Source organism: Serratia ureilytica, from assembly GCF_013375155.1.
GTDB lineage: Bacteria > Pseudomonadota > Gammaproteobacteria > Enterobacterales > Enterobacteriaceae > Serratia > Serratia ureilytica.
In genome coordinates, this window is sequence record NZ_JABXOF010000004.1 from 228,408 (window position 1) to 341,139 (window position 112,732).

The 112,732-nt window shown below is 58.6% G+C and carries 111 protein-coding genes, 1 tRNA gene, 1 pseudogene and 1 riboswitch (2 of these 114 only partly in view); of the genes and pseudogenes, 72 read left to right on the plus strand and 41 right to left on the minus strand.

What is annotated here, in order from left to right; genetic code table 11:
- A protein-coding gene (locus HWW83_RS09890; RefSeq protein ID WP_103101387.1) for an aromatic amino acid transport family protein crosses the window boundary here: on the plus strand, positions 1-942 show its 3' portion. 300 nt of this gene lie to the left of the window's left edge; only the last 942 of its 1,242 coding nucleotides appear in the window; the start codon falls outside the window, past its left edge; it ends in the stop codon at positions 940-942.
- 73 nt (positions 943-1,015) lie between these two features.
- Here HWW83_RS09890 and yfcF read toward each other — a convergent pair whose 3' ends face one another.
- The gene (gene yfcF, locus HWW83_RS09895; RefSeq protein ID WP_096242609.1) at positions 1,016-1,651 is read right to left on the minus strand and encodes a glutathione transferase; all 636 of its coding nucleotides are present in this window, start codon (positions 1,649-1,651) and stop codon (positions 1,016-1,018) included.
- Between the two features lie 162 nt (positions 1,652-1,813).
- Here yfcF and HWW83_RS09900 point away from each other — a divergent pair, with 162 nt between their 5' ends.
- Entirely contained in the window at positions 1,814-2,530 is a 717-nt protein-coding gene (locus HWW83_RS09900; protein WP_176589248.1) for an HPP family protein, read from the plus strand.
- Here the strand turns inward: HWW83_RS09900 and aac(6') are convergent, their stop codons facing one another.
- A complete protein-coding gene (gene aac(6'), locus HWW83_RS09905; protein ID WP_176589249.1) occupies positions 2,531-2,971 on the minus strand; it encodes an aminoglycoside 6'-N-acetyltransferase in 441 nt (146 codons plus the stop codon).
- A 175-nt stretch (positions 2,972-3,146) separates the two neighbouring features.
- Here aac(6') and HWW83_RS09910 point away from each other — a divergent pair, with 175 nt between their 5' ends.
- Positions 3,147-3,782 (plus strand): Ssp6 family T6SS pore-forming effector, encoded by a 636-nt coding sequence (locus tag HWW83_RS09910; RefSeq protein ID WP_060660224.1) that lies wholly within the window; start codon positions 3,147-3,149, stop codon positions 3,780-3,782.
- Positions 3,783-4,161: 379 nt separating this feature from the next.
- Here HWW83_RS09910 and HWW83_RS09915 read toward each other — a convergent pair.
- A pseudogene (locus HWW83_RS09915) lies at positions 4,162-5,207 on the minus strand (IS3 family transposase).
- 280 nt (positions 5,208-5,487) lie between these two features.
- Between HWW83_RS09915 and HWW83_RS09920 the strand changes: the two are divergent.
- On the plus strand, positions 5,488-6,939 hold the full coding sequence (locus HWW83_RS09920; protein ID WP_171454793.1) for an ATP-dependent nuclease: 1,452 nt from the start codon (positions 5,488-5,490) through the stop codon (positions 6,937-6,939).
- A gap of 277 nt (positions 6,940-7,216) precedes the next feature.
- On the opposite strand, the gene HWW83_RS09925 is transcribed toward HWW83_RS09920, so the two are convergent.
- The 3 genes from HWW83_RS09925 to HWW83_RS09935 are packed head-to-tail and all read right to left on the minus strand — an operon-like array spanning position 7,217 to position 9,711.
- Positions 7,217-8,122 carry a hypothetical protein gene (locus tag HWW83_RS09925; protein ID WP_176589250.1) on the minus strand — a complete coding sequence of 302 codons (906 nt, stop codon included), beginning with the start codon at positions 8,120-8,122 and terminating at the stop codon, positions 7,217-7,219.
- Positions 8,123-9,133 carry a phage integrase gene (locus HWW83_RS09930; protein ID WP_176589251.1) on the minus strand — a complete coding sequence of 337 codons (1,011 nt, stop codon included), beginning with the start codon at positions 9,131-9,133 and terminating at the stop codon, positions 8,123-8,125.
- Entirely contained in the window at positions 9,133-9,711 is a 579-nt protein-coding gene (locus tag HWW83_RS09935; RefSeq protein WP_134051692.1) for a phage repressor protein CI, read from the minus strand. The genes HWW83_RS09930 and HWW83_RS09935 overlap by 1 nt, the downstream gene beginning before the upstream one ends.
- Positions 9,712-9,840: 129 nt before the next feature.
- Between HWW83_RS09935 and HWW83_RS09940 the strand changes: the two genes are divergently transcribed.
- The 9 genes from HWW83_RS09940 to HWW83_RS09980 all read left to right on the plus strand — a co-directional run bounded on the left by HWW83_RS09940 (position 9,841) and on the right by HWW83_RS09980 (position 15,765).
- On the plus strand, positions 9,841-10,104 hold the full coding sequence (locus HWW83_RS09940; RefSeq protein WP_001630878.1) for a hypothetical protein: 264 nt from the start codon (positions 9,841-9,843) through the stop codon (positions 10,102-10,104).
- A gap of 30 nt (positions 10,105-10,134) precedes the next feature.
- Positions 10,135-10,644 (plus strand): phage regulatory CII family protein, encoded by a 510-nt coding sequence (locus tag HWW83_RS09945; protein ID WP_072569687.1) that lies wholly within the window; start codon positions 10,135-10,137, stop codon positions 10,642-10,644.
- 7 nt (positions 10,645-10,651) lie between these two features.
- On the plus strand, positions 10,652-10,852 hold the full coding sequence (locus HWW83_RS09950; protein WP_176589252.1) for a phage filamentation protein Fil family protein: 201 nt from the start codon (positions 10,652-10,654) through the stop codon (positions 10,850-10,852).
- Entirely contained in the window at positions 10,816-11,154 is a 339-nt protein-coding gene (locus HWW83_RS09955; protein ID WP_176589253.1) for a DUF5347 domain-containing protein, read from the plus strand. Before HWW83_RS09950 ends, HWW83_RS09955 begins: the two co-directional genes overlap by 37 nt.
- Positions 11,155-11,221: 67 nt before the next feature.
- A complete protein-coding gene (locus HWW83_RS09960; protein WP_001246237.1) occupies positions 11,222-11,449 on the plus strand; it encodes a DUF2732 domain-containing protein in 228 nt (75 codons plus the stop codon).
- Positions 11,449-11,670, plus strand: coding sequence for a TraR/DksA family transcriptional regulator (locus tag HWW83_RS09965; RefSeq protein ID WP_134051698.1), 222 nt, complete (start codon positions 11,449-11,451; stop codon positions 11,668-11,670). Before HWW83_RS09960 ends, HWW83_RS09965 begins: the two co-directional genes overlap by 1 nt.
- A complete protein-coding gene (locus HWW83_RS09970) occupies positions 11,671-12,990 on the plus strand; it encodes a phosphoadenosine phosphosulfate reductase family protein (RefSeq protein WP_176589254.1) in 1,320 nt (439 codons plus the stop codon). It abuts the gene before it with no gap.
- Positions 12,987-15,206 (plus strand): replication endonuclease, encoded by a 2,220-nt coding sequence (locus tag HWW83_RS09975; protein ID WP_176589255.1) that lies wholly within the window; start codon positions 12,987-12,989, stop codon positions 15,204-15,206. Before HWW83_RS09970 ends, HWW83_RS09975 begins: the two co-directional genes overlap by 4 nt.
- Positions 15,207-15,324: 118 nt before the next feature.
- Positions 15,325-15,765: a DinI-like family protein gene (locus HWW83_RS09980; protein WP_176589256.1), complete on the plus strand. Its 441-nt coding sequence runs from the start codon at positions 15,325-15,327 to the stop codon at positions 15,763-15,765.
- Between the two features lie 284 nt (positions 15,766-16,049).
- Here HWW83_RS09980 and HWW83_RS09985 read toward each other — a convergent pair whose 3' ends face one another.
- Together HWW83_RS09985 and HWW83_RS09990 are read right to left on the minus strand one after the other, a co-directional pair.
- Positions 16,050-17,189, minus strand: coding sequence for a DNA sulfur modification protein DndB (locus HWW83_RS09985; protein WP_176589257.1), 1,140 nt, complete (start codon positions 17,187-17,189; stop codon positions 16,050-16,052).
- On the minus strand, positions 17,186-17,731 hold the full coding sequence (locus tag HWW83_RS09990) for a hypothetical protein (protein ID WP_176589258.1): 546 nt from the start codon (positions 17,729-17,731) through the stop codon (positions 17,186-17,188). The genes HWW83_RS09985 and HWW83_RS09990 overlap by 4 nt, the downstream gene beginning before the upstream one ends.
- Before the next feature lie 806 nt (positions 17,732-18,537).
- Here HWW83_RS09990 and HWW83_RS09995 point away from each other — a divergent pair.
- Positions 18,538-18,792, plus strand: a complete 255-nt coding sequence (locus tag HWW83_RS09995; protein WP_071605322.1) for a type II toxin-antitoxin system HicA family toxin — start codon at positions 18,538-18,540, stop codon at positions 18,790-18,792.
- A complete protein-coding gene (locus HWW83_RS10000; RefSeq protein ID WP_223294898.1) occupies positions 18,789-19,133 on the plus strand; it encodes a type II toxin-antitoxin system HicB family antitoxin in 345 nt (114 codons plus the stop codon). The genes HWW83_RS09995 and HWW83_RS10000 overlap by 4 nt, the downstream gene beginning before the upstream one ends.
- 44 nt (positions 19,134-19,177) lie before the next feature.
- Here the strand turns inward: HWW83_RS10000 and HWW83_RS10005 are convergent, their stop codons facing one another.
- Together HWW83_RS10005 and HWW83_RS10010 are read right to left on the minus strand one after the other, a co-directional pair.
- Complete coding sequence (locus HWW83_RS10005; RefSeq protein ID WP_176589259.1) at positions 19,178-20,212, minus strand: phage portal protein; 1,035 nt, start codon at positions 20,210-20,212, stop codon at positions 19,178-19,180.
- Entirely contained in the window at positions 20,212-21,984 is a 1,773-nt protein-coding gene (locus tag HWW83_RS10010; protein ID WP_033632041.1) for a terminase ATPase subunit family protein, read from the minus strand. The genes HWW83_RS10005 and HWW83_RS10010 overlap by 1 nt, the downstream gene beginning before the upstream one ends.
- Before the next feature lie 142 nt (positions 21,985-22,126).
- Between HWW83_RS10010 and HWW83_RS10015 the strand changes: the two genes are divergently transcribed.
- The 26 genes from HWW83_RS10015 (at position 22,127) to HWW83_RS10135 (ending at position 40,696) form a co-directional block, all read left to right on the plus strand.
- Entirely contained in the window at positions 22,127-22,942 is an 816-nt protein-coding gene (locus HWW83_RS10015; RefSeq protein WP_176589260.1) for a GPO family capsid scaffolding protein, read from the plus strand.
- A 41-nt stretch (positions 22,943-22,983) separates the two neighbouring features.
- Positions 22,984-24,168, plus strand: a complete 1,185-nt coding sequence (locus HWW83_RS10020; protein WP_176589261.1) for a phage major capsid protein, P2 family — start codon at positions 22,984-22,986, stop codon at positions 24,166-24,168.
- 2 nt (positions 24,169-24,170) lie between these two features.
- The gene (locus HWW83_RS10025; protein WP_015379120.1) at positions 24,171-24,830 is read left to right on the plus strand and encodes a phage terminase small subunit; all 660 of its coding nucleotides are present in this window, start codon (positions 24,171-24,173) and stop codon (positions 24,828-24,830) included.
- Between the two features lie 93 nt (positions 24,831-24,923).
- On the plus strand, positions 24,924-25,412 hold the full coding sequence (locus tag HWW83_RS10030; protein ID WP_015379119.1) for a head completion/stabilization protein: 489 nt from the start codon (positions 24,924-24,926) through the stop codon (positions 25,410-25,412).
- Positions 25,412-25,615: a tail protein X gene (locus HWW83_RS10035; RefSeq protein ID WP_015379118.1), complete on the plus strand. Its 204-nt coding sequence runs from the start codon at positions 25,412-25,414 to the stop codon at positions 25,613-25,615. The genes HWW83_RS10030 and HWW83_RS10035 overlap by 1 nt, the downstream gene beginning before the upstream one ends.
- Positions 25,616-25,617: 2 nt before the next feature.
- Positions 25,618-25,827, plus strand: coding sequence for an HP1 family phage holin (locus HWW83_RS10040; RefSeq protein WP_015379117.1), 210 nt, complete (start codon positions 25,618-25,620; stop codon positions 25,825-25,827).
- Positions 25,811-26,323 (plus strand): lysozyme, encoded by a 513-nt coding sequence (locus tag HWW83_RS10045; protein ID WP_015379116.1) that lies wholly within the window; start codon positions 25,811-25,813, stop codon positions 26,321-26,323. Before HWW83_RS10040 ends, HWW83_RS10045 begins: the two co-directional genes overlap by 17 nt.
- The gene (lysB, locus tag HWW83_RS25715) at positions 26,320-26,748 is read left to right on the plus strand and encodes an Rz-like lysis system protein LysB (protein WP_176589262.1); all 429 of its coding nucleotides are present in this window, start codon (positions 26,320-26,322) and stop codon (positions 26,746-26,748) included. Before HWW83_RS10045 ends, lysB begins: the two co-directional genes overlap by 4 nt.
- Positions 26,642-26,872, plus strand: coding sequence for an Rz1-like lysis system protein LysC (lysC, locus tag HWW83_RS25605; protein ID WP_255326656.1), 231 nt, complete (start codon positions 26,642-26,644; stop codon positions 26,870-26,872). The genes lysB and lysC overlap by 107 nt, the downstream gene beginning before the upstream one ends.
- Positions 26,844-27,320 carry a phage tail protein gene (locus HWW83_RS10055; RefSeq protein ID WP_060457485.1) on the plus strand — a complete coding sequence of 159 codons (477 nt, stop codon included), beginning with the start codon at positions 26,844-26,846 and terminating at the stop codon, positions 27,318-27,320. The genes lysC and HWW83_RS10055 overlap by 29 nt, the downstream gene beginning before the upstream one ends.
- Positions 27,307-27,753, plus strand: coding sequence for a phage virion morphogenesis protein (locus tag HWW83_RS10060; RefSeq protein WP_015379113.1), 447 nt, complete (start codon positions 27,307-27,309; stop codon positions 27,751-27,753). The genes HWW83_RS10055 and HWW83_RS10060 overlap by 14 nt, the downstream gene beginning before the upstream one ends.
- Before the next feature lie 72 nt (positions 27,754-27,825).
- Positions 27,826-28,455 (plus strand): phage baseplate assembly protein V, encoded by a 630-nt coding sequence (locus HWW83_RS10065; protein ID WP_160125291.1) that lies wholly within the window; start codon positions 27,826-27,828, stop codon positions 28,453-28,455.
- Between the two features lie 10 nt (positions 28,456-28,465).
- Positions 28,466-28,606, plus strand: coding sequence for a hypothetical protein (locus HWW83_RS10070; RefSeq protein WP_176589263.1), 141 nt, complete (start codon positions 28,466-28,468; stop codon positions 28,604-28,606).
- A complete protein-coding gene (locus HWW83_RS10075; RefSeq protein ID WP_033639346.1) occupies positions 28,603-28,953 on the plus strand; it encodes a GPW/gp25 family protein in 351 nt (116 codons plus the stop codon). The genes HWW83_RS10070 and HWW83_RS10075 overlap by 4 nt, the downstream gene beginning before the upstream one ends.
- 4 nt (positions 28,954-28,957) lie before the next feature.
- Positions 28,958-29,866, plus strand: coding sequence for a baseplate assembly protein (locus HWW83_RS10080; protein WP_015379110.1), 909 nt, complete (start codon positions 28,958-28,960; stop codon positions 29,864-29,866).
- Positions 29,859-30,392 (plus strand): phage tail protein I, encoded by a 534-nt coding sequence (locus HWW83_RS10085; RefSeq protein ID WP_176589264.1) that lies wholly within the window; start codon positions 29,859-29,861, stop codon positions 30,390-30,392. The genes HWW83_RS10080 and HWW83_RS10085 overlap by 8 nt, the downstream gene beginning before the upstream one ends.
- Before the next feature lie 9 nt (positions 30,393-30,401).
- A complete protein-coding gene (locus HWW83_RS10090; protein ID WP_176589265.1) occupies positions 30,402-32,918 on the plus strand; it encodes a phage tail protein in 2,517 nt (838 codons plus the stop codon).
- A 1-nt stretch (position 32,919) separates the two neighbouring features.
- Entirely contained in the window at positions 32,920-33,441 is a 522-nt protein-coding gene (locus HWW83_RS10095) for a tail fiber assembly protein (protein ID WP_176589266.1), read from the plus strand.
- Positions 33,442-33,717: 276 nt separating this feature from the next.
- The gene (locus HWW83_RS10100) at positions 33,718-34,887 is read left to right on the plus strand and encodes a phage tail sheath protein (RefSeq protein WP_176589267.1); all 1,170 of its coding nucleotides are present in this window, start codon (positions 33,718-33,720) and stop codon (positions 34,885-34,887) included.
- A gap of 15 nt (positions 34,888-34,902) precedes the next feature.
- Positions 34,903-35,412 carry a phage major tail tube protein gene (locus HWW83_RS10105; RefSeq protein WP_023447563.1) on the plus strand — a complete coding sequence of 170 codons (510 nt, stop codon included), beginning with the start codon at positions 34,903-34,905 and terminating at the stop codon, positions 35,410-35,412.
- 54 nt (positions 35,413-35,466) lie between these two features.
- Positions 35,467-35,748: a phage tail assembly protein gene (locus tag HWW83_RS10110; protein WP_060418393.1), complete on the plus strand. Its 282-nt coding sequence runs from the start codon at positions 35,467-35,469 to the stop codon at positions 35,746-35,748.
- 32 nt (positions 35,749-35,780) lie between these two features.
- Positions 35,781-35,903, plus strand: a complete 123-nt coding sequence (locus tag HWW83_RS10115; protein WP_026142543.1) for a GpE family phage tail protein — start codon at positions 35,781-35,783, stop codon at positions 35,901-35,903.
- A complete protein-coding gene (locus HWW83_RS10120; protein WP_176589268.1) occupies positions 35,896-38,745 on the plus strand; it encodes a phage tail tape measure protein in 2,850 nt (949 codons plus the stop codon). The genes HWW83_RS10115 and HWW83_RS10120 overlap by 8 nt, the downstream gene beginning before the upstream one ends.
- Positions 38,745-39,230, plus strand: coding sequence for a phage tail protein (locus HWW83_RS10125; RefSeq protein ID WP_015379102.1), 486 nt, complete (start codon positions 38,745-38,747; stop codon positions 39,228-39,230). The genes HWW83_RS10120 and HWW83_RS10125 overlap by 1 nt, the downstream gene beginning before the upstream one ends.
- Complete coding sequence (locus HWW83_RS10130) at positions 39,227-40,375, plus strand: phage late control D family protein (protein WP_176589269.1); 1,149 nt, start codon at positions 39,227-39,229, stop codon at positions 40,373-40,375. Before HWW83_RS10125 ends, HWW83_RS10130 begins: the two co-directional genes overlap by 4 nt.
- A gap of 90 nt (positions 40,376-40,465) precedes the next feature.
- Positions 40,466-40,696 (plus strand): DNA-binding transcriptional regulator, encoded by a 231-nt coding sequence (locus tag HWW83_RS10135; protein WP_071998163.1) that lies wholly within the window; start codon positions 40,466-40,468, stop codon positions 40,694-40,696.
- A 158-nt stretch (positions 40,697-40,854) separates the two neighbouring features.
- Here HWW83_RS10135 and HWW83_RS10140 read toward each other — a convergent pair.
- Positions 40,855-40,930: transfer RNA gene (locus HWW83_RS10140), tRNA-Ile, on the minus strand.
- A 146-nt stretch (positions 40,931-41,076) separates the two neighbouring features.
- Between HWW83_RS10140 and mug the strand changes: the two genes are divergently transcribed.
- Together mug and HWW83_RS10150 are read left to right on the plus strand one after the other, a co-directional pair.
- Positions 41,077-41,565, plus strand: a complete 489-nt coding sequence (mug, locus tag HWW83_RS10145; RefSeq protein WP_129993429.1) for a G/U mismatch-specific DNA glycosylase — start codon at positions 41,077-41,079, stop codon at positions 41,563-41,565.
- 16 nt (positions 41,566-41,581) lie between these two features.
- A complete protein-coding gene (locus HWW83_RS10150; RefSeq protein ID WP_103101385.1) occupies positions 41,582-42,034 on the plus strand; it encodes a nuclear transport factor 2 family protein in 453 nt (150 codons plus the stop codon).
- A 55-nt stretch (positions 42,035-42,089) separates the two neighbouring features.
- On the opposite strand, the gene rpoD is transcribed toward HWW83_RS10150, so the two are convergent.
- The 3 genes from rpoD to rpsU form a co-directional block, all read right to left on the minus strand.
- On the minus strand, positions 42,090-43,931 hold the full coding sequence (gene rpoD, locus HWW83_RS10155; RefSeq protein WP_025304326.1) for an RNA polymerase sigma factor RpoD: 1,842 nt from the start codon (positions 43,929-43,931) through the stop codon (positions 42,090-42,092).
- Between the two features lie 157 nt (positions 43,932-44,088).
- A complete protein-coding gene (gene dnaG, locus HWW83_RS10160) occupies positions 44,089-45,837 on the minus strand; it encodes a DNA primase (protein ID WP_025304325.1) in 1,749 nt (582 codons plus the stop codon).
- 136 nt (positions 45,838-45,973) lie between these two features.
- A complete protein-coding gene (gene rpsU / locus HWW83_RS10165) occupies positions 45,974-46,189 on the minus strand; it encodes a 30S ribosomal protein S21 (protein WP_001144069.1) in 216 nt (71 codons plus the stop codon).
- A 325-nt stretch (positions 46,190-46,514) separates the two neighbouring features.
- Here rpsU and tsaD point away from each other — a divergent pair, with 325 nt between their 5' ends.
- Positions 46,515-47,528, plus strand: a complete 1,014-nt coding sequence (gene tsaD / locus HWW83_RS10170) for a tRNA (adenosine(37)-N6)-threonylcarbamoyltransferase complex transferase subunit TsaD (protein ID WP_004937199.1) — start codon at positions 46,515-46,517, stop codon at positions 47,526-47,528.
- 30 nt (positions 47,529-47,558) lie between these two features.
- On the opposite strand, the gene plsY is transcribed toward tsaD, so the two are convergent.
- Positions 47,559-48,203 (minus strand): glycerol-3-phosphate 1-O-acyltransferase PlsY, encoded by a 645-nt coding sequence (gene plsY / locus HWW83_RS10175; RefSeq protein WP_033644590.1) that lies wholly within the window; start codon positions 48,201-48,203, stop codon positions 47,559-47,561.
- Between the two features lie 107 nt (positions 48,204-48,310).
- Here plsY and folB point away from each other — a divergent pair, with 107 nt between their 5' ends.
- Together folB and bacA are read left to right on the plus strand one after the other, a co-directional pair.
- Positions 48,311-48,670, plus strand: coding sequence for a bifunctional dihydroneopterin aldolase/7,8-dihydroneopterin epimerase (folB, locus tag HWW83_RS10180; RefSeq protein ID WP_015379095.1), 360 nt, complete (start codon positions 48,311-48,313; stop codon positions 48,668-48,670).
- 132 nt (positions 48,671-48,802) lie between these two features.
- Entirely contained in the window at positions 48,803-49,627 is an 825-nt protein-coding gene (gene bacA / locus HWW83_RS10185) for an undecaprenyl-diphosphate phosphatase (RefSeq protein WP_033644592.1), read from the plus strand.
- A gap of 40 nt (positions 49,628-49,667) precedes the next feature.
- On the opposite strand, the gene HWW83_RS10190 is transcribed toward bacA, so the two are convergent.
- Together HWW83_RS10190 and HWW83_RS10195 are read right to left on the minus strand one after the other, a co-directional pair.
- Entirely contained in the window at positions 49,668-50,912 is a 1,245-nt protein-coding gene (locus HWW83_RS10190; RefSeq protein ID WP_033644593.1) for a multifunctional CCA addition/repair protein, read from the minus strand.
- A 122-nt stretch (positions 50,913-51,034) separates the two neighbouring features.
- Entirely contained in the window at positions 51,035-51,655 is a 621-nt protein-coding gene (locus HWW83_RS10195) for a TIGR04211 family SH3 domain-containing protein (RefSeq protein ID WP_033644594.1), read from the minus strand.
- 277 nt (positions 51,656-51,932) lie between these two features.
- Here HWW83_RS10195 and HWW83_RS10200 point away from each other — a divergent pair, with 277 nt between their 5' ends.
- From HWW83_RS10200 to hldE, 3 genes are all read left to right on the plus strand, one after another.
- A complete protein-coding gene (locus HWW83_RS10200; protein ID WP_047573618.1) occupies positions 51,933-53,240 on the plus strand; it encodes a CYTH domain-containing protein in 1,308 nt (435 codons plus the stop codon).
- Between the two features lie 45 nt (positions 53,241-53,285).
- Positions 53,286-56,123, plus strand: coding sequence for a bifunctional [glutamate--ammonia ligase]-adenylyl-L-tyrosine phosphorylase/[glutamate--ammonia-ligase] adenylyltransferase (gene glnE, locus HWW83_RS10205; RefSeq protein ID WP_033644596.1), 2,838 nt, complete (start codon positions 53,286-53,288; stop codon positions 56,121-56,123).
- A 77-nt stretch (positions 56,124-56,200) separates the two neighbouring features.
- The gene (hldE, locus tag HWW83_RS10210) at positions 56,201-57,631 is read left to right on the plus strand and encodes a bifunctional D-glycero-beta-D-manno-heptose-7-phosphate kinase/D-glycero-beta-D-manno-heptose 1-phosphate adenylyltransferase HldE (RefSeq protein WP_033644597.1); all 1,431 of its coding nucleotides are present in this window, start codon (positions 56,201-56,203) and stop codon (positions 57,629-57,631) included.
- Positions 57,632-57,682: 51 nt separating this feature from the next.
- On the opposite strand, the gene ubiK is transcribed toward hldE, so the two are convergent.
- A complete protein-coding gene (gene ubiK, locus HWW83_RS10215; RefSeq protein ID WP_004937216.1) occupies positions 57,683-57,958 on the minus strand; it encodes a ubiquinone biosynthesis accessory factor UbiK in 276 nt (91 codons plus the stop codon).
- 147 nt (positions 57,959-58,105) lie between these two features.
- Positions 58,106-58,266, plus strand: a riboswitch (FMN riboswitch).
- Between the two features lie 109 nt (positions 58,267-58,375).
- Here ubiK and ribB point away from each other — a divergent pair.
- Positions 58,376-59,029: a 3,4-dihydroxy-2-butanone-4-phosphate synthase gene (gene ribB / locus HWW83_RS10220; protein WP_033636071.1), complete on the plus strand. Its 654-nt coding sequence runs from the start codon at positions 58,376-58,378 to the stop codon at positions 59,027-59,029.
- 52 nt (positions 59,030-59,081) lie between these two features.
- On the opposite strand, the gene HWW83_RS10225 is transcribed toward ribB, so the two are convergent.
- Complete coding sequence (locus HWW83_RS10225; RefSeq protein WP_089197452.1) at positions 59,082-60,614, minus strand: alkaline phosphatase; 1,533 nt, start codon at positions 60,612-60,614, stop codon at positions 59,082-59,084.
- Positions 60,615-60,939: 325 nt separating this feature from the next.
- Here HWW83_RS10225 and ygiD point away from each other — a divergent pair, with 325 nt between their 5' ends.
- Entirely contained in the window at positions 60,940-61,722 is a 783-nt protein-coding gene (gene ygiD / locus HWW83_RS10230) for a 4,5-DOPA-extradiol-dioxygenase (protein ID WP_033644599.1), read from the plus strand.
- A 47-nt stretch (positions 61,723-61,769) separates the two neighbouring features.
- On the opposite strand, the gene HWW83_RS10235 is transcribed toward ygiD, so the two are convergent.
- The gene (locus tag HWW83_RS10235; protein WP_033644600.1) at positions 61,770-62,930 is read right to left on the minus strand and encodes a glutathionylspermidine synthase family protein; all 1,161 of its coding nucleotides are present in this window, start codon (positions 62,928-62,930) and stop codon (positions 61,770-61,772) included.
- 3 nt (positions 62,931-62,933) lie between these two features.
- Positions 62,934-63,602, minus strand: a complete 669-nt coding sequence (locus HWW83_RS10240; protein WP_033644601.1) for a DUF1190 family protein — start codon at positions 63,600-63,602, stop codon at positions 62,934-62,936.
- A gap of 353 nt (positions 63,603-63,955) precedes the next feature.
- On the opposite strand from HWW83_RS10240, the gene HWW83_RS10245 reads away from it, so the two are divergent.
- From HWW83_RS10245 to dhaM, 4 genes are read left to right on the plus strand one after another with little or no spacing between them, the layout of a single operon-like run.
- A complete protein-coding gene (locus HWW83_RS10245; RefSeq protein ID WP_176589270.1) occupies positions 63,956-65,056 on the plus strand; it encodes a glycerol dehydrogenase in 1,101 nt (366 codons plus the stop codon).
- Between the two features lie 50 nt (positions 65,057-65,106).
- A complete protein-coding gene (dhaK, locus tag HWW83_RS10250; RefSeq protein ID WP_033644603.1) occupies positions 65,107-66,177 on the plus strand; it encodes a dihydroxyacetone kinase subunit DhaK in 1,071 nt (356 codons plus the stop codon).
- Positions 66,178-66,186: 9 nt separating this feature from the next.
- A complete protein-coding gene (gene dhaL / locus HWW83_RS10255; protein WP_033644604.1) occupies positions 66,187-66,819 on the plus strand; it encodes a dihydroxyacetone kinase subunit DhaL in 633 nt (210 codons plus the stop codon).
- A gap of 11 nt (positions 66,820-66,830) precedes the next feature.
- On the plus strand, positions 66,831-68,261 hold the full coding sequence (dhaM, locus tag HWW83_RS10260) for a dihydroxyacetone kinase phosphoryl donor subunit DhaM (protein WP_069100209.1): 1,431 nt from the start codon (positions 66,831-66,833) through the stop codon (positions 68,259-68,261).
- On the opposite strand, the gene dhaR is transcribed toward dhaM, so the two are convergent.
- A complete protein-coding gene (dhaR, locus tag HWW83_RS10265) occupies positions 68,258-70,207 on the minus strand; it encodes a dihydroxyacetone kinase operon transcriptional regulator DhaR (RefSeq protein WP_164119643.1) in 1,950 nt (649 codons plus the stop codon). The two genes, dhaM and dhaR, sit on opposite strands and share 4 nt — an antisense overlap.
- Before the next feature lie 150 nt (positions 70,208-70,357).
- On the minus strand, positions 70,358-71,875 hold the full coding sequence (gene hasF, locus HWW83_RS10270; RefSeq protein WP_033644608.1) for a multidrug efflux transporter outer membrane subunit HasF: 1,518 nt from the start codon (positions 71,873-71,875) through the stop codon (positions 70,358-70,360).
- Between the two features lie 347 nt (positions 71,876-72,222).
- Here hasF and nudF point away from each other — a divergent pair, with 347 nt between their 5' ends.
- The 6 genes from nudF to HWW83_RS10300 all read left to right on the plus strand — a co-directional run bounded on the left by nudF (position 72,223) and on the right by HWW83_RS10300 (position 77,640).
- Positions 72,223-72,855, plus strand: a complete 633-nt coding sequence (nudF, locus tag HWW83_RS10275) for an ADP-ribose diphosphatase (protein WP_004937242.1) — start codon at positions 72,223-72,225, stop codon at positions 72,853-72,855.
- Positions 72,855-73,280 (plus strand): DUF1249 family protein, encoded by a 426-nt coding sequence (locus HWW83_RS10280; RefSeq protein ID WP_033651295.1) that lies wholly within the window; start codon positions 72,855-72,857, stop codon positions 73,278-73,280. Before nudF ends, HWW83_RS10280 begins: the two co-directional genes overlap by 1 nt.
- A 27-nt stretch (positions 73,281-73,307) precedes the next feature.
- A complete protein-coding gene (gene cpdA / locus HWW83_RS10285; RefSeq protein WP_142076077.1) occupies positions 73,308-74,135 on the plus strand; it encodes a 3',5'-cyclic-AMP phosphodiesterase in 828 nt (275 codons plus the stop codon).
- On the plus strand, positions 74,135-74,719 hold the full coding sequence (gene yqiA, locus HWW83_RS10290; RefSeq protein WP_004937252.1) for an esterase YqiA: 585 nt from the start codon (positions 74,135-74,137) through the stop codon (positions 74,717-74,719). The genes cpdA and yqiA overlap by 1 nt, the downstream gene beginning before the upstream one ends.
- Positions 74,720-74,765: 46 nt before the next feature.
- The gene (parE, locus tag HWW83_RS10295) at positions 74,766-76,661 is read left to right on the plus strand and encodes a DNA topoisomerase IV subunit B (protein ID WP_025304305.1); all 1,896 of its coding nucleotides are present in this window, start codon (positions 74,766-74,768) and stop codon (positions 76,659-76,661) included.
- Positions 76,662-76,743: 82 nt separating this feature from the next.
- Positions 76,744-77,640 carry a LysR substrate-binding domain-containing protein gene (locus HWW83_RS10300; protein ID WP_046687822.1) on the plus strand — a complete coding sequence of 299 codons (897 nt, stop codon included), beginning with the start codon at positions 76,744-76,746 and terminating at the stop codon, positions 77,638-77,640.
- A gap of 8 nt (positions 77,641-77,648) precedes the next feature.
- Here the strand turns inward: HWW83_RS10300 and HWW83_RS10305 are convergent, their stop codons facing one another.
- Both HWW83_RS10305 and HWW83_RS10310 read right to left on the minus strand, forming a co-directional pair.
- Positions 77,649-77,957, minus strand: coding sequence for a putative quinol monooxygenase (locus HWW83_RS10305; protein WP_033644613.1), 309 nt, complete (start codon positions 77,955-77,957; stop codon positions 77,649-77,651).
- Between the two features lie 33 nt (positions 77,958-77,990).
- Entirely contained in the window at positions 77,991-78,572 is a 582-nt protein-coding gene (locus HWW83_RS10310; RefSeq protein WP_042785391.1) for an NAD(P)H-dependent oxidoreductase, read from the minus strand.
- A 325-nt stretch (positions 78,573-78,897) separates the two neighbouring features.
- Here HWW83_RS10310 and parC point away from each other — a divergent pair, with 325 nt between their 5' ends.
- The 3 genes from parC (at position 78,898) to ftsP (ending at position 83,700) form a co-directional block, all read left to right on the plus strand.
- On the plus strand, positions 78,898-81,171 hold the full coding sequence (gene parC / locus HWW83_RS10315; RefSeq protein ID WP_004937261.1) for a DNA topoisomerase IV subunit A: 2,274 nt from the start codon (positions 78,898-78,900) through the stop codon (positions 81,169-81,171).
- 246 nt (positions 81,172-81,417) lie between these two features.
- The gene (locus tag HWW83_RS10320) at positions 81,418-82,152 is read left to right on the plus strand and encodes a 1-acylglycerol-3-phosphate O-acyltransferase (RefSeq protein WP_004937266.1); all 735 of its coding nucleotides are present in this window, start codon (positions 81,418-81,420) and stop codon (positions 82,150-82,152) included.
- A 132-nt stretch (positions 82,153-82,284) separates the two neighbouring features.
- Positions 82,285-83,700: a cell division protein FtsP gene (gene ftsP, locus HWW83_RS10325; protein ID WP_033644615.1), complete on the plus strand. Its 1,416-nt coding sequence runs from the start codon at positions 82,285-82,287 to the stop codon at positions 83,698-83,700.
- 17 nt (positions 83,701-83,717) lie between these two features.
- On the opposite strand, the gene HWW83_RS10330 is transcribed toward ftsP, so the two are convergent.
- On the minus strand, positions 83,718-84,629 hold the full coding sequence (locus HWW83_RS10330) for a LysR family transcriptional regulator (protein ID WP_122016829.1): 912 nt from the start codon (positions 84,627-84,629) through the stop codon (positions 83,718-83,720).
- Positions 84,630-84,765: 136 nt separating this feature from the next.
- Here HWW83_RS10330 and xapA point away from each other — a divergent pair, with 136 nt between their 5' ends.
- Together xapA and HWW83_RS10340 are read left to right on the plus strand one after the other, a co-directional pair.
- Entirely contained in the window at positions 84,766-85,587 is an 822-nt protein-coding gene (gene xapA, locus HWW83_RS10335; RefSeq protein ID WP_042785389.1) for a xanthosine phosphorylase, read from the plus strand.
- Positions 85,588-85,668: 81 nt separating this feature from the next.
- Positions 85,669-86,919, plus strand: a complete 1,251-nt coding sequence (locus HWW83_RS10340) for a nucleoside permease (protein ID WP_089192639.1) — start codon at positions 85,669-85,671, stop codon at positions 86,917-86,919.
- Between the two features lie 34 nt (positions 86,920-86,953).
- On the opposite strand, the gene HWW83_RS10345 is transcribed toward HWW83_RS10340, so the two are convergent.
- Both HWW83_RS10345 and HWW83_RS10350 read right to left on the minus strand, forming a co-directional pair.
- Positions 86,954-87,886: a PfkB family carbohydrate kinase gene (locus tag HWW83_RS10345; RefSeq protein ID WP_033644619.1), complete on the minus strand. Its 933-nt coding sequence runs from the start codon at positions 87,884-87,886 to the stop codon at positions 86,954-86,956.
- Positions 87,883-89,280: a purine-cytosine permease family protein gene (locus tag HWW83_RS10350; protein WP_060660237.1), complete on the minus strand. Its 1,398-nt coding sequence runs from the start codon at positions 89,278-89,280 to the stop codon at positions 87,883-87,885. The genes HWW83_RS10345 and HWW83_RS10350 overlap by 4 nt, the downstream gene beginning before the upstream one ends.
- Before the next feature lie 659 nt (positions 89,281-89,939).
- On the opposite strand from HWW83_RS10350, the gene HWW83_RS10355 reads away from it, so the two are divergent.
- On the plus strand, positions 89,940-90,674 hold the full coding sequence (locus HWW83_RS10355; RefSeq protein WP_033644622.1) for a GntR family transcriptional regulator: 735 nt from the start codon (positions 89,940-89,942) through the stop codon (positions 90,672-90,674).
- A gap of 80 nt (positions 90,675-90,754) precedes the next feature.
- Entirely contained in the window at positions 90,755-92,923 is a 2,169-nt protein-coding gene (locus HWW83_RS10360) for a YgiQ family radical SAM protein (protein WP_033651302.1), read from the plus strand.
- Positions 92,924-92,985: 62 nt separating this feature from the next.
- Here HWW83_RS10360 and HWW83_RS10365 read toward each other — a convergent pair whose 3' ends face one another.
- From HWW83_RS10365 to yqhD, 3 genes are all read right to left on the minus strand, one after another.
- Entirely contained in the window at positions 92,986-93,591 is a 606-nt protein-coding gene (locus HWW83_RS10365) for a transglycosylase SLT domain-containing protein (RefSeq protein WP_033644624.1), read from the minus strand.
- Positions 93,592-93,732: 141 nt separating this feature from the next.
- Entirely contained in the window at positions 93,733-94,557 is an 825-nt protein-coding gene (dkgA, locus tag HWW83_RS10370; protein WP_176589271.1) for a 2,5-didehydrogluconate reductase DkgA, read from the minus strand.
- Between the two features lie 287 nt (positions 94,558-94,844).
- On the minus strand, positions 94,845-96,008 hold the full coding sequence (yqhD, locus tag HWW83_RS10375; RefSeq protein ID WP_099784121.1) for an alcohol dehydrogenase: 1,164 nt from the start codon (positions 96,006-96,008) through the stop codon (positions 94,845-94,847).
- 226 nt (positions 96,009-96,234) lie between these two features.
- Here yqhD and HWW83_RS10380 point away from each other — a divergent pair, with 226 nt between their 5' ends.
- Complete coding sequence (locus tag HWW83_RS10380; protein WP_202396379.1) at positions 96,235-97,122, plus strand: AraC family transcriptional regulator; 888 nt, start codon at positions 96,235-96,237, stop codon at positions 97,120-97,122.
- Positions 97,123-97,141: 19 nt separating this feature from the next.
- On the opposite strand, the gene HWW83_RS10385 is transcribed toward HWW83_RS10380, so the two are convergent.
- Complete coding sequence (locus HWW83_RS10385) at positions 97,142-98,170, minus strand: zinc-dependent alcohol dehydrogenase family protein (protein ID WP_176589272.1); 1,029 nt, start codon at positions 98,168-98,170, stop codon at positions 97,142-97,144.
- 107 nt (positions 98,171-98,277) lie between these two features.
- On the opposite strand from HWW83_RS10385, the gene HWW83_RS10390 reads away from it, so the two are divergent.
- The gene (locus tag HWW83_RS10390; protein ID WP_129993419.1) at positions 98,278-99,198 is read left to right on the plus strand and encodes a LysR family transcriptional regulator; all 921 of its coding nucleotides are present in this window, start codon (positions 98,278-98,280) and stop codon (positions 99,196-99,198) included.
- A 10-nt stretch (positions 99,199-99,208) separates the two neighbouring features.
- On the opposite strand, the gene HWW83_RS10395 is transcribed toward HWW83_RS10390, so the two are convergent.
- Positions 99,209-99,871, minus strand: coding sequence for a DedA family protein (locus HWW83_RS10395; protein ID WP_033644630.1), 663 nt, complete (start codon positions 99,869-99,871; stop codon positions 99,209-99,211).
- 145 nt (positions 99,872-100,016) lie between these two features.
- Positions 100,017-101,213 (minus strand): cystathionine beta-lyase, encoded by a 1,197-nt coding sequence (gene metC / locus HWW83_RS10400; RefSeq protein ID WP_176589273.1) that lies wholly within the window; start codon positions 101,211-101,213, stop codon positions 100,017-100,019.
- Between the two features lie 430 nt (positions 101,214-101,643).
- Between metC and exbB the strand changes: the two genes are divergently transcribed.
- Together exbB and exbD are read left to right on the plus strand one after the other, a co-directional pair.
- Positions 101,644-102,621: a tol-pal system-associated acyl-CoA thioesterase gene (exbB, locus tag HWW83_RS10405; protein ID WP_176589274.1), complete on the plus strand. Its 978-nt coding sequence runs from the start codon at positions 101,644-101,646 to the stop codon at positions 102,619-102,621.
- A 3-nt stretch (positions 102,622-102,624) separates the two neighbouring features.
- Positions 102,625-103,047, plus strand: coding sequence for a TonB system transport protein ExbD (gene exbD, locus HWW83_RS10410; RefSeq protein WP_004937307.1), 423 nt, complete (start codon positions 102,625-102,627; stop codon positions 103,045-103,047).
- Between the two features lie 56 nt (positions 103,048-103,103).
- Here exbD and HWW83_RS10415 read toward each other — a convergent pair whose 3' ends face one another.
- From HWW83_RS10415 to HWW83_RS10445, 7 genes are all read right to left on the minus strand, one after another.
- Positions 103,104-104,147: a LacI family DNA-binding transcriptional regulator gene (locus HWW83_RS10415; protein WP_122016824.1), complete on the minus strand. Its 1,044-nt coding sequence runs from the start codon at positions 104,145-104,147 to the stop codon at positions 103,104-103,106.
- Between the two features lie 21 nt (positions 104,148-104,168).
- Positions 104,169-105,578, minus strand: coding sequence for a sucrose-6-phosphate hydrolase (locus HWW83_RS10420; protein ID WP_129993467.1), 1,410 nt, complete (start codon positions 105,576-105,578; stop codon positions 104,169-104,171).
- Positions 105,578-106,948 carry a sucrose-specific PTS transporter subunit IIBC gene (locus HWW83_RS10425; protein WP_033644635.1) on the minus strand — a complete coding sequence of 457 codons (1,371 nt, stop codon included), beginning with the start codon at positions 106,946-106,948 and terminating at the stop codon, positions 105,578-105,580. Before HWW83_RS10425 ends, HWW83_RS10420 begins: the two co-directional genes overlap by 1 nt.
- A 63-nt stretch (positions 106,949-107,011) precedes the next feature.
- The gene (locus HWW83_RS10430; protein ID WP_101453879.1) at positions 107,012-108,421 is read right to left on the minus strand and encodes a carbohydrate porin; all 1,410 of its coding nucleotides are present in this window, start codon (positions 108,419-108,421) and stop codon (positions 107,012-107,014) included.
- A gap of 195 nt (positions 108,422-108,616) precedes the next feature.
- A complete protein-coding gene (cscK, locus tag HWW83_RS10435) occupies positions 108,617-109,543 on the minus strand; it encodes a fructokinase (RefSeq protein ID WP_047573657.1) in 927 nt (308 codons plus the stop codon).
- A gap of 197 nt (positions 109,544-109,740) precedes the next feature.
- Positions 109,741-111,864 carry a TonB-dependent receptor family protein gene (locus tag HWW83_RS10440; RefSeq protein ID WP_069100395.1) on the minus strand — a complete coding sequence of 708 codons (2,124 nt, stop codon included), beginning with the start codon at positions 111,862-111,864 and terminating at the stop codon, positions 109,741-109,743.
- A 160-nt stretch (positions 111,865-112,024) separates the two neighbouring features.
- A protein-coding gene (locus HWW83_RS10445) for an ABC transporter substrate-binding protein (RefSeq protein ID WP_033644639.1) crosses the window boundary here: on the minus strand, positions 112,025-112,732 show its 3' portion. It continues 429 nt past the right edge of the window; only the last 708 of its 1,137 coding nucleotides appear in the window; its start codon lies beyond the right edge, outside the window; the stop codon is at positions 112,025-112,027.

Below are 112,732 nucleotides of genomic sequence, written 5' to 3' on the forward strand. Positions count from 1 at the left end.
GCCTGGCTGATGTTCGCTTCGGTATGCGTCAACAGCGTTGGGGCGCTCACCGCCTACATGACCGGCAGCGGCAAGCTGCTGCAATCGCTGTTCGGCATCTCGCCGGCACTGGGCAGCCTGCTGTTCTTCGTGCCCGCCGCCGGCGTGCTGTACCTCGGTTTGAAAGCGATTGGCCGCGGCGAGAAGTTCATCAGCATCGGCATGGTGGTGATGTTGACCGCCCTGGTGGCGGCGACGCTGCTGAAAGACACCACCCAGATGCGCAACCTGTTGGACGGCGACTGGCGCTATATGGTGCCGGTGTTCAACGTGGTGGTGTTCTGCTTCTCGGCGCAGTACATCGTGCCGGAAATGGCGCGCGGCTTTGCCGACAAACCGGAGCAACTGCCGAAGGCGATCATTGTCGGCATGGTGGTGACGTTCATTTTGCTGGCGGCGGTGCCGATGTCGGTGATTGCGCTCAGCGGGCTGAATGACATCTCCGACGTGGCCACTATTTCCTGGGGCCAGGCGCTGGGGCAGTGGGCGTTCTTCTCCGCCAACATCTTTGCGCTGTGCGCGATGCTGACCTCGTACTGGGGATTGGGCGGCAGCTTCCTGACCAATATTTTCGACAAGTTCCGGCTGGGCAACGACGAGCTGCCGCTGCGCCGCTTCGGCGTGCTGCTGCTGGTGGTGGTGCCGCCGTTCGCGCTGGCCTACAGCGGGCTGGTGTCGTTCGTCAACGCGCTCTATTTCGCCGGGGTGTTCAGCGGGGTGATCCTGTCGATCATGCCGATGCTGATCCTGCGCGGCGCGCGCAAACACGGCGACCAAACCCCACGCTGGCAGTGCAACTGGATCACGCATCCGCTGCTGCAGATCAGCATTGTGTTGCTGTACCTGGCCAGCGCGGTGTACGCCATCGCTTCATTGTTAGGCTATCTGCCCTCTGGATGGTGATTTGCCTTCCCTCAAGCAGTGATGTTGTTTCTCGGCATTGAGAACGGCGGCGTCGTGGCCGCCGATTTTTTTCTCACGCGCGCCGCTTTTCCGACAACGCCAGCCAGGCCTGCACCGACGGGCGCTGCCACTGCTTGTGCGCATAGTGGCGCACGCGCTCCGGCACCGGATCGCCGTGTATCACCAGCCGGTTGAGCATCAGCGCCAGATCGGTGTCGGCGATGCACCACTCCCTGAACAGATTGTCCTGCCCGTGGCTCAGCAGTTTTTCTACGGCGGCGATCAGCTTGCGCGCGGCCTCCTGCGCGGCTTCGGACAGCGGCGGGAACTTGCCGTTGTTGAACACCACCTCGGTCGAGCGCTCGGCGCGGATCGGCAGCAGATCGCTGCGCAGCCAGGCCTGGATCTCGCGCGCCTTGGCGCGCAGCTTCACGTCGCGCGGGTATACGGCGTGGGCCGGGTGGATGTCTTCCAGGTATTCGGCGATCGCCGAAGACTCCGAGAGCTGGAACTCGCCGATCGCCAGCGTCGGCACCCGGCGGGTGAGCGACAGCGCCGCGTAGGCCGCCTCTTTGTTCTCTTCTTTCGCCAGGTCCACCGGCTTCACGGTGAACGGAATGCCTTTTTCCGTCAGCACGACAAAGGCGGACATGGCGTACGGGCTGAAAAATTCACTGTCGGTGTAAAGCTCGGTGATCGGTTGAGACATCGGCGGTTCCTCGGGGTTAAGGGGGGAACATTCATCATTGTTGAGGGGAGGCTAAAAATCAATCTGTTAGCCTAAAAGTTCTTTTATGACGCGGCGGACGGCGGCGCTGGCGCGACGTGATATATTTGTTGCCAACACGTGAATTGAGCCGTATTGGGTAACATGAAGACGCAGTGGATAGAACGAGTGAAAGTGGGATGCGCGCGCCTGTGGCCGCACCCGCTGGCGGTGGGCAAACGAGAGATGCTGATTTCCAGCGTTGGCGCCGGTTTGGGGCTGATGCTCGCCGGCTGGATCAGCCACTTTATTTTGGGCGAGGTGAACCTGTGGTTTATCGCGCCGATGGGCGCTTCGGCGGTGCTGCTGTTCGGCGTGCCGAACAGCCCGCTGGCGCAGCCCTGGTCGATCGTCGGCGGCAATGCGCTGGCGGCGACGGTGGGCGTCAGCGCCGGTCTGCTGATCCCCGATCCGGGCCTGGCCTGCGGCGTTGCGGCGGCGGTGGCCATCGGCCTGATGTTCAAGCTGCGCTGCCTGCACCCACCCGGCGGCGCGGTGGCGCTGACCGCCATCCTCGGCGGCCCCGGCATTCATCAGATGGGCTACCACTTCGTGTTGTACCCGGTGCTGCTGAACTCGGTGCTGCTGGCGGCGCTGGCCATTCTGTTCAATAACCTGGCCGGGCGGCGCTACCCGCACGCGCTGGCGCCGGCGGAGCCCAAGCCGGCCAATCTGCCGATCGATGCCGTTTCCATCACCCGCGCCGATCTGCACGAGGCGCTGATGGAGGGGGATCTGTTCGATATCGATGAGGACGATCTGCAGGAGATCCTGCTGCGCGCCGAGCAGCTGGCGCATCAGCGGCAAAGCAAGATTGCCTGATCAGCCCAGCGTTTTGCGGTAAAACACCACCCGCTCCGTTTCGGCAAAGCCCAGCGCCGCATGCAGGCGCTGGGAGTCCAGATTGTCGATGTCGGTATCCGACGCCAGCTCGCTGCACCCCTGCTGCTTCGCCCACTCCTGCACCTGCGCGATCAAGCGCGCGGCCCAGCCCTGGCGGCGGGCGCGCTCGACGGTATAAATCCCTTCCAGAAACGCCACCGGCGACGATTCGCAGCCGTTGACGTAATCGTAGCGCAGCGCGACCTCGGCAAAGCCAACGAAAGCGCCGTCCAGCCCCCGCGCCATAAACGCGGTGTGGTGCGGCGAAGCCAATATCTCGCGCATTTCCGCGCGGTGATCTTCAGGCGAGCTGGAGGGCCACAGCGCGGTGCGCAGCGCCAGCCAGGCGTCGAGGTTGTCGTGGTCGCAGATGACGATCATGCAGGGGCCTTATGAGTCGGAATAAATCAGGAATGCCGAGAGGGAAGTGTGGCACGGCGGCGGGAAACAAAAAAGCCATTATGCCGAGGGGCGCCCTTCATTAGGATGAAAGGGGTGTTGATATTTTAAGCGAAGTTAGTATAGGGTACGGCCAGGGCGCTGATAAGGGATTGTTATGGATGCGAAAGCCGTAGCTCAAGGAATACTTGAGGGAATAGAGTCTTTACCAAGGGGCATTGCCTATAGTGCTCGTAGGACATGGCAGGGAGCAGGGCTCGGCGGTCGAGAGCTTAAGCGCCGCAATGAAATCGAAACGGAACGGTTCATCAAGGTCGTTCGTGCCGGCTATGGTATCGAAGCCCCGCTACGTGAGCTGATAGCGGTGATTATCCGTGACTGCTATCAGCGGATGGATCTGCAAACACAAACCGTGCTAAGCCAAAAATTAAACCATGTAGAGGGTTATCTTACAGGACGTATGGGGACGCAGTTCATTCTGGTTCAGCAAATCACACACCATATTTTGAAAAAGGTTATCGGCAGCACACTTTTCAAATGGGTATTCAAAGGTGTCACCATTGCTGGGCTAAACATCATTCTTTTACAAGGAATTATTGAACAGGCCGCCGTTTCTTCGCGTCGTTTGCGGGAACAATATCCCTCAACGTACCATAAGCTCACGCCACGAAATTTGGACATGATCTACTTTCTGGCGGAGGAGTATCTTGAACCCTTTGTTGCCTATACCAGCAAATCGAAAATGTTCTGTGAAGGTGTGAATCATGAGCTATCTAAAGTCTTGGGGCAGTAAGCTCGGTAAAGGATTGTCGCACCTTGTGGAAGCGATTTTGGGCGGGATATTTTCTGTCGCTGCGTTTGGCTCACTGTTCTGGTTCGACGAATGGTGGCAACGAATTCTGAGCGCGGCAATATTCCTGTTGCTGGTGTTTGTCACTATTGCTTTGTGTAGCCTTGTGAGAGGCGAGCGATAGCGGATAGATCAATCAAAAGCCAGCGGTTGGATTTTAACTAATGATCAAGTGATGATGACTTCCTATCGTTAAGTAATAAAATCAATGAACTGGCTAAAATCCTTGCTTGTGAAGTTCGTTAAATTTGTTGGCCGACAAACTGCTGACCTGGCTGAATCCATAGTCATTGTGACCTGCCCCCAGTATTAGATACAACCATCAGTTAGTAATGTCGGTTTGTTTACCTTCACATTTTCCATTTCGCCACCGAGCTGCAAACTCTGATGGCGTGAACGATATCGCTGAACCAGTGCTCATTCAGGCATTCATCGCGGAATCGTCCGTTAAAGCTCTCTATGAATCCGTTCTGCGTTGGCTTGCCCGGCTGGGTTAAGCGTAACTCAACACCATGCTCAAAAGCCCATTGATCCAGTGCGCGGCAGGTGAACTCCGGCCCCTGGTCAGTTCTTATCGTCGCCGGATAACCTCGAAACAGTGCAATGCTGCCCAGGATACGCGTGACCTGAACGCCTGAAATCCCGAATGCGATGGTAATTGTCAGACTCTCCTTCGTGAAGTCGTCCACACAGGTCAGGCACTTGATCCTGCGACCAGTGGCGAGCGCGTCCATGACAAAATCCATCGACCAGGTCAGGTTGGGCGCCGACGGGCGGAGCAGCGGCAGGCGTTCTGTTGCCAGCCCTTTACGACGCCGCCTGCGTTTACGCCCAGCCCACTCAGATGATAAAGGCGGTACACGCGCTTGTGATTAACATGCAGGCCTTCACGGCGCAGTAATTGCCAGATGCGGCGGTAACCAAAACGCCTGCGCTCCAGTGCCAGCTCAGTGATACGCCCTGATAAATGTGCATCGGCCGCCGGACGCTGAGCCTCATAGCGGAAGGTCGACAGGGACAAACCTGTAAGCCTGCAGGCACGACGTTGAGACAGACCGGTCGCATCACTCATAAACTCAACAGCTTCCCGCTTCTGGTCTGTCGTCAGTACTTTCGCCCCAGAGCCACTTGAAGTGCCTCCTTATCCAGCATGGCTTCGGCAAGTAGCTTCTTGAGTCTGGCATTCTCTTCTTCAAGCGACTTCAGGCGCTTAACCTCGGGCACCTCCATACCGCCATACTTCTTACGCCAAGTATAAAAGGTGGCATCGGAAATGGCGTGCTTGCGGCAGAGCTCACGGGCAGAAATCCCGGCTTCAGCTTCGCGGAGGATACTGATGACCTGTCCATCGGAAAAACGCTTCTTCATGGGGATGTCCTCATGTGGCTTATGAAGACATTACTAACATCGCGGTGTATTAATCAACGGGGAGCAGGTCATCACTATGTGATATACCCATGATGCTTCAAGTTGCAGGAGCCTGAACTTAGGGCCGCAGTCGGGGTAACTTGTTTGAGTACTACCATCCTGCATCTTGAGGTTACTTGGGTATACATACTACAAAATCAAGCATAGAAAGCTTAAAAAGGATCTGATAGTCTAAAAATGTTTTAAATTTAGGCTATTACACAGCAGAATAGGGATTTGTATGGCTGATATAAGAAGTAAGTTGAAAAGTAAGTACTCTCAAAGAAATAAATATGCTAATTTTGGCTCGGCTCTGAGAAGTATAGATATTAAAGGTTTTCGAGGTATAGAGGATATTACTCTGAGCTTGGATTTTCCTGTAACGGCAATTTCTGGTTTAAATGGCGCAGGTAAAAGTACTCTTGGGCAATTAGCTATTTGTGCATATAAAAAACCGGTAACAGCACAAGGTTATAAACGGCTTTATATAAAAGACTTTTTCCCCGTATCAAAAGCTGATCCGAGTCCATTTAAAATGGATTCAAGTGTTATTTATAAATATGAAACCAATGACCATAATAGAACTCAAGATGTAACCGTTTCACGTATAAAATCTTCTTGGTCTGGATATAAACGTCAGCCGGAGAGACATTGTTATTATATAGGTTTTACTGTATACATTCCAAAAGTTGAGCGTCGTGATCTCAGTGTCTATGGGGGAAGGGATTTCGATTTGACAGTGAGAAGGAATGTTGACCAAGAGATAATATCAAGGATGGCTAAAATTATCGGCCATCCATATGACGATGTTGCATTTCAGGGAATATCGCATAGGAAACGAGAGACAGAAATAGGGATGGTTGAAAGACTTGGATATTCATATTCAGAAAATAACATGGGCTTTGGCGAAGGCCGGGTGCTTTATACCGTTGATATGTTAGAAACATCCCCGGAACAGAGCTTATTTGTTTTAGAAGAGCCAGAAACGTCTCTTCATGAAAGTGCGCAATATGAATTTACGAAATATCTTATGGATGTTTGTGAGCGGAGAAAACATCAAATTATTCTTTCTACTCATTCTAGTGTTATTTTAAATGCATTGCCTCCAGAGGCTCGTAAATTATTGATTCGTGATAAAACTGGCGTGGATATAAAAGACGGCATTTCAACAACGCACATAAGATCAATACTCTCAGACGGTCATTTTAAAGGACTGCATGTTTGTGTTGAGGATCATTTTGCTAAGGTACTACTTAGCCAAGTAATAAGGCTTAAAAGGCGAGACATCCTCAAATCCATTCAGATTACTGATGTTGGTGATAAAACTGCTGTAAGAAAAGCAGTAGAGATTTTGAGTAAATCTGAACTAAATGCTATTGCAGTTAGGGATGCTGATGTAGGTGAGGATCATAGAGGGAACTTATTTTCTTTTCCTGGCAATCGTCCTCCGGAAGTTGAGGTTTACCAACATGCTGCTGTTAAAGAATTTTTAAAGCAAGAATATGGAATTGATTTTGATTGGCTAATACAAAGAAAAGGCGTTGAAGATCATCACCTCTATACAAAAACAATTTCAGAAGAAGTGGAATGCGAGGAGGAAGTGGTGAGAATACTAGCGATTAAGAAATACATAGATGTTCTTGGGGATCAGTTTGATAGCTTGGTTGATAAAATTGTCGAGAAAATAGTTTAGCAACTAAATTATTTGAAGATATGCAGGATTACCTCTAAATACTAAGTGGCGGTATCCTATAGGTATCCTGGAAAGTAGTAAGGGCTTGCGAATCATCGCAAGCCCTTGATTTTTGGTGGCCCCTGTTGGGTTTGAACCAACGACCAAGCGATTATGAGTTCCTACCGGAACAACCGAAAATCAATAGTTTGCGTTATTTATCATTGACATAGATTGCCGTTGTTTGCCAGTAACTGCCTTCTTCCGCCATCTTTATCGCCATTTTATCGCCATTTGATTAGTAACTTGAGTCGATGAATCGGTAGTAGCCGAAACCAGATTTAAGATGCAGCTCAGAGAGCAAAGCTGACAAATCAGCAGGTTCTGATACTTCTACTGACTCTGTACACTCATTTCTGATATCCTTGGATTCAAGCCAATATATATAGCCAACTCTTTCATAATATTCTTCCATATCAAAATCATTTCCGTACTTTGATAAAAAAGCCTGAATATACAGAAGGATGGTTCTTGTTGCTCGTTGAATCAAAAAATATAATGTTTTCCAGTTATCACCTGTAAAACCATACTCTGGGTTAAGATTTATAGGGATTACCCCATGTGCAATGTCATTTCTTATATTTCGAATAATATTGAGGGCATAGCAACGGTGTTCTTTAGGGTAACTTAATTTATTATTCACTTTTTTGTTATAAAGCGAGGTGTATCGTTCGAATAAAGTGCATAAATTTTGATTGTAATGTTCGAAATGTTTTGGTAAATGCCTTTCCTCAATTTTATCAAATAAAATCAGACATTTCATACTGTTATCTCTGACAGGGTTCTTGAAGGATGTATTTAGCTCATTAGTAAAGAAGGTTGATACAAACCTATAGACTTCTTCTAGAGCATTGCAAACGAAGAAAAGTCTAGTTAACTCTGTGGTATAGGCACTAAAGTATTTTCTATCAGACTCTAATGCTTCGTAATGCGGACGGCACATTATTGATAATGAACTTCTATCATGCAAATAAGGATTTATTTCTACATTATCAAGAGTTGAAGATAGAGTTAACCACTGATTCATTGCAAGGAAGTTTGATCTATGATTTCCGTAGAAGCATTCCGTCAAAATAGCTAATTCATGCAGGTGGCTTTTTATTTCCGTTAAGGAATGACATAAAGAGCAATTTTTACCTTTCATCTAAAGTCCCTGATTCAAAGAGCTTAAAGGATTTAGTTTTACTGCATCTTCGAGATGGTCGGGGGCAAAGTGCGCATATCGCATTGTCATTTTTATGTCGGTATGACCGAGTACGCGCTGCAAGACCAAAATATTACCACCATTCATCATAAAGTGGCTGGCGAAGGTATGGCGCAAAACATGGGTAAGTTGTCCTGCCGGTAGTTCGATGCCTGTTCTTTCCAGAGCAGACCGGAACGCGCCATAACAATCACTAAACAACCGGCCTTTTTTATCATCAGGTAGAGACTCATAGAGCTCTTTGCTGATTGGGACGGTGCGGTTTTTTCTGCCTTTAGTGTTGGTGTATGTGATTTTGTATTTCGCGAGTTGGCTTTTTCTCAGACTCTCAGCCTCAGACCACCGTGCGCCAGTGGCGAGACAGATTCTTACCACGGTTTCTAAATCAGGGTGATCATGCCGTTTACACTCACCGAGCAGTTGCGCAATCTGGTCGTGAGTTAGCCAGGCCATTTCCATTTCTTCTGTGCGGAATGGGCGCATATTTTTCAGTGGGTTTTCACCCTTCCATTCTCCGAGACGGTTTAGCTCATTGAACACCGCCCGGAAGTAGGCCAGCTCAAGATTAAGTGTGCGAGGCGATACCTCTTTCACTCTGTTTGAACGAGCATACTCACCTTTTAACCGTTTTTCTCGGTAGCGGGAAAACATCTGCGCATCGAAATCGCGTGCGAGTGGTTCGCCCATACACTCAAAAGCATGGTGCATGGCTAACTGGCGTTTCAAGCCGTCTTTCAGGGTAATGCCATGAGCGCTATACCATGAATCAACCAGCTCTTTTAACGTGCGCCTGTCTTCCTTTTCTTCCTGCCACGGGTTTTGAACGGTGTACTGCTCAAACGCCAGAGCCTCGCCCTTAGTAGCGAATTTCTTTCTGATACGTTTGCCTTTTGCGCCCTTTGGGTAGAGTTCACAAATCCAACCGCCAGCCGGATTTTTACGGACGGTCATCAGTTAACCTCGCTGTATACACCCACCACACGCCCCAACGCTTTAATATCATCAATGCCGCATTCGAAAGGAACCTTCCCGCCTGCAACATGTAGTTTTCTGCCCGGTAGTTTTGTTAACTCTCGAATGCTTATTGCTCCCTCAATGTCGACTAGCCATAGGCCGTCAGACAATGACGCTTGCTTGTCCACAAAATAAATTTTCCCCTCGGAACGGATAGCCATCCCATCTGTGAGTGGTTTTGTGAAAAATTGGGCATCAATGCTCAGTTGCTTATCGGATTTGAGGATTTCTTCACTTAATGTGAATCCATCAATCCTTTTAGCGTCGCTAGATTCTCTGTTATTTACAAACGCTTCCCCTTCTCCGGTAAGTAACCACCGAAGATTAGCACCTGTTTCAAGGGCGCAGTGAGCCGCAAAGTCATAGGAGATAGCGCCTCGGGTGTACCTATTTGACAATGAACTGGATGCGATATCGAAGTGGTTAGCTAATTGAATTTTCTGTGAAAATCCATACGCCTCGCAGATGCGGTCAAGTACATCTACGTTGCTCCATCCTAAAGAATCTATTCTCATTTCGATAAAACCTATTTACTATCTCTCAATTGGGAGATATATTTTGGCTAAACCCACGCAATTGATGGCACGTGTTGGCAAGCAGAGTCAAATCAATTGCAAACTTTGGCTAATAGGGAATCATGCAATATGGCTTCTGAAATCGCAATCATCAAAGTGCCTGCACCTATCGTTACTCTGCAGCAATTCGCAGAGCTTGAGGGTGTATCTGAACGTACCGCTTACCGCTGGACAACCGGCGACAACCCTTGTGTACCAATCGAACCCCGCACCATCCGTAAAGGCTGCAAGAAAGCAGGTGGCCCGATTCGCATTTATTACGCACGCTGGAAAGAAGAGCAGTTGCGTAAAGCGTTGGGTCATTCCCGTTTTCAACTCGTCATCGGCGCTTAATTCACTTTATGTGAATTGTAAGGATGCAACATGTTTGATTTTCAGGTTTCCAAACATCCCCACTATGACGAAGCGTGCCGGGCTTTTGCGCAGCGTCACAACATGGCGAAGCTGGCCGAGCGTGCGGGTATGAACGTTCAAACGTTACGTAACAAGCTCAACCCGGAACAGCCGCACCAGTTCACGCCGCCTGAATTGTGGCTACTGACTGACCTGACCGAAGACTCAACTCTCGTTGATGGCTTTCTGGCTCAGATTCATTGCCTGCCATGTGTGCCGGTTAATGAACTGGCTAAAGACAAATTGCAGGCCTACGTCATGCGCGCAATGCGTGAGCTCGGCGAACTGGCGAGCGGCGCGGTATCTGATGAACGTCTGACCTCTGCCCGTAAGCACAACATGATTGAAAGCGTTAATGCTGGCATTCGCATGTTGTCATTGTCGGCACTGGCGCTGCATGCGCGTCTGCAGACTAATCCCGCTATGACAAGCGTGGTCGATACCATGAGCGGTATTGGCGCGTCATTCGGTCTGATTTGAGGTGCTTATGCTGAAAAGTGAACCGTCATTCGCGTCGCTGCTAGTAAAGCAAAGTCACGGCATGAACTACGGTCACGGCTGGATCGCAGGTAAGGACGGCAAGCGCTGGCACCCGAGCCGCTCACAGGCTGATTTACTGGCTGGCATCTCCACTCAAAAGCAGGGGGAATCATGGCTATCGAAGCTGTTTCCGCGACTGTTCCGCTGAAAGCGGGTGAACGTCTGGCCGGTCTCAATCATGTAGCTGAATTGCGCGCGAGGTATTGGGGCGATAGCTGGAAAGAGGTCGAGCGTTTTGTCGATGATATGCGCGATAAACGCGATCCACAATTTGAAGAAAATAGTCGGGCGCTGGCCGCTATTTTCTTTCTGGCAAAAATACCGGCGGCTCGTCATGAGCTCGAATTAAGTGAGCTGACTACTGACGAGAAAAAGGCGCTTATTACAGCGATGAATCATTTTCGTGCAGTGGTGAGTTTATTTCCCAAACGGCTAACCATGCCGAATTAATCCAAACAGAAATTTAATGGCGTAAACCCGCCGGGCTTCTTATTGCCCGAAATCAGGAGAGTTAATTATGCGTAATACCGAAATCCGTAGTTTTAACACTGATAGTGATGCGCTGGCCGTATTGCTGACCGATGCAAAAAAAGAAGAGCGTAAAGACCGCGCGCTCGCTGTTTCCATCCGCCTTGAGGCGCTGGCTATCCATATCACCAAAGAGGGTATGAGCGGCACCGAAGCTGCCGAACTGCTGCGCCGTGAAGCAACCCGCTTTGAGAACGAATCACAGGAGCTGCACTAATGGCCGACGCAATGGATTTAGCACAACTGCGCGAGCAGGAAGACCGCGAACGCCACATCAGCAACGCGCGCAGCCGTATCGCTGCGCCTTCTCGTTTCCTCTGCGAAGAATGCGACGCACCAATCCCGGAAGCTCGCCGCATTGCGATTCCGGGCGTGGCTTTGTGCGTGACCTGTCAGGAGGTCACGGAGCTGAAATCAAAACATTATCGGGGGGTATAAATGAGCATGGCAACGCAGGTCATTGCAGTCTCTGATATTTCGGCAAAAGTCAGGGAAATAGAAACTGCTTATCGCAATTATCTGGATGTTTTTCGTATACCAGAAGACCACAGAATTGTAGTGAATTATTCAGCAGGTAAAGATAGTACTGCAACACTGGCCGTAGCGAATGCTCTGTTTGGTCGTCGCGTACAGGCCGTGATGGCCGATACTGATAATGAGCATGAATTAACGATCGATTTCGCCAGGACTATCCATGAACAGATTGGATGTCACCCGGTTCAGGTTGTGAAGCGTAACTACAGCGAGGCAGATTTTGCCCGCCGACGCGCCTATATGAAAAAGAACTGGTCGAAGAAACAGGCAATCCGGATGGGGGCTTACCGGGGCGTCATCATGCCATCACTGGCCCGTGCAGATACCGCATTTGGCCGAGCTTGGCAGAAGACAGCTAAGCGCTGGGGTATCGACTTTGAAACCGCATTAGATGCGGCCCTGTCAGTGATGTATCCAAGTGGAAATAGTTTTCTCGATGCGGCTCTGCTCCACGGCAAATTCCCGATGCTACGCGACCGTTTTTGTACCGATGAGCTCAAAATACAGATTGCCTACGATGCGGCCATTCGCCCTATGCTGGATGAGGGCGATGTTGTGGTTCAGTGGTCAGGTGTTCGCGGTGATGAGTCATCCAAACGTGCTGGTTATGACCGCTTCGCAGCTGATATGCGCGATGAGGGGTTTCTCTATAACTTCCTGCCCATTCATCAATGGACGGCGGCGGATGTTTTTGCCCTGCATCATTATCTGGGTATCAAGCCAAATCCACTTTATTTGCAGGGTGCTTCTCGCGTAGGTTGCATGAACTGTGTGCTTTGCAATAAAGAGGAAATTTCAGAGACGGCGGCACGCTGGCCGGAGCATATCGAAAAACATCACGCGTGGGAGAAGAAAGTACGTCTGGCATCTCGCTGGGTTCACTGGATGAGTATCGGCACAGAAAGCCAGTCATGGATGCGTATGCATCTTGGGAGTCGTGATGTTATCCATTGTTATGAGGGTGAGTTCACTGGTGAGGAGATTGTACAGCGCAGAAGATACCCGATAAATCTAGGTCAGGAAGTAAAATTATATGGGTTGGAGCCTGACATCCAGAATATTGAATGGTCAGGATTCTATGGGCCTCGTGGAAACATGGGGGCTCCATCAGCGCTTGATGTTGTGGAGTGGGCAAAAACTGGTCGCGGCGGAAAGGTCTATGACCTCGTTAAAGCCAGTCTTGATACAGTCACTTGCTCCTCGCGCTACGGCCTGTGCGAATGAGCTCAATTTCTTATGCCTATCCGTGGAACGCTCCACGGTCGGCAGTAACCAGCCCATATCTTACTTATGACCAACAGTATCGCCGCGACCGTATGTTCGCGGCTTTGCTGCATGCGAGAAAGGTGCTTTCTCTCCAGCCTGAGTGCGTGCGTTTTGATGTTTATCGAACCGCTGCGGTGCTGGAGCAAAATCAGGGCAGTCAACGAGCCAATGCTTTTTTAATCAGCTTCTGCAAAAAGGCATTGCCGCGTCTTGAACTGGTCGCAAAAAAATACGAGTGCGCGGGTATTAACAGCAATGTATCAGCCGCTGTTTTCGATGGTCATTTTGATACCCAGCTTATGCAATATCTGGCGTCACGCATGGTCAATATGGTCGCCAGATTTAACCGCCTCCCGGATATGTCGCGCGCCGATATTGACCTGCTGGCCGCTGATATCGCTAATTTCATTCGTGCTGAACTGGCTGATATTGATGACACCGGATTTAGCGAACTAAAAACGCTGTACACCTGGTACATGCGCGCCGGCTTTATTTCCCTGCAATTCAACGTTACACCGCCGAAATGGGAGCGTGTGACTAAAAAATATTTTGGCGAGGATGAAATCGCACCGGCAGTAATGCGCATGTTTAATGAGGTTTGGTGGCGTGGTCGTTTACGTCGCATTGCGTCTGCATGGCGCGAACATCTACAAATTGCTGTTGGCAACGTCAGTAAGAGAAAGCACGCCTACGCGAGTAAAAACTGCGTGACTGACTGGCGCGAGCAGAAACGCCGCACACGAGAATTTCTTAAAGGACTGGAGCTCGAAGACGAAGACGGCAACCGCATCAGTCTTATTGAAAAATACGATGGTTCGGTTGCTAACCCTGCAATACGTCGCTGTGAGCTGATGACCCGCATCCGTGGGTTTGAAAATATCTGCAATGAGCTCGGTTATGTCGGTGAGTTTTACACTTTAACCGCACCGTCTAAATATCACGCCACCACCAAAGCGGGCTACCGTAACAGCAAATGGAACGGTGCCAGCCCGTCGGACACGCAGAGCTATCTAACCGGTCTTTGGGCACGCATACGAGCCAAGCTACACCGGGAAGAAATCCGTATTTTCGGCATCCGTGTTGCCGAGCCTCATCATGACGGAACGCCTCACTGGCACATGCTTATATTCATGTTGCCGGAAGATGTCGAGCGCGTGCGCCTCATCATTCGCGATTATGCGTGGGAGGAAGACCGTCACGAACTGAGAAGTGATAAGGCCAAAAAGGCACGTTTTCATGCCGAGGCCATTGACCCGGAAAAGGGTAGCGCTACCGGCTATGTCGCTAAATACATTTCCAAAAATATCGACGGCTATGCTCTCGATGGTGAAACCGATGACGAAAGTGGTGAGCTCCTAAAAGAGACAGCCCCCGCTGTTTCAGCATGGGCGGCGCGCTGGCACATTCGACAATTTCAGTTTATCGGCGGTGCGCCTGTGACGGTCTACCGTGAGTTGCGTCGTCTCGCTGATACCGAAACTGCGCACGGCTTGAGTATTGAGTTTGCCGCCGTTCATGACGCTGCTGATGCCGGTGATTGGGCTGGGTATGTCAATGCGCAGGGTGGTCCGTTTGTCCGTCGTGATGATTTGCAGGTGCGCACGCTGTATGAACCGCGCGCCGAGTTTAACCAGTATGGTGAGGAAACCGTCTGCATCCGTGGTGTGTACGATTCCTCTGTAGGTTCTGGCACCCCGATTTTAACCAGGCTAACGCAGTGGAAAATTGTGCCGAAGCGCGCCGTTGATTTGGCCGTTGACGTTAAGGGCGCTCCTGCGCCCTCTCGGAGTTCTGTCAATAACTGTACGGGAAACGAAAGTGATCCGCCGGTGCTCGATTTATCAAAACCCTTGAGTCGGCATGAAAGGCGAGCTCTAACTAACAGGCTAAGGAAGCAAAAGCCAGTCATACGGCGAAAATTTATCCACGGCAGGGATGAGCAAAGTGCGGCCATAGCGAAAACTATCGACGATATACATCTGACAACCGGCACAACCATTAGCAGGGGAGAAGCTCTGCACCTGATGGCAGGTGGTAAAAGTTGTTTTAACGATAAATGGCTGCGTGGAACGGCCAAGGGAGAAGTCTTTGCGGCAGAACCACCATATCAGACCAAGGCTAGGGGAATTCTCAGTCGTGTCGCGGCATTAGCAGTAATATCAACCAAATCATAATCAGTAATGTTTATCCATATCATGTACATACAGTGTATTCCTTTGTGATTTTTTTCTTCACACCATTTATCAATACGTGCTACTGTATGTTTGTACAGTATCTCGTTGTGGAGGTTGTGTGGATAGAGAGTTAAGAGAACACGTCATGATCGAGCGTGTCGAAATGATTGCGCGTCTTACGACTGAGGGGACTTGTCAGGAGCGAGACCGAGAAATTGCCTTAAATTTGATTGCGGAAATAGCAAAAGGCAACCTAATGAAAAACAATAATTTTTCCGTTGTTTTTTCCGCGCCATCTGTAGATGAACCTTTTGCAAGGGAAAGCAAAGTGAAAGTTAACATCACGTTAGATAAAGACCAAAAAATAGGTCAACCAGTAATTGACGCTTTTCAATGCGAACTAACCCGGCGGATAAAGTCAGTCTTTCCGTATGTGTGCGTTAGCGTGAAAAAAGGCTCCATCACTGGTGTTGAGTTAGCGGGGATCGATGAAGATTCAGACCGAGAAGCGTTGGATAGCATTCTTCAAGAAGTTTGGGAAGACGGAAGCTGGCGATAGGCTTGAAAGAATATACAAAATACAATCTCATATTTAAATCATGATTTTTGTGTGAGGGTTACACCCAAGAGGAAGATGTAGTAATAGTATTTATATTTTCAAGTCTACTCTTGAGTTGCACTATGTCCACATGATTGAGAATAAATCGGCTAGATAATACTTTGCAACGATTAATATAATGAAGCCCATGTGATAAATTTAGTAGGAAAATTTAGATATTAGACGTATGGAGTGAAATCATTTTAATAAACAACCACAATATGGTGGTTGTTTATTAATTTAAGTTAGGCTAACAAATTCTTTCTTATCAATTTTATGTTTTTAGCACTTGTCTTTAATATTTTCTTTTGTTTTATCGACCACACTTTATTCGATAGTATAGGGCCTGACATATTTAGGTTATGGTCAGTGATTTTTTTTATTGCACTTTTAAGATCAAAGTTAAGGTTAACCATTGCATACAAAACCACATCGGTATATATATCCCAGCCAATTGGTCTGAAGAGAATGTGCCCTCCAGTTTCCGCGTTTCTATAAAAACCAGAGTTCCTGTTACCCTTAACTACTTCAATCAGTTCAGGACATCCTTTGAATGTGTATTCATAAAAATCAGAAATAAAATTAAATAAATCTGTGCTATCTCTATATCGATATTTATCTAGATCGCTTATTTTCACCCCTAATTTATATGAGACCAGTTTTTGAATGTTGTCATATATATTAACAATAGATGTTATACTGGTCTGATCACGAACTGGGCCTGAGTTAAATGAGATGTTATCTTCATTGAAAAACATAAACTCGTCTGATTCAATAAGCCTTCTTGTTATGCATGCAGCTATATCATCTTCATCTAACGCTATAATGGTATCCTTGCTAACTAACTTGGCTTTTTTATTCAAAGTAGTAAATAGCCTTCTGGACCTAATCTTCCCCTGAGGGGTATTAGCATGAGCAACAATTATAACGCTAACAAGATCGTTTGCTAACTCAGTGTTAACTTCCAAGGCTGCTTTGATGCCAGCTAATCGATGTTGGCCATCGAGAGCAAAAAACTTCTCTTCCCTAGTTATAGATAAGAAGCCTAAGCAATTTCCCGTATATTCTGGAAAATCAAGCAATGCAGCTTCTTCATTATTAGGTGTGATACCTCCAATCTCATGCCAATTTGGGTCACCATCATAAACTGCAACCACTAATGAGTTAAAAAAACGATCATCATTTTCAACTAAATAACGTGATATTTCTTCAGCTCGATCAGTATTCAGTTCACGTTGGATTTTATCGGATAACTTTTCAATTTGATGAAGCTCTTCCGCAAAACCAATCAACTCTGATGCATCTGAAAGCCTCATCATGCAACTATATGTAGTCCAGCTCCCCATATAGCCTCTTAAACAAGGCAGAACTAAGCGCTGACTCATATGATTCTAACTCCTCTTAATAAACTACGCACATTGGCGGAAAAGTCTCTTTGACAGCAAGGTGGGACGAAAATATCAGCTAATGTAGATTCAACATCAGCAGTAGATTGCCCTGCTGGAATTGTTGCATAAAAATAATATAAATGATCGCTAAAGTGTTGGATGAGTTTCTTAATTCTGGGTCTGTCTCTGAATCCTGATGGATTAACATAATCCTTAAATCTTTTTAAAATTGTATTGTTTGAATCGGTATCACCAGCTTTACCGACGTACATCACATAGGAATTTGTTGGCAAATTGGCATTTTCAAAAGCCACCATGAATATGTACACGCCCTGTTGATTCGGAAATACATGAGTCGCATGGTCAGAATATTTAACTTTAATCCAATTTAAAGCAGGTAGATCCACACTTCTTCTATAAAGTGTGGGGCAAAGTAAAAAAGGGAAATTATTTCTAAAATAACCTAGATAAGCCTCCCGTTGGTCATCATCATCAAAATCAGTGATGGATTCATCTATTTCCGCATTGATGTTTATCATTACATGTCCATGATTTAATTAATTAAATCTTTCCGACAAAATGCCAAATAAAATTTAGATTGTCAATGAAAACAATGAATAATACTTAGCAATATGACTCTTGGTACATAACCCACCTTATTTTCAGACTAGCAGTATCCGTATCTTACGATAGATGTGCAGTATCTTTGATGTATGTCACGTTTTTAATGTTGATTAAAAAATGCATTTGTAAGGTGCATTTATCTGCATGAACTTTTGGTCATGCTAGACACCTTTCCTCTACCTGCCAGGCTTGATTTTACAGGAATGATGCAACTGCATGAAAACCGACCTATAAGCGGGCAGGCGTGGCGGGGAAAGCATTGCGTGTATGAAAGCAGGTAATCCTTTTAATTGAACTGCACCCGACATGGTATGTAGAAAACGAGGTACAAAGAAAAGCGATAAAGTGTTTCTAGAGCATGCATGACTATGCTGCATGAATCCGCATGATCGTTTGAGGATCGTTTTAGCTAAGACCCGCCAAGAATGGCGGGCTTTTGCTTAAGTCATGCAGGCGCATGAAAACCACTACATAAAGCGGGCAGGCGAGGCGGGGATAGCATTGCGCGCAAGCCGTGTTGAACCCCTACCAAAAGAGCCGCCAGCGTCCCGTCACGGCGATTTATCGCAATACTTGTATGAGAATGGGGTTTGATGTTGTGGCGCCATGATGGCGCTCTCAGGCGCTTACAGCGCACTGCATAACATCGCCATTTAGTGACACCAAAAAATGACACCATAATATTCTTGCAATGGTGTCATAAAGTGATACTATAAACCCCATGAACAAACGACACCAAAAAACGCTGTCAGATGTGTTTGCCCGGCCTGTCAACGGTTCTATAAAGTGGTCTGATATTGAGGCGCTTTTTACCGCATTAGGGGCGGAGATTCACGAAAGGGAAGGTTCTAGGATCGCGGTGCTGTTGAAAGGTGAAAAAAGAGTCTTTCACCGGCCACACCCCAGACCTACCACTGACAAGGGGGCGGTTAACTCCATTCGGATCTGGTTGGATAGCTTAGGAATAAAACCATGATGAATAACACACTGAAAATTGACGGCCATACGGCCGTCATCAACTTCGACCCTGAAATTGAAATGTTCCGGGGAGAGTTTGTCGGGCTGAATGGCGGCGCCGACTTCTACGCCTACAGCGTGGACGAGCTGAAGAAAGAAGGCGCGATCTCACTCGCGGTCTTTCTCGATGAATGCCATAAAGACGGCATCGAGCCTTACAAGTCGTACAGCGGCAAAGTAACCACCCGCCTGTCGCCGGAACGCCATCAGGCGTTAGCCATTGCCGCACAGGCCACCGGGCAGTCGATTAATGAACTGCTGAATGAAGGTGTTGATCTGGTTATCGAAAAGCATTCCTGATCCAGCGCCAACAAAAAAGCCGCCAATCACTGGCGGCTTTCTGCTTATTCGGTCGGCAACTCATACGGCGCGAATCTAATCACCTCTTCCCCGATCCAGTCGTTCACCTCCTTCATGCGCTCTTGCAGCGGTGTTAGCTCGTTGCGTACAAACACCTGAGCGGCTTTTTTCACGTCCCCGAAGCCGCCGGTATTGTTCGGGATAATTCCCATCATCTGCGGCGGTACACGGTGAGCACTTAGCAAATCGTCGCGGCTGGCATTCTTGATGTTGAAAAAGTCGTCCTTGGTAGCGACCTCGGACAGCGGCAAAATTTTAATACCGTCCGGTTTGCCATTCGGGGCGTACATGAACAGATTGCGGAAGTTCCCCAAGCCCTTAGTGTCGGCCATGGCTTTGCGCATTCTGTCAACGTCGCTGGTACTCTGCGACGCGTCGGTAACATACAGGATGTAACCGGCGTGCGCCCCGTTCTGGTAATACTTACGGCGGAACAGCGTCGCCGCCTCATTCAGCCAGGCGGAGTTAAGCGCGCTGAGGTACTCCGGCAGGCCGTACAGTTCCTGATTGATGTCCGGCTCAATCAGGTGGAAAACGCTGTCGGTCTTGAAGCGGTGCGCCTCTTTCCAGTCCTGCACAAACCAGTAAGCCCCGCGCTCCACCCCGCGCCGTGTGTACTTGGCCGGGGAGGATTTCAGCTGCAGCGGCGCGCCGAGCCGGTTTTGGCGCTCTTCTAAATAGGCGTTGCCGAACACCAGATAATCCAGCGCATAGCGGCTAAACTCCTGCTGACTTAACAGCCGGTGCGGGATAAACGTTGACGCTAAAATATTGCGCTTAACGTACATCGGCGAGCTGTGATGCACGGCGGCGCGCACGCTGCGCGCCAGCCCGTCGAATGAGATCGGCGGCTCGTACCACTTGCCATTTGTCGTGCATTCGATGTAATCCAGAATTTCCCGCTTATCCAGCACCGCGGACGGCTCGCCAAAGGTAAAAGCCTCAAAATCCTGCTTCTGCTCTGCTGTTGGGGCTGGCGCCGGTGTGGTAAATGCCTTGCGGCCTTTGCGTTTGCTCATCAGTAAAACTCCAAAATATTCGGGCTGCTGTGGCCGCTGCCTGCGGTCAGCGGTTCGTTTAAGAGGGCGTGCATGATTGCCCACGCGACATCGGCGTGGCTGGCTTCTTCGCTGCGGCTGGCGGTGTAGGTTGAGCGCGCGCCGCTGGCGGTCATGGTTTTGCGGATCGCCATAAAGGCGGCGGTGATGTCGGTGTGGCTGGTGTCGTATTCCAGACAGCCGCGCCCGATGGTGTCTTTTGCCTTCAGCACCATGGCGGTTTTGATTTCCGGGGTGTATTTGATTTCCCGCGCGGCCGGGAAGAACTCGCGCACCAACTGGAAAACACCTTGGCCGACGGTGGTCGCATCGATACCGATGTACTCCACGCAGTATTTTTCGGTAAGGTCTTTTATCTTCTGGGCCTGAGCGGCAAAGTTCATGCCCTGCCACTGGTGGCGCTCCAGCACGCGGAACTTGCCCCCGGCCACCATTGGCGGCGCGATCACCGCGCACCCGGCGCTGTCGCCGCCGTTGGCTTCCGATGGGTCGTAACCGATCCACACCGGGCGATAACCGAACGGCCGCACGGCGTATGGGTTGAAGTCCTCCCACTCTTCCAGCGTATCGACCATGCAGCCTTGCAGCTCGGCGAACGGGAATACCGACGCGGTATCGTCCACAAACTCACACATCAGCAGGTTCTGATACTCTGCCGGGCTGTATTCGAGCGACAGCTGATCGAGGTCGAACAGGTTACAGCCGCCGGTCAGCGCATCCTCAACCGTGACAATCTGGCGCCATTGCCCATCACCGCACAGCACGCCTTTTGACAGGTGGCTGTGGCTGAGGTCGAGTTGAACGTGATCGGCTTTACTGCGGCGGCCTTTGTTGAACAGTTCCCCCGACCAGAACGGATAAGCGGAGTGCGCCAGACTCGACGGCGTGGAAAAGTAGGTAGTGCGCCACCGCTTGTGCAGCGACATCCCGCTGGCGACTTTGCGCAGCTCCTGGAATTTCGGGATCCAGAAATACTCATCAAGATACAGATTGCCGGTGTAGCTCTGCGCGGTGCGCACGTTGGTGCCGAGGAACATCAGGCGGGCGCCGTTCGGCAGCACCATCGGATCGCCTTTCAGGTCAACCTCGACCAGCCGGGCAAAATCAATGATGTAATTGCGGAACACATGCGCCTGCGCCTTACTGGCCGACAGGAAAATCTGATTGCGGCCGGTGGTCAGCGCATCGAGCAACGCCTCGCGGGCAAAGAAGAACGTGGCGCCGATCTGGCGCGATTTCAGGATGTTGCGGATACGGTGTTGCAGCCCGGCGCGATACCACCCCATCTGATATTCGAAGGTGGTTTCTGTGAAGATGCTTTGCAGCTTCTCCACGGCGGCCTCGCTGAACACGTTGCGCTCGGCGGGCTTGCGCTCGCCTTTGTTGCGGTTGGCGACGTTCGGGTTTAAGTCCGCCTCGTTACCGGTCGCCGAATAGCGATTAACCCGCGCCAGCCGTTCAATCTGGCGGCCCAACAGGTCGATTTCTTTGAAGTCTTTCCCCTCCTTGACGTCTTTCATGATGAGCTGAATCAACCGCGCTTCCATGCTTTGTTCCACGCGGGAAATGGGCGCGATGTCGTCCCATTTATCGCGCAGTTTCCAGCTCTGCACGGTCGGCCCCTTGAGGTTCAGCGTTTCCGCAATTTGGCGCACAGAAAAGCCCTGCCAGTAGAGCAAGGCAGCTTGGCGGCGCGGATCGCTGATGATGGTTGTTGCCGGTGTCGTATTCATGCCGCCAAGGCTACGAAAGCGCCGGGCGACTCGCATTAAGCCCTTGTTGTGCCTCAGATCTTCCAACCGCAACGCGTTGAGACGCGGCGCCATTCCCCCGAAACTAGCCCCGAACCCAATCACCACAACCGGAGCCGTTTACATGGCAAAGAAAGTTACTAAGTTTTTCCGCATCGGCGTTGAAGGCGACACCGTTGACGGCCGCGAGATCGGCGCTGCGGATATTCAGCAGATGGCCGCGACCTACAGCACGAAGGTGTACGGCGCCCGTATCAACATGGAGCACATCAAGGGGATTTTGCCGGATGGCTATTTTCGTCGTTACGGCGGCGTGGTTGAGCTGAAGGCCGAAAAAATCGACGAGCCGGACGAACCGCTGTTGCACGGCAAGTGGGCGCTGTACGCCAGTCTGGCCCCGACCGCCGATCTGGTGTCGATGGTCGGCGCGGGCCAAAAAGTTTTCACCTCGATGGAGATCCGCCGCGATTTCGCCAAAACCGGCAAGTCTTATCTGGTCGGGTTGGCCGTCACCGATGATCCGGCGAGCCTCGGCACTGACATGCTGGAGTTCAGCCGCCGCCACGAGAACGTCGAGTTCTCCGCGCCGCTGGAAGTCTGTTTCGATTTTGAGCCGGTCGCTGACCCGGAAACCTCATTCTCTGCCCGCATCAAAGCGATGTTTAGCCGCAAGCAGGCCACCGACGATGTGCGCTTTGGTGAGATGGAAGGCGCCGTGATGACCGTGGCCGAACAGTTACAGGACGCGGACACCCGCTTTACCGAGACGTTAGCCGTATTGAGTGAGCAGGTTGCCGACCTCAAGCAACAGGTAAAAACCGGCAGCGATGCGTTCAGCGCGCTGCAAGCCCAGCTTTCCACCTCGGAAGATTTCAGCCAGCAGGCCCGCCCGGAGGCCACCGGCGGCAACAGCGCGCAAGACGTGCTGACCGACTGCTAAGGCAGTCACACCCGATAAAACCGAACAAAACAGGAAGAAAAATGCGCAAGCAAACTCGTTTTAAATTTAATGCTTTTCTGTCCCGCCTCGCCGAACTGAACGGCGTCGCCACCGGCGATCTGGATAAAAAATTCAGCGTTGAGCCGTCCGTTACGCAGACCATCATGACCCGCGTACAGGATTCCTCGACGTTCCTGACCCGCATCAATATCGTGCCGGTTAAGGAAATGAAGGGAGAGAAAGTCGGTTTAGGTGTGAGCGGCTCCATCGCCAGCACCACCGACACCGCCGGCGGCGATGAACGCGAAACGGCCGACTTTGCCTCGCTGGATGCAGAAGGCTATTTCTGCCAGCAGGTGAACTACGATTTCCACATCCGCTACAACACCCTTGACCTGTGGGCCCGTTATCAGGATTTCCAGACCCGTTTACGCGATGCAATTGTTGAACGTCAGGCGCTTGACCGCATCATGATCGGCTTTAACGGTACGCACCGCGCCAAAACCTCCAACCGCGTTAAATTCCCGCTGTTGCAAGACATCGGGCCGGGCTGGTTGCAGAAGTACCGCGAGAATGCGCCGGGCCGCGTGATGAATAAAGTCGTGGGGGAGGACGGCAGCGTGGTGTCTGAAAAAGTCCGCGTGGGCGCCGGTGGCGATTACGCCAACCTCGACGCGCTGGTGATGGATGCCACCAACACCCTGATTGCACCGTGGTATCAGGAAGACCCGGAACTGGTGGTGATCTGCGGTCGTCAATTGCTGGCCGACAAGTATTTCCCGCTGGTCAATCAGGAACAGCCCAACACCGAAGCGATGGCCGCCGATCTGATTATCAGCCAGAAACGCATCGGCAACCTGCCTGCTGTGCGTGTGCCGTACTTCCCGGCGGATGCGCTGCTGATTACGCGCATGGATAACCTGTCGATCTACTGGCAGGAGGACACGCACCGACGCCATATGGTGGAAAACTCGAAGCGTGACCGCATCGAAAACTATGAATCCATCAATGAGGATTATGTGGTGGAGGATTACGCCTGCGGCTGTCTGGTGGAGAACATTAAGCTGTTACCGACGGAACCAAAAAAAGATGAAATCGCCGAGCTGGCCGAGGCCATTGTTAAGGCGGTCAAAGTAGCCGCCGCACCAGCGGAGCCTGCCGCTGATACCGAGGTGAAAGCCCCGGAGGAAGCACCGGCAGACGACAAAGCGAAAGGCGGTAAATAACCATGACCAGCCCTGCCCGCCGTCACCTTATGCGCCAGTCAGCGGTCGAGGCCGCGCAGCGGGAGAATGACCCGCTGCGCCACGCCAACGGCTATGAACGGATGATGCTTAAACTCAATGAAGATAAGCGAAAGCTCAAACAGGTGCGCTCACAAGAGCGTAAGGCCGAACTCAAGCGCCAACTGCTGCCGGACTATGCCCCCTGGGTTGCCGGTGTGCTGGCCGAAGGTCGCGGCGCGCAGGACGCCATTCTGATGACGGTCATGATCTGGCGTCTGGATGCCGGGGACATTCCCGGCGCGCTGGACATCGCCCGCTATGCGCTGCGTTACCAGTTGGCGCCGCCGGGCAATTTCGCGCGCTCCACGCCATACCTCATCGCAGAAGACGTCGCCGAGTCTGCCACCCGCGCCTTTGAGGCCGGGGAGCCGGTCAACATTGACCACCTCACGCAGACGATGGAACTCACCGACGCAGAAGACATGCCCGACCAAGTGCGCGCCAAGTTGCACAAAATCACCGGGTACGTCTTGCGCGCGGCGGGCAGGGCTGAACTGGCATTGAACCACCTTAAGCGTGCGCTGCAGTTGCATAACGGCTGCGGCGTGAAAAAGGACATTGAACGGCTGGAGCGGGCGATACGCACCGTCGCCAGCCGCTGACAGAACGCGCCCCGCGCCGGGCGGCACGACGGCCGCGACAGGTTTCACCTCGTTAACGCCGTCGTCCACCGCCCCCTAACTTTCTGAGGTCATATGAGCACCGTTGTGATCCAACGGCCACGCCCGGACGCGCCAGCACCGCGCCCGGAGGATGAGCCGATCGTTAAAAACGTCTTTTTCTGGCCGGACATTGACCCGGCGGACGTGCGCGACGTGATGCGCATTGAAGGCACAATCACCGCCCCGCGCCTGCGGCTGGCAATTAAAAGCGCGATCGCGGAGGTGAACGCCGAATTGTTCATTTTCCGCCGCGACCAGATGGCCGACGGCTATCAGCGGCTTGAGGATGTGCCGGGCGAACAGCTCGACGGCGAAAGCGTGCGGGTGAGCGAATACCGCAACGCGGTCAGCGCAATGACCATGGCGACGCTCTCGGAGCAATACCGCAGTTTCGACACCACCGCCACCGGCGGCCGCAAGGCTGATGTGGTTGAAGCCTCGATCGGTGAGTTGTGGCGCAACGCCCGCAACGCGATCAGTAACGTGGCCGAGCGTAGCCACTGCATCATCGGACTGCTCTGATGAGAGTCTACGCTCTGCAGGGCGACACCGTTGACGCGATTTGCTGGCGCTACTACGGGCGCACGCAGGGCGTGGTTGAGCAGGTTTATTCGCTAAATGAAGGGCTGGCCGCTGCTGGGGCAATATTGCCCCACGGCCACCCGGTAGAGCTGCCGGACGTGACCGCCGCGCCGCAGCGTGAAACCGTCAATTTATGGGATTAGCAATGGAGAAAATTACGTCGTGGGTGGCCTATACCGTAGCGGCCTTTCTCGCTTGGATTGGCCGATACAGTCCGCAGGACATCGCCTTTATGGTCGGCGCCGCCGTTGGCGTTGGGACGTTCCTCGTTAACTGGTACTACCGCCGCAAAAGCTACCAGCTGTTGAACAAGCTAGGCGTTAGCCGGAGGGTTTACGATGAACTCAATCGCTAAACGCTGCAGCGTGGCCGCCGTGCTGGCGCTGGCGGTGCTGCTGCCGCAATTCAGCGCACTGCAGATCTCTGAGGCCGGGTTGCGACTGCTGGCCGATTTCGAGGGCTGTCGTTTATCCCCTTACCAGTGTCAGGCGGGCGTCTGGACAAGCGGCATCGGCCACACGGCCGGGGTAAAGCCCGGCGCGGTTATCAGCGAGCGCCAAGCTGCCGTTAACCTCGTCGCCGACGTGTATCGCGTGGAGCGCGGCATAGGCCGCTGTATGCCTGTCACGATGCCGCCGCCGGTTTATGACGCGGTGGTGTCCTTTGCCTTTAACGTCGGCGTCACGGCCGCTTGCGGCTCTACGCTGGCCGGTTTCATCAAGCGGCAGGACTGGCGCAACGCGTGCCAGCAGTTGCCGCGCTGGGTGTTCGTCAACGGCGTCAAATCGCCGGGGCTGGAACGGCGCCGGGCGGCGGAGCTGGCCCACTGCCTGATCGGGGCCGCGCCATGAGCCGCGCGATCGGCTGGTTTCTGGTGCTGGCGCTGGTCGTCGCCGGTTGGATGAAATGGCAGGTTGTCACGTTGGGGGAACGGCTGGAAAGCGCCCGGCAGGAGAACGGCCGGATTGCGGCGGCGCTGACCGATACCCGCGCGGCGATCGACACGCTGCAGGCGGCGGCAGGTGTGCTGGCGCAGGAAGAGGAAAAGTTAAGGGGCGACCTAAACGCCGCGCACCGGCTGGCACTGACGCGCGAGCAGAAAATACAGAGGCTACTCAATGAAAATCAGCAATTACGCGATTGGTTTAACACTGCTTTGCCTGCTGACGTTGCCCGGCTGCACCAGCGCCCCGGCTTCACCGGCGTCGCGGATTATCTACGTTGGCTGTCCGAAAGTGAGTCCGTGCCAAATCCCGGCCAGCCGCCCGGCGACTAACGGCGATCTGAGCGCCGATATTCGCCAGCTTGAAAACGCCTTGGCGGCCTGCGCGGTGCAGGTCGAAACGATAAAACACTGTCAGGAACAACACGATGTTAAAACCGCAACAGCTCCGCGCTGAGCTGACACGCTGCCTGCCGTGGCTACAGCGCAACCCTGAAAACCTGCAAGTTCGGGTAGAGCGCGGCAATGTGGCCGCCACGCTTGCCGTCTCGCTGTCCCATGAGTACCGCTATACGCTGAACCTGCTGTTTTTGGACTATACCGGCGATCTGGATTTAATCATGGTGCCGGTTCAGGCATGGCTACGGGAAAACCAGCCGGACATCATGGCAACGGAGGAAAAGCGCCGCACCGGGATCACCTTTGCGAGCGACTTTAACAACAACGGCTCTTACGATTTCAGCGTGTCGCTGCAGCTGACCGAACGTGTTTTGGTGAAAGAGCAAGGCGATGGCGCGTTGCATGTTGAGCACCTGCCGGAGCCGCCGTTACCGGAGGACGTGACGCGGCCGATGCAGCTCTTTGTTCACGGCGAATTAGTGAGTGAATGGCATGAGCGAGCTTAACCCCTTTGACACCCGGCTGGCCGGGCTGATTGCCAAGCTGTCGCCGCAGTCGCGTAAGTCGCTGGCCGTTGCCGTGTCAAAGCGACTGCGCGCCGGTCAACAGCAACACATCAAACGCCAGCAGGCGCCGGACGGTACACCTTACGCGCCGCGCAAAACGCGGCTTCGCAGCAAAAAGCGCCTGCGCGATCGGGCGATGTTCTCCAAGCTGCGCACGGCCCGCTATCTGAAAGCCCAGGGCAACAGCGATGCGGCCGTGGTTGAGTTTGTCGGGCGTGTGAAACGCATGGTAAACGTTCACCATTACGGCCTGCGCGATCGGCCGACGCCGCACAGCGAGGCGGTAAAATATGAGGCCCGTCCGTTACTGGGATTTGGCCCGGATGACGTCAAAATCATAGAAACGGCCGTGATAGAACACCTCACAGAATAACCCCCTGTTGTGCCTCCGATCTTCCAACCTCATCGCGTTGTCGCCGCCCGCGCCGGGCGGCATCCTTCCAGCATGAACAATCAACACGACATTTTGCGCCTGCTGCGCAACCTGATCCGCATCGGCACTGTGAGCACCGTTGACCTTGATAACGGCCTGTGCCGCGTCGAAACCGGCGGCAATCTTACCGACTGGCTCAACTGGCTAACCTGTCGCGCCGGGCGTACTCGCAGCTGGTCGGCGCCCTCGGTCGGTGAGCAGGTGCTGATCTTTGCGCTGGGTGGCGAACTCGATACCGCGTTTGTACTGTGCGGCATTTTCTCTGACGACTTCCCGGCCCCGTCTGCGTCGGCGGATGCGCTGCATATCGCGTTTCCGGATGGCGCGGTCATCGAGTATGAACCGGAAACCGGCGCGCTGAGCGTGTCCGGCATTAAAACCGCTGACGTGCAGGCGTCGGAGTCCATCACCGCCAGCACCAAAGTGGTGATCGTTAAGGCTGACAAAATCACGCTCGATGCGCCGGAGGTGGTCTGCACCAACAAGCTCACCACCGGCACGCTGGACGTGCAAAAAGGCGGGGCGATGCGCGGGAACATTGAGCATAGCGGCGGCTCGTTCTCGTCGAATGGCGTCGTTGTTGATACGCACACCCACGGCGGCGTCCAGACCGGCGGCGGGAGAACCGATGAACCCTCATGAGGACACCTGTATGAAAACCCTATCAGTAATTTTGGCCGCTCTTGTTTCTCGATTGGGTGCTGCGATTGCCTTATCGGGTGCTGTCATGCTGGCTCTTAAAGGAGTGTCCGGCTGGGGCTGGTTCCTGTTTATCGGGCTGCTGCTGTCATGAACAGCGCCAAATATATCGGCATGAACCGAGGCACCGGCCGCACGCTGACGGACATCGAGCATATTCGCCAGTCCGTGGCGGACATCCTGATCACGCCGCAGGGTTCGCGCCCGATGCGCCGGGCTTATGGCTCGTTGCTCTCTGAGCTGCTCGACCAGCCGCAGAACGACGCGCTGCGCCTGCAGATTATGGCCGCCTGCTACAGCGCGATTTTGGCGTGGGAGCCGCGCGTCAAGCTGACCGGCATCGCTTTTAATACCACCTATGACGGCAAGATGGTGATCGACATCACCGGCACCCGCACCGATGCCCCCGGCGCGCTGTCGCTGTCTGTTCCTGTGAGCTGAAACCATGGCAACGATTGACCTTTCACAGCTGCCCGCGCCGATCGTCGTTGAGGTGCTGGATTATGAAGACATTTTGGCAGAGCGAAAGGCTACGCTGATTTCGCTTTACCCGGAGGAACAGCGGGAGGCCGTCGCGCGCACGCTGGCGCTGGAGTCGGAGCCGATCGTTAAGTTGCTGCAGGAGAACGCCTACCGCGAGGTGATTTTACGCCAGCGCGTCAATGATGCCGCCAAAGCGGTGATGCTGGCATATTCCACCGGCGAAGACCTCGACCAGCTCGGCGAAAACTTCAACACGCCGCGACTGGTGATCGTCCCGGCGGATGAGAGCACCATTCCGCCGACACCGGCAATCATGGAAGCGGATGAAGATTACCGCCTGCGCCTGCAGGATGCTTTCGAAGGCATGAGCACAGCGGGATCGGCCGGTTCCTATCGTTTTCACGCCCGCTCGGCCGATGGCCGGGTGGCTGATGTGACAGCAATCAGCCCATCACCGGCTAACGTGACCGTCACCGTGTTGTCACGGGACGGCGACGGCACCGCCAGCCCTGAATTGTTGCAGGTTGTCCGCGATGCGCTGAATGATGAGGATGTGCGCCCGGTCGCCGATCGTGTCATCGTGCAAGCGGCCAAAATAACCCGCTATGGCATTGATGCCACGCTGTTTCTCTATCCCGGCCCGGAGGTTGCGCCGATCCTCACGGAGGCGAAACAACGTTTGCAAAATTATGTGCTGACCATGCGCCGCTTAGGCCGCAGTATCCGGCGCTCCGGCATCATCGCAGCGCTGACCGTAGAAGGTGTTGAACGTGTTGAGGTTGCTCAACCGACCACCGACATCGTGCTGGATAAAACGCAGGCGGGTTACTGCACCGGCGTGAAAATCACACCGGGGCGCGCCGATGACTAACCGCTTATTGCCTGTCGGCTCATCACCGCTGGAGGTTGCGGCCGCTGCCGCGTGTGCCGAGCTGGAGCGCGTGCCGGTTCCCCTGCGTGATTTGTGGAACCCGAAAACCTGCCCGGTGCATCTGCTGCCCTATCTGGCGTGGGCGTTCTCTGTCGATCGCTGGGATGAGGCGTGGCCGGAGGACGTGAAGCGGGGCGTGGTTTCGGCTGCGTTCTACATTCACCGGCACAAGGGCACCATCGGCGCCGTGCGCCGCGTGGTGGAGCCGCTCGGCTACCTGATCAACGTTATCGAATGGTTCCACACCGACGGCGCAGATCCGCCCGGCACGTTCCGGCTGGATATTGGCGTACTTGAAACCGGCATCACCGAGGAAATGTATCAGGAAATGGAGCGCCTTATCGCCGACGCCAAGCCCCTGAGCCGCCACCTGATCGGCCTCAACATTTTGCAGGACATCCCCGGCCGGATTTACACCGGCGCGGCCACTATTGATGGCGATGTCATTACCGTTTACCCCGGATAAGAGAAAATCATGAACAAATACAAAGCGATTATTACCACCGCCGGGGCGGCCAAGATTGCCGCCGCCAGCGCGGGCGGCACGCAGTTGAAAATCGTCTCTATGGCCGTCGGCGACGGAAACGGCACGCTGCCGACACCTAACCCGGCACAAACAACGCTCGTCAATGAGAAATACCGTGCGGCGCTCAACGGGCTGGCTATTGATAAGGCAGTGAAAAATCACATTCTGGCCGAAATGATTATTCCGGCGAACGAGGGCGGGTGGTGGCTGCGTGAAATGGGCCTCTATGACGAGGCCGGGACGCTGATTGCCGTCAGCAATATGGCGGAGAGCTACAAGCCGAAACTGGCAGAAGGCTCCGGGCGCACGCAGACGCTGCGCATGATTTTGATTGTCAGCAGTTCCGAAGCGATTCAGGTGATCGCCGGTGATGACACCGTGCTGGCGACAAAAGATTTTGTGGCTGAGGCGATCGCCGCGCATGAGAAAACCCGCAATCACCCGGATGCCAGCACCATAGCGAAAGGGTTGGTACAGTTGAGCAGCGCGACAACCAGCACCGACGAAACGAAAGCCAGCACGCCGAAGGCGCTTAAAACGGTCAGCGATGCGAGCTTGAAAAAGGACGCTAATCTGTCCGACCTGCCGAATAAAGCCGCCGCGCGTGGCAATCTGGCGTTAGGTACGGCCGCGACGAAAAACGTCGGGCTGGAAGGTGGGCAACTGATGGAGGTCGGTGCTTTTGGATTGGGAAGCGGCTCACGTCACCGGGAAGATGCGTATTGCAATCAGGGGGAAATCTATCGGGTTAATGGCTCATCAAAGAATGCACCGGGCGGCGATGTTTATGGTGTGCTGAGTTTGCCCTGCGACGGTGGCCCGTCGGGCGCGTATATGGCGGTACAAAACAACGGAAACGCATTCTTTGGCCGTTCAAATATCGCAGAAAACGGTGTGACTTGGTTTCAGGCTTACACCACCAAATTTAAGCCGACAGCGGCAGACGTCGGGGCATGGAGCAAAACAGAAGCCGATGGCCGTTTTCTGATGCTTTCCGGCGGCACAGTAAAAAAACTGGCGATTAAGCCCGGCAACGAGGAAACAGAGGGAAACACACTCAATATTGAGGGAAATCAGCATACGCCCTTAGTGATGAGTCGTCTTTCTGCTCAGGGAAATTTATCTATCGGCTTCCAAGTCGCGGGAAAGGCGTTAATGCGCCTTGGTTTTGGGGCTGATGGCGAGTTGCATTGGGGGACTGAAGCTAATCAGGCGTCGAACCCGCGCATTTATACGACGGCTAAGCCGCCTACCGCGCAAGAAACAGGCGCGCTGACCGATGCGCAGGCTATGCAGAAATATGCGCTCCGATCCATCAAGGTGAACGGCAAACCGTTGAGCGGGGATGTCAATCTGTTGGCCGGTGATGTCAACGCATGGAACAAAACCGAAGCGGATGGCCGCTATGTAAAACAGACCGGCGACACGATGAAAGGGGCGTTAACTCTGCCGCGTATCGTATTCCCGAACGAAAATACCGCCAATGCTGACGATGACTTAAATCGCGAAAATGGCTTTACCGTTGAGTCATTGGTTGCCACAACAAATAAGGGCTATCCCGTGCCGGGCGGCATGGGGGTGTTGTTTACCGGGAAAGTGAACGAGTTCCGCAATGTGCAATTTGCGGTAGGCTCCGGCGATATGGCGTTTTATTTGCGCTCGATGCGAAAAGACAGCGCGGCTTCGCTCCGCTGGGCGCGAGTTTATACGACGGACTACAAACCCACTGCGGCAGACGTCGGCGCGCTGACCGACGCGCAGGCCGCGCAGAAATACGCGCTGCGCTCTATCAAGGTGAACGGTAAGCCGCTGTCCGCCGATGTCAATTTGTTGGCCGCTGACGTTAACGCCTGGAATAAAACCGAAGCAGATGGCCGCTATCTGGCGAAGACTGGCGGGCAGTTAACCGGGACGCTAAAGACCAGCGCGGAGATCCAATCTACCCACATTGATAATTATCGCATGGTCGGCGGCGGGTTCGGTTCCTTCTGGCGCAATGACGGCAACCGGCTTTACCTGCTGCTTACAAAAGAAAACGACCAGTACGGCACATTCAACAACCTGCGTCCGTTTTCTGTTGATGTCAGAACCGGTGCCGCCGCCTTTGAGTCAGGTATTCATATCGGCGGTAACTGGCCTGCGATCACCACATCCAGCGGGACAACGTGGCATCCGGACGGCAACGTTCAGGGCAGCTGCTGGGGCGGCTACCTCAGCAACTGGCTTAATAAAAATATCTCGGCTGCGCAGAACAATGCGCAGAACTGGGCCTATCAGAATTTGGTTCAGGGTGTGCGCATGGCCGGGCGCACGGTTATCGCGGATACAGGCGGGCGCATCGATTTACCGTCGGGCTGTGTTTATACGGGTATGTCCGGCTCAAACTACAACCCCTCAATCTGGGGCGCTTATTCAGCGGTTCAGGTGCTGATTAACGGCACATGGGCAACAATTGGAACGGTGTAAAATGCAACACATTAAGAATTTGAAGCGGTACACGCCGGAAGAATTATTCCTCGGCGAGAACGTGGTTTATCTTCAGGATGATAACGGTATTGACTGGTACGCCGCGCAAAAATTGTTTTCGCCGGACACCGTAAAACTGGCTTATGACGAAAGCGGCATTATCTGCGCGATTAACAGCGATGTGTCGATGCTGTGGCCGATTGGCTTATCGGTTATTGAGCTGAACCCAACGAAACTACCAAAGCGCTGTCTGGCTAATGGTGAGTGGGTGTTTGACGGTAAGAAGGTGAGCCCGCGCGCCTATTCCGCAGAAGAAATGATGGCGAGGACTGAAGCCAGAAAAAATGAATTGCTGGCGATAGCGGGCGCGGCTGTTGCGCCGCTTCAGGATGCTGTTGATTTGGATATGGCGACCGAGGCAGAAAAAGCGCTGTTGGCGGACTGGAAAAAATACCGCGTGACGCTGAATCGCCTTGATATGTCAGCCCCGGAAATTGACTGGCCGGTGGCGCCCGGCGCCTAAGAAAAAAGCCCGCAGCGATGCGGGCTTTTGTATTTGCGGTATTCCCTGATGTTGCCGCATCTACCTTTCGACATTACCCCGCCCGGCTAAAATCCGTCCAATTGATTGCATAGATCAATACAGCGTTATTGATCGGCGCGAGCGATCGTTATTCCCTCCAAAATCCCCCAATCCGGCCCGGCCTGTTGTCTGGTCGGCCTTCCAGCACCCACCGCGTGCGGCCCGGCGCGCCGGGCGTCATCATGCCTGCACCTACTCACCACCCGGAGCAAATTAATGGGCGATTATCATCACGGCGTGCGCGTCGTCGAAATCAACGACGGCACCCGCGTTATTTCTACCGTATCGACGGCAATCGTCGGCATGGTCTGCACGGCGGAGGATGCTGACGCGTCGGTTTTCCCGCTCGATACCCCGGTACTGATCACCGACGTGCTGGCCGCATCCGGCAAGGCCGGTAAAAAAGGCACGCTGGCGGCGTCGCTGCGGGCGATCGCCGAACAGGCGAAGCCGGTCACGGTGGTTGTTCGCGTTGCCACCGGCAAAGACGCGGCGGAAACCACCTCCAACATCATCGGCGGCGCGAACGCTGAAGGCCGTTACACCGGCATGAAAGCGCTGTTATCTGCACAGGCTGAGCTGGGCGTTAAGCCGCGCATCCTCGGCGTGCCGGGGCTGGATAATCAGGAGGTCGCGACGGCGCTCGCCGGGATTTGTCAGCAGTTGCGCGCGTTCGGCTATATCAGCGCCCACGGCTGCAAAACCGTGCAGGAGGCGATTAAGTACCGCGACAATTTCAGCCAGCGTGAGCTGATGCTGATCTGGCCGGATTTTGTCAGCTGGAACACCACCGCCAACCAGAGCGACATCGCCTACGCCACCGCCCGCGCGCTGGGCCTGCGTGCCAAAATCGACACGGAAACCGGCTGGCATAAGACGCTTTCGAACATCGGCGTTAACGGCGTGACCGGTATCACCGCCAGCGTGTTCTGGGATTTGCAGGCGCCCGGCACCGATGCCGACCTGTTAAACCAAGCGTGCGTCACCACGTTGATCCGCAAAGACGGCTTTAAATTCTGGGGTTCCCGCACCTGTTCCGATGATCCGTTGTTCATGTTCGAGAACTACACCCGCACCGCGCAGGTGCTGGCCGACACCATGGCCGAGGCGCACTTATGGGCCGTTGACCGCCCGGTAACGCCTACGCTGGTGCGCGACATGATTGACGGCATCAACGCGAAATTCCGCGAGCTGAAATCCGCAGGGCTGATTATCGACGGCACTTGTTGGTACGACGAAAGCGCCAACACCAAGGAAACCCTGAAGGCGGGCAAGCTGTTTATCGATTACGACTACACGCCGGTGCCGCCGCTGGAGGATTTAACCCTGCGCCAGCGTATCACCGATCGCTATCTGGCGACGTTTGCGGCATCCGTGAACCGCTAAAGGAGACGTTAGAACATGGCACTGCCGAAAAAACTGAAATACCTGAACCTGTTCAACGACGGCTACAGCTATATGGGCGTCGTGTCCTCGCTGACGCTGCCGAAGCTCACCCGCAAGCTGGAGAAATACCGGGGCGGCGGCATGAACGGCGCGGCCTCCATCGATATGGGGCTGGACGATGACGCGCTGGCCGTTGAGTGGTCGATGGGCGGCATTGATGAGCTGGTGCTGAAACAGTGGGGCGCCGTCGATGCTGTGCCGCTGCGCTTTGCCGGTTCCTTCCAGCGTGACGACACCGGCGAGGTGTCCGCTGTGGAAGTGGTGATGCGTGGCCGCCACAAAGAAATTGACTTTGGCGAGTACAAGCAGGGCGAGGATACCGAAACCAAGGTTTCCACCGAGTGTACTTACTTCAAGCTGACCGTGGACGGCAAAGAGCTGATCGAAGTCGATACCGTGAACATGGTCGAAAAGGTCAACGGCGTTGACCGGCTGGCCGAGCATCGCAAGGCGATCGGCCTGTAATTTTTGTGCCAGCCCGCCGGGCTGGCCCTTTTCCCCCTGATTTGAGAGAACACCATGAAAGACGCAAAAGAAAATACCGTTACCCTCGACACCCCGATCCAGCGCGGTGAAACCACCATCACCGAGGTGCAGGTGATTAAACCTAACGCGGGCGCGCTGCGCGGCGTCGGGCTGGCGGCGATCGCCAACGCCGATGTTGACGCGCTGCTGGTTGTGCTGCCGCGTGTGACCGTGCCGAACCTGACCAAAGAAGAATGCGCGCGCCTTGAGCTGCCGGATTTGGTGGCGCTGGCCGGGAAAGTGGTCGGTTTTTTGTCGCCGAACTCGGCAGCGTAATCCCCGACGCCCGGCTGGGCGTTGATGACCTGATGGCGGACATCGCGGTGATCTTCCACTGGCCGCCGTCTGAAATGGCCGGAATGACGCTCACGGAGCTGTTGAACTGGCGCCACAAGGCACTGCAACGCAGCGGAGTTAATCACGATGAGTAAAAGCCTGCAGCTTCAGGTCTTGCTGAAGGCCGTAGACCAAGCCACCCGCCCGCTAAAGAGTATCCAACAGGCAAGCAAACAGCTCGCCAGTGACATCAAAACCACGCAGCAAACCCTCAAGGCACTGGACGCGCAAAGCGCCCGGATTGAGGGGTTTCGCAAGGCGCAGGGGCAGCTTGCCGTTACCGGCAAGGCACTGAAGAAAGCCAAGGAAGAGGCGGCCGCGCTGGCCGTCCAGTTCAAGGCGACGGAAAAACCCACGGCGCAGCAAGCGCGCTTGCTTGAGGCGTCGAAGCGCGCCGCCGCCGAGCTGCAGACGAAATACAACGGTCTGCGCCAGTCGGTGCAGCGCCAGCGTGACGCGCTCAACGCTGACGGCATCGCTACCCGGAACCTGAGCGCCGAACAGCGCCGGTTGAAGGCCAGCGCCAGCGAAGCCACGACAGCGCTGGGCCGCCAGCGCGGCGAGTTGGAGCGCCTGAGCAAGAAACAAGAGCAGGTTAACCGCGTCGGCGCGCGTTACCGTGCCGGGCAATCGGCAACCGCGGCTGTCCGTAATACCAGCGCGGCCGGGCTGGGTATCGCTACCGCCGGGCTGGTCGCTGAAGGGGCGTTTATTGCGCCGGGGGTGCAGTTCGACAGGCAGATGTCAGACACGCAAGCCACGTTAGGGCTGGCGAAGAATGACCAGCAACTGGCCGCCATTCGCCAGCAGGCGCGGGATATTGGCGCAACCACTGCGTTTTCGCCGACGGACGTCGCCCGCACGCAATCCGTATTGGCAAAATCCGGCTTTAACGGCGATGCCATTCTGAAATCGACCGAATCAACGGTCAATCTGGCGCTGGCCTCCGATCTGGACATCGCCGACGCGGCCGACATCATCACCAACATGCAATCGGCGTTTAACATGCCGATAGACGAGATCCAGCGCGTCGCGGATGTGATGACCAAAGGTTTCACCAGCTCGAACAGCAACCTGATGGATTTTGGCGAGGCGATGAAGTACGTCGCGCCGATCGCCGAGGCGGCCGGGGCCAGTATCGAGGACACCACCGCCTTGCTGGGCGTGTTGGCAGATAACGGCATCAAGGGGTCTATGGCCGGTACGGCGGCCAGTGCGATGTTTACGCGGTTACAGGCGCCCGTCGGGCAGGCGGCTGATGCGTTGTCAGAATTGGGCGTAAAAACAAAGGACGGCAAGGGGAACATGCTGCCGATCGCGAACATCCTCAAGAAAATTAACGGCTCGTTTAAAACCAACAAGCTCGGCACCGCGCAGCAGGCCGAATACCTGAAAGTCATTTTCGGCGAAGAGGCGATGAAAGGCGCTATCAAGCTGATTGATGCCGCCGGTAACGGCAAGCTGAGCGAAAAACACAGCACCGTCACCCAGTCAAAAGGGGCTACGGCTCAGATTGCCCGAGTGAAAGTAGACAACCTCGACGGCGACCTGAAAAACCTGTTTTCGGCGTGGGAAGATGTTCGCATTGAGGTGTTCGACGGCCAGAATTCAGCGCTGCGCAAGCTCACGGTTTCCGCCACCGAATGGCTCACCAAGGCGGGGGCATGGGTGAAGGCCAATCCTGAGCTGGTCGGCACGCTGGTGAAAGTCACGGCGGGCGTTACGGCCCTGATCGGTGGCCTCGCTGCGCTGGGCCTTATTGCATGGCCGGTGATGGCCGGGGTCAATATGTTGATCGCCGGGGCCGGGCTGCTGGGAACGGTCTTTACCACCGTTGGTGCCGGGATTGCGGCCGCATTCAGTGTGATCACCCTGCCGGTGGTCGCGGCGGCGGCGGTGATTGCCGGTGTGGCGTTGACTATCCGTAAATATTGGGAGCCTATCAGCGCCTTTTTAACGGGTATCGGCGAAGGCTTCAGCGCCGCTTTCGCGCCGATGCGCGCCGCGCTTGTCCCGCTGGCTGGCGCATTTACGCCGCTGCTGAACATGGTGCGCAACGTCTGGCAGTGGTTCGGCAAGCTGATCGAACCGGTGAAATCTTCACAGGCCGAACTCCAGACCGCCGCGCGCTATGGGCGCATGTTCGGTGAATGGATCGCGGCCGGATTGAGCCTGCCGCTGCAGCTGTTGGGCGGATTGCCCGGCCTGCTGACCGGCATCTGGGGCGTTGCGAGCGGGATTGCAGAGCGTGCCGCCGCCGTCTGGGACACCATTGGCGAGCGTGTTAACGCGGCATGGCTGGCGCTGAGCGCCGCCACGGTTCAGGCATGGGATCGGCTGACCGGCTGGCTTAATGGCAAATGGGAGGGGCTGGTAAACGGCGCTAAAGCGCTGCCGGGGCAGTTCAAAGAAGCCGGGATGAACATGATTAACGGGGTCATTGACGGCATTAGCGAGCGCTGGCAGGCACTGAAAGACAAGTTTTCCGGTCTCACGGATATGTTGCCGGACTGGATGAAGTTTGGCGACGATGAGGCGGAGGTTAACCCGGCGATTTCATACAATCGTCCGGCGCCTGAGCTGATGCCGGGGCCGGGCTATGCGGGGGCATTCGACAAGGGCGGCATTATCCCGCGCGGCCAGTTCGGCATCGTCGGCGAGCGAGGCCCGGAGATTGTCAACGGCCCGGCGAACGTCACCGGGCGCAGGAAAACGGCGGCGCTGTCGGCGGCGATGTTATCGCTGTCAACGCCGGTGATGGCGTCGGCCCCGGCTGCCGCACCCGCTACGGCGCCAGCCCCGATCACGATTCAGGTGTACGGCGCCCCCGGCCAAGACGCGGCATCTATTGCGCGCGAAGTCTCGCGCCAGCTTGAGGCCGAACGACGCAAACACGCGGCCGCCGCGCGTAGCCGCATGACTTACGGAGATTCATGATGATGTTAACGCTGGGGCTGTTTGTTTTTATGCTGCAGACGCTGCCTTATCAATCCATGAGCCGCAACGCGGAATATCGCTGGCCGAGCAACGCCCGCGTTGGCCTGCGCCCGGCGGCGCAATTTCTGGGGATGGATGAGGAAAAAATCACGCTGTCCGGGGTGCTGCTGCCGGAGATCACCGGCGGCCGCTGGTCACTGCTGACGCTGCAACTGATGGCCGAGCAGGGCCGGGCGTGGCCGCTGATTGAAGGCACCGGCACGATTTACGGCATGTTTGTGATCGAGTCGATTTCTGAAACGCATTCCGAGTTTTTCGCCGACGGCAGCCCGCGTCGTACAGAGTTCACGCTCAACCTGAAGCGGGTCGATGAGTCCCTGTCTGCGATGTTTGGCGATCTGCGCCAGCAGGCCGGGGAACTGTACGATAAAGCCGGAGAGATGGCCGGGAAGGCCGCCGGTGCTATGGGAGGGTTGTTATCATGATCACCGGCGTAAGCCTGCCAGCCGGGGCGCGAGTTGCCCCGGATTTCTCGCTGTTGCTGCAGGATAACGACATCACGCAGAACATCCGCAAGCGGCTGATTTCTCTGTCGCTTACGGATAACCGGGGCTTTGAGGCCGACCAGCTCGACATCGAGCTGGACGACAGCGACGGACTGATGGCGATGCCTCAGCGCAATGCGGTGCTGTCGCTGGCGCTCGGCTGGCAAGGCTCGCCATTGACGCCAAAAGGCCAGTTTACGGTCGATGAGGTCGAACACCGGGGCGCGCCGGACACGTTGACTATTCGCGCGCGTAGTGCGGATTTTCGCGGCTCGCTGAACACCCGGCGCGATGAGTCCTACCACGACACCACCCTGGGCGACATCGTGCAGCAGGTGGCTGCGCGTAATAAGCTGAAAGCCTCGCTGGCCGCCGGTCTGGGCACCATCAAAATCAGCCATATTGACCAGACGCAGGAGACGGATGCGGCATTTATTACCCGACTTGCAACGCTCAACGGCGCGGTGGCGGCGGTGAAAAATGGCGCTCTGCTGTTGTTGCGACCGGGGAACGGCGCCACGGTAGGCGGGAAGCCATTGCCGGTGTATACAATCACCCGGCAGGATGGCGATCAGCACAGTTTCAGCATTGCCGATCGGGATGCCTACACCGGCGTTACGGCGAGCTGGCTCAACACAAAACAGCCGAAACCGAAGAAAGTGAAGCTGCAGCGCAAGCCAAAAGAGCAGCATTTGCGCGCGCTGCAACACCCGAAGGCGAAACCGGGCAGCAGTAAAAAACCGGGGAAACCGGCGGAGGCAGCGAAAGGCGATTATCTGGTGGGGGCTGACGATAACGTGTTTGCGATCACCAAAATTTACGCCACCAAGGCCGCCGCAATGCGCGCCGCACAGGCCAAGTGGGAAAAGCTTCAGCGCGGTGTGGCTGAATTCTCACTGTCGCTGGCGATGGGCCGGGCTAACATCACCCCGGAAACGCCGGTACGCGTCAGCGGGTTTAAAGCGGCGATCGATGCGCAAGACTGGATAGTGAGCAAAGTTACGCACAATTTGAGTAACGGCGGTTTTACGACGGCGCTGGAGTTTGAGGTTTTGCTGTCGGATGTGAATTATGATGTCACATAAAGTGAATTGTAAATTCACTTAAAGTTTATTCTGTTTCGAGTCCTGAGAGGTATTATCGGCGGCAACAGTGTTAGTGACGAGGAATTAATCATGTTTCATTGCCCGTTATGCAGAACAGCGGCACATGCCCGCACTAGTCGTTACCTGAGCCAACACACGAAAGAGCGTTATCATCAGTGCCAAAATATTAACTGCGGTCACACGTTTAAAACGATGGAAACCTATGATAGCGCGATCATGACGCCGGGACAGGTAGATGCAGTGCCGCCGCATCCGGTCGGTGCCAGTGTGGCAGGACAGCAACAGGTTATGTGGATGTAATCAGCCCATAGAAAAATAGCCCGCTTAGTGCGGGCTTTTTTATGCCTAAAGCAAAGCGGCGGTAAAAACTCATCGCCATTTCATCGCCACTGTGATTTTTGATAATAAAAAAGCCACCGCAAGAGGTGGCCTAATTATATGATTTTAAAGCTAAAATTTGGTGGCCCCTGTTGGGTTTGAACCAACGACCAAGCGATTATGAGTCGCCTGCTCTAACCACTGAGCTAAGGGGCCAAGCCGCGAGATTATAGGGAATCCTTAAGCATCGGTCTACTGTTACCCGCCCGTATGTTGCTTTTCTGCACAGTTCTAGCCTGTTGTAATTGCTGGCGGATTTTGCGATAACCGCAGTAAATCCCTGCAATGGACTCACGATACTCATGGAACTTCTGGCGCCTGGCCTGCGGGTGGTGTTTTGCGGCATCAACCCCGGCCTTTCTTCCGCCCATCAGGGCTACCCTTTCGCCAACGGCAGCAACCGCTTCTGGAAGGTGATCCATCAGGCCGGCTTTACCGAGAGCCAGTTGGCACCGGAGCAGTGGCAGCAGCTGAAGGATAACGGCTGCGGCATTACCGCGCTGGTGGCGCGCCCGACGGTGGCGGCCAGCGAGCTGTCGCGCGACGAGTTGCGCAGCGGCGGTGAGGCGCTGCAAGAGAAGATCCTGCGCTACCAGCCGCGCGCGCTGGCGATTTTAGGCAAGCAGGCGTTCGCCACCGCCTTCGGGGTGAAAAACGCGCCCTGGGGCAAGCAGGCGATGATGCTGGGGCAAACCGAGGTGTGGGTATTGCCCAACCCCAGCGGATTGAACCGCGCCACGTTGGAGCAGCTTACCGCCAGCTATCGCGAGCTGTTCCTGGCGCTGCAATGACATAAGGGAGTATGCGATGACATCGATAATGAAAGGCTGTGTGATGGTGCTGTTATTGGTGACCGGCGCTGCACAGGCGGGGCATTCACCACAGGAAGCGCGCAACAAGCAGAACGTGCTGGAGTTTTATCGGCAGGGGCTGAACAACAAGGATTTTGCGGCGGCGCGGCCGTTTTTGGGGGAACAGTACAAGCAGCATAACCCCAACGCCATGGACGGCGTGGCGGGTTTTCGTCAATTTGTCGAGCTGCTGAAAACGCGTTACCCCAACTCGCACAGTGAGGTAAAACAGGCGTTCGTCGACGGTGACTATGTGATTTTGCATGTGGAAGTCAGCGGGCGCGAGGCCGGCAAGACAGCGGCGATCGTCGATATCTTCCGTCTCGACGGCGCCGGAAAAATCGTTGAGCACTGGGACGTGACGCAGCCGGTGCCGGAGAAGACCGCCAGCGGCAACAGCATGTTCTGAGGCATAAAAAAACCCCGGCAGGCCGGGGTTTTTGTTTTGAGTGCAACCGCCGGACTTAGTCGTCCAGGAAGCTGCGCAGCACTTCGGAGCGGCTTGGGTGACGCAGCTTGCGCAGCGCCTTGGCTTCGATCTGACGAATACGCTCACGGGTAACGTCAAACTGCTTGCCAACCTCTTCCAGCGTGTGGTCGGTGTTCATGTCGATGCCGAAACGCATGCGCAGCACTTTCGCTTCGCGCGCGGTCAGGCCGGCCAGCACGTCGTGGGTGGCGGAACGCAGGCTTTCCGAGGTCGCGGAATCCAGAGGCAGCTCGAGGGTGGTATCCTCGATGAAGTCGCCCAGATGCGAATCTTCGTCGTCGCCGATCGGCGTTTCCATCGAGATTGGCTCTTTGGCGATCTTCAGCACTTTGCGGATCTTGTCTTCCGGCATCAGCATGCGCTCGGCCAGCTCTTCCGGCGTCGGCTCGCGGCCCATCTCTTGCAGCATCTGGCGCGAAATACGGTTGAGCTTGTTGATGGTCTCAATCATATGCACCGGGATACGGATGGTGCGCGCCTGGTCGGCGATGGAGCGGGTGATAGCCTGACGGATCCACCAGGTGGCGTACGTCGAGAACTTGTAGCCGCGGCGGTATTCGAACTTGTCTACCGCTTTCATCAGGCCGATGTTGCCTTCCTGGATCAGATCCAGGAACTGCAGGCCGCGGTTGGTGTATTTCTTGGCGATGGAAATAACCAGACGCAGGTTGGCCTCAACCATCTCTTTCTTCGCGCGGCGGGCTTTCGCTTCACCGATCGACATGCGACGGTTGATGTCTTTGACCTGCTCGATGGTCAGGCCGGTTTCTTCTTCGATCTGACGCAGTTTCTGCAGGCTGCGCTGCACGTCTTCAGCAACGTCTTTCAGCTTTTCCGACCATGGCTTGGCCATCGCCAGTGCGGCTTCGAACCAGGAGTCGCTGGTTTCGTTGCCGGCGAACAGGGTGACGAAGTTTTTCTTCGGCATTTTGCACTGTTCAACGCACAGCTTCATGATGATGCGTTCCTGGGTGCGAACGCGATCCATCATGGTGCGCATGCTGTTGACCAGGAAGTCGAACTGTTTCGGCACCAGGCGGAACTGCTTGAACACTTCAGACAGCTTCAGGATCTCGTCCGCGGCGCTGGCATGGCTGCGGCCGTTCTTTTTGATCACCAGACGCGTCGCTTCATACTGATCGCGCAGTTCGGCGAACTTCTGACGCGCCAGCTCAGGATCGATGCTGTTGTCGTCTTCGGTGTCGTCGTCTTCGGCATCCTCATCTTCTTCGTCGTCGTCTTGCTCTTCGCTCGACAGTTCGGAACCGATGTGGGTCGCGGTTGGGGCGATGTCCTCTTCCGCGTTAGGATCGACGAAGCCGGTGATCAGATCGGACAGGCGCGCTTCGCCCGCTTCGACGCGATCGTACTGCTCAAGCAGATAGGTAATGGCTTCCGGGTATTCGGCAACCGAGCACTGCACCTGGTTGATGCCGTCTTCGATGCGCTTGGCGATGTCGATTTCGCCTTCGCGCGTCAGCAGTTCGACGGTACCCATTTCGCGCATGTACATGCGCACCGGGTCGGTGGTGCGGCCGATTTCGGATTCCACGCTGGACAGAACCTGTGCGGCGGCTTCTTCCGCATCTTCGTCCGTGCTGTTCGAGTTTTCGGCGAGCAGCAGGTCATCGGCGTCCGGTGCTTCTTCCATCACCTGGATGCCCATGTCGTTAATCATCTGGATGATGTCTTCGATCTGATCGGAGTCGACGATATCTTCCGGCAGATGGTCATTGACCTCAGCATAGGTCAGATAGCCTTGCTCCTTACCACGGGTGACAAGTAGCTTCAGCTGTGACTGCGGGTTTTGCTCCATAAGACGGTATCCACACTTCAGAGTATTTAGGTTGGTGTCGGTCGGCGAAACCGCCAACAATAGCATTTGGGGCGTTTTCGTTATCGCCGCGGCCCACTATGGCGGCACTGTGCAGGGCTCTGCCCTCGCAATTATCGGCACTTAAGCCGTTTGGTATTCAGTTTTTCTTCGCTAAAACCTGGTTGAGGGAACGGACTTCTTCACGTTCCTCCGGGCTCAGGCCGCGCGTTCTGGCCTGCGCGATCAGCGTTTCCAGCCGTTGCTCGAGCACCGAGTCGTACAGGCTGGCCAACGTATCCAAAAAGGTCTGTTCGACCATGTCCTCAACGATCATATGGTTCCAGGTCGCCAAGGTTTCAAGCTGCTGGCTGAATTTGTTGTCGCGATACAGCTCAAGCAATTGCCCGGTTGTCAGGCCCGGCTGCGCCAAACAGGTCTGCACCAGTTCGACGAACAGCGGCAATCCCGCCTGTTTGGTCTGCTCCAACCCTTCCAGCGAAGGGATAAGTGTAGCCAACTGCGGATTTTGCACCAGTAACCCTATCAGTATACGCATGGTTGTGCGTTTTAGCTGGGGCGCCTGATAAGGATTCGCATTTTCAGCCTGCTTGGGCATCAGCTTGTCGAGCTGGCTGTCGTCCAGCAGCCCCAGCTTGTTGCCGAGCTCCTGACGCAGGTACAAGCGCAACGTTTCGCCCGGCACCTGAGTAATCAGCGGCAGCGCCAGCGTGCTCAGCTTGGCGCGCCCGTCCGGGCTGCTCAAATCCACCTGCGGCAGCAGGCTTTCGAACAGGAAAGTGGACAGCGGCTGCGCCTGCTCCATTCGCTGCTCGAAGGCTTCTTTGCCTTCCTTGCGCACCAGGGTGTCCGGGTCTTCGCCATCGGGTAAAAACATGAACCGCAGCTGGCGCCCGTCGTTCAGGTACGGCAGCGCGGTTTCCAGCGCCCGCCAGGCCGCTTCGCGGCCGGCGCGGTCGCCGTCGTAACAGCAGACGACGTTGTCGGTGGCGCGGAACAGCAGCTGAATGTGTTCAGCCGTCGTCGAGGTTCCGAGCGAGGCGACGGCATAATCGATGCCGAATTGCGCCAACGCCACCACGTCCATATACCCTTCCACCACCAGCAGCCGCTGCAGGGTAGGGTGATTCTGCTGTGCTTCATACAGGCCGTACAGCTGGCGGCCCTTATGGAAAACTTCGGTTTCCGGCGAGTTCAGGTACTTGGGCATGCCGTCGCCCAGCACGCGGCCGCCGAAGGCGATGACGCGCCCGCGCTTGTCGCGGATGGGGAACATCACCCGTTCGCGGAAACGGTCGTACGAACGCCCCTGATCGTTAGTCACCAGCATGCCGGCATCGTTCAATGCGCGGCGCGAGTCGGCGTCGCGGCCGAAACGCTTCAGGGCGTTGTCCCATCCCGCCGGCGCGAAGCCGATGGCGAAATGGCGAATAACGTCGTCACTTAATCCGCGCTGCTGCAAATAGCTGCGCGCCGGCGCCCCGGAGGACTGCTGCAGTGACTGTTGATAGAACGCGCTGAGCTGTTCCATCAGTTGGTATAGGCTCTGGCGCTGATGGCGTTCGATCTGGGTCGGCCCGGTGCCCGCTTCGTAAGGCACTTCCAACCCGTGCATGGTCGCCAGCTCTTCGATGGTTTCGACAAACTCGAGTCGGTCGTAATTCATCAAAAAGTCGACGGCGTTGCCGTGCGCACCACATCCAAAACAGTGATAAAACTGCTTTTCGCCATTAACGGTAAATGAAGGCGTCTTTTCGTGGTGGAACGGACAGCACGCGTGGTAGTTCTTGCCTTGCTTCTTGAGCTTCACGCGGGCGTCGATCAAATCGACGATGTCGGTGCGAGCCAGCAAGTCATTGATAAATACGCGCGGAATTCGTCCAGCCATAAGCCCTTACTTCATTAGCCTATAAACGAGAACAAGCCGCGCATTCCTTTCGGAAAGCACGGCCTTCGTATGCAACTACTCGGTCTGCGCGATTTTGAAAATCAGAAATTCACGCGGTGGGGTTGCCCCCGAAGAATTAATACAGACGAGTGCGGCGTGCGTTTTCGCGAGCCAGTTTCTTCGCGTGACGTTTCACAGCAGAAGCTTTAGCGCGTTTACGTTCGGTAGTTGGTTTTTCATAAAACTCACGACGACGAACTTCAGCTAAAACACCCGCTTTTTCGCAAGAGCGTTTGAAACGACGCAGAGCAACGTCAAATGGCTCGTTTTCACGTACTTTAATTACCGGCATGTGCCTCTCACCTCAATAAAATTCGGTTTGTTGCTGGCCAAGCGCCAGCCTTTTCAAAATGGTGCGGAATTTTACTCCAATGGATGCTGCTTTGTAAAGCATCACAGCAAATTGAAACCCGCGTCGCTCTGCCGCAACGTGCGCAATTTTGCACCGGGCGCTGATTATAGACTAATCAGAAAAAAATGCTCGTGTTTAATCGCTCGGGCATTTTCTGGATGAATCATCGACATAGGCGCAAGCCGGTGACAAGATGCGCCGCATCGGCGGTAAATGCGGCGGAATGTGGTAGACTGGCGGCCGCACGTGAATGATGGGAAATGTAATGCGAGTACTGGGTATAGAAACGTCCTGCGATGAAACCGGAATTGCAGTGTATGACGATCAAACCGGTTTGTTGGCCAACCAATTATACAGCCAGGTGAAGCTGCACGCCGACTACGGCGGCGTGGTGCCGGAACTGGCCTCCCGCGATCACGTGCGCAAAACCGTGCCGCTGATTCAGGCGGCGCTGAAAGAGGCCAACCTGACCCCGGCCGATATCGACGGCGTGGCTTATACCGCCGGGCCGGGCCTGGTAGGCGCGCTGCTGGTCGGCGCTACCGTCGGGCGCGCGCTGGCGTTCGCCTGGAACGTGCCGGCGGTGCCGGTGCACCACATGGAAGGCCACCTGCTGGCGCCGATGCTGGAAGATAACCCGCCGGCGTTCCCGTTCGTCGCGCTGCTGGTCTCCGGCGGCCACACTCAGCTGATCAGCGTCACCGGCATCGGTGAATATGAACTGCTGGGCGAGTCGATCGACGATGCCGCCGGCGAAGCGTTCGACAAAACCGCCAAGCTGCTCGGCCTGGATTATCCCGGCGGGCCGATGCTGTCGAAGATGGCGCAGCAGGGTACGGCGGGGCGTTTCACCTTCCCGCGGCCGATGACCGACCGTCCGGGACTGGACTTCAGTTTCTCCGGGCTGAAAACCTTTGCCGCCAACACCATTCGCTCCAACGGCAACGACGATCAGACGCGTGCCGACATCGCCCGCGCCTTCGAGGATGCGGTGGTGGATACGCTGGCGATAAAATGCAAACGCGCGCTGGAGCAGACCGGCTTCAAACGCCTGGTGATGGCCGGCGGCGTGAGCGCCAACCGCACGCTGCGCGCCAAACTGGCGGAGATGATGCAGAAACGCGGCGGGGAAGTGTTCTATGCCCGCCCGGAATTTTGCACCGACAACGGCGCGATGATCGCCTATGCCGGCATGGTGCGGCTGAAGAGCGGCGCCAACCCGGAGCTGAGCGTGTCGGTGCGGCCGCGCTGGCCGCTGGCGGAACTGCCTGCGGTATAAAACAAAGGGCCGGATTATCCGGCCCTTACGTTATTCGTCTTTCGGCTGGTCGCCGTTATCCTCATCCGCGTCGTTTTTCTTCTTGCGGAACTTGCCCCAAATCTTGCCTTCTTGGCCGCGCCACAGGCGCTGAATATTGTCGTGATGCCGCATCAGGATCAGGCAGGAGAGCATCGCCACCGGGAAGGTGAACTGCGGTTTGAACCACCAGACGTAGAACGGGGCGATCAGCGCGCTGACGATGGCGCCGAGCGAAGAGTAGCCGCTGAGCAACACCGTCAGCAGCCAGGTGCCGGTCATCAGGCCGGTCAGATCCCAGCCGATAGGCGCGATGGCGCCAAACGCCGTCGCCACGCCTTTACCGCCGCGGAAGTGGAAGAACACCGGATAGATGTGCCCAAGACAGGCGGCGATCGCCGTCAGGCCCAGATACAGCGGCGGCACATTGAGTTTGTAGGCCAGCCAGACCGGCAACATCCCTTTCAGAATATCGAACACCAGCACCGCCGCCGCCGCCAGCCGGCCGCCGATGCGCAGGACGTTGGTCGCCCCGGGGTTTCCTGAGCCATGTTCACGCGGGTCCGGCAGCCTGGCGATCCGGCAAACCAGGATCGCGCTCGAAATCGAGCCGCACAGATACGCGAAGATAATCATGCCAAGCGCGGTAGCACTCATAACGCGGTTCCGTTTAATAATGGTCGTTTTACTCGCAACATCTATGGATAATACGCACATTCCGCTGGAAGTGGTATCCGGCAAGGCCAAAAACAGAGAATGACGTGATGGATATCGTATTTATTGAAGAGCTTACCGTAATTACCACCATTGGCGTTTATGAGTGGGAACAGGGCATTCGTCAGAAGCTGGTGTTCGATATCGAAATGGGCTGGGATAACCGGCCGGCCGCCGCCAGCGACGACGTAAATGACTGTCTGAGCTATGCCGACGTCAGCGATGCCGTGATCCAACACGTGGAGTCGAACCGGTTCGCGCTGGTGGAGCGCGTGGCGGAGGAAATATCTGAAATTTTGCTCCAGCGCTTCAATTCCCCCTGGGTCCGTATTAAGGTCAGCAAACCGGGCGCTGTAGCACATGCCAATCGGGTCGGCGTGATCATTGAGCGCGGCACCCGTCCCGCATGATTTTATGTCATCTGCTTGCAACGAAAGACCGTTAACCTGGTCTTAATCCTGAGAATTGTTTTAGCGGCATTGTCTTTAAGCATTGCCGCTTTTTTATGTGATAGCCGTTATTTTATGGGGTGAGCGAAGCACATGGCAGACATGCATTCACTGTTTATTGCGTTTGTTCTTGGGGTTGTCGAGGGATTAACCGAATTTTTGCCGGTGTCTTCCACCGGGCATATGATCATCGTCGGCGAGTGGCTGGGCTTTACCGGCGACAAAGCCAAAACCTTTGAAGTCATTATCCAGCTGGGGTCGATCCTGGCCGTCGTCGTGATGTTCTGGCGCCGGTTGTTCGGTCTGATCGGCATCCATTTCGGCGGCAAGCCGGTGGAGCACGAAGGCAAAACCAGCGGCCAGCTGAAGCTGGGGCACATCCTGCTGGCGATGATCCCGGCGGTGGTGCTGGGGCTGGCCTTCCATGATTTCATCAAGTCGCTGTTTGCGCCGAAAAACGTGATGTACGCGTTGGTGGTCGGCGGCCTGCTGCTGCTGGCGGCGGAATGGCTGAAGCCGAAGAAGCCTAGCGCGGAAGGGTTGGATGACATCACTTACCGTCAGGCGTTCATGATCGGTTGCTTCCAGTGTCTGGCGCTGTGGCCGGGCTTCTCCCGTTCGGGTTCCACTATCGCCGGCGGCATGCTGGTGGGCGTGAACCGCTATGCGGCGTCCGAGTTCTCCTTCATTCTGGCTGTGCCGATGATGATTGGCGCCAGCGGCCTGGATCTGTATAAGAGCCTGCACTTCCTGACCTGGGGCGACCTGCCGATGTTCGCCGTCGGTTTCGTCACCGCCTTCGTGGTGGCGCTGGTTGCGATCAAGACCTTCCTGTCGCTGATCAAACGCATCTCGTTCGTGCCGTTCGCTATCTACCGCTTTATCGTGGCGGCCGTGGTTTACATGGTGTTCCTGTAAGCCTTCACGCCAAGAAAAAACCCCGCTCCGCGGGGTTTTTTTATGCCTGATCGTTGATGATGGTTTGGGTGAGCTTCCACTCGGCCAGCGCCTGCTGGCGGCGGCGTTTGAGCTCGTCGCGGATCGCGGTGCCCTGCAGCCCGCTGGCCACCACCTCTTTAATCGATACCGCGTTCGCCACCTGATACGCCTGGCGCAGATAGTCGCCCTGTGGATAGGGATTCTCCTCAAAGCCGGTACGGCCGCGCGCGTCCGCCTCGCTGGTCAGGATCATCTGCTCCAGCCGGTGCGGCTTGCGCCAGACGTCGATGGCGTCGAACAGCTTCAATAGGGTCTCCGGCCGCAGCTTGTTCACGGTGTGGATCAGATCATGGTACTCGGCCACCAGCTTGCTCAGATCGCGCACCGGGTTAGGCACCCGCAGCCGCTGGCACAGCGCCTCAACCAGCCGCACGCCGGCCGGGCCGTGGCCGTGGTGATGCGGCCAGAACTCTTTTGGCGTCAATCCCTTGCCGAGGTCATGGCACAGGGTGGCGAAGCGCACGTCCACCTCCGGCGTGAGGCGGGCGGCGATCGCCAACGCCATCAGCGTGTGCACGCCGGTGTCGATCTCCGGGTGCCACTTGGCGGGAGCCGGCACGCCGAACAGCGCGTCGATTTCCGGGAACAGCACCGCCAGCGCATCGCAGTCGCGCAGCACCTGAAAATAGACCTGCGGGCTCTGGCTTTGCAGCGCCTTTTCCGTTTCTTTCCAGACGCGTTCGGCGGTCAGCGCGGCCAGTTCACCGCTGTGCGCCATCCGGCGCATCAGGGCGAGCGTTTCGTCGGCGATGCGAAAACCCAGATGGGCGAAGCGGGCGGTGAAGCGCGCCACGCGCAGTACGCGCAGCGGATCTTCGCCGAAGGCGTCGGAAACGTGGCGCAGCACGCGCGCCTGCAGATCGGCCACGCCGCCGTAAGGATCAATCAGCTCCCCCTCGGCGGAACGGGCGATGGCGTTGATGGTCAGATCGCGCCGCAGCAGATCCTCCTCCAGCGTGACGTCCGGCGCGGCATAGCAGGTAAAACCGGTGTATCCCTGGCCGGATTTGCGCTCGGTGCGCGCCAGCGCGTACTCCTCGTGGGTGTCGGGATTGAGGAATACCGGAAAGTCTTTGCCGACCTGCTGGTAGCCCAATGCCAGCAGCTCGGCCGGCGTGGCGCCCACCACCACCCAATCATGATCGACCACCGGAATGTCGAGCAGGCTGTCGCGAACGGCGCCGCCGACCAGATAAATCTGCACTGTTGACTCCTGAATATCGTGTAAGGCTCTGTCTATCAGATTACATGAATTGGCCGCGGGATGTCGGCGCCAATAAAAAGGGCGCCCGCAGGCGCCCATACTCAAACTGAACGATACTGAGATCAGTTCATCCAGCGATTGTTGTTCTTGCGGCGCGGGATCAGGTGCGGCAACAGCAGGCCCAGCAGCAAGCCGACGCCGGCGACGCCGCCGCCGTACATGAACCACTGCAGAATAATGGTGCGCTGTTTGTCGTCGAGCTGCAGGTTAACGGCGTTAACCTTCTTCTGCGCGACCACCAGCTGGTTTTTCAGATCCTGGTTTTCCTTCTGCAGGCTGCTGATGGTGCTGTCGCTGCCCGCGACTTTTTCCTGCATTTCCGCCGTGCGCTGGTTCCAGGTGTTATCGATGTTGGCCAGCTTGTCGGTCAGGGTTTTCACCTGCTGTTCCAGCTCGGGCACGCGGGTGCGCAGGCTCGGCGTCTGGCTGAGCTGATCGAGTGGGATCCAGGTGGTGCGGCCTTTCGGATCGCGGATCTGGCCGTAGTTGGTGCTGTCGTTGACGCTCAGCAGGGTGACTTCTTCACCGGCGTTCAGAGTGCCGACAATACGGTACTGATTACCTGGGCCGCTATGGACGTAAGTGCTTAACTCATCGGAGATATAGCGTTTATCTTCGGCATGTGCGCCCCAAGTGATGCTGAAGCTCAGCGCGGCAAGGCAAATCAGGCGTAATTTCTGCATTAGTTCATCGTTTCTTGGTGAATTTATGGAACGATAGTAGAGCGTTCAGTCTGACGACGCAACGCCAAAACCGGAATGAGAACTATCTTACTGTGGCTGATTCTGTGAGTTGCGCGGCGTTTTATAACGTAACAGGTTTTTTCTACAGTTAGCAGGGTTAAGGCGCCGGGAATCGCGGTAAGATAACGGCAACTGTGCGTCATTGGGCAGTATGCGGCGGCCGAACGCGCCGCGCTGAAACAGACGTGAATGCATAACTTATTGGTGTTAAAGAATTATGACCGTTGAAATTGAACTGAAATTCATCGCCGCGCCGCAAGCGGTGGCCGCTCTGCCGCAATGGCTTGCCGCCTGGCCGCATCAGCATTCCGCGCCGCAAAAACTGACCAACATTTACTTCGAAACGGCCGATAACTTCCTGCGCAATCACGACATGGGGCTGCGCATTCGCGGTTTCGACGATCGTTATGAGATGACCATCAAAACCGCCGGTAAAGTGGTGGCCGGCCTGCACCAACGTCCGGAATACAACGTCGCTATCGCCGAGCCGCAGCTGGCGCTGGCGCAGTTTCCTGCCGACATCTGGCCACAGGATTGTGATATCGCGGCGCTGCAGCAGGCGTTGCAGCCGCTGTTCCGTACCGACTTTGCGCGTGAAAAGTGGGTGGTCACTTACGGCCAAAGCGAGATCGAGATTGGCTTGGATCAGGGAGAGGTGCGTGCCGGTGACCTCAGCGAAGCCCTGAGCGAGATCGAACTGGAGCTGCTGAAAGGCAACACCGCCGATCTGCTGGCATTGGCCGGCGAGCTGGCGGCCCATGGCGGGCTGCGTCAGGGCAGCCTGAGCAAGGCGGCGCGCGGCTACCACCTGGCGCAGGGCAATCCGCCGCGCGAGGTGCGCCCGCTGCGGGTGCTGAAGCCGGCGGCGAAGGCGACCGTGGAGCAGGGGATGATCGCCGCCTTCGAGCTGGCGCTCAACCATTGGCAGTACCATGAGGAGCTGTGGCTGCGCGGCGATGCGCAGGCGCGCGGGGCGGTCCTCGAAGCGGTCGGCACCATCCGCCAGGCGCTGGTGATCTTCGGCGGCCTGGTGCCGCGCAAGGCCAGCGCCGATCTGCGCGCCCGCCTGACCGAGCTCGAACCGCTGTTGGCGGACAAAGCCGCGCAACCGGAAAGCCTGTGCTACAGCGCGGCCTATCTGCAATGTAAGTTGGCGCTCACATCATGGCTGGTGCGCGGCGCCTGGCGGCCGTTTATCGACGCCAAAGGGCAGGCCAAACTGGACGGTTCTTTCAAACGCTTCAGCGACATCATGCTGGGGCGCAGCGGCGCGGAGCTGAAAGAAGCCTTCAGCCGTACGCTGAACGAAGATGAATATCAGGAACAATTGCCGCGCCTGACGCGTCAGATTTCGGCGCTGGTCCTGCTGTCGGGCGCTTACCCCGACGAGCAGACCGGGCCTTATATCGACGCCTGGCGCGAGCTGCAGGCGGCGCTGAGCGAGCGCCGCCAGGGCTGGTATGAAGCCAGCCGCAAACAGGCCTTATCGCATGCGCCATTCTGGTTAAACGGCGCGCTTCGTTAATCCAGCCGGCCCGCCAGCCGTGGGCCGCAGAACGGGTCATACACTATGTCGCCACTTTCAGCCGCGTTACAGGCTCAGGCACAGCAGGTTGTGCAGCGTTTTCAGGAAGTTCACGGCGCGGACTGCGCCTTTAGCGAGCAAGAGCAGTGGGTGCTGGCGTCGAGCGACTTCGTCAGCGACGCGCTGCTCGCCCAGCCGGCCTGGCTGGCGACGCTGCGCGAACAGCCGCCGGCGCCTGGCGAGTGGCAACACTACGCCGCCTGGTTGCAGGACGAGCTGGAAGAGGTGCGCGACGAAGCGCAACTGATGCGCACGCTGCGTCTGTTTCGCCGCGAAACGCTGGTGCGCATCGCCTGGGCGCAGGCGCAGGGGCTGTGTTCGACCGAAGAAACGTTGCTGCAGCTGAGCGGGCTGGCGGAGACGCTGATCGTCAGCGCGCGCGACTGGCTGTACCAAACCTGTTGCCGCGAGTGGGGCACGCCGTGCAATGCCGACGGCGAACCGCAGCCGCTGCTGGTCCTCGGCATGGGCAAGCTGGGCGGCGGCGAACTGAACTTCTCGTCGGACATCGATCTGATCTTCGCTTACCCGGAAAATGGTCAAACCCAGGGCGGGCGGCGCGAGCTGGATAACGCCCAGTTCTTCACCCGTCTCGGCCAGCGGCTGATCAAGGCGCTGGATCAACAGACCATCGATGGCTTCGTCTATCGCGTGGACATGCGGCTGCGGCCGTTCGGCGACAGCGGCCCGTTGGTGATGAGCTTTGCGGCGCTGGAGGATTACTACCAGGAACAGGGGCGCGACTGGGAACGCTATGCGATGGTGAAGGCGCGCCTGATGGGCGGGGCGGAAGACGCCTACAGCCAGGAGCTGCGTAAAACGCTGCGGCCGTTCGTGTTCCGTCGTTACATTGATTTCAGCGTCATTCAGTCTCTGCGCAACATGAAGGGCATGATCGCCCGTGAAGTGCGGCGGCGCGGCCTGAAGGACAACATCAAGCTGGGCGCCGGCGGCATTCGCGAAATCGAATTCATCACCCAGGTATTCCAGCTGATCCGCGGCGGCCGTGAACCGGCGCTGCAGGGGCGTTCGCTGCTGCCGACGCTGCAGGCGGTGGGCGAGCTGGGGCTGCTGGAAAGCAAGCAGGTGCGGGCGCTGAGCGCCGCCTACCTGTTCCTGCGGCGGCTGGAGAACCTGCTGCAGGCGATCGGCGATCAGCAAACCCAGACGCTGCCGCAGGAGGCGCTCGATCAGGCCCGGTTGGCCTACGGCATGGGGTTGGCGGATTGGCCGGCGCTGATGGCGGCGCTGGACGTGCACATGCAGGCGGTGCGCGCGGTGTTCGACGACCTGATCGGTGACGATAGCCCGGATGTCGGCGAAGATCCCGATTACCAGCACTATCACAGTCTGTGGCAGGACGCGCTGGAGGAGAACGAGCTGGCGCCGCTGACGCCGCACCTGGACGAAGAGGCGCGTCGACAGATGCTGCGCACCATCGCCGATTTTCGTCACGACGTCGACAAGCGCACCATCGGCCCGCGCGGCCGCGACGTGCTCGATCAGCTGATGCCGCGCCTGCTGGCGGAGGTATGCCCGCGCCAGGACGCACCGACCGCGCTGGTGCGGCTGGCGCAGCTGCTGCTGAGCATCGTCACCCGCACTACCTATCTCGAGTTGCTGGTGGAGTACCATGCGGCGCTCAGCCATCTGATCCGCCTGTGCGCCGCGTCGCCGATGGTCGCCAACCAGCTGTCGCGTTACCCGCTGCTGCTGGACGAGCTGCTGGATCCGGCCACGCTGTATCAGCCGGTGGCGCTGGACGCCTACCGCAGCGAGCTGCGGCAGTATCTGCTGCGGGTGCCGGAAGACGACGAAGAGCAAAAGCTGGAGGCGCTGCGTCAGTTCAAACAGGCTCAGCAGCTGCGCATCGCCGCTGCGGATATCGCCGGCGCGCTGCCGGTGATGAAAGTGAGCGATCACCTGACTTATCTGGCTGAGGCGATCATCGACGCGGTGGTGCAACAGGCCTGGAGCGACATGGTGGCGCGCTATGGCCAGCCCACCCATTTGCAGGAGCGGGAGGGGCGCGGCTTTGCGGTGATCGGCTATGGCAAACTGGGCGGCTGGGAGCTGGGGTACAGTTCCGATCTCGATCTGGTGTTCCTGTTGGATTGCCCGCCGGAGGTGATGACCGACGGCGATCGCTGCATCGACGGCCGCCAGTTCTACCTGCGGCTGGCGCAGCGGGTGATGCATCTGTTCAGCACCCGCACGTCCTCGGGCATTCTGTATGAGGTGGACGCGCGCCTGCGGCCTTCCGGCGCCGCGGGGATGCTGGTCAGCACCGTCGAGGCGTTCGCCGACTACCAGCAAAACGAAGCCTGGACCTGGGAGCATCAGGCTCTGGTGCGCGCGCGCATCGTGCACGGCGATCCGGCGCTGCATCAGCAGTTCGACGCGATCCGGCGCGAGATCCTGTGCAAAACGCGCGATGCGCAGACCCTGAAGCGCGAAGTGCGCGAGATGCGCGAAAAGATGCGCAACCATCTCGGCAACAAGCAGCGCGATCTGTTTGATATCAAGGCCGATGAGGGCGGCATTACCGACATCGAATTTATCGCCCAATATCTGGTCTTACGCTATGCGCCGGGTGAACCGCGCCTGACGCGTTGGTCGGACAACGTGCGCATCTTCGAGCTGATGGCCAATTACGACATCATGCCGGATGAAGAGGCGCGCGCGCTGACCCAGGCCTATGTCACCATGCGCGACGAGATCCACCACCTGGCGCTGCAGGAACATTCCGGCAAGGTCGGCAGCGGGCTGTTTGCCGCCGAGCGCGAGCAGGTGCGCGCCAGCTGGGCCAAATGGCTGGATTAATACCTTTTTGCGGGTATTCCGGCGGTCTGTGGTAATATCTGCGCCACTAAAATTTTGTTCTTTTTTGGAGTTATCGGATGAAAGTTACGCTGCCTGATTTTCGCCGCGCCGGTGTGCTGGTGGTCGGTGACGTCATGTTGGATCGCTATTGGTATGGGCCGACCAGCCGCATTTCACCGGAAGCCCCGGTGCCGGTGGTCAAGGTCGATACCATCGAAGAGCGTCCCGGCGGCGCGGCTAACGTGGCGATGAACATCGCTTCGCTGGGCGCCACTTCCCGTCTGGTGGGCCTGACCGGCATCGACGATGCGGCGCGGGCGCTGAGCGCCAAGCTGAATGAAGTCAACGTGCGCTGCGACTTCGTCTCGGTGCCGACCCATCCGACCATTACCAAGCTGCGCGTGCTGTCGCGCAACCAGCAACTGATCCGTCTCGACTTCGAAGAAGGCTTCTCCAACGTTGATCCGCAGCCGATGCTGGAGCGCATTCAGCAGGCGCTGCCGCAGATCGGCGCGCTGGTGCTGTCCGATTACGCCAAGGGCGCGCTCAGCCAGGTGCAGGGCATGATCCAACTGGCGCGCGCCGCCAAGGTGCCGGTGCTGATCGATCCGAAAGGATCCGATTTCGAGCGCTATCGCGGCGCGACGCTGCTGACGCCGAACCTGTCCGAGTTCGAAGCGGTGGTGGGCCACTGTAAGGATGAAGCGGAACTGGTAGAACGCGGCATGAAGCTGGTGGCGGATTTCGAGCTGTCGGCGCTGCTGGTTACCCGTTCCGAACACGGCATGACGCTGCTGCAGCCGGGCGTTGAGCCGCTGCACTTGCCGACCCAGGCGCAGGAAGTGTTCGATGTGACCGGCGCCGGCGACACCGTGATCGGCGTGCTGGCCGCCTCGCTGGCCGCCGGCAACTCGCTGGAAGAGTCCTGTTTCCTGGCCAATGCCGCCGCCGGCGTGGTGGTGGGCAAGCTCGGTACCTCCACCGTGTCGCCGATCGAACTGGAGAACGCGGTGCGCGGCCGCGCCGAGACCGGTTTTGGCGTGATGACCGAAGCGCAGTTGAAACAGGCCGTCGCGCAGGCGCGTCAGCGCGGCGAAAAAGTGGTGATGACCAACGGCATCTTCGACATTCTGCATGCCGGCCACGTCTCTTATCTGGCCAATGCTCGCAAGCTGGGCGATCGCCTGATCGTGGCGGTGAACAGCGATGCGTCGACCAAACGCCTGAAAGGGGAAAAACGCCCGGTCAACGCGCTGGAGAACCGCATGATTGTGCTGGGTGCGCTGGAAGCGGTGGATTGGGTGGTGCCGTTCGAGGAGGACACGCCGCAGCGCTTGATCGCCGACATCTTGCCGGATCTGCTGGTCAAAGGCGGCGATTACAAGCCGGAAGAGATTGCCGGCAGTGCGGAAGTGTGGGCCAACGGCGGCGATGTCAAAGTGCTGAACTTTGAAGACGGCCTGTCGACCACCAACATCATCAAAGCGATCAAAGACGGGCGCGGCTAACGCCGGGCGACGTAAAGAACAAGGGCGCGCGGTGCGCGCCCTTGGCGGGAATTATTCGTCTTCCTGTTTGGCGGCCGGCGCCGCGCTCAGCTTGCTTTCCAGCTCGGCCATGCGCTGTTCCAACAGCGCCAGCTTTTCGCGGGTGCGCAACAGCACCTGAGTCTGCACGTCGAACTCTTCGCGGTTAACCAAATCCAGGCGGGTCAACTGCGACTGCAGCACCTGACGGATTTTTTTCTCAACGTCTTCCCCGAATTCACGAACGCCTTTAGGCATGGACTCATGAACCTGGCGTGCGATTTGTTCGATTTTTTTCGGGTCAATCATGGCGTATCCCTTTCAGAGTTTAATAGCTGCCGCTTAGTGTAATGCGAGTTGCCCGCCGGATAAACACCATTAAGCGCATTCGCCGCGCGTGGCCGAATTGTGCTTTTGCCAATTGCCCTGTCTATCCATTAGCGTTATAGTCATCTTGCTTATTCTCAGGGCGGGGTGAAAGTCCCCACCGGCGGTAAATCACCTTCTACGGTGAAAGCCCGCGAGCGCTCAGCCAGCCTGTAAAGGCCGGTTAGAGGTCAGCAGATCCGGTGTAATTCCGGGGCCGACGGTTATAGTCCGGATGGGAGAGAGTAACGGTATCTGCCGGGCATGCGCCCGCTTGCGTTATTTTTTTAGCTATTGCTAGCTACTCCTCAAGATCGCCCTGGTTCTGGTAATCCATAATTTTTAATGAGGTTTTTTACCATGAATCAGACGCTACTTTCAGACTTCGGCACGCCGACAGAACGCGTTGAACGCGCGATCGACGCACTGCGCAACGGGCGCGGCGTGATGGTGCTCGATGATGAAAACCGTGAAAACGAAGGTGACATGATCTTCGCCGCGGAAACCATGACCGTTGAGCAGATGGCGCTGACCATTCGCCACGGCAGCGGCATCGTGTGCCTGTGCATCACCGAAGAACGTCGTCAGCAGCTTGAGCTGCCGATGATGGTGACCAACAACTCCAGCCAGTTCCAGACCGCCTTCACCGTGACCATCGAAGCGGCGCAGGGCGTGACCACCGGGGTTTCCGCTTCCGATCGCCTGACCACCATCCGTGCGGCGGTGGCAGACAGCGCCAAGCCGAGCGACCTGAACCGTCCGGGCCACGTGTTCCCGCTGCGCGCGCAGCCGGGCGGCGTGCTGAGCCGTCGCGGCCACACCGAAGCGACCATCGATCTGGTCTCCATGGCCGGTTTCAAACCTGCCGGCGTGCTGTGTGAACTGACCAACGACGATGGCAGCATGGCGCATGCGCCGGAAGTGATCGCCTTCGCCAAACAGCACGACATGGTGGTGCTGACCATCGAAGATCTGGTGGCCTACCGCCAGGCGCACGAGAAAAAAGCCAGCTGATAGCCGGCCGCTTTCAACGATAAAAAAGCCGCGTAATGCGGCTTTTTTGTATCTACCGTTCTGACAGGCGTTCGCTGATGCGGCTGGCGTAATTCATCACGTGGAAGGTGTAGTTCTCCTCAACCGTACCCTGGAACAGATGTGCCCAGGGGCCGATGGCGTAGATGCCGAGATCTTCCCCGCCGTGCGTCTCGCTTTTCAGCGGCACCAGCGCCGGCTGAATAAAGTCGGGCGCGGTGGTTTGCTCCATGGTCAATGCCGGGCGCTCGGTCAGCGGGATCGCGCCGCCGGGGCCGTTGGCGAAACCGAGGGTGGTGTAGGGCTTGCCGTCGCTGCCCAGCCGAGGTTTACCGTCGACGCCGACGGAAATGCCGAGGATAGGATTGCCGCGCTTGGCATAGCCGGCGATGGTCAGCGTGTGGCTGTGATCGCCGGTCACGATCACCAGCGTTTCGTCCAGGTTGACCTTGCCGACAATGGTTTTCACCGCCTCGTTCAGGGCGACCGCGTCGCTTAGCGTGCGGTAGGCGTTGCCGTTATGGCTGCCGTGATCGACGCGCCCGCCTTCCACCAGCAACAGATAGCCTTCGGGATTCCTGGCCAGAATATCGATGGCCTTGCCGGTCATTTCCGCCAGCGAAGGCTCTCCCGCCGCGTCTTGCCGCCGGTCATGCTCGAAGTTCATGTGCGACGGCTCGAACAGGGCCAGCAAATGGTCGACGTTGCCCGGTTCGATTTTGTCGAACTGGGCCTGATTCCAGACGTATTGTCCGCGCTCGCCGTAGCGTTGCAGCCAGGCCTGCGTCAGGTCACGGCCGTCCCTTCTGGCGCCTTTCTTGCCGGGATATTCCGGATCGCTCACGCTGTCGGGCAGGAAGTTGGCGCGCCCGCCGCCCATCGCCACGTTCAGGCCGTTGCCGTATTTCATTTCCACCAGCTGGCGCGCGATGTCGCGGCAGCCTGCGGCCAGGGCATCCGCCGGCATTTTGGCGTCAGACTCCCAGTCGCGGTTGGCGATATGGGCATAGGTGGCGCCCGGCGTGGCGTGGGTAATGGTCGCGGTCGTCACGGCGCCGGTGGACATGCCGAGCGTTGCGGCCATCTCCCACAGCGTGGTGACGGCCTTGGTTTGCTGATCCTCGCAGTTGTTGAGGGCGGCCGTATGGTTGAGACCCATCAGATCGTTGATGGTTTTGACGCCGGTGGTCATCGCCACCGCGCTGGGCGCGGAGTCGGTGATTTGGGCGTCGGCGGAATAGGTTTTGGCTGCCGCCAGATAGGGGAAGGCTTCCCAGGCCAGCACGTTGGATTCGCCGTCCACGCCGCGCTGCTGTCCTTCAAAAATACGGGCGGCGGTCACGGTGGAAAACCCCATGCCGTCACCGACCACCAGAATGACGTTTTTAGCGCGGTTGGTGTTTGGGGTCTGTTTCAGTCGCTGTTGCAGCTGAGCTTGCGCCTGAAGGAAGTAAGGGTCTTCGCGCTGCGTCAGCGGCGCGTTGTCCGTCGCTTTGGCGGCTGCCGCCCCGGTGGCTAACAAGGACATGGAAAGCGCCAGGCGGGTTGCCAGTGTGAGTCTGAACATGAATTCCTCCTTGGTGAGACGTGATTCCCGTAGCGCCGACGGGCTGCCAACACCCTGTCGACGGCAGGAGGAGTGTATCGATTGTGTTAACAAAAAATACATAAATTTTTCACAATTTAGATCTGTGTGGCAGTAATGCCATGGTATTCATGATTTTTATTAATCATTTGAAAATCATTCATTTTTTAACTTTTTGTTTGCCGGTGCATTTTTGCGATTTTTAATTCAAATTTATTGAATATCTTCATCACGGTTATCCGGCTGTGTTGCTGCGGCAAAGCGCGTAATGTAACGCCATAGCACAATTTGAACTAAGGATCGCTCTATGAACACCTCTCGTATGCCGGCACTGTTTCTTGGCCACGGTAGCCCGATGAACGTGCTGGAAGACAACCGCTACACCCAGGCATGGCGTGCGTTGGGTGAGTCATTGCCGCGTCCGAAGGCGATCGTGGCGGTTTCTGCGCATTGGTATACCCGCGGCACTGCGGTCACCGCTATGGAAAAACCCAAAACCATTCACGACTTCGGCGGGTTCCCGCAGGCGCTGTTTGATACCCGCTACCCTGCGCCGGGTTCCCCCGCGCTGGCTGCGCAGCTGCAGCACATTCTGGCGCCGGTGCCGGTAACGGCGGATCTCGGCGAGTGGGGGTTGGATCACGGCACCTGGGGCGTATTGATCAAGATGTATCCCAATGCCGATATCCCGGTGGTGCAGCTCAGCGTCGACGGCACTCAGCCGGCGGCTTACCACTATGAGCTGGGCCGCAAACTCGCGGCGCTGCGGGATGAGGGCGTGATGATCGTCGCCAGCGGCAACGTGGTACACAACCTGCGCATGGTGAAATGGCAGGGCGATACCAGCGCCTATCCGTGGGCGGAGTCTTTCAATAACTTTGTCCGGGATAACCTGCGTTATCGGGGCGATAACCACCCGCTGGTGGATTTCATGCGCCATGAGGGCGCGGCGCTGTCGAACCCGACGCCGGAACACTATCTGCCATTGCTGTATGTGCTCGGCGGCTGGGATGGAAAAGAGGCCATCAGCGTGCCGATCGACGGTATCGAAATGGGAGCGCTGAGCATGCTGTCGGTGCAGGTGGGCTAAAGAAAAACGCCAGTCAGAGACTGGCGTTTTTGCCTTCAGCGGGGCGATCAGCCGAGGATGGTGTGCGGATAGAAGCGCGACAGATCCTGCGTGATCAGTTCGCGATCTTCGCGCAGGCCGATGCCGCAGGGTTGATCGTTCACCAGCCAGCTGCCGATCAGCGTGTAGCTGTCTTCGAACTTCGGCAGCGGATGGAACTGCTGCACGATCATGCCTTCTTCACCGTACGGTCCATCGACGCGCGCCACTTCCTGACCGTTTTCGACGATCTGGATATTGGCGCCTTCGCGTGAGAACAGCGGTTTGGTGACGTAATGATCCATCGGCGGATGATCGTCTTGCGCGAAATAAGCCGGCAGCAGGTTAGGGTGATTCGGGAACATTTCCCACAGCAGCGGCAGCAGCGCCTTGTTGGAGATGATGCTTTTCCAGGCCGGCTCCAGCCAGCGCACGCCGGCGTCTTCCAGCTTGGTGGAGAACATCTCGCGCAGCATGAATTCCCACGGATAGAGCTTGAACAGGTTGCCGATCACCTGATCCTGCAGATCGGTGAACTGGCCTTTCTCGCCGAGGCCGATCTCTTCCATGAACAGGAACTCGGTCGGCAGACCGGCTTCCTGCGCGCAGTCCTGCAGGTATTGCACCGTGCCGCGATCTTCTTCGCTGTCCTGGCAGCAGGCCAGGTGCAACAGGCCGAAGCCGTGATGCGCTTTCAGCTCGGCGAAACGCTCGATCAGTTTCTCCTGCAGGCTGTTGTACTGATCCGATTCCGGATCCAGCTTGCCGGCGTTGATCTGGTCTTCCAGCCACAGCCATTGGAAGAAGGCCGCTTCATACAGTGAGGTGGGCGTATCGGCGTTGTTCTCCAGCAGCTTCGGCGGATTGACGCCGTCGTAGGCCAGATCGAGACGCGAATACAGCGACGGCTGGTTGGTGCGCCAGGAGCTGCGCACGAATTCCCAGGTGTGTTTCGGGATGCAGAACTTGGCCATCAGCTCGTCGCTGGCGACCACTTTCTCCACCACCTGCAGGCACATCTGATGCAGCTCGGCGGTGGCATTTTCGATCTCTTCAATCTGCGCCAGCGTGAACTGGTAATAGGCGTCTTCACACCAGTACGGCTCGCCGTACATGGTGTGGAAACGGAAGCCGAACTCGGTCGCTTTTTCGCGCCAGTCCGGGCGCTCGGTAATGGCAATACGTTTCATGCATCAACCGCCCATGCTGCGAGAGCCGGAGTTGGAGGTGGCGCTGCTGCGCTGCATGCTGGTCTGCTTGGCCACGGTCTCGCCGAAACCGCCGCGGGTCACGGTGTTGGTGACCGCAGGCTTCGGCGCCATGGCGGTTTTCGGCACCGTCATGGTGCGACCGCCGGCGGTGGCCGGGCCGTAGCTCTTGCCGCTGGCGTCGACAAACTTGCCGTTCGCCGGGCTGGCGGCGTTCTTGGAGGTGAACAGCGGCTGCTGCGCGAAACCGGAACCGCCCATCAGGCGGCCCATCATGTAGCCCGCCATCAGCGGCATCCAGAAGCTGCCGCTGCTTTGCGATTCCGCCGCCATGCCGGCCTGCGCCGGAGCCGGCGCCTGGGTGCACTGCGCTTCGCCGAACTCGGCGACGCAGTCTTCGCGGGTGGCGTATTTCGGCGCGGTTTTCGCCGCTTCTTTCAGGGCGTTGTTGTAGGCGGTGGTGCACTGCTCGCTCATCGAAGGGTTGGCGCGCGAACAGTCATCGGCATTCTGATACAGGGAGACCGTTTCATCGCTCTTCTCGCAGCCGGCCAGCATAAAGACGGCGCTGATCGCCAAGGCCACGGGCGCGACACGGTAGCTGCGCCAGGATTTGCGGAACGTCTCTTGGTTGATGTTTTTTGTCCGTTTCATCGTTATCAATCCCATCATGCGGGCTGTTTTCGCCCTTTCCCAGTAGTGGCGCTAAGGATAGGGGAAACATGGTCAAAATTAAAGCTGAAACGCCCGCAGAATCCACTCTTTACGCAGTTATACGTTGGGGTGTGCGCCAGTTCGCTTTCGCGGCGAAAAAACGCGCATTGGCGTTTCATCATGAAACGTTATCGCTATGATGATGTTCCATAATGGAACAAAAATCGCGTGGCTCGCCAGGCGGGCGGCAGGCGCTCATAGTCGAAGCACAACAACAAGCCGGCGGCGAAGTCGGCGCGTCATCACCTGATATCTGAACGTTACCATCGCCAACTCCCTACAAGGATCCGGTTATGTTGAGAATCATCCAGTCACCAGGCAAATACATTCAGGGCGCCAATGCGCTGGCCGCCGTCGGCGAATACGCCAAATCCCTCGCCGACCATTATTTCGTGATCGCCGACGACTTCGTGATGCAGTTGGCGGGCGACACCTTGATGGGCAGCCTGCAGCAGCACGGCGTGAAACATCATGCGGCCCGCTTCAACGGCGAGTGCTGCCGTAAAGAGATAGACCGGCTTGGCCGCGAGCTGCAGACCCACGGCTGCCGCGGGGTGATCGGCGTCGGCGGCGGCAAGACGCTCGACACCGCCAAGGCCGTCGCCCACTACCAACGGCTGTCGGTGGTGCTCATTCCCACCATCGCCTCCACCGATGCGCCGACCAGCGCGCTGTCGGTTATCTACACCGAACAGGGCGAATTCGCCGAATACCTGATCTACCCGCGCAACCCGGACATGGTAGTGATGGACAGCGCCATCATCGCCAAAGCGCCGGTGCGCCTGCTGGTAGCCGGCATGGGCGACGCGCTCTCCACCTATTTCGAAGCGCAGGCCTGCTTCGACGCTCAGGCCACCAGCATGGCCGGCGGCAAATCGACGCTGGCGGCGCTCAGTCTGGCGCGGCTGTGCTACGACACGCTGCTGGCCGAAGGGGTGAAGGCCAAGCTGGCGGTCGAGGCCGGCGTGGTGACGGAAGCGGTGGAACGCATCATTGAGGCCAATACGTATCTGAGCGGCATCGGCTTCGAGAGCAGCGGGCTGGCGGCGGCGCACGCCATTCACAACGGTTTCACCGTGCTGGAGGAGTGTCACCACCTCTATCACGGCGAAAAAGTGGCGTTCGGCACCCTGGCGCAGCTGGTGCTGCAGAACAGCCCGATGGCGCAGATTGAAACCGTGCTGGCGTTTTGTCATGGCATCGGCTTGCCGATCACGCTGGCGCAGATGGGCGTTACCGGCGACGCGGCGACGAAGACGATGGCGGTGGCCGAGGCCAGCTGCGCCGCCGGCGAAACCATTCACAACATGCCGTTCAAGGTCACCCCTGCTGGCGTGCAGGCGGCGATCCTGACGGCGGATCGGCTCGGCGCCGCCTGGCTGCTGCGTCATTGATACCGTTGGGGCGCGGTGCGCCGCGCCCCTGGCTTACAGAGGAAACCATCGTGAAAAAACTGATTAATCAGGTCGAGTCGGTGTTGGAAGAGCAGTTGCAGGGGCTGGCAGAGGCTCATCCCGAGTTGCTGGTGCATGCGGATCCGGCGTTCGTCACCCGCGCCGACGCGCCGGTAGCGGGCAAAGTGGCAATTCTGTCCGGCGGCGGCAGCGGCCACGAGCCGATGCACTGCGGTTTCGTCGGTGAAGGGATGCTCGACGGCGCCTGTCCGGGCGAGATTTTCACCTCGCCGACGCCGGATAAAATGTACGAGTGCGGTCAGGCGATCGACGGCGGCGCCGGGGTACTGCTGCTGATCAAGAACTACACCGGCGACGTGCTCAACTTCGAAACCGCCACCGAGCTGCTGCACGACAGCGGCGTCGCGGTGGCGACGGTGCTGGTGGATGACGACGTGGCGGTCAAGGACAGCCTGTTCACCGCCGGGCGGCGCGGGGTGGCCAACACCGTGCTGATGGAGAAATTGCTGGGTGCCGCCGCGGCGCGCGGCGACGATCTGGACAGCGTGGTGACGCTGGGGCATCGCATCAACAACCACGGGCATTCGATCGGTATCGCGCTGGGCGCCTGTACCGTCCCCGCCGCCGGCAAACCGTCGTTCACCCTGGCGGAGAACGAGATGGAGTTCGGCGTCGGCATTCACGGCGAGCCGGGCATTGCGCGCCGTCCGTTCACCACGCTCAACGCGGCGGTGGATGACATGTTCCATACGCTGATCGACCACGGCCACTATCAGCGCACGATCCGCGTCTGGGATCGCCAACAGGGTGAGTGGCGCGACGAGATGCAGACCAAGCAGCCGCTGACGCGCGGCGATCGGGTGATCGCGTTGGTCAACAACCTGGGCGCCACGCCGCTGTCCGAGCTGTACGGCGTGTACCATCGGCTGGCGGAGCGCTGCGCCGAGGCGGGCATCATCATCGAACGCAACCTGGTGGGCGCGTATTGCACTTCGCTCGATATGCAGGGCGTGTCCATCACGTTGTTGAACGTGGACGACGAACTGTTGTCCTTGTGGGATGCGCCGGTGAAAACGCCTGCGCTGCGTTGGGGTTGCTGAGGAGGAATTATGGCGTTGACCAAACCACAGGTCGTCGATTGGCTGATGCGTTGCGGCGAAGTGTTCAGCCGGGAGCGCGATTTTCTTACCCAACTGGACACCGAGATCGGCGATGCCGACCACGGCCTGAACATGAATCGCGGTTTCAATAAGGTGGTGGAAAAGCTGCCGTCGGTGGCGGACAAGGATATCGGCTTTATCCTGAAAAACACCGGCATGACGCTGCTGTCGAGCGTAGGCGGCGCCAGCGGTCCGCTGTTCGGCACCTTCTTCATCCGCGCGGCGCAGGCGGCGAACGCCAAGCAAAGCCTGGATCTGGCGGAGCTGCATCAAATGATGCAGGAAGGGGTGGAAGGCGTGGTGATGCGCGGCAAGGCGGAGCCGGGCGACAAGACCATGTGCGATGCCTGGTGGCCGGTGGTGGAAAGCCTCGGCCAGTCCGCGCAGCAGAACCTGAGCGTGGCGGAGGCGCTGCAGCGCGCCGCCGACAGCGCCGAGCGGGCGGTGGAGAGCACCATCACCATGCAGGCGCGCAAGGGGCGTGCCAGTTACCTGGGCGAGCGCAGCATCGGCCACCAGGATCCCGGCGCCACTTCGGTGATGCTGATGATGAAAACGCTGGCCGAGGTCGCCGGCAGTTAGCAGGAGGCGAGATGATTAATATCGTGGTGGTGTCGCACAGCGCGTTGCTGGCGCGCGGCGTTGAGCAACTGGCGCGGCAGATGATGCGCGGCGACGGCTGCAAGTTGGCGCTGGCGGCGGGCGTGGATGACGAGGAGCACCCGATCGGTACCGACGCGGTCAACGTCATGGAGGCGATCGAAGCGGTCGCCGACTGCGATGGCATTCTGGTGCTGATGGATCTGGGCAGCGCGCTGCTCAGTGCCGAAACCGCGCTCGATCTGCTGGATCCGGAGTTGGCCGCCAAGGTGCGGCTGTGCGCCGCGCCGCTGATCGAAGGCACGCTGGCGGCGGTGGTGGCCGCCAACTCCGGCGCTTCGCTGGAGCAGGTGGTGGCGGAGGCGCAGGGGGCGCTGCAGGCCAAGCAGGCGCAGCTGAGCGAGGCTTCACCTACGGCGAAGCGCGCGGCCTTGCCGCTGGCGCAGGGCAAAAGCGCAACCTGGACGGTGCAGAACCCGCACGGACTGCACGCGCGCCCGGCGGCGCGGCTGGTCGAAGCGCTGGCGCCGTTCAAGGCCGAGCTGGTGCTGGAAAAACAGGGGCAGTGCGTCGATCCGCGCAGCCTCAATCAGCTGGCGCTGCTGCAGGTGCGCCACGGCGACACCATCCGTTTGATCGCCGACGGCGCGCAGGCGGACGAGGCGCTGGCGGCGTTCAAAACGCTGGCGGAGCAGCATTTTGGCGAGACGGTCTCCGAGCGGCAGCAGCCCTCGCTGCACGGCATTCCGGTGGCGGAAAGCGTCACCAGCGGGCCGGTGTTCCAGGCCCGCAGTGTCTGGCCGTCAGCCGCCGAGCGCCGGATCGGCGCGGACGAGGTGTTGGGCGAACAGCAACGCCTGCGGGAGGCGCTGCAGCACACGTTGAGCGATCTCAACCGGCTGGCGGAGCGCACCGGCACGCTGATCGGCAAGCCGCAGGCGGCTATCTTCGGCGCCCACAGCATGCTGCTGGACGATCCGGATCTGCAGCAGGCGGCTTACACCCGCATTGCGCAGCAGTTGTGCAGCGCCGAGCAGGCCTGGCGGCAGGTGCTGGAGGCGATCGCCGAAGAGTACCGCGAGTTGGATGACGACTACATGCGGGCGCGCGAACTGGACGTGCGCGACATGCTGCGCCGCACGCTGTGCCACCTGCAGGGGCAGCCGCTGCCGACCATTGCGCTCGCAGAGCCGTCAATACTGGTGATGGATGAGCTGATGCCCTCAGAGGTAGTGATGCTGGATCGCCGACTGGTGCTCGGCATCTGCCTGAGCGGCGGCAATGCCCTCTCGCACAGCGCCATTCTGGCGAAGGCGATGGGCATTCCGATGGTGGTCGGCATGCAGGATTGCCTGAGCAAAACCCGCAGCGGCCAGAAGGCGATGCTGGACGCCGCGCGTGGGGTGTTGCAGCTCAGCCACTAGGCGCGCAGCTTGAACTGGCGGATGTCGATCCCGTGTTGTTTGATCTTCCGCCACAGCGTGGTGCGGCCGATGCCCAGCAACTGCGCCATTTCCGTCAGTTGGCCGCGGCTGACGGTCGCCGCCCGCAGGATCGCCTGGCGCTCCATGTCCGTCAGCGTCAACAGCGGCGCGCCGGGCTGCGGATCGCTTTCCAGCAGCGACGGTTGGCCGAGCAGGTGCGCCGGCAGGTCCGCCAGCTGGATGTGGTGGCCGTGGCAAATCATTGCCGCGCGCTCCACCACCCCTTTCAGTTCCAAATCGTTGCCCGGCCACAGATAGAGCGCCAGCTGAGCCATCACCTCGTCATCCACCCGGAAGCGACACTGAAAATGTTGCTCCAGCGTGCGCAGATGGTGTTTGACCAGCAGCGGAATATCGCTCAGCCGCTGACGCAGCGGCGGGATTTGGATCTCGAACGCCTGCAGGCTGTAAAACAGCTGGCGGCGGAAGCGGTTTTGCTGCACCAGCAGCGGCAGGTCGGCGGCGCTGCTGGCGATCACCCGCACATCGACCGGGATCACCCGGCTGGAATTGAGGCGGATCACCACGCCGGTTTTCAGCACCTGCAGCAGCGCCGACTGCATCTCCGCCGGCAGGTATTCGATCTGTTCCAGGTACAGCGTGCCGCCGTTAGCCAATTCGAATTTACTGAGCTGGCCCGCCTCTTCTTCGCTGGCGTCGCTGCCCAGCAGCTCACGCAGCCCCTGCGCCTGCGGCAGCAGTTGGCAGTTGAGGGCGATATACGGCCCGGCGGCGCGTTCGCCGGCGTTGTGGATAGCCTGGCTGAGCAGCTCTTTGCCGACGCCTTCTTCCCCACGCAACAGGATCGGATGCTGGCCTTTGGCCGCCTGCTGCCCGTAACGGATCAATCGCCGCATTTCCAGCGAGGCGGAAGGCATCTGTTCGAAGCTGTGGCTGACGCGCCCCAGCTGGCTGCTGACATATTGGCGCAGCCGTTCGAGCGGGTGCAGCAGGGCGATGAAACTGCAGCGATCGCCGTCGAAAATCGGCTTGAGCGTCAGCAAGGCGGCGATAAACTGCCGCTGGCTTTCGAAGGTGACTTCGACGTGTTGCAGCGGTTGGCGATCGGCGATGGCGCGCTTGAGCAGCGCGGGCAGCGTCAACAGCTGCGCCAACGGCTTGCCCTGGCTCTGCTGTTCGTCCAGCTTCAACAGGCCGGCGGCGCGCTGGTTGATGTATTGCAGGTAGCCGCGGTGATCCCAGGCCATGACGCCGTCGTCCACGCCGTCCAGCAGGCCGTAAAGCTGATTCAGATGGCGGTTGGATTCCGCCAGCAGGCCGTCGGCGTTCAGCGAGTTGCCGATTTCGCGGGCGATGGCCAGCGTCAGCGACAGATCGCCGGCGGCGCAGTCGGCCAGCAGACAGCCCAGCGCGATCGAGCCGCGCTGGCGGCCGCTGTTGTCGTAGACCGGCGTGGCGCAGAACGACCAGCCGTGCAGCGCTCGGCGCACGTGTTCTTCACCGCTCACCCGCACCGGGTGGCCTTCCGCCGCCGCCAGCGCCGGGGCATTGGTGCCTATCAACCCTTCGGCCCAGTAAGCGCCGGGGGCGAACCCCAGTTGCTGCAGATGTTCCCAGGTTTGGGCGTCGCCGCAGCGCCACAGCATGCAGCCGCTCTCGTCGAGGATCATCAGCAGGCAACGCCGCGGCTCCATGTATTCACAGGCGTCTTCCAGCGCCGCCTGGCCGAGCGTCAGCAGATCGTTCTTGCGGCGGCAAATCGATTCGAAGGTGGCGCCCTGCGCACGGTGCGGCGCTTGCCAGACATCGGGCTGCATCAGGCTGCGGCAACGCAGCCAGGAGGCGTACACCGCCGGCGTCGGGCGCAGCGGCGGCGGCAGTTCGCCGTCGTTAATCAGTTGCTGCCAACGTGAATCGTTGTCCATCGAACCTCATCCAACTGCGAAAACGAGAGTGACGATGATATCACCTGGCGCAGCGGCGGCTGTGAGGCGGCGGGCAGAAGCGGGGAAAATCGGGACAAAAAAAACGGGGCGCGGCGCAGGCCGGACCCCGTGTTTGTCAGCGTGCGGACATCAGTTGCGGAATGGGTTGCCGCTGTGGCGAGCCGGTTGGCTGGTGGTAACGGCCGGCGCGGATGCGCGAGTGGCCGCCGGTGCCGGCGCCGCAGTCTGTTGCATCGGCGCATTGTCCTGATAACCGTCCGCATAGGCGTCCTGCGCGCGGTTTTGCGGTGCGACGGCGTCAGGCGCGGTCGATACCGGCTTGCCCAACGCGCCGTTCAGCAGCAGCAGATCGTTCTGGTTCAGCGTGCCGAGCGCCGACTTGATGTTCAGCTGGTTGATCAAATAGGTATAACGCGCGTCGGACAGCTGACGTTTGGCGTTATACAGCGTGGTGGTGGCGTCCAGCACATCGACGATGGTGCGGGTACCGACCTGATAACCGGCTTCCATCGCGTCCAGGGAGCTCTGTGCGGAGATCACCGCCTGTTTGTAGGCGTTGATGCTGCTGATCGAAGCGTTAACGTTGTTGAACGATGAACGCACGGTCTGCACCACGCTGCGGTGAGCGCTTTCCAGCTGCTCGCTGGCGCCGACGAAGCCGTACTGCGCTTGTTTAACCTGCGAGTTGGTCGCGCCGCCGCTGTACAGCGGCAGGTTGAAGCTGATGCCCACTTTATTTTGGCCCGCATCGGAGTCGCTGTAGCGTGCGGCATTCGCGCCGCCGGTGTTTGAGCCGTTATATTTGGTATTGCTGATGCCGGTTGACGCGCTGACGTCAATCGTCGGCATATAGCCGGTTTGGGCTGCGCGGATCTGTTCGCGCGCCAGATCCTGGCTCAGGCGGGCGGACAGCAGGCTCAGGTTGCGCGCTTCAGCTTCTTTCAGCAGGTTGTTCACCGCTTCCGGGCGCTGGGTGCTGAAGCGATCGGTATTCAGCGAGGCCAGCTCAGGGTAGAAGCTGCCGGTGACCTGACGCAGCGTTTCCAGCGCGTTGTCCAGATCGTTGCGGGCGGAGACTTCCGCCGCCAGCACGGTGTCATAGTTCGAGCGGGCGTTCTGCACGTCGGTGATCGCCACCAGGCCCACGTTGAAGCGCTGAGTGGTTTGATCCAGCGTGCGGTACACCGCGTCTTTCTGCGCCTGGGTGTACGACAGCGTGTCGATCGCCTTCAGCACGTTAAAGTAGGCGGTGGCGGTGTTGAGAATCAGCGACTGCTCTGCGGTCTGGAAGGTGACGTCGGAGATGCCGGCGCTCTTTTCCTGCAGCGTCAGCTGGCGCCATTTCGACATGTCGAAGAGGGTCTGCGTCAACGCCAGCGAACCGCTGGTGACGTTGCTGTTAACGCCATTGCTGTCACGATAACCGTTGGTGTAATCGTAACCTGCGGTTAAACCGAGCTGCGGCAGCAGCGGGCTGCGCGCTTCATTGATCTTTTCGAATGCGGCGTCGCGGTCAGCAGCACTTTTGCGCAGATCCGGGTTACTTTCCCTGGCCTGTTTGTAGACCTGCAGCAGGTTCTCTGCCTGGCTCATTGCACTGAAGCCGCCCAGGCTCAGTCCGATAAGAAGGGGGAGCAGTTTCTTCATTTGCATTCCTTGTTGTGCAGCAATATTGCTATGTTAGCGCTGACGATAGACGAAATAGTTGCCGATTCTAGCAGAGTCTGCGGTACGCATCAGGTGGCTGAATGTGCCATCTCACGTAACTTTTACCTTTCAGACCGCCCATTTACCTTGGCGTACTGCCCGGGCCGACTGCAGCTGATATTATGGCTGACAATCAGGATTGTTTCCCGCTATTACCCGCGAGCGCACAAACGCGCCGCGTCCGGCGGCGAAAAACAGCCTAACATAAAGCGGCGGCGGTGAGACCCGCTGTTTCTGTCATCAAAACCGTTTATTTTATCGGCATACTCACGCAGGAGAATTCGCGCATGAACCGTTCGCAGCCGTCACCCGTCACCTTCGATAAAAAAGATGTAGAAATTATTGCACGCGAGACGCTGTACCGTGGTTTTTTTTCACTCAATTTATACCGGTTTCGCCATCGCTTGTTCAATGGCGAAATGAGTCCTGAAATCACGCGTGAAATTTTCGAGCGCGGCCATGCGGCGGTGCTGCTGCCCTACGACCCGGTGCGCGATGAAGTGGTGCTGATTGAACAACTGCGCATCGCCGCGGTCGATACCAGTAATTCGCCCTGGCTGCTGGAAATGGTGGCGGGTATGATCGAAACCGGCGAAAGCGTCGAAGACGTGTGCCGCCGCGAAGCGCAGGAAGAAGCCGGCGTGGTGGTCGGGCGCTGCAAGCCGGTGCTGAGCTATCTGGCCAGCCCCGGCGGCACCAGCGAACGCTTGTCGATCATGGTCGGCGAGGTGGATGCCGGCACCGCCGAAGGCATCCACGGCCTGGCGGAAGAGCATGAAGATATTCGCGTCCATGTGGTCAGCCGTGAGCAGGCTTACCGCTGGGTGGAAGAAGGCGCGATCGATAACGCCGCATCAGTGATTGCATTGCAATGGCTGGCGTTGCACCATGAATCGTTGAGAAAAGAGTGGGCCAACTAATGAAACAGCGCTATACCCCTGATTTCCCCGAAATGATGAGATTGTGCGAAACCAACTTCGCGCAATTGCGCCGCTTGCTGCCGCGCAACGACGAAGCGGGCGAAACGGTGACTTATCAGGTGAACGGCGCTAGCTATCGTTTGACCATTGTTGAGTCCACGCGTTACACGTCGCTGGTGGAGATCGAGCAGATCTTTCCGGCGGTCAGCTACTGGAGCCTGCCCGCGATGACGGTGCGGTTATACCATGACGCCATGGTTGCGGAAGTGTGTTCCAGTCAGCAGATCTACCGCTTTAAAGCGCGTTATGATTATCCTAATAAAAAGTTGCATCAACGCGACGAAAAGCATCAAATTAACCAGTTTCTTGCTGATTGGCTGCGCTACTGTTTGGCGCATGGAGCGATGGCGGTTCCGGTTTGTTAGACAGACTGAAATAACAAAGGACACCATTTGGAAAGCCTGTTTAAACTGCCCGTGGCGAGTGGGGCCGCGGTCAGGATTCTACAAATAACAGATACCCACCTTTTTGCCGGCGAACACGAGACGTTGCTCGGCATCAATACCTATCGCAGCTATCACGCGGTGCTGAACGCCATTCAGGCGCAGCGCCGCGATGTCGATTTGATCGTCGCCACGGGAGATTTGGCGCAGGATCATTCGCAGGAGGCGTACCGCCACTTCGCCGCCGGAATCGCGCAACTGCCGGCCCCGTGCGTGTGGCTGCCGGGCAACCACGATTTCCAACCGGCGATGGTCGACGCGTTGGCCGCCGCCGGCATCGCCCCTTCCAAGCAGGTGCTGCTGGGCGATAACTGGCAGGTGCTGATGTTGGACAGTCAGGTGTTCGGCGTACCGCACGGCGAGCTGAGCGAATACCAGCTCGAGTGGATGGAGCGCTGCCTGCAGGCGCACCCCGAGCGTTACACGCTGTTGCTGCTGCACCACCATCCGCTGCCTTCCGGCTGCACCTGGCTCGATCAGCACAGCCTGCGCAACCCGCATATGCTAGGCGCGATTCTGTTGCGCTACCCGAAGGTGAATACCGTGGTGTGCGGTCATATTCACCAGGATCTGGATCTGGAATGGCAGGGCCGGCGTCTGTTGGCGACGCCGTCCACCTGCGTGCAATTCAAGCCGCACTGCACTAACTTTACCATCGACGACGTCTCCCCCGGCTGGCGTTACCTCGATCTGCTGCCGGACGGCCGCGTCGAGACGCAGGTGTTCCGCCTGGAAAACGACGATTTCCGCCCCGATATGGACTCGGATGGATACTGATGCCTTCGACACTGCTCTACCTGCACGGTTTCAACAGCTCGCCGCAGTCGGCCAAGGCGGTGGCCTTCAAGGCCTGGCTGGCCGAACACCATCCCGCTATCGAGATGCTGGTGCCGCAGTTGCCGGCCTTTCCGGCGGAGGCCGCCGAGATGCTGGAAAATCTGGTGCTGGAACGCGCCGGACAAACGCTCGGATTGGTGGGGTCCTCGCTGGGCGGCTATTACGCCACCTGGCTGTCGCAGTGTTTTTCGCTGCCGGCGGTGGTGGTCAACCCGGCGGTCAAGCCGTTTGAGCTGCTGGTCGACTATCTCGGCGCCAACGAGAACCCCTACACCGGCCAGCAATATGTGTTAGAGTCTCGTCACGTTTACGATCTGAAAGTGATGCAGATCGATCCTTTGGAGTCGCCGGATTTAATCTGGCTGCTGCAGCAAACGGGCGATGAAATTCTCGATTACGGCCAGGCAGTGGCGTATTACACCGCGTGTCGGCAAACGGTGGAGTCGGGTGGAAACCACGCCTTCGTCGGTTTCGAGCACTACTTCCCCCAGATTGTGGATTTTTTAGGGCTAAACGCGGTCTGACGGACCGTTCCGGCACCTCCCTTTAACCACGAAAAAATAATCAACGATGACTCAATCCAGCTATAACGCTGATGCCATTGAAGTACTCAGCGGTCTAGAACCAGTGCGCCGTCGTCCCGGCATGTATACCGACACGACGCGCCCAAACCACCTCGGCCAAGAGGTGATCGATAACAGCGTCGACGAAGCGTTGGCCGGACACGCCAAGCGTATCGACGTGATCCTGCACGCCGATCAGTCGCTGGAAGTGATCGACGACGGCCGCGGCATGCCGGTGGACATCCACCCGGAAGAGGGCGTGCCGGCGGTTGAGTTGATCCTGTGCCGACTGCACGCCGGCGGTAAATTCTCGAATAAAAACTACCAGTTCTCCGGCGGCCTGCACGGCGTTGGGATCTCGGTGGTCAACGCCCTGTCGAAGCGGGTGGAAGTCAACGTGCGCCGCGACGGCAACGTCTACGGCATCGCCTTCGAAAACGGCGACAAAGTGCAAGATCTGACGGTGACCGGCACCTGCGGCAAACGCAACACCGGCACCAGCGTGCACTTCTGGCCGGACGAACAGTTCTTCGACAGCCCGCGTTTCTCGGTATCGCGCCTCACTCACCTGCTGAAAGCCAAAGCGGTGCTGTGCCCCGGCGTTGAGATCTATTTCATCGACAAGGTGAACAACACCGAGCAGCGCTGGTGCTACCAGGACGGCCTGACCGACTACCTGATGGAAGCGGTTAACGGCCTGATCACCCTGCCGGAAGCGCCGTTCGTCGGCAATTTCGCCGGTGATACCGAAGCGGTGGACTGGGCGCTGCTGTGGCTGCCGGAAGGCGGCGAGCTGCTGACCGAAAGCTACGTCAACCTGATCCCGACCATGCAGGGCGGCACCCACGTCAACGGTCTGCGTCAGGGGCTGCTGGACGCGATGCGCGAGTTTTGCGAATTCCGCAACATCCTGCCGCGCGGGGTGAAACTGTCGGCGGAGGATATCTGGGATCGCTGCGCTTACGTGCTGTCGGTGAAGATGCAGGATCCGCAGTTCGCCGGGCAGACCAAAGAGCGTCTCTCTTCGCGTCAGTGCGCGGCCTTCGTTTCCGGCGTGGTGAAAGATGCCTTCAGCCTGTGGCTGAACCAGAACGTTCAGGCGGCGGAACAGCTGGCCGAGCTGGCGATTTCCAGCGCCCAACGCCGTCTGCGCGCCGCCAAGAAAGTGGTGCGCAAGAAGCTGACCAGCGGGCCGGCGCTGCCGGGCAAGCTGGCGGACTGCACCTCGCAGGATCTGGCCATGACCGAACTGTTCCTGGTGGAAGGGGACTCCGCGGGCGGATCGGCCAAGCAGGCGCGCGATCGCGAATATCAGGCGATCATGCCGCTGAAGGGCAAGATCCTGAATACCTGGGAAGTCTCCTCGGACGAAGTGCTGGCCTCGCAGGAAGTGCATGACATTTCCGTGGCGATCGGCATCGATCCGGACAGCGAAGATCTCAGCCAGTTGCGCTACGGCAAAATCTGCATCCTGGCGGATGCGGACTCCGACGGCCTGCACATCGCTACGCTGCTGTGCGCGCTGTTCGTGCGCCACTTCCGTTCGCTGGTGAAAGGCGGGCACGTTTATGTGGCCATGCCGCCGCTGTACCGCATCGATCTCGGTAAAGAGGTGTTCTACGCGCTGGATGAAGAAGAGAAAGCCGGCGTGCTGGAACAGCTGAAGCGCAAGAAAGGCAAGCCGAACGTCCAGCGCTTTAAAGGGCTGGGCGAGATGAACCCGCTGCAGCTGCGCGAAACCACCCTCGATCCGAACACCCGCCGTCTGGTGCAATTGACGGTCGCGGAAGATGATGTCGATCAGACGCTGGCGGTGATGGACATGCTGTTGGCCAAGAAGCGTTCGGAAGATCGCCGCAACTGGCTGCAAGACAAGGGCGACATGGCCGAATTGGCGGTCTGAGCCTGACCCTGGCCCGGTGAAACGCCGGGCCGGCTTTCCCGCAGGGCGTTCATGCGGCGCCCGATAACCTGGGCCGGAATGCATGAAGATCACGCTCGAAGAATTGCTGGCGTTCACTTCGGTGGTCGACAGCGGTTCCATCACCGCCGCCGCCGATCGGCTCGGCCAGACGACTTCCGGCATCAGCCGCGCGCTCAGCCGCCTGGAGAATAAGCTCGATACCACCCTGATGCGCCGCACTACGCGTCGCCTGGAGCTGACCGAAGAGGGGCAAAGCTTCCTGAGCCATGCGCGTACGATCATCAACTCGGTGGAAAATGCCGAAGAACAAATGGCGGTGCGCCGGCAGATGCCGGCCGGGCGACTGCGGATCAATGCGGCTGCGCCTTTTATGGAGCACGTCATCGTGCCGCTGGTGGCGGGGTTCAGGGAACGTTATCCGCAAATTTCGCTCGAGCTGAACACCGACAATCTGATCATCGATCTGCTGGAAAAACGCACGGATATCGCCATTCGCATCGGCGCGTTGCGCGATTCGACCATTCATGCGCGCGCGCTGGGCGCCAGCCGGTTGCGCATCCTCGCCAGCCCGGCTTATCTGCAGCAGCACGGCACGCCGCAGAGCGTGGAGGCGTTGCACCGGCATTGTCTGCTCGGTTTTACCCAGCCAGAATCGCTGAACCAGTGGCCGTTGCGCTATCGCCAGGCGCCGCATTTCGCCATCACGCCGACGATCTCGGCGTCCAGCGGTGAAACGCTGCGGCAATTGGCGCTGCGGGGCGAGGGGATCGTACAGCTGGCAGACTTTATGACCCGACGCGATCGGGAAGCGGGCAAGTTGGTGACGTTGCTGGAGCAGGAGACGCTGGACGTGCGCCAGCCGATTAATGCGGTGTATTACCGCAATACGCAATTGGCGGCGCGCATCACCTGTTTTCTTGACTACGTCAGCGCACACATCGACGCGCAAACGTTATAAGGCAGAGCTTACAGGGCGTTTTCCAGAATGTAGATCTCGGTGTCCAGCACGCTGTCTTTGAGGGTGTCGCGGTGTTTGAGCATGTGCTCAATGGCCAGATGTTTTTCCAGATGCGCCATGCTTTCCCATTTCTCCAGCATGAACACCGAATCCGGCGACCGCTTCTGCCACGGCGCCTGGGTATTGCTGTCGACCATCGGCGTGTATTCGCCGCAACCCTCTTCCGCCAGCACCAGCGGCACCAGCTTTTCAATGGCTTGCAGTACGGTGGCGCGGTGGCCGGGTTTCACTTTGATTTCTGCGATTACGGTGATCATGCTTACCTCGTTGATGAGTATGTTCTGCGTCAGTTAAGCAAAAATTTTCGCCAGATGCTCGCGATAACGTGCGATGTCCGCTTCGATATCCGGTTGTTTTATCACGTCATTGCAGATAAAGGTCGGCAGCGCTTCCATTCCCAGGAACTGGTTGGCCTTGTGGAAGTGCAGGTAAACGCCGTCGACGCCGACGCCGTGGAAGAACTGATCGGGATCGGTGAAGGCCTCCAGCGGGGCGTTCCAGGTCAGGCTCAGCAGGTATTTTTTGCCCTGGATCAGGCCGCCTGAGCCATATTTTTTGCTTTCGTCAGAACGAGAGCGGCCGTCGCTGGCATACAGGCTGCCGTGACCGGCGGTGAACACTTCATCGATGTATTTTTTCAGGATCCAGGGTTCGCCCATCCACCAGCCCGGCATCTGGTAGATGACCGCGTCGGCCCACAGGTATTTCTTTACCTCGGCTTCGATGTCATAACCGTCGTCAACCACGGTGACCTGCACATCGTGCTGCAGATCGCGCAGGAAGCTTTCCGCCACGTCGCTCAGGGTTTGGTTGAGTTCGCCGTTGGAATGGCCGAATTGTTTTTTAGCGTTGATAATCAGGATATTGCTCATCTTTCGCGGCTCCCGTCAGAGTTAAGATATGGCATGCTTCCCGCCGAAAAGGCGGAAACCAGCTCGCTGGCGACGAGTGTAATCGTTAGGCAGGCAAGTAAAAATGCGATCCAGCGCACAACAGTGTTGACTGCCAGTCAATAAACGGGCCGCCAGACAGCGAAATTTTGCATAAACCGCAGCGCGCAACCGGCCGCCGCCGGCGATCCTTGCGCCAACTGTGACAGCCACCCTGCAGATGGGTTACTATCGTGGGCAGAATCGACAAGCGATGCCTTTTGTCGTCCAAGGGATTGCCAAGCCACGGTCTGAGGATAATTGAGTAATGAGTGATCTGACTCATGACGGTGTAGAGCGTTTACCGCTGCACACATTCACTGAAAACGCCTATCTGAACTATTCCATGTACGTCATCATGGATCGGGCGTTGCCGTACATTGGCGACGGTTTGAAGCCGGTACAACGCCGCATCATCTACGCCATGTCTGAACTGGGGCTGACCAACAGCGCCAAATTCAAGAAGTCCGCCCGCACCGTGGGCGACGTGCTGGGTAAATATCACCCGCACGGCGACAGCGCGTGTTATGAAGCCATGGTGCTGATGGCGCAGCCGTTCTCGTATCGCTATCCGCTGGTGGACGGCCAGGGGAACTGGGGTGCGCCGGACGATCCCAAGTCGTTCGCGGCGATGCGTTATACCGAATCGCGCCTGTCCAAATACGCCGAGGTCTTGCTGGCCGAGCTGGGCCAGGGCACGGTCGACTGGATCCCGAACTTTGACGGCACGCTGCAAGAGCCGAAGATGTTGCCGGCGCGCCTGCCGAACATCCTGCTGAACGGCACCACCGGCATCGCGGTCGGCATGGCGACCGACATTCCGCCGCACAACGTGCGCGAAGTCGCCGCCGCCGCGGTGGCGCTGCTCGACAAGCCGGGCGCTTCGCTCGATGACCTGCTCGAGTTCGTACAGGGGCCGGACTTCCCGACCGAAGCCGAGATCATCACCCCGCGCGATGAAATTCGCAAAATTTACCAGAGCGGCCGCGGCTCGGTGCGCATGCGCGCCGTGTGGAAGAAAGAGGATGGCAGCGCGGTGATCACCGCCTTGCCGCATCAGGTTTCCGGCGCCAAGGTGCTGGAGCAGATAGCCAGCCAGATGCGCGCCAAGAAGCTGCCGATGGTCGAAGACCTGCGCGACGAATCCGATCACGAGAACCCGACGCGTCTGGTGATCGTGCCACGTTCCAACCGCATCGATCTGGAGCAGGTGATGAATCACCTGTTCGCCACCACCGATCTGGAGCGCAGCTACCGCATCAACATGAACATGATCGGTCTGGACAACCGCCCGCAGGTGAAAGGGCTGGTGGAGATCCTCACCGAATGGCTGGCCTACCGTCGCGATACGGTGCGTCGCCGCCTGAACTACCGCCTCGAGAAGGTGCTCAAGCGCCTGCATATCCTCGAAGGTTTGCTGGTGGCGTTCCTCAACATCGACGAGGTGATCCACATTATCCGCAGCGAGGATGAGCCGAAGCCGGTGCTGATGCAGCGCTTCGGCATCTCCGATACCCAGGCGGAAGCGATCCTCGAGCTGAAACTGCGTCACCTGGCCAAGCTGGAAGAGGTCAAGATCCGCGGCGAGCAGGACGAACTGGCGAAAGAGCGCGATCAGCTGCAGGCGCTGCTGGCGTCCGAACGCAAGCTGAATACGCTGATTAAGAAAGAGATCCAGGCCGATGCGCAGACCTACGGCGACGATCGCCGTTCGCCGCTGACCGAGCGCGCGGAAGCCAAGGCGATGAGCGAGCACGACTTCGTGCCGTCCGAGCCGGTGACCATCGTGCTGTCGGAAATGGGCTGGGTGCGCAGCGCCAAGGGCCATGACATCGATCCGACCGGGTTGAGCTACAAGGCCGGCGACAGCTTCCGCGGCGCGGCGCGCGGCAAGAGCAATCAGCCGGTGGTGTTTATCGACTCTACCGGGCGCAGCTATGCGCTCGATCCGATGACGCTGCCTTCGGCGCGCGGGCAGGGCGAGCCGCTGACCGGCAAGCTGACGCCGCCGCCGGGCGCCACCATCGAGCAGGTGCTGATGGCGGCCGACGATCAGAAGCTGCTGATGGCGTCTGACGCCGGTTACGGTTTCGTCTGCACCTTTAACGATCTGGTGGCGCGCAACCGCGCCGGCAAGGTGATGATCACGCTGCCGGACAACGCCAGAGCGCTGCCGCCGATGGAGATCCACGGCGCAGACGATATGCTGCTGTCGATCACCGCCGCCGGGCGCATGCTGATGTTCCCGGTCGCCGATCTGCCGCAGCTGTCGAAGGGCAAGGGCAACAAGATCGTCTCCATTCCGGCGGCGCAGGCCGCCGCCGGTGAAGACAAGCTGGCCTGGCTGTTCGTGCTGCCGCCGCAGGCGTCCGTCACGCTGCACGTCGGCAAACGCAAGCTGACGCTGCGTCCGGAAGATCTGCAGAAGTTCCGTGCGGAACGCGGCCGCAAGGGCACCCAACTGCCGCGCGGCCTGCAGCGCATCGATCGCGTCGAAGTGGATGCGCCGGTGCGGGCGTCGGGTGGCGACAGCGAAGAGTAAGCGTTGGCACCAGCGTTAACGGGCGGTCGCAGCATGCTGTGGCCGCCTTATTTATTTTTGCTGGCGTTTATTTTCCAAATAGTTAACATTTCTGCGCATAAAATTATTGTGCGTACTGCCGCCTGGCGGGAAAATAGCGAGAAATGCAGGCGACATAGGCGTGCTTTCCGCCTGGTCGGCAAATAATGAGTAAAGGAATCTGCGCAGCGAAGTAAACTGCGTTGGCAGTGTGCTAATGAGGTTGTTATGTTATTGATTTTGCGTGCCGTTCTCGCCACTCTTTTCTGTATTCTGGTGTGTATTTTCGGTTCGGTTTATTGCTTGTTCAGTCCGCGTAATCCTCGCCATGTGGCGACCTTCGGCCATCTTTTCGGCCGTCTGTCGACGCTGTTCGGCATCAAGGTTGAAACCCGCGTGCCGGCCGATGCGGCCAACAACGGCAACTGCATCTATATCGCCAACCACCAAAATAACTACGACATGGTGACGGCCTCTAATATCGTGCAGCCGCGCACCGTGACGGTCGGTAAAAAAAGTCTGGTGTGGATCCCGTTTTTCGGCCCGCTGTATTGGCTGACCGGTAATCTGCTGATAGATCGTGATAATCGCGCCAAGGCGCACGGCACCATCGCCCAGGTGGCGGAGCAGTTCAAGAAGAAAGACATTTCGATCTGGATGTTCCCGGAAGGGACCCGCAGCCGCGGCCGTGGGCTGATGCCGTTTAAAACCGGCGCGTTCCACGCGGCCATCGCCGCCGGCGTGCCGATTGTGCCTATCTGTGTATCCACCACCAGCGGTAATATAAATCTTAATCGCTGGAATAACGGCCATGTGATCGTCGAGATGTTGGCGCCGGTGGATACCAGCAAATACGGCAAAGAAAACGTGCGCGAGCTGGCGGCCCATTGCCGCGAGCTGATGGAGGCGAAAATCGCCGAATTGGACGCCGAAGTCGCCCAGCGCAACGCCGCCAAAAAATAAGAGTCTACCGGCTTCAAAGAAGAGTTTTTTAATTGGCGTTCAGCGCCGTTAACGCCTGAGCGCCTGCTAATCTTGATTGGCGGGCGTTTGGGTTTTGCACACGGTTTAGTTATTGCTTTTCATGGAGAAAATATGTCACTCAGTCGACGTCAGTTTTTACAGGCATCGGGCCTGGCGCTGTGCGCGGGCGCCGTGCCGCTGAGGGCTGAGGCGAGCGGAACGCAGACCCCATTACCCATTCCCCCGCTGCTGGAGTCTCGCCGCGGTCAGCCGCTGTTCCTGACCTTGCAGCGCGCCCACTGGGCGTTTATGGATAACCGCAAAGCGGCGGTGTGGGGCATCAACGGCATGTACCTGGGGCCGACGGTGCGGGTTTACAGCGGCGACGACGTCAAACTGATCTACAGCAACCGCCTGCAGGAGCCGGTGGCGATGACCATCAGCGGTCTGCAGGTGCCGGGCACGCTGATGGGCGGCGCGCCGCGCATGATGTCGCCCAACGTCGACTGGTCGCCGGTGCTGCCCATTCGTCAGGCGGCGGCTACCTGCTGGTACCACGCCAATACGCCAAACCGCATGGCGCCGCATGTGTATAACGGGCTGGCCGGATTGTGGCTGGTGGAGGATGCCGTCAGCAAAGCGCTGCCGCTGCCCAACCACTACGGCGTCGACGATTTCCCGCTGATCATTCAGGACAAACGCTTCGATAACTTCGGCACGCCGCAATACGATGCGCCGTCGCAGGGCGGCTTCGTCGGCGATACGCTGTTGGTCAACGGCGTGCAAAACCCGTATGTCGACGTGTCGCGCGGCTGGGTGCGTTTGCGTTTGCTCAACGCCTCCAACGCGCGGCGTTATACCCTGCAGCTCAGCGACGGGCGGCCGTTCAACGTGATCGCCAGCGATCAGGGCTTCCTGCCTGCGCCGGTTGCGGTGCAGCAGCTGTCGTTGGCGCCGGGCGAGCGCCGGGAAGTGCTGATCGACATGTCGAAGGGCGACGAGGTGACCATCACCGCCGGTGAAGCGGCGGGCATCATGGATCGCCTGCGCGGCCTGTTCGAGCCGTCGAGCATTCTGGTGTCCACCCAGGTGCTGACGCTGCGCCCGACCGGCCTGCTGCCGCTGGTGACCGACAACCTGCCGATGCGCCTGCTGGCGGATCAGCTGTTGGACGGCAGCGCCAGCCGCACCCGCGATTTCCGTCTGGGCGACGGCGGCGTCGGCATCAACGGCGCAATTTGGGACATGAACCGCATCGACGTACAGGCGCAGCAAGGCACCTGGGAACGCTGGAACATTCATGCGGATACGCCGCAGTCGTTCCATATTCAGGGCGTGCAGTTCCTGATTAAACGCGTCAACGGCGCGCAGCCGATGGCGGAAGATCGCGGCTGGAAGGATACCGTCTGGGTCGATGGCGACGTCGAGCTGCTGGTGTATTTCAACCAATCCACCTCCGAACACTTCCCGTTCCTGTATTACAGCCAGACGCTGGAGATGGCCGATCGCGGCACCGCCGGCCAGCTGATGGTGCAGCCGACGATGTAACCCGCTCTGCGGGCCGCTTAGGGCGCCCGCAGCATCGCCAAAAAAGCCTGCACCACCGGCGTGACGCTGTCGGTACGGTATACCGCATACAGATCCGCCGGGGGCGCCTGCTGCAGCGAGCAAAACCGCACGCCGGGCCACGGGATGCGGCCGTAGCTGTCCGGCAGCAGCGTAATGCCGCAGCCTTCCGCCACCAGCGCCAGCAGGGTTTGCGGTTCATTGACCTGATAAGCGACGTCCGGCAAAAATCCCTGCTGCAGACACAGATTGTGCAGATACAGCCCCAGGCTGGCCTCATGCGGCGGCAGCACGATGAAGCTGTTGTTTTGCAGCGCCGCCAGCGGGATATTCTCCTGCTGCGCCAGCGGATGATCGAGCGGCAGCACCACGGCGATGCTTTCGCGCGCCAACCGTTGGCAGGTCAACCCCGGCAGCGTCTGTTGCTGCGCCTCTCGCCAGACCCCGATATCGATATGCCGCTTTTGCAGCGCGGTGATTTGCTGGCTGGGCGTCAGCTCATTCAACGACCAGGTAGCGCCGACGCTCTGCTCGCTGAATCGCCGCAGCGCCGCGATCAGCCCGCCCCAGGCCGAGGTGCCGACCATGCCGACCACCATGTGGCCGCCTTCGCCGCGCCCCATTTGTTGCACCTGATGCAGCGCGCTGTCGGCCTGATCCAGCAGCCGCTCGACGTTGCGCAGCAGCGTGCGGCCAGCCGGCGTCAGCGTCATGGAGCGGGTGGTGCGTTTGAACAGTACCACGCCGAGCTGGCTCTCCAGTTCCTTGATGTGCTTGCTGAGCGGCGGCTGTGACATATTCAACCGCCGCGCCGCCTGAGTGAAATTCATCTCTTCCGCCACCACGCGGAAATAGTGCAGTAGGCGGAAGTTAATCCGACCGGGATCGGGCAGGGCATGGGGCGGGTTCATCCGGGGTATCGCCTCCTGTGACGCAGCTCAACTTATAGATAAATGGAATAAATCGGCCGCCAAGAATGTATTGGTCTCGGCCGCGCCTCGCTCTCTACTATGGGGCTTATTGTCCCCCGCTTAAAGAGAGAATACGATGTTTAATCAAGAAGATGCTTTTATCTGCGCCGATGTTGTCCGCGCACGTCTGCCGGGTTTTCAGCCGAAAGCGGCCTTGATTCTCGGCTCTGGGCTCGGCGCTCTGGCGGAGGTGATGACTGAAACCGTCACCCTCGATTACGCGGCGCTGCCGGGCTTCCCGGTGAGCGGCGTCGCCGGCCACGCCGGGCAACTGGTCGCCGGCAAGCTGGAGGGCGTGCCGGTCGTGTGCATGAAAGGGCGCGGCCACTTCTATGAAGGGCGCGGCATGCAGGTGATGACCACCGCAGTGCGCACCTTCAAACTGCTGGGCTGCGAATTCCTGTTGGCGACCAACGCCGCCGGTTCGCTGCGCCGCTCGGTAGCGCCGGGCAGCCTGGTGGCCATTACCGATCATATCAATTTCATGCCGGAATCGCCGCTGGTCGGTGCCAACGACGAGCGCTTCGGGCCGCGCTTCTTCAGCCTGGCGAACGCCTACGATCGCGATCTGCGCGCCCAACTGGCGGCGGTGGCCGAAAGCGCGGGCATCCCGCTGGCGGAAGGGGTGTTCGCCGCTTACACCGGGCCGAACTTCGAAACGCCGGCGGAGATCCGCATGATGCAGACCCTTGGCTGCGACGTCGTGGGCATGTCGATCGTGCCGGAAGTCCTGACGGCGCGCCACTGCGGCCTCAAGGTGCTGGTGGTGTCCGCGATGACCAACTACGCCGAAGGGCTGTCGGATACGCCTCTTTCTCACGAACAAACGCTCAGCTGCGCGGCGCTGGCGGCGGACGATTTCATGCGTCTGATCCGCGAGCTGTTCAAAACGCTGTGACACCGTAAGCAAACCGGCGGCGGGCTGCTGGGGGCCCGCCGCACCAATCATCGTTGAAAGCATAATAACAAGGTGATGGCGATGGCGATAAAAACACGATTGAAGGTGATGATTTTCCTGCAGTTCTTTATCTGGGGTGCCTGGCTGGTGACGCTGGGCTCCTATATGATCAACACGCTGCATTTCAGCGGCATGCAGGTGGGAATGGTTTACAGCGCCAAGGGGATCGCGGCGCTGATCATGCCGGGCCTGGCGGGCATCATCGCCGACCGTTGGATGAGGGCCAACTACCTGTATGCGCTTTGCCACCTGCTCGGGGCGTTGGCGCTGTACTGTGCGGCGCAGGTTGAGCAACCGATGCTGATGTTCTGGGTGATGCTGTTCAACGCCATGGTCTATATGCCGACCATCGCGCTCTCCAACGCCATTTCCTATTTTTGCCTGGAGAAGCACGGCTTTGACACGGTAAAGGACTTTCCGCCGGTGCGGGTGTACGGCACCGTGGGATTCATTCTGGCAATGTGGCTGGTCGGTTTCAGCCAAATCGAGCTCAGTAATCTGCAGCTGTATCTGGCTTCTGCGGCGTCGCTGCTGCTGTCCGCCTATTCGCTGACGCTGCCGCGCTGCCCGACCAACCGCGCGGCCGAGTCGAAGCGCTGGGTGAGCGTGCTGGGGCTGGATGCGCTGGTGCTGTTTCGCCAGCGGCGCATGGCGCTGTTTTTCCTGTTCGCCATGTTGCTCGGCGCGGCGCTGCAGATAACCAACACATTCGGCAACCCGTTCCTGCACGATCTGTCGCTCAATCCGCTATATCAGGACAGCCTCAGCGTCCGGTATCCGGCGGTGCTGCTGTCGCTTTCGCAGATCTCTGAAGTGTTCTTTATCCTCACCATTCCCTTTTTCCTGCGCCGTTACGGCATCAAGCAGGTGATGCTGATCAGCATGGCGGCCTGGACGCTGCGTTTTCTGTTCCTGGCCTACGGCACGCCGGTCGGTTTTGGTTTCGTGCTGCTGCTGTTGTCGATGATCGTTTACGGTTGCGCGTTCGACTTCTTTAATATTTCCGGCGCCATTTTCGTCGAGAAGGAGGCCGATCACCGCATCCGCGCCAGCGCGCAGGGGCTGTTCATGACCATGGTCAACGGTCTGGGCGCCTATGTGGGGGCACTCGCCAGCGGCGAAGTGGTGGATTTCTTCAGCCGTGACGGCGTGAAAGACTGGCAGAGCATCTGGCTGGTGTTTGCGCTGTATACGCTGGTGCTGGGGATTGTGTTCGCGTTGAGCTTCAACTATCGCCACTCGCCGCAGGAGAGTGCGGCGGCGGCGCAGTAAGGCTGAGGGCGCTGGATGGCGGCGCCCTGAAACGTCAGGCCTGCGGGAAGCGTTGTTGCAGTTGATGCCGGTCCGGCGGATTGGCGGCGCCGAGGCTGGCCACCACGCAGGCGGCGACCCGGTTGGCCAGATCGACCGCCCGCGGCAGCGGCCAGCCGGCGGACAGCCCCGCCAGCAAACCGGCGCAGTGGGCATCGCCCGCGCCGATGGTATCGATGACGTCCACCGGATAGGCGGGAACGTGCAGCGGCGGCGTGCGGCCGTCACAGATCCAGGCGCCGTCGCGATCCAGGCGGCAGATCAGCGTCAGGTTACGGGCGGCGGCATAGCGCTGCGCGGCATCCACGGCGTCGCCGGCGCCGCACAGCGCGGCCACTTCGTCGCGGTTGAGCGTCAGCAGGGTGTGGCTGTCGCTGAGCATGGCGAAGAAATCTTCGCTGAGCTGGGCGATGCGCGGGCCGGGATCGATCAGACGCGGTTGGTCGAACGGCATGCGCGTCAGCCACTCGCGCAGCGCTTCGCCGTTTTCGCCCGCCAGCTCGTAGCCGCTGGCGTAGATCAGGGTGTGTTCCGTCAGCGGCAGCGTGGCCAGCTGCGCTTTATTCCATTGGCTTTCGCAACCGGAAACCGTGATGAAGGTGCGTTCGCCGTTCGGCTCCACCAGCGCCAGGCACCAGCCATTGTCCATCTGGCCGTGGCGCAACAGCACCTCCAGCCCCAGTTCGCCCATGGCGGCTTCGATCGCCGCGCCCCATTCGCCGTTGCCGACCGGCATACCGTTGATCACCGGCACTTCAAGGCGCGTCAGCGCGCGCGCCACGTTGAACGCGCAACCGCCGATTTGCCGCGCCTGCGGCTGGGCTTCGATATCTTCGCCGCTGGTCGGCAGGCGCGGCAGCGTCATCACCAGATCGCCGACCGCGCCCCCTATCACCAGGACAGGCGTTACAGCTTCCCATTCATTCATTGATGTTCTCTGCGTTGGGTCAGGTACAGACCGTAAGCGATCAGACTAACCGCAAACGACACAAACAGCCCCAGACTGGAGTCGGCAAACAAGCCTTTAGCCAGCGGGCCGTCGATAAAACCGGTTTTGGTGACCAGCAGGCCGCACAGGGCGCCGAGGAACCAGCAGAACAGCGGGGCTTTGCGCACGCCGCGGTTCTGGCCATGCAGGCCGTACAAAGCGTTGCCATCATACCCGTGGTGGCGGCGCAGGCACAGGTAATCGAGCAGGAAAATCGCCTCCCAGGCCGCCAGGAACACCCCGCAGAACACCAGGAAGGAGATGAACGGCCCCATAAAATCGCCGGAGATGAACAGCACATACAGGGCGATACCCAGCACCACCACGGCGTCGATCGATACCGCCAACCACTGTTTGACCTGCACGCCGATGGTCAGCAGGTTAAGGCTGGCGGAATACAGGCTGAGCACCGCGATGGTGACGATGCCGGCGGTGGCGGCCAGCAGATAAGGGATCGCCATCCAGGCGGGCAGCACTGAGCCTATCAGCGCGATGGGATTGGCGGCGTTGGCCAGATCGGGCAGCTGCACGGAAAGCAGAATGCCGGCCAGCATCAGCAGCATCAGCGGCAAACAGGCGCCGCCCATCACCGCGGCGAAAATGCTTTTGCTCGACGAATTCGGGCTTTGATAGCGGCTGTAATCGGCGCCGGCGATCGCCCAACTGATGCCGGTACCGGCGGCGATCACCGAGACCGCCGGCAGGAAGCCGGTCAGCCAGCTGCCGGAAGGCAGCGCCAGCACCTGGCTCCACTCGGTGTTGAACAGGATATAGAGCACCACGATCAGCGTCATGGTGCCGAAGATGCGGCTGAACCAGCTTTGCATCCAGACTACGGTATTCTGCCCCAGCAGGCTGACGACGATAGTGAGCCCGGCGAACAGCAACAGGCTGAGCGCGGTCAGCAGATGGCTGGCCCCCAGCCCGAAGGCCTCGAACAGCGCCGCCAGCGTCAGGGTGCCGGTGATCACGTTGACCGCTTCCCAGCCCATCAGATTGATCCAACTGAACAGGGTAGGCGCCACGTTGCCCTTCAGCCCGAAAATCACTCGCGACAGCGTCAGCGTAGAGGTGCGCCCGCGCTTGCCGGCGAAGCTGGTGAGGCCAACCAGCACGAAGCTGGCGACGCCGAACAAGGCGGCGAGCACTGATTGCAGGAAGGATAAGCCGAAGCCGACGATGATGGCGCCATACACCACGCCGAGAATGCCGATATTGGCTGCCGACCAGATCCAAAACAGCTCGATGGGCCGCCCGGTCTGTTCCGCATCCGGCACCCGGTCGATACCGGTGCTCTCTACCTTCCATGCTTCATTGCGATTGATATCGGTCATAGCAATTGATCCCTGTTGCGCAGGGCCTTGAGGGCCGCCGCAGTTAACTGAAAAGCGATTTTGTTGGCGCTGCGGCCGCCGCCACGGATGAGGCTTGCCGACCGCACGGCGCCAATGAGTGTAGACAAAGAGTGGGTCTGCAGCGGAGTTTGGAAGAGAGAGAACGTTTTTATTTGCAGGCATCAGTCCGTTTCACCCGGCGCAAGGGGGATCGCGCGAGGGGATGATGAGCCGTGAGCAAGCTATCCATTAGCACCGTTGCTTATTATTTGTCATTTGTAGTGGCGTCTTGGGCAACGTGACCCATCGGGTACGGCGAGAAGCGGGCAATTCATCCCAAAGGGTCGCCCATCCGCTTCAGCGAACGGGATGCGGACAGCGTATGCCCGCTGCCTGACCATCAGGTGCGTCCTGTCTGGTCGGCAGCGGATTTTTAGTTGTTTTAAAGGTGGATCCCTGGTGTTGGTGCCATTGATGTTTCAACATCAATAAGCACAGATTACGCGCGATCTAGATCCAATGAAAGTCCATTGAATAAAAATTGTGATGTCCCTCTGAAAACATTAGCAATATTTTAGTTATGGTGAGAGGCTTTATCGCCGGATCGGCGATAGGAGAAAGCGAAGTTTGGGCATAGGGCGGAACAAGAGGGCGGGCGAATGACGGATTTTATGGCCTGGCTGCGTGAACATCTGGCGCAGGGGGCGGCGGCGCCGCGCTATATTCAGCTGGCGACGGCGATAGAAACCGCGATCAGGCAGCAGGTGCTGGCAGCGGAGGCATTTCTGCCGCCGGAGCGACACATGGCGGAAGGTTTGGCGCTGTCGCGCGTCACCGTCAGCAAGGCGATGAAACTGCTGGAGGAGAAGGGGCTGATTTCGCGGCAGCAGGGCGTTGGCACCCGCGTGGCGATGCGTATCGGCTATTCCCTCGATAAGGACAGCGGTTTTACCGCTCAGGCGCTGCGTCATGGCAGCAGCGTCAGCAACCGATGGCTGCTGCGCGCGCGGGTCGGCGCGCCGGCCAAGGCCGCGGCGGCGCTGGGGATCGCGGAAGGGGATGAGGTGGTCAAACTGCGGCGTTTACGCTTGTTGAACGGCAGCCCGGTCTCGCTGGAAACCACCTATATTCCGCTGCGCTTCCTGCCTGAACCGGCGCAGCTGGAGCATTCGCTGTATGCGTTATGGCAATCGCGCGGCATCGTGCCTGAAGATAAACACTTTTTGTTGAAGGCGGTGTCCTGCAGCGGCGAGGTCGCCGAGCTGCTCAACGTACCGTGCGGCGCGCCGTTGTTGCACATCATCCAAACCAGCCGCAACGCCCGGGGCGAGGCGCTGGAGTTCAGCGATATCTTGTGCCGCAGCGACGTTTATGAATTCGAGGTGAATGGTTAGCGAAATAACCATGCTCTTTTTGCCACTAGTGCGTATAATCGCCGCCCGGCGATTAATTAACCTGTAAAAAGAGCAGCAGAATGAGCACCACCAGCCTGATCCAACCCGATCGTGAACTGTTTTCTTATAAGCCTTATTGGGCGGAATGTTATGGCACCGCGCCGTTTTTACCGATGTCGCGAGCAGAGATGGATCAACTGGGCTGGGACAGCTGCGACGTGATCATCATCAGCGGCGACGCCTATGTCGATCACCCGAGCTTCGGCATGGCGATCATCGGCCGCATGCTGGAAGCGCAGGGCTTCCGCGTCGGCATCATCGCGCAGCCGGACTGGAGCAACAAAGAAGACTTCATGCGGTTGGGGAAACCGAATCTGTTCTTCGGCATCACCGCCGGCAACATGGATTCGATGATCAACCGCTATACCGCCGATCGCAAACTGCGCCACGACGACGCCTACACCGCCGGCAACGTCGGTGGCAAGCGCCCGGATCGCGCCACCCTGGTTTACAGCCAGCGCTGCAAAGAAGCCTATAAAGACGTGCCGATCGTGCTGGGCGGCATCGAAGCCAGCCTGCGTCGCATCGCCCACTACGACTATTGGTCGGATACCGTGCGCCGCTCGGTGCTGGTGGACTCCAAAGCCGACATGCTGATCTACGGCAACGGCGAACGCCCGCTGGTGGAAGTGGCGCACCGTCTGGCCGCCGGCGAGAAGATCGGCGATATCCACGATATTCGCAATACCGCGGTGATGCGTAAAGAAGCGCTGCCGGGCTGGAGCGGCGTGGATTCCACCCGCCTCGACAAGCCGGGCCGCATCGAACCTATCCCGAACCCGTACGGCGAGGATCTGCCGTGCGCCGACGGCGCCAAACCGAAGGAGCCGGAAGCCAAGCCTGTCACGGTGCGCGCCGCCAAGCCGAAGCCGTGGGAGAAGACCTACGTGCTGCTGCCGTCCTTCGAGAAAGTGAAGGGCGACAAGGTGCTGTATGCGCACACCTCGCGCATTTTGCACCATGAAACCAACCCCGGCTGCGCCCGCGCGCTGATGCAAAAACACGGCGATCGCTACGTGTGGATCAACCCGCCGGCGATCCCGCTGACCACGCCGGAGATGGACAGCGTCTTCGCCCTGCCTTACCAGCGCGTGCCGCACCCGTCCTACGGTCAGGAGCGCATTCCTGCCTACGACATGATCCGCTTCTCGGTGAACATCATGCGCGGTTGCTACGGCGGCTGTTCGTTCTGTTCGATCACCGAGCACGAAGGGCGCATCATCCAGAGCCGTTCGGAAGATTCGATCGTTCGCGAAATCGAAGAGATCCGCGACAAAGTGCCGGGCTTTACCGGCGTGATCTCCGATCTGGGTGGCCCGACCGCCAACATGTACATGCTGCGCTGCACCAACCCGCGCGCCGAGCAGACCTGCCGCCGCGCCTCGTGCGTGTATCCGGAGATCTGCACTTATATGGATACCAACCACGAGCCGACCATCAAGCTTTACCGCCGCGCGCGTTCGCTGGAGGGCATCAAGAAGATCCTGATCGCCTCCGGGGTACGTTACGATCTGGCGGTGGAAGATCCGCGCTATATCAAGGAACTGGCGACCCACCACGTCGGCGGCTACCTGAAGATCGCGCCGGAGCACACCGAAGAAGGCCCGCTGTCGAAAATGATGAAACCGGGCATGGGCAGCTACGATCGCTTCAAACAGCTGTTTGATCACTATTCGAAGCAGGCGGGCAAAGAGCAGTACCTGATCCCGTACTTCATCTCTTCGCACCCGGGCACCCGCGATGAAGATATGGTGAACCTGGCGCTGTGGCTGAAGAAGAACCGTTTCCGCCTCGATCAGGTGCAGAACTTCTATCCTTCGCCGATGGCCAACTCCACCACCATGTATTACAGCGGCAAAAACCCGCTGAGCAAGGTGGGGTACAAGAGTGAAGACGTGGTGGTGCCGCGCGGCGAGCGCCAGCGTCGCCTGCATAAGGCGCTGCTGCGTTACCACGATCCGGCCAACTGGGCGCTGATCCGCACCGCGCTGGAAGAGATGGGGCTGAAGCACCTGATCGGCAGCCGCCGCGAGTGTCTGGTGCCGGCGCCGAGCATCGACGAGCAGCGCGAAGCGAAACGGCTGCAGCGCCACACCCGACCGGCGTTGACCAAGCATACCGACATCAATCGGCAGCGCACGCCGTCCAACCGGCCGCCGCGCAAACCGATTCGCAAGGCCAAGCCGTAACGACGAGGCCCGCGCGCAAACAAAAAGGAGAACCCTCGGGTTCTCCTTTTTACTTTGGCTAATTACAACCGTTCGTAAGCGGCTTCCACTTTCATCAAATGGCGCGGCGCCTGCGGGGCGGGATGGTATTTGCGCACGTGCCAGTTAAAGGCTTCCGGCGACAGGTTGTTAATCATCGCGATCGCCTGCTGGCGGTTGCTGGAGAAGGTGCGCAGCAGCGCCCCGGTACCGTTGACGTAGGCGATGATGGTGGCGTAGCGCAGCGTGACGGGATTGGCGATCCCTTTAAGCTGTTGTTTTTGCAAGGTGGCCAGATAGGCGGCGCCGAGATCGATATTGGTGTCGGGATCCCGCAGGTCATCGTCGTCCGGGCAGCCGCGTTTGCCTTTGTAGCGGTAGGCGTCGCAGCCGGCGGTATCGGCTTTCAGCTGCATCAGACCGATCGCATTGGATCTGCTCACTGCGGAAGGGTTGAAGCCGGACTCCACCTGGATCATGGCGGTGATCAGCTTGGCGTCCACGCCGTATTCGCTGGCGGCGTCTTGAATGGCGCTATCGAAGGCGTGGCGATCGTAGCTGACGCGCTGTTTCTTGCCGGCGCAACCCGCCAGCACCAGCATGATGCAAAGCATGCCCAGCCGTGACCCGTGTGAGAAAGAGAATTTCATGGTGCTCCGTGCTTGTCTGTTTTTTAACGGCGTTAACCGGTGGCCGGAGCCTCCGGCGTCGTCATCATAACGTCAGGCGGCGCAAAGGAGCAATGTGCGGGAAGGAAAAGCCCCCTCCGGCGGGAGAGGGCTTGAGGGGGGTTACAGGGTATCCGGATCCGGCCCCAGGCGGTTGCCGACGTCCAGCTTAGCGATCTCGCCCAGTTCGTCCTTATCGAGTTTGAAATCAAACACCTCGAAGTTTTCGCGGATGCGCGACGGCGTGACCGATTTCGGGATCACGATAAGGCCGCTGTCCAGGTGCCAGCGCACCACGATCTGCGCCGGAGTCTTCTCGTATTTCTCGGCCAGCGCCTTGATCAGCGGCTGGTTGAATACCCCTTCACCGCCCTGCGCCAGCGGGCTCCAGGATTCGGTGGCGATATGGTGCGTGGCGTTCCAGGCGCGCAGCTGGCGCTGTTGCAGCAACGGGTGCAGCTCGATCTGGTTGACGACCGGCGCCACGTTGGTTTCATCCAACAGACGCTGCAGGTGCGGCGTATGGAAGTTGCACACGCCGATGCTTTTCACCAGGCCTTGTTCGCGCAGTTTGATCAGCTCGCGCCAGGCGGAGACGTATTGATCCTGCTGCGGGCGCGGCCAGTGGATCAGATACAGATCCACGTAGTCCAGCTTGAGCTTTTCCAGACTGGTTTCCAGCGCCGCCAGCGGATCGCCCTGATCGTCGTTCCACAGCTTGGTGGTGATGAACAGGTCGTTGCGCGGCAGCGCGCTGGACTGCAGCGCGGCGCCGACGCCTTCCTCGTTCTTGTAGATCGCGGCGGTGTCGATGGAGCGGTAACCAATCTCCAGCGCTTTGCTGACCGCGCGGGTGGTCTCTTCAATACTCGCCTGCCAAACGCCGAGACCCAACTGCGGCATCAGATTACCATCGTGGAGTTTGATGATGGGTTGTTGCGTTGTCATGCGCATCTCCTTGTGTACGGATTGCGGCGCCTGCGGCACCGAAACGGCTATAGATAAATTCTAGTTGGCAAAATGGGCGGTTGCCGGGTTTGCCAGCCTAATTTCAGCGGTGGCGGGAGGGCGATTTTCTCCCCGCTCTCCCTGCGAATGAGCGGTAAGACGAAGGGTACGAAACGAGCGGCGGCGCGCTGAGGCGCCCGACTGCGCACGGCGATCGGCCGAGCGCAGAATGCGGCGAAAAATGGCTGGCGAAGACTAAAGCCTAGCAAAAAATCGCCGTTTTGCGATTAACGCGCCGCTTCATAAATGCGGCGGCTGACGTCCAGGGTGATGTCCTGATGCTCGCCCAGGGCGGTCATGCCGTGCTGCTGCAGCTTGTCGAGCAGCGCGGGAATGCTGCTGCCGTCGAGCTGATAATCCGCCATGCGGGTCGGCACGCCCATCTGCTCGAAGAAGGCGCGGGTGGCGGCGATCGCGTCGTCGATTCGGCTGTCTTCGCTGCCTTCGCGCAGGCCCCAGACGCGTTCAGCGTACTGCAGCAGCTTTTCGCGTTTCTGCGCTTTCTTCTCGTGCAGCAGCGCCGGCAGCACGATGGCCAGCGTTTGCGCGTGGTCGAGGTCGTGCATGGCGGTCAGCTCATGGCCCAGCATGTGGGTCGCCCAGTCCTGCGGCACGCCGGCGCCGATCAGGCCGTTCAGCGCCATGGTGGCGCTCCACATCACGTTGGCGCGCACCGCATAGTTCTCCGGCTCGGCCAGCGCGCGCGGGCCGTCTTCCAGCAGGGTCAACAGCAGGCCTTCGGCGAAGCGATCCTGCACCTTGGCGTCGACCGGGTAGGTCAGATACTGTTCCAGGGTGTGTACGAAGGCGTCGACCACGCCGTTGGCTACCTGGCGCGGCGGCAGCGAGTAGGTCACCACCGGATCCAGCACGGCGAAGCGCGGCTGCACCAGCGGTGAGAAGAAGTGCTGCTTGTCGCCGCTGCTCTTCCGGGTGATCACCGCGCCGCTGTTGGATTCTGAACCGGTGGCCGGCAGCGTCAGCACGCAGCCCATCGGCACCGCGTCAGTGATGTGGCTGCCGACGGTCTGCAGAATATGCCAGGCATCGCTGTCGGCCGTATAACGGGCCGCGGCGGCGATGAACTTGGTGCCGTCAACCACCGAACCGCCGCCGACCGCCAGCAGGAAATCGATGTTTTCCGCTTTCACCACCTCGACCGCTTTTATCAGGGTTTCGTAGGTCGGGTTAGGTTCGATGCCGGAGAATTCCCGCACGTCGCGGCCGGCCAGCGCGCTATACACCTGGTCGAGCACGCCGTTTTTCTTCACGCTGCCGCCACCGTAGGTGATCAGAATGCGCGCGTCCGCCGGGATCTGGCCGGCCATTTCGGCGATTTGCTGCTTGCCGAACAGGATTTTGGTTGGGGTATGCAGAATGAAGTTTTGCATGGTTGATTTCTCTCTTTCTGTCAGGCGGGCGCCAAAGCGGCGCAAAGGTTTCTGGCCCGTATTGTCAGCAACCTGGCGGTAACGCACAATGCACATTCCTGTTTGGTTCTTGCCTATTTCTACAGCTGACTGTAGAAATAGAGAGTTTTAAATTATGATTTATGCCGAATCGTTCTGACTGTAAGAGGGTGTTTCCGTGATTGAAATCGATGCGCTGCGCAGCCGCATGGCGCGCCAGGCGATGGCTATCGCCACCGGCAACGGCTATACGCCGTCACCGGTGCCGCGGGTGAAGATCCTGTATGTCGATCGCCACTGCCCGCGCCAGCCGGTGATGTACGAACCGGGGATCGTCATCATCTTTCAGGGGCACAAGGTCGGCTATTGCGGCAACAAGGTGTTCCAGTACGATCCGCGCAACTACCTGCTGATGACGGTGCCGCTGCCGTTCGAGTGCGAAACCTTCGCCAGCCCGGAGCTGCCGCTGGTTGGATTGGCGGTCAATATCGATACCCAAATGCTGCAGGACTTGCTGATCGACATCGGCGACGACGACTACCTGATGCAGCCGCGCGCGGAGAGCAACGGCGTAAACCTGGCCGAGCTGACGGAAGAGCTGTTGTGCGCCACCGAACGCCTGCTGGACGTGATGGCCAAGCCGCTCGACGCTCGGGTGTTGGGGCCGCAGATTGTGCGCGAGATCCTCTACTACGTGCTGCGCGGCGCCTGCGGCGCGTCGCTGCAGGAGCTGGTCAACCGTCATACCCATTTCAGTCAGATCGCCAAGGCGCTGCGGCGCATAGAAAATCAGTATGCCGAGAGCCTCAACGTCGAGCAGTTGGCCGGCGAGGTCAACATGAGCGTGTCGGCGTTTCACCATAACTTCAAGGCGGTGACCAACACCTCGCCGCTGCAGTACGTGAAGTCGTACCGGCTGCACAAGGCGCGTTTGCTGATGGTGCATGACGGCCTGAAGGCCAGTACCGCGGCGATCCGCGTCGGCTACGAGAGCGCGTCGCAGTTCAGCCGTGAATTCAAACGCCTGTTTGGCGTCACGCCGGGGGATGAAGTCGCCCGGCTGCGCGACGCCAATCCGCTGATGCTGGAGGGGTGAGCCGCCGCCGGGCAGTGGGCTATGGGGTTAGCACGATCTTGCCGAACGGGCCGCGATCGAGGTGATCCAACGCCTGCGGCAGTTGATCGAGCCGGTAGACTTGGTCGATCACCGGCTGCAGGTTGACGGCGTCCACGGCGCGCACCAGATCTTCCAGCGCGCGGCGGTGGCCGACGCCGATGCCCTGGATCTCCGCCGATTTCAGCAGCAGCAGGCCGGCGGGGGCGGTGATCTCGGCGCCCGCCAGCACGCCGATCACTGAGATGCGGCCGCCCACCGCCACGGCGCGCACCGAGTTGCCCAAATTCGGGCCGCCGACGGTATCGATCACATGGTCGATGCCGCGATCCTGCGTCAGCGCATAAATCGCCTCCACCCAATCGCCGTCCAGCCGGTTGATGCCATGATTGGCGCCCAATGCCAGGGCTCGCGCCAGCTTTTCATCGCTGCCGGAGGTGACATAGACCTCCGCGCCGTGGGCTTTGGCGATCTGCAGCGCGAACAGCGCCACGCCGCCGGTGCCTTGCACCAGCACCGTCTCGCCGGCATGCAGTTTGCCCTGTTCCACCAGCGCGAACCAGGCGGTCAGCCCGGCGCAAGGCAGGGTGCTGGCCTGCACGTCGTCCAGCGACGCCGGCGCCGCCACCAACCAGTCTTCATGCAAAATCACGTATTCCGCCAGCACGCCCTGATAGAAGCCGCCAAGGGTGTGGTAAGGCACCTGGCGCGCATTGCCGTACGGTTTTTGCCGGCCGTCGATCCAGCCGGGGCTGAAGGTAGAAATGACCCGGGTGCCGGGTTGGAAACGGCTGACGCCGGGCCCGACGGCGTCGACCTCGCCGGCCATGTCCGAGGCGGGGGTGAACGACTGCGGCAGCGTCAGCCCCATGCCGCTTTCAATCATCATTTTGTCGCGGTAGTTGAGCGCTACCGCCTTCACTTTCACTCTGATCTCGCGCGGCCCCGGCTGCGGGATCGCGTCGGTGGTCAGCTGCAGGTGTTCACGCCCCAGGGCGTCCATCGTCCAGCGTTGCATCGTGTCGGTCATGATGTTCTCCAAAGTCTGCGATTAACGACCTGTCGATAATATCGTTGATGAAGGTTCGCCAGTGGCGATAAGATTTCCGCAGATTGTTTCTTTTAGGGCGACAAATCATGAGCGATCGGTTGAGCGGCATTTCGGTATTCGTCACCGCCGTGGAGGCGGGCAGTTTTGCGTTGGCGGCCTGTCGGCTGCACCTGTCGCGTTCGGCGGTGGGGAAAACCATCGCCCGGCTGGAACAGCGGCTGGGCGTGCGGCTGTTTCATCGCACCACCCGCAGCCAGAGTCTGACCGACGACGGCGCGTTATTCTATGAGCGCTGTCTGCGGGCGCTGGAGGAGATCCGCAGCGCGGAAACGTTGCTGGAGTCAGGCAAGCGGCAGGTCAGCGGCCGATTGCGGGTATCGATGCCGGTGCTGTTTGGCCGCATGTGCATTGCGCCGCTGCTGACCGAGCTGACGCGCGAGCACCCCGGCCTGGAGCTGGAGCTGTCGTTCAGCGATCGGGTGGTGGATCTGATTGAGGACGGCTTCGACATGGCAATCCGCAACGGCACGCTGGCTAACAGAGGTGGGCTGGTGGCGCGCCGCATCGGCGATCATCGCATGACGCTGTGCGCCTCGCCGGCATACCTGCAGCGGTGCGGCGAGCCGTACAGCATCGAACAGCTGGCGCAGCATGAGGCGGTGACCTATATGCGCGCCGGTGCGCGGCGCAGCTGGTTGGTATTGGATAACGACGGCAAGCCGCAGGAAGTGATGCCGACTAACCGGCTGCAAATGGACGATCTGCAGGCGATTGCGGATGCGGCGACGGCGGGGTTCGGCATTGCCTGGCTGCCGTGCTGGTTGGTGCGTGAGCAGCTGTTGAGCGGGACGTTGGTGCGCTTGCTGCGCGACCGGCCGGGCGCTGCCTTTGAAGCGCATGCGGTGTGGCCGCACGCGCCTCACCTGCCGCTGAAGGTGCGGCTGGCGGTGGATACGCTGGTGAGCAAGTTGCCGCCTCGCCTGGCGTTGGTCGAGAAAGCGCTGTAGCGCGCCGGGATCAGGAAGAGGAAGCGCGTTTTTTACGCCAGACCACCAGCATGGCGCCGAGCAGGCCGACGAACAGCAGCAGCAGCGGCAGCAGCATCAGGCCGGTCATCACCTGGCTTTCGTGGCGTTTCACCAGCGGAATTTGGCTGAAAGCGTAGCCGAGGCCGACCAGCGCGCAGACCCAGATCGCTGCGCTCAGCCAGTTGAAAACCTGGAAGCGCGAGCTGTTGAGCCCGGAAATGCCGGCCATGGTCGGCAGCAGCGTACGCACGAAGCCGAGGAAGCGGCCGATCAGCAGCGCCGTCAGCCCGTGGCGGTTGAACAGGTTATGCGCGCGCTGATGGTATTGCGCCGGCAGTTGCAGCAGCCAGCCTTTCACCAGGCTGGTGTGGCCCAGCCAGCGGCCCTGGATATAGCTCAGCCAGCAGCCGAGGCCGGCGGCGGCGGTCAGAATCAACAGGGTGGGGGCAAAGCCCATCACGCCTTTGGCGATCAGCGCGCCCGACAGCAACAGCAGGCTATCACCGGGGAGGAAGGAGGCGGGCAGCAGTCCGTTTTCCAAAAACAAGGTGGTGAAAAGTACGGCGTAAACCACCCAAATCACGCTGGGATCGGCGAGGGCGATGAAGTCCTGCTGCCAAAGCGCATGAATAATCTCTCGTAATACATCCATTTTATGTCCTGTTGCATGCCGGTTGCGCCCGGGGTCACGTTCTCCAGGATGCGGCGGTTACCGTATCTGACAGTTACCCGGTTAGTGTACCGCTAATAGCTTAAGCCGACATTAAACGAGACGAAGAAAATTACCGGAATCCGCCTTAGCGCACGCCGTTGAGGCGATCGAAGCCGGCCGCCAGATCGGCGATCAGGTCTTCGACGTTCTCCAGACCGATATGCAACCGCACCAGCGTGCCGGAAAAATCGACGCTGCCCGCCGGGCGGATCGCTTCCAGTTCTTCCGGCTGATTGGCCAGGATCAGCGACTCGAAGCCGCCCCAGGAGTAGGCCATGCTGAAGTGGCTGAAGTTGTCCAGGTAAGCGGCCAGCTGCGCCTCATCCAGCCGCTCTTTCAGCACGAAAGAGAACAGCCCGTTGCAGCCGCTGAAGTCGCGGCGGTAGAACGCGTGGCCCTTGCAGCTGGGCAGGGCCGGGTGATTGACCGTCGCCACCTCCGGCCGTTCGGCCAGCCAGTTGGCGACCTCAATGCTGCTGCGTTCGTGCTGCTTGAGCCGCACGCTCAGGGTGCGCAGGCCGCGGCTCGCCATGTAGGCGGTGTCGGCATCCACCATCTGCCCCATCAGATAGGAGTACTCGCGCAGTTGCTCCCAACAGCGCGCGTTGGCGACGGCGGTGCCGAGCATGTAATCGGAATGGCCGATCAGGTATTTGGTGCCGGCCTGAATGGAAATGTCGATGTCGAAATCCAGCGCCTTGAACAGCACGCCCGCCGCCCAGGTGTTGTCTATCATGATCACCACGTCCGGCGCCACGGCGCGAATGGCCTGCACCATCGCCGGGATATCCTGCACTTCCAGGGTGATGGAGCCGGGGGACTCAAGGAACACCACGCGGGTATTGGGTTGGATAAGCGTGGCGATGTCGGCGCCGATCAGCGGATCGAAATAGGTGGTGCTGACGTTCATGCGGCCGAGGATGTGGGTGCAGAAGTCCTGGGTCGGTTCATACGCTGAGCCGGTGACCAGCAGGTGATCGCCGGCACCGACGAACGACAGGATCGCATTGGCCACCGCCGCCGCGCCGCAGGGGTACAGCACGCAGCCGGCGCCGCCCTCCAGCTCCACCATCGCATCCTGCAGCGCGAAGTGGGTCAGCGTGCCGCGTCGGCCATAAAACAGCTCGCCGTGGGCGCGTTGCGCGGTGGCCTGTTTTTTGGCGGCGACGGAGTCGAAGACCAGGGAAGAGGCGCGTTGAGTCACGGGGTTGACGGAGCCCTGGGTGTAGCGTTTGCCGCGGCCGGCGCCGATCAGCGTGGTTTCGATGTGTTTTGACGTCATGGTACCTGGCTCACCTCTGGTTGCTCTGCACTGCCCGTTTGCGATAGCCCTTACGTTAGCATGAGTTATTATAGCCATCCAGACGTTTTAACTTCTGGATATAGAAACGGCTATAATTGGCTGCCGCCCGCGCATTTTTCGCGTCATCCTTCTGCCGAGCGGCCAGAGAGAAGCCCATTCATCGGTCGAGACGCCGTTCGGCAGCGTGGCGTTGTTGCGCCGTTGTGGGAGAAAAGTAACGAAATCGCCCTATAAAAGGGGCTTTTAGCGGTGAACGGGCGTAGATTGGCGTTTGGTTGCGGAGGTGTCTAAAATTTTCTCGTTTATTTGGTAAATAATAATGAGAACTACTATCAATCCCCGGTTGGTTTGATATGATCGCACGCTGAATTATTCCTTAATTTTGATCGGTAATGGGTGGAGGCACAGCGTGAAAACGGCTGGCAAGAATTTAAATCAAGGATCGTTCGGCCAGGGCCGGGCGCAGTGGGGCAAGGCCTTTGGCCGCAGCCTGATGGCTTCAATGGTGCTGGTCGTAGGGTTGGCCGGCAGCGCGCAGGCTGCGCCGGCGGCCAATCCGGCCGTTGCCGAAAGCGTTGCGCCGGCCACCGCGCCTGCGCCTGCAGCCGCCGCGCCGGAGAGCATCACGCCGGTGAACCCGGCGCCCACGATCCAGCCGCCGGAAACCCGCGGTATGGACTTGTCCATTTGGGGCATGTACCAGCACGCCGACGCGGTGGTGAAAGCGGTGATGATCGGCCTGGTGCTGGCGTCTATCGTGACCTGGACCATTCTGTTCGCCAAAGGCAGCGAACTGCTGCGCGCCAAGCGCCGTCTGCGCCGCGAGCAGTCGGCGCTGGCCGACGCGCGCTCGTTGGATGAAGCCTCCGAGCTGGCGCAAAATTTCTCCCCGGAGAGCGTCAGCGCGGTGCTGCTGAACGATGCGCAAAACGAGCTGGAGCTGTCCGCCGAGTCTGACGACAACAACGGCATCAAAGAGCGCACCGGTTTCCGCCTCGAGCGCCGCGTGGCGGCCTACAGCCGCAACATGGGCCGCGGCAACGGCTTTCTGGCCACCATCGGCGCCATCTCGCCGTTCGTCGGCCTGTTCGGTACCGTATGGGGCATCATGAACAGCTTCATCGGCATCGCCCATTCGCAGACCACCAACCTGGCGGTCGTGGCGCCGGGCATCGCCGAGGCGCTGCTGGCAACCGCAATGGGCCTGGTGGCGGCGATCCCGGCGGTGGTGATCTACAACATCTTCGCCCGCGTCATCAGCGGCCATCGCGCCCAGGTGGGCGACGTGGCGGCCCAGGTCTTGCTGCTGCAGGGCCGCGATCTGGATCTGGCCGCAACGGCGGAAGCCAAGCGCTCACAGCACGCACATCAACTGCGGGCGGGGTGAGTCATGGCGATGCGCTTAAATGAAGATCTGGACGACAGTGGCGAACTGCATGAAATCAACGTGACGCCGTTTATCGACGTCATGTTGGTGCTGTTGATCATCTTTATGGTGGCCGCGCCGCTGGCAACGGTAGATATCCGCGTCGATCTGCCGGCTTCTTCCGCCAAGCCGCAGCCGCGGCCGGAAAAACCGGTCTTCCTGTCGGTGAAGGCCGACAAGCAGCTCTACGTCGGCGATCAGCCGGTGAATGCCGATCAGCTGACCTCGGTGCTGGATCAACGCACTCAGGCGAACAAAGAAACCACCATCTTCTTCCAGGCGGACAAGAGCGTGGACTATGAAACGCTGATGAGCGTGATGGACACCCTGCGTAAAGCCGGTTACCTGAAAGTGGGGCTGGTGGGTATGGAAGGCGCCGCCAAGTAGCGGCAGCAAAACGATAAAGGGCGCTCAGGCGCCCTTTTTTTACGGCTAAAGAGCTGTCACGCCTTTGCCAATAAATCCCTGGAACCGGCATGGCGCCAGTGGATGCGGCCCGGCAGATACAGCGCGTTCTGTTCCAGCGGCCGTTCGTCGATAAGCGCGGTGACATTGTCGAAGCTATGTTGCGCCAGTGCCAGGCAGTCTTGCGCGACCGTGTCTATCTTCAGCGTCATGCAGTCGAACAGGTAGTGATCGTCGAAGCTGCACAGGTGAATGTCGCTCTCCATCAGCTGATGCTGAGTCAGATAACGCAATACGCCTTCCAGCAGGCCGCAGGCGGCGGTAAACAGCGCTTTGGGCGGACGCCCCAACTGTGCGCACAGCTGAGCGAACATCTCGTAACCTGAGCTGGGGTGATAGTTGCCGTTGATGATCCATTCCGGTTTGCACGTTACGCCGGCGCGCTTCAGGCCAAGCTGGAAGCCGGCCAGGCGATCGCGGGTCGGCGAAATGCGCGGCTGCCCGCCGAGAAAATAGATCTCATCCGGATGTTGGCGCGCGACCGTTTCCACCAGGTCGGCGGTCGAATTGACCGAATCGGTGATCACCAGCGGCAGTTCGGAGCCGGCGATCAGGCGATCCATCTGCACCACCGGCAGCCCGGCGTTGATCTTCTGGTATTCTGCGTCGTTCAACTGGCTGGAGGCGACGATCAAGCCGTCCACCTGCCGCTGTACCAGACTGTTCACCGCCATCATCTCCTGCGCCGGGTTTTCATCGGTGCAGGCGATCAACAGCTGCAGGCCAGCTTCGCGGCACAGTGTTTCCAGCTCGCGTGAAATCACCGCAAAGCCGTAGTTGGTCATCTCCGGCACCACCAGCCCCAGCGTGTGGCTGCGGTTGGAGCGCAGGGAGCGGGCGTGGATGCTGGGCTGATAATGGTGTTCGTGCGCCAGCGCCAGAATGCGGTCGCGGGTGTCGTCGGACACCCGGTATTCCTTGCTGCGGCCGTTCAGCACCAGGCTGGCGGTCGATTTCGACACCCCGGCCAGCGTGGCGATGTCACTGATGGTAATGCGTTTATTTTTTTTCACTGACGCCATCTGAAGTCATCGGAGGATGCGTCATTCTAGCATGCATGGCGTCAGCGGCCAGTATTCCAACGCCAGCGGCGCGTTTCCGGACAGCCGCAGTTGCGGCTCAATGGCCGGGAAGTAGCGCGCGCTCATCACGGCCTCGCCGCGGTTGATGAAGATCTCCACGCTGGAACGATCGAACAGCAGCTGCAGATGCGTGACCGGGCCGCGCCAGTAACGGTGCTCCGGCTGGCCGTCGGCCAGGGAAGCGCGCGTCAGCCGCAGCCTTTCGCCGTCCCAGTTCAGCGTCATGGCGTCGCCAAAGGCGGCGTTGAACGCGCCCTGCGGCGCCAACTGCAGCTCCGCGGCCCCCAGCGCGCAGGCGGGGGCGTCATCGGCGCGGCCCTGCCAGCATGTTCGTTCGCCGCGCAGCTGTTGCAGCTCGCGCGCCGGACGCTGCTGGAGGCGGCCATGCCGCAGCGACAGCTCGCGCGGGCAGGTCATGGTGTGGATCCAGCCGTAGCGGCGCGTCGGATGGGCTTCTTCATCTTGCTCGGGCACGCCCATCCAGCCGAACAGCAAGCGGCGGCCATCTTCCGCCAGCGTCGTCTGCGGCGCATAAAACTCGAAGCCGGCGTCCAGTTCGCGGAATTCGCCGTGACGGAAGGCCGCCTGGCGGTAATCCAGCTTGCCGATCAGATAACCGGCCTGATAGCGATTGAGGTAGCGTTCCGGCTGCGGCGCCAGCCCCTGCGGGCAGCAGATCAACACGTCAGCGTCGTCCAGCGAGAACAGATCCGGGCACTCCCACATGTAGCCGAATTCGCCTAAGCCGTTCAGGCCGGAACCGGCGATCTCGCCCAGCGGTTGCCAGCCGCGCAGATCGGCGGAGCGCAGTAAAAGCACCTTGCCGCGATCCTGCAAGTCCCGCGCGCCGAGCACCATGTACCACGCATTCTGATGACGCCACACTTTCGGATCGCGTACGTGCCCGCTGTAGCCCGCCGGCAGCGGCAGCACCGGCCCGAGTTTGCGGTACTCGCCCCGATCGCTTTCCTGAGCCAGGCACTGGTAAGCGGTGCGTGAGCCGTCGGGGAATTTCACGTTGCCGGTGTAGATCAGCGTGATTTTGTCTTCCGCCACCACCGCCGAGCCGGAGTAACAGCCGTGGCTGTCGTAACAGGCGCCCGGCGCCAGGGCGATCGGCTGATGCGCCCAACGCAGCAAGTCGGTCGACTGCCAATGTCCCCAGCACTTGTTGCGATGGTCGCAGCCCAGCGGATTCCATTGATAGAACAGATGATAAACGCCGTTGTGCTGAATGAAGCCGTTGGGATCGTTCAGCAGGCCAACGCTGGGCGCCAGATGCCAGGCCGGGCGGTGCGGATCGCGCAGCGCGAGTGGCAGGCCGTTCATGACCGCCCGCATTGCCTGTTTGATTAAGCTGAGTTCCTCCATCATTGCGCGTCCGTTTTATATTTCAGCAGCAGGGAGAGGGCGAAGGCGCTGCCAAACGCGATCGCCAGGCCGATGATATAGCTGACCAGCGAACTGGCCTGCACGATCGCCATGCCGGGGATCGCCGTCAGCCCGACCGCGTTCATGCCGACATGATTGGCCACCACCCAGGCGCCGCCGAGCGCGCCGCCCGCCAGCGCCGCCAGGAACGGTTTCACGAAGCGCAGGTTGATGCCGAACAGCGCCGCCTCGGTGATGCCGAGCATGGCGGAAAAGGCTGAAGGCACCGCGATGGCTTTGATTTTGGCATCGCGCGTTTTGAAATACACCGCCAGGCAGGCGCCGCCCTGAGCGATGTTGGCCATCGACCAAATCGGCAGCAGGAAGTTGACGCCGATGTTGGGGTTGCCGAGCAGCCCGGCCTCCACCGCGTGGAAGCTGTGATGGATGCCGGTGATGACAATGGCGGAATAGAGGCCGCCGAACAGCAGGCCGGCGAACCAACCGGCATGGGCGATCAGCGTGCTGAGCACGAAGGAGATGCCGTCGCCCAGCGCCCGGCCGGCGGGGCCGATAAACAGCAGGGCGACAAACCCGGAGATCACGACCGTCAGGAACGGCGTCAGGATCAAATCCAGCGCGTTGGGGATCACCTTGCGCAGGCGTTTTTCCAACAGGCTCATGAACCACACCGTCAGCAGCACCGGAAATACCGTGCCCTGATAGCCGATCATGGCGATCTCCAGACCGAAGAAGTTCATGGTATGGAACCCTCCGGCGACGCCCCAGGCGTTGGTCAGCGCCGGGTGCGTCAGAATGCCGCCGAGCGTGGCGCCCAGATAGGGGTTGCCGCCGAATTCGCGGGCGGCGGTGAAACCGATCAGAATCGGCAGGATAATGAACGCCGCCGAGCTGAACATGTTCAGCATCACGAACAGCGCGCTGTCGGCATCCGCCCAACCATAGGTTTTCACCATGCCGAGCAGCCCCATCAGCAGGCCGGAGGCGACGATGGCCGGGATGATCGGCACGAAGATGTTCGACAGCAGGCGGGCGATGCGCTGCAGCGGGTTGAGCTTTTTCGCCGCGATATCGGCGGCTTCGGCCTTGCTGGATTCGCTGACGCCCGCCGCCTTGATGAATTCCGCATGCACCTTGTTGACCAGCCCGGTGCCGAAGATCACCTGGATCTGACCGGCGTTGCTGAAGCAGCCTTTGACGCCGTCCAGTTTGCCGATGGCCTCTTTGTCCACTTTGCTGTCGTCCACCAGCACCAGGCGCAGGCGCGTGGCGCAGTGGGCGGCGCTGGCGATGTTCTCTTTACCGCCGAGCAGCGGCAACAGCGCGTTGGCGGTTGCGGTAATGTCCATGTTGTCCCCTTGCTGAATTAAAATGCCGCCGCGCTCTGCGCGGCGGAAATACGTTCATCGATGTCAGAAGAAATACTTGAATCTGGCGCGCACGCCGTAACGCTGGTCGTTGTCGCCGTTGGCGATCTTGTTCTCGGCGTTGGCTTCCAGCAGCGAAACATAGGCGCCTAAATACACATTGAAATTCTTCATATTCATAATGTTAGGTATCTGATACGACGCGTGAACGGTGTGGATGTCGTAGTTGCCCGGCTCGCTGAGCGGATTGTGGATATCGGCGGCGATCCCGGCGGTATTGAACTCTTTGATGTTGTTGTGCGCATAGATATAACCCAGTTCGAAGCGCCGCCACAGCACGTTGACGCCGGCGGTCAAGTCCTGCTCGCCGGCGGCGTCCAGGTAGGCGGTGCTCAGGTTGGCCACCACGCCGTTATCCGGATCGGCCGCGTTGGTGTTCCAGCTCATGGTCATGCCGTAGCCGTTGCGCTTGGATTGATCGACGAAGCGGCCCTGGCTGTCCTGATAGCCGTAGGCATTATTCACCACGTTGCTTTCCATCGCCGCCGCGATGCTGAAGGCCTCTTTCTTCCAGGCGATCACCGGGCGCAAATAGGCGACGTTTTTCTTATTGTTCAGCGCATTGCCGTGGTAGCTGTTGTCCTGGAACAGCGAAGTGCCGTCTTCCACCAGCGTGTTCAGTTCGAAATAGACATCCCCGGCGTATTTGCTCAACATCAGGTTTCCGCCGCTGCTGCTGCGGCCACGGCCTTCTTTCATCATATAGATATAGCCAAAGCCGTCAGCGTAAAGATCGTTGGCGGTGTTGCCTGAATACTGAATGAAAGTGTCCTGATTCAGCGGGAACATGTCGTAGGCTTCGAAGCGGCCGATTTTGGTTTGCCAGTTCTTTTCATTGCCGAAGAAGAAAGCGGCGTCGTCCAGGTTCATTTTGCCGGTCATGTCCGCCAGCGGCTGGACGCTGAAACCGGAGAAGTTGCCGTCCGGATTGCGGCGATAGCCGTCCAGCCCCACCAGAATGCGGCCGTTGATGTCCCAGCGCTCTTTGTTGCCGGGTTTCCAATCCTTGTGATCGCTGCCTTTCAACGACGTCAGTTGGCCGCTGCGGCTGGCGCCGTCCAGATTGAACTCCACGTCGCCGTATAGCTTCAGATCGTTGAAGCCGTTCAGTTTTAGCGCGCCGGTCACGGGGGATTGCGTTTCCAGCGCGGCGGCGCGTTGCGCGACCCGCGCGGTTTGCCGCTCGGTGCTGGCGGTGCGCTGCTCCAGCTGTTGCGCCCGGCGTTCCGCCGCCGTGGCGCGGGTTTCAGCCTGAGCGGCGCGCTGTTCCGCCTGCGCCAGACGTTGTTCCAGCGCGTTAAGACGCGCCTCGATACTGCCGTCGCCGGAGGCTGCAGCGGCAGAAGTGGAGAGGAAAAGCCCTGTTGTTATCGCCAAATAGCTGAGTTTTTTCATCATCGTCTATCATCCGGGAAGGGTTGTTATTATTTTTTGCTAAATTGCTAAACCGGTTTTTCATGGCGAAAGATAACGATCGAGAAGCGGACTGGCAATCAAGTTTGCTAACCCGATTCAGCTATTGTGATCGAGTGCGCAAATCGTGGGGTTAAAAGACCACGGCGCCCAGGGGATCGCCGTGGTTGCAGGGGATCAGCGCAGAAAAGCGGCGAGCTCTTCGGCGCGCGGCAGGGCGGTCATGGCGCCTTTGGCGGTGGTGGCCAGCGCGCCGCAGGCCTGAGCCTGAGCGATAATCGCCGGCCATTGCGCTTCTTGCGGCAAAGCGTGAAGGCGCGCCAGGGCCGCTAACAGCCCGGCGACAAACGCGTCGCCAGCGCCGGTGGTATCGACCGGCACGACAGGCGCCGCGCGGAAATGACGCAGCCGTTGGCCGTCATGCACGTAGACGCCGTCGCCGCCCAGCGTGACCAGCAACAGGCGCAACGGGTAGGTTTGCATCATCCAGCGGATGCCGTTCTCCACATCGTCAAGATGGCTGATGAAAACCAGCTCTTCGCGCGACAGTTTCACCACGTCCGCCAGCAGCAACGCCTTTTGCAGGCAGGGGCGCAGCGCTTCCGGTTGGCGCCAGATCTCTTCGCGGATATTGGGATCGAAACTGACCCGCCCGCCGGCCGCCCGAATGTTTTCCATTGCCGTAAAGGCCGCGCTGCGGCTGGGCTCCTGCGACAGCGCGATGGAGCAGAGATGCAGCCACTCGCCGCGTTGGAAGGCCGGCAGATCGTCAGGCTGTAAAAACAGATCGGCACTGGGCTGTACCATGAACGTGAATGAGCGTTCACCGTGCTGATCGAGATCCACCACTACCGTGGAGGTGTGGTGTTCGGGATCCGAAAGCATATGGTCAATATCCACCCCTTCTTCGCTCAGCACCTGCTGCAGAAAGGCGCCGAAACTGTCTTGCCCCACTCGGCCGATAAAGGCGCTGTCGCCGCCCAAGCGGGCGACGCCCACCGCCACGTTAGCCGGCGCGCCGCCGGGGCATTTAAGATAACTGTTTGAATTTTCTGGCACCAAATCGACCACTGCGTCGCCCAGCACCCATACGCGATTCGCCATGCTTAATCCCTGTTTCTACCGATGTCTGATGGGTGGCTAAAATAGAAGAACCGGTTTAGCAAAGCAATGAAATAATGCGTCAGGCGTTTGGGGAGTGAGCAAGATCAAAAAATAGGGCGGGTCAGGCGCAGGAAATACCGCCCGCGATGCGAGCGGGCGGTATGGATGAACGAAGCGCCTGTAGTGGGCGCTGGGGGTCAGAATGCGACGGAACCCTGCACGAAGAAGGTGCGCGGTTCACCGACGTACTTGCCGAAGTTATTGTCGTTGGAGCGGGTAAAGTAGCGCTGATCGAACAGGTTTTTCACCCCGGCGCCCAGCGTCAGGTTCGATAGCTGCGGCCCGAAATTATATTCCCCGCGCATGTTCCACACCATGTAACCGGCGATATTGCCGAACTGACCATCGGCGCTTTCCTGCGTGACGTACTCCGGCCCGGTGCCCGGCGAATGCTGTTTGGACTGCGCGTAACCGTCCAGATTCCATACCCAGTTGCCGGTGGCGTAGCGTGTGCCGACGGTATAGACCTGGCGCGAGTAGAACGGCAGGTCTTTACCGGCGAAGTCGCCCTTGTCGGTGCTGGCCTTGGTGTAGGTATAGCTGGTGTAGACGCTGGCGCCGTCCAGCGCGCGGTTCAGCTCGCTGAGATCGTAGCTGAGCGCCAACTCGATGCCTTTGTGCTTGGTGGCGCCCATGTTGGTCCAGCCCACATCGTTGCTGATGTATTGCAGCTGATTATCGAAGTCGATATAGAACAGCGTGGCTTCGGCCTTGACCACGGTGTCGTCGTAGCGGGTGCCGAACTCATAGGTATGCGCTTTTTCCGCCGTCAGCCCCGGCGCAGGCTGGTTGCCGTTGCCGCCTTTGGTCAGCTGGAAATACTGCATGCTGCCGAACGAGGTGTTGGCGTTGGCGAACAGTTTCCAGGCGTCGGACAGGTGGTACATCACGTTCAATGACGGCAGCGGTTCGCTGTAGCTTTTCTCGCGGCTGATGTTGTTGAACGAATCGTCCACGTGGGTGCGAATGCTTTCATAACGCAGGCCCGGCGTGACCGTCCAGTTGCCGACGTTAATGGTATCGTCGATATAGAACGCGTTGGCTGCGGTGCCGCCGGAGGTGTGCTGGTAATAGTCCGGGGTATCCGGCGTGGCGCCGACATTCGCCGGGTTATACCAGGCCGAACGTGACGCCTTTTCATCCATGGTTTCATTCAGGTAGCGGTAACCGAGGGTGATCTCGTGCGCCATATCCCAGAAGCGAAACAGTTGCGAATAGCTTGGTTCGATCGCCCAGGTCGAATAGTGGCGCGGATAGGACACCATGCGCCGCAACCCGGCATTTTTGCCGGTGCCTTCCGACTCGATGTTGCTGCCGCGGTAGCTGTCGGTGAAGTAGGTCAACACTTCGAACTGTTTGTCGTCTTCCTGATGTTTGTATTTGAACGACATATCCTTGCGGCGGCCTTCGAACTGGTCCCAGGGACGCGTGGACTGGAACGGGTTCTGCGCGTATTGCGCGCTGCTCAGGCCGCCCGGCATGCCGGCTTTGGCGTCGTAGTAGTGGAAATTGGCCAGCAGTTCGTCGCGATCGGTAAACGCATAACGCGTTTTCAGCATGAAATCGTCGATGTCGGTGTTGTCGTTGTTGTCGCGGTAGCCCTGGCCGTGCAGGCCGGAATAGAGCAGTTCGGCGCCGAGACCGTTGTCTGCGGTGCCGCCCACGGAGGCGCTGGTCAGGGTCTTCAGGCCGCCGTGGCTGGCGCCCTGGGTTTGTACGCCGGCGGTGCCGCCAAACGTTTTGGGAATGTCTCGGGTAACGAAGTTGATCACGCCGCCGACGTTCTGCGGCCCGTAGCGCACCGCGCCGCCGCCGCGCACCACGTCAACCGATTGCAGGTTGCCGATCGACAGCGGCGCCATCGACAGCTGTGGCTGGCCGTAAGGCGCGACGGCCAACGGAACGCCGTCCATCAGAATGGTGGATCGCGGAGAAAGGCGTGAGGTCAGGCCGCGCACGCCGACGTTGAGCGAAATGTCGCTGCCGCCGGTGCCGTTGCTGTCGCGCACCTGCACGCCGGGCACACCGCGCAGGCTGTCGGCGATGGTTTGGTCGCCTTGCTCATGCATCTGCTGCTGAGTGACGATGGATCGCGCGCCCGGATGGTTGAGCAGCACCGAACTGGTATCAGGGTTGTCCAGCCAGTTGCCGACGACGGTTACCGTATCGGCATCGTTTTGAGATGAGTTATCAGCAGCAAGGATGGGGAAAGCAACGGCGATAGAGGTCGCCAGCAGGGAGAGGCGAAAAAGAATTGACATAATAATGCCTTAGAAGTTTCAGACCCGGATGTGTTTTTTTAGAAACGACAATCTTAATGATAATTATTGGCAAGTAAATAGAATTGTTATGGAATAGTTAAGCGGGTAACTACATGAAGGATGCCGGTAGCAGGGCCCGGTTGGCGGGCCCTGGCGGGGATTATTGCGGCGTAAGCCAGAAGACCCCGCTGTAATCCAGCGCGGTGAATTTCTGGTGCACGCTTTCGATATCCGCTTGCGGATCAATATCTTTAAACAGCGCCGGGTGCAGGAATTTGGCGATCGCCTCGACCGCGATAAAGTTGAGCGGCGTGTCGTAAAATTGATGATAAATCGCCATCACGCGTTTTTCTTTCACCGCTTTCAACACGTTAATGCCGGTGCGATCCAGCAGATGCGCCAGTTTCTTTTGGCTGGTGGCCATATCGGTGGTGTAGCCCAGCGGCACGGCCAGCGTACCGCGATGGCCACGGCTCCAGTCGGCGCCGGTCAGCAGATAGAAATCCGGATTGCTGGCGATCACTTGTTCGACGTTCACTTCACCGCCCATGTCTGAAAACAGTTTGCTGCCGATATTGTCGCCGCCGGCGGTATCGATAAACTGCCCGAAGCTGCCTTTGCCGAAGGTATTGCAGCACTGCTCGCCTTTGATGCCGGCGCTGCGTTCGATGAAGACGCTGGGGCGCTGCTCCGGTTTCAGCGTGGCGACGCGCTGGCGCACCAGCTCGAGGCGTTGCTGATAGAAACGGATAAAGGCGTCGGCGTTGGGCTGCTCGTCAAACACTTTGCCCAACAGCGCCATGCTGGCGACGGTGTTGGTCAGCGGCTGCTGGCGGAAATCGATGATCAGCACCGGGATGCCGACTTT

Excerpts from the sequence above, each read along its gene's own strand:
- HWW83_RS10000 (WP_223294898.1), top strand. The coding sequence starts at position 18,789 with ATGATGAATAACACACTGAAAATTGACGGCCATACGGCCGTCATCAAC.
- HWW83_RS10035 (WP_015379118.1), top strand. The coding sequence starts at position 25,412 with ATGAGAGTCTACGCTCTGCAGGGCGACACCGTTGACGCGATTTGCTGG.
- HWW83_RS10065 (WP_160125291.1), top strand. The coding sequence starts at position 27,826 with ATGAACAATCAACACGACATTTTGCGCCTGCTGCGCAACCTGATCCGC.
- HWW83_RS09960 (WP_001246237.1), top strand. The coding sequence starts at position 11,222 with ATGCGTAATACCGAAATCCGTAGTTTTAACACTGATAGTGATGCGCTG.
- HWW83_RS10150 (WP_103101385.1), top strand. The coding sequence starts at position 41,582 with ATGACATCGATAATGAAAGGCTGTGTGATGGTGCTGTTATTGGTGACC.
- HWW83_RS10135 (WP_071998163.1), top strand. The coding sequence starts at position 40,466 with ATGTTTCATTGCCCGTTATGCAGAACAGCGGCACATGCCCGCACTAGT.
- HWW83_RS10235 (WP_033644600.1), bottom strand. The coding sequence starts at position 62,930 with ATGAAACGTATTGCCATTACCGAGCGCCCGGACTGGCGCGAAAAAGCG.
- tsaD (WP_004937199.1), top strand. The coding sequence starts at position 46,515 with ATGCGAGTACTGGGTATAGAAACGTCCTGCGATGAAACCGGAATTGCA.
- HWW83_RS10320 (WP_004937266.1), top strand. The coding sequence starts at position 81,418 with ATGTTATTGATTTTGCGTGCCGTTCTCGCCACTCTTTTCTGTATTCTG.
- HWW83_RS10125 (WP_015379102.1), top strand. The coding sequence starts at position 38,745 with ATGATGTTAACGCTGGGGCTGTTTGTTTTTATGCTGCAGACGCTGCCT.
- metC (WP_176589273.1), bottom strand. The coding sequence starts at position 101,213 with ATGACGTCAAAACACATCGAAACCACGCTGATCGGCGCCGGCCGCGGC.
- HWW83_RS10085 (WP_176589264.1), top strand. The coding sequence starts at position 29,859 with ATGACTAACCGCTTATTGCCTGTCGGCTCATCACCGCTGGAGGTTGCG.
- HWW83_RS10440 (WP_069100395.1), bottom strand. The coding sequence starts at position 111,864 with ATGTCAATTCTTTTTCGCCTCTCCCTGCTGGCGACCTCTATCGCCGTT.
- HWW83_RS10090 (WP_176589265.1), top strand. The coding sequence starts at position 30,402 with ATGAACAAATACAAAGCGATTATTACCACCGCCGGGGCGGCCAAGATT.
- HWW83_RS09935 (WP_134051692.1), bottom strand. The coding sequence starts at position 9,711 with ATGAGAATAGATTCTTTAGGATGGAGCAACGTAGATGTACTTGACCGC.
- HWW83_RS10195 (WP_033644594.1), bottom strand. The coding sequence starts at position 51,655 with ATGCAGAAATTACGCCTGATTTGCCTTGCCGCGCTGAGCTTCAGCATC.
- parC (WP_004937261.1), top strand. The coding sequence starts at position 78,898 with ATGAGTGATCTGACTCATGACGGTGTAGAGCGTTTACCGCTGCACACA.
- dhaL (WP_033644604.1), top strand. The coding sequence starts at position 66,187 with ATGGCGTTGACCAAACCACAGGTCGTCGATTGGCTGATGCGTTGCGGC.
- HWW83_RS10355 (WP_033644622.1), top strand. The coding sequence starts at position 89,940 with ATGACGGATTTTATGGCCTGGCTGCGTGAACATCTGGCGCAGGGGGCG.
- HWW83_RS10280 (WP_033651295.1), top strand. The coding sequence starts at position 72,855 with ATGAAACAGCGCTATACCCCTGATTTCCCCGAAATGATGAGATTGTGC.
- HWW83_RS10005 (WP_176589259.1), bottom strand. The coding sequence starts at position 20,212 with ATGAGCAAACGCAAAGGCCGCAAGGCATTTACCACACCGGCGCCAGCC.
- ubiK (WP_004937216.1), bottom strand. The coding sequence starts at position 57,958 with ATGATTGACCCGAAAAAAATCGAACAAATCGCACGCCAGGTTCATGAG.
- exbD (WP_004937307.1), top strand. The coding sequence starts at position 102,625 with ATGGCGATGCGCTTAAATGAAGATCTGGACGACAGTGGCGAACTGCAT.
- HWW83_RS09940 (WP_001630878.1), top strand. The coding sequence starts at position 9,841 with ATGGCTTCTGAAATCGCAATCATCAAAGTGCCTGCACCTATCGTTACT.
- HWW83_RS10095 (WP_176589266.1), top strand. The coding sequence starts at position 32,920 with ATGCAACACATTAAGAATTTGAAGCGGTACACGCCGGAAGAATTATTC.
- HWW83_RS10350 (WP_060660237.1), bottom strand. The coding sequence starts at position 89,280 with ATGACCGATATCAATCGCAATGAAGCATGGAAGGTAGAGAGCACCGGT.
- mug (WP_129993429.1), top strand. The coding sequence starts at position 41,077 with ATGGAACTTCTGGCGCCTGGCCTGCGGGTGGTGTTTTGCGGCATCAAC.
- nudF (WP_004937242.1), top strand. The coding sequence starts at position 72,223 with ATGAACCGTTCGCAGCCGTCACCCGTCACCTTCGATAAAAAAGATGTA.
- HWW83_RS10030 (WP_015379119.1), top strand. The coding sequence starts at position 24,924 with ATGAGCACCGTTGTGATCCAACGGCCACGCCCGGACGCGCCAGCACCG.
- HWW83_RS09900 (WP_176589248.1), top strand. The coding sequence starts at position 1,814 with ATGAAGACGCAGTGGATAGAACGAGTGAAAGTGGGATGCGCGCGCCTG.
- dkgA (WP_176589271.1), bottom strand. The coding sequence starts at position 94,557 with ATGACAACGCAACAACCCATCATCAAACTCCACGATGGTAATCTGATG.
- HWW83_RS10310 (WP_042785391.1), bottom strand. The coding sequence starts at position 78,572 with ATGAGCAATATCCTGATTATCAACGCTAAAAAACAATTCGGCCATTCC.
- HWW83_RS10380 (WP_202396379.1), top strand. The coding sequence starts at position 96,235 with ATGGCGCGCCAGGCGATGGCTATCGCCACCGGCAACGGCTATACGCCG.
- HWW83_RS10245 (WP_176589270.1), top strand. The coding sequence starts at position 63,956 with ATGTTGAGAATCATCCAGTCACCAGGCAAATACATTCAGGGCGCCAAT.
- hasF (WP_033644608.1), bottom strand. The coding sequence starts at position 71,875 with ATGAAGAAACTGCTCCCCCTTCTTATCGGACTGAGCCTGGGCGGCTTC.
- HWW83_RS09955 (WP_176589253.1), top strand. The coding sequence starts at position 10,816 with ATGGCTATCGAAGCTGTTTCCGCGACTGTTCCGCTGAAAGCGGGTGAA.
- HWW83_RS10365 (WP_033644624.1), bottom strand. The coding sequence starts at position 93,591 with ATGAAATTCTCTTTCTCACACGGGTCACGGCTGGGCATGCTTTGCATC.
- HWW83_RS10115 (WP_026142543.1), top strand. The coding sequence starts at position 35,781 with ATGGCGGACATCGCGGTGATCTTCCACTGGCCGCCGTCTGAAATGGCC.
- dhaR (WP_164119643.1), bottom strand. The coding sequence starts at position 70,207 with ATGGACAACGATTCACGTTGGCAGCAACTGATTAACGACGGCGAACTG.
- HWW83_RS09945 (WP_072569687.1), top strand. The coding sequence starts at position 10,135 with ATGTTTGATTTTCAGGTTTCCAAACATCCCCACTATGACGAAGCGTGC.
- ribB (WP_033636071.1), top strand. The coding sequence starts at position 58,376 with ATGAATCAGACGCTACTTTCAGACTTCGGCACGCCGACAGAACGCGTT.
- yqhD (WP_099784121.1), bottom strand. The coding sequence starts at position 96,008 with ATGCAAAACTTCATTCTGCATACCCCAACCAAAATCCTGTTCGGCAAG.
- HWW83_RS10395 (WP_033644630.1), bottom strand. The coding sequence starts at position 99,871 with ATGGATGTATTACGAGAGATTATTCATGCGCTTTGGCAGCAGGACTTC.
- HWW83_RS09995 (WP_071605322.1), top strand. The coding sequence starts at position 18,538 with ATGAACAAACGACACCAAAAAACGCTGTCAGATGTGTTTGCCCGGCCT.
- HWW83_RS10010 (WP_033632041.1), bottom strand. The coding sequence starts at position 21,984 with ATGAATACGACACCGGCAACAACCATCATCAGCGATCCGCGCCGCCAA.
- HWW83_RS10225 (WP_089197452.1), bottom strand. The coding sequence starts at position 60,614 with ATGTTCAGACTCACACTGGCAACCCGCCTGGCGCTTTCCATGTCCTTG.
- ftsP (WP_033644615.1), top strand. The coding sequence starts at position 82,285 with ATGTCACTCAGTCGACGTCAGTTTTTACAGGCATCGGGCCTGGCGCTG.
- HWW83_RS10385 (WP_176589272.1), bottom strand. The coding sequence starts at position 98,170 with ATGACCGACACGATGCAACGCTGGACGATGGACGCCCTGGGGCGTGAA.
- cscK (WP_047573657.1), bottom strand. The coding sequence starts at position 109,543 with ATGGCGAATCGCGTATGGGTGCTGGGCGACGCAGTGGTCGATTTGGTG.
- HWW83_RS09975 (WP_176589255.1), top strand. The coding sequence starts at position 12,987 with ATGAGCTCAATTTCTTATGCCTATCCGTGGAACGCTCCACGGTCGGCA.
- HWW83_RS10100 (WP_176589267.1), top strand. The coding sequence starts at position 33,718 with ATGGGCGATTATCATCACGGCGTGCGCGTCGTCGAAATCAACGACGGC.
- HWW83_RS10300 (WP_046687822.1), top strand. The coding sequence starts at position 76,744 with ATGAAGATCACGCTCGAAGAATTGCTGGCGTTCACTTCGGTGGTCGAC.
- dnaG (WP_025304325.1), bottom strand. The coding sequence starts at position 45,837 with ATGGCTGGACGAATTCCGCGCGTATTTATCAATGACTTGCTGGCTCGC.
- bacA (WP_033644592.1), top strand. The coding sequence starts at position 48,803 with ATGGCAGACATGCATTCACTGTTTATTGCGTTTGTTCTTGGGGTTGTC.
- HWW83_RS10045 (WP_015379116.1), top strand. The coding sequence starts at position 25,811 with ATGAACTCAATCGCTAAACGCTGCAGCGTGGCCGCCGTGCTGGCGCTG.
- HWW83_RS09930 (WP_176589251.1), bottom strand. The coding sequence starts at position 9,133 with ATGACCGTCCGTAAAAATCCGGCTGGCGGTTGGATTTGTGAACTCTAC.
- HWW83_RS10075 (WP_033639346.1), top strand. The coding sequence starts at position 28,603 with ATGAACAGCGCCAAATATATCGGCATGAACCGAGGCACCGGCCGCACG.
- hldE (WP_033644597.1), top strand. The coding sequence starts at position 56,201 with ATGAAAGTTACGCTGCCTGATTTTCGCCGCGCCGGTGTGCTGGTGGTC.
- plsY (WP_033644590.1), bottom strand. The coding sequence starts at position 48,203 with ATGAGTGCTACCGCGCTTGGCATGATTATCTTCGCGTATCTGTGCGGC.
- HWW83_RS10360 (WP_033651302.1), top strand. The coding sequence starts at position 90,755 with ATGAGCACCACCAGCCTGATCCAACCCGATCGTGAACTGTTTTCTTAT.
- glnE (WP_033644596.1), top strand. The coding sequence starts at position 53,286 with ATGTCGCCACTTTCAGCCGCGTTACAGGCTCAGGCACAGCAGGTTGTG.
- HWW83_RS10080 (WP_015379110.1), top strand. The coding sequence starts at position 28,958 with ATGGCAACGATTGACCTTTCACAGCTGCCCGCGCCGATCGTCGTTGAG.
- lysB (WP_176589262.1), top strand. The coding sequence starts at position 26,320 with ATGAGCCGCGCGATCGGCTGGTTTCTGGTGCTGGCGCTGGTCGTCGCC.
- HWW83_RS10430 (WP_101453879.1), bottom strand. The coding sequence starts at position 108,421 with ATGAAAAAACTCAGCTATTTGGCGATAACAACAGGGCTTTTCCTCTCC.
- rpoD (WP_025304326.1), bottom strand. The coding sequence starts at position 43,931 with ATGGAGCAAAACCCGCAGTCACAGCTGAAGCTACTTGTCACCCGTGGT.
- HWW83_RS10340 (WP_089192639.1), top strand. The coding sequence starts at position 85,669 with ATGGCGATAAAAACACGATTGAAGGTGATGATTTTCCTGCAGTTCTTT.
- HWW83_RS10130 (WP_176589269.1), top strand. The coding sequence starts at position 39,227 with ATGATCACCGGCGTAAGCCTGCCAGCCGGGGCGCGAGTTGCCCCGGAT.
- HWW83_RS10110 (WP_060418393.1), top strand. The coding sequence starts at position 35,467 with ATGAAAGACGCAAAAGAAAATACCGTTACCCTCGACACCCCGATCCAG.
- HWW83_RS10330 (WP_122016829.1), bottom strand. The coding sequence starts at position 84,629 with ATGAACCCGCCCCATGCCCTGCCCGATCCCGGTCGGATTAACTTCCGC.
- HWW83_RS10055 (WP_060457485.1), top strand. The coding sequence starts at position 26,844 with ATGTTAAAACCGCAACAGCTCCGCGCTGAGCTGACACGCTGCCTGCCG.
- HWW83_RS10200 (WP_047573618.1), top strand. The coding sequence starts at position 51,933 with ATGACCGTTGAAATTGAACTGAAATTCATCGCCGCGCCGCAAGCGGTG.
- HWW83_RS09985 (WP_176589257.1), bottom strand. The coding sequence starts at position 17,189 with ATGAGTCAGCGCTTAGTTCTGCCTTGTTTAAGAGGCTATATGGGGAGC.
- HWW83_RS09925 (WP_176589250.1), bottom strand. The coding sequence starts at position 8,122 with ATGAAAGGTAAAAATTGCTCTTTATGTCATTCCTTAACGGAAATAAAA.
- HWW83_RS10020 (WP_176589261.1), top strand. The coding sequence starts at position 22,984 with ATGCGCAAGCAAACTCGTTTTAAATTTAATGCTTTTCTGTCCCGCCTC.
- HWW83_RS10425 (WP_033644635.1), bottom strand. The coding sequence starts at position 106,948 with ATGGACATTACCGCAACCGCCAACGCGCTGTTGCCGCTGCTCGGCGGT.
- HWW83_RS10070 (WP_176589263.1), top strand. The coding sequence starts at position 28,466 with ATGAAAACCCTATCAGTAATTTTGGCCGCTCTTGTTTCTCGATTGGGT.
- HWW83_RS10060 (WP_015379113.1), top strand. The coding sequence starts at position 27,307 with ATGAGCGAGCTTAACCCCTTTGACACCCGGCTGGCCGGGCTGATTGCC.
- folB (WP_015379095.1), top strand. The coding sequence starts at position 48,311 with ATGGATATCGTATTTATTGAAGAGCTTACCGTAATTACCACCATTGGC.
- HWW83_RS10240 (WP_033644601.1), bottom strand. The coding sequence starts at position 63,602 with ATGAAACGGACAAAAAACATCAACCAAGAGACGTTCCGCAAATCCTGG.
- yqiA (WP_004937252.1), top strand. The coding sequence starts at position 74,135 with ATGCCTTCGACACTGCTCTACCTGCACGGTTTCAACAGCTCGCCGCAG.
- HWW83_RS10040 (WP_015379117.1), top strand. The coding sequence starts at position 25,618 with ATGGAGAAAATTACGTCGTGGGTGGCCTATACCGTAGCGGCCTTTCTC.
- parE (WP_025304305.1), top strand. The coding sequence starts at position 74,766 with ATGACTCAATCCAGCTATAACGCTGATGCCATTGAAGTACTCAGCGGT.
- HWW83_RS10120 (WP_176589268.1), top strand. The coding sequence starts at position 35,896 with ATGAGTAAAAGCCTGCAGCTTCAGGTCTTGCTGAAGGCCGTAGACCAA.
- ygiD (WP_033644599.1), top strand. The coding sequence starts at position 60,940 with ATGAACACCTCTCGTATGCCGGCACTGTTTCTTGGCCACGGTAGCCCG.
- xapA (WP_042785389.1), top strand. The coding sequence starts at position 84,766 with ATGTTTAATCAAGAAGATGCTTTTATCTGCGCCGATGTTGTCCGCGCA.
- rpsU (WP_001144069.1), bottom strand. The coding sequence starts at position 46,189 with ATGCCGGTAATTAAAGTACGTGAAAACGAGCCATTTGACGTTGCTCTG.
- HWW83_RS09950 (WP_176589252.1), top strand. The coding sequence starts at position 10,652 with ATGCTGAAAAGTGAACCGTCATTCGCGTCGCTGCTAGTAAAGCAAAGT.
- HWW83_RS09920 (WP_171454793.1), top strand. The coding sequence starts at position 5,488 with ATGGCTGATATAAGAAGTAAGTTGAAAAGTAAGTACTCTCAAAGAAAT.
- HWW83_RS10420 (WP_129993467.1), bottom strand. The coding sequence starts at position 105,578 with ATGGAGGAACTCAGCTTAATCAAACAGGCAATGCGGGCGGTCATGAAC.
- HWW83_RS09965 (WP_134051698.1), top strand. The coding sequence starts at position 11,449 with ATGGCCGACGCAATGGATTTAGCACAACTGCGCGAGCAGGAAGACCGC.
- HWW83_RS10305 (WP_033644613.1), bottom strand. The coding sequence starts at position 77,957 with ATGATCACCGTAATCGCAGAAATCAAAGTGAAACCCGGCCACCGCGCC.
- HWW83_RS09990 (WP_176589258.1), bottom strand. The coding sequence starts at position 17,731 with ATGATAAACATCAATGCGGAAATAGATGAATCCATCACTGATTTTGAT.
- HWW83_RS10025 (WP_015379120.1), top strand. The coding sequence starts at position 24,171 with ATGACCAGCCCTGCCCGCCGTCACCTTATGCGCCAGTCAGCGGTCGAG.
- HWW83_RS10345 (WP_033644619.1), bottom strand. The coding sequence starts at position 87,886 with ATGAATGAATGGGAAGCTGTAACGCCTGTCCTGGTGATAGGGGGCGCG.
- dhaM (WP_069100209.1), top strand. The coding sequence starts at position 66,831 with ATGATTAATATCGTGGTGGTGTCGCACAGCGCGTTGCTGGCGCGCGGC.
- HWW83_RS10015 (WP_176589260.1), top strand. The coding sequence starts at position 22,127 with ATGGCAAAGAAAGTTACTAAGTTTTTCCGCATCGGCGTTGAAGGCGAC.
- HWW83_RS10390 (WP_129993419.1), top strand. The coding sequence starts at position 98,278 with ATGAGCGATCGGTTGAGCGGCATTTCGGTATTCGTCACCGCCGTGGAG.
- HWW83_RS09910 (WP_060660224.1), top strand. The coding sequence starts at position 3,147 with ATGGATGCGAAAGCCGTAGCTCAAGGAATACTTGAGGGAATAGAGTCT.
- HWW83_RS09970 (WP_176589254.1), top strand. The coding sequence starts at position 11,671 with ATGAGCATGGCAACGCAGGTCATTGCAGTCTCTGATATTTCGGCAAAA.
- yfcF (WP_096242609.1), bottom strand. The coding sequence starts at position 1,651 with ATGTCTCAACCGATCACCGAGCTTTACACCGACAGTGAATTTTTCAGC.
- HWW83_RS10415 (WP_122016824.1), bottom strand. The coding sequence starts at position 104,147 with ATGGCGTCAGTGAAAAAAAATAAACGCATTACCATCAGTGACATCGCC.
- HWW83_RS10105 (WP_023447563.1), top strand. The coding sequence starts at position 34,903 with ATGGCACTGCCGAAAAAACTGAAATACCTGAACCTGTTCAACGACGGC.